Annotated in this window: 107 protein-coding genes, 2 pseudogenes and 1 riboswitch (1 of these 110 running past the window's edge); of the genes and pseudogenes, 28 read left to right on the forward strand and 81 right to left on the reverse strand. The window is 48.8% G+C overall.

Translation table 11 applies throughout. The annotated features are described in order from the left end of the window. Positions 1-913, forward strand: a 913-nt coding sequence (locus AC6ESO_RS25800) for an exosporium glycoprotein BclB-related protein (protein WP_497093902.1), incomplete at its 5' end; no start/stop codon positions are given. 156 nt (positions 914-1,069) lie between these two features. On the opposite strand, the gene AC6ESO_RS25805 is transcribed toward AC6ESO_RS25800, so the two are convergent. From AC6ESO_RS25805 to AC6ESO_RS25820, 4 genes are all read right to left on the reverse strand, one after another. Then, positions 1,070-2,089, reverse strand: a complete 1,020-nt coding sequence (locus tag AC6ESO_RS25805; RefSeq protein ID WP_497093903.1) for an SDR family oxidoreductase — start codon at positions 2,087-2,089, stop codon at positions 1,070-1,072. Positions 2,090-2,152: 63 nt separating this feature from the next. Beyond that, positions 2,153-3,406 (reverse strand): FAD-dependent oxidoreductase, encoded by a 1,254-nt coding sequence (locus tag AC6ESO_RS25810; protein ID WP_497093904.1) that lies wholly within the window; start codon positions 3,404-3,406, stop codon positions 2,153-2,155. Between the two features lie 202 nt (positions 3,407-3,608). Continuing rightward, a complete protein-coding gene (locus AC6ESO_RS25815; protein ID WP_497093905.1) occupies positions 3,609-3,977 on the reverse strand; it encodes a DUF4180 domain-containing protein in 369 nt (122 codons plus the stop codon). Between the two features lie 34 nt (positions 3,978-4,011). After that, positions 4,012-4,143: a hypothetical protein gene (locus AC6ESO_RS25820; RefSeq protein WP_497093906.1), complete on the reverse strand. Its 132-nt coding sequence runs from the start codon at positions 4,141-4,143 to the stop codon at positions 4,012-4,014. 77 nt (positions 4,144-4,220) lie between these two features. Between AC6ESO_RS25820 and trpB the strand changes: the two genes are divergently transcribed. After that, on the forward strand, positions 4,221-5,384 hold the full coding sequence (gene trpB, locus AC6ESO_RS25825) for a tryptophan synthase subunit beta (protein WP_497093907.1): 1,164 nt from the start codon (positions 4,221-4,223) through the stop codon (positions 5,382-5,384). Between the two features lie 24 nt (positions 5,385-5,408). Continuing rightward, on the forward strand, positions 5,409-6,116 hold the full coding sequence (locus AC6ESO_RS25830) for a histidine phosphatase family protein (RefSeq protein WP_497093908.1): 708 nt from the start codon (positions 5,409-5,411) through the stop codon (positions 6,114-6,116). Between the two features lie 49 nt (positions 6,117-6,165). Here the strand turns inward: AC6ESO_RS25830 and AC6ESO_RS25835 are convergent, their stop codons facing one another. Continuing rightward, positions 6,166-6,852 carry a TetR/AcrR family transcriptional regulator gene (locus tag AC6ESO_RS25835; RefSeq protein ID WP_497093909.1) on the reverse strand — a complete coding sequence of 229 codons (687 nt, stop codon included), beginning with the start codon at positions 6,850-6,852 and terminating at the stop codon, positions 6,166-6,168. Between the two features lie 177 nt (positions 6,853-7,029). Here AC6ESO_RS25835 and AC6ESO_RS25840 point away from each other — a divergent pair, with 177 nt between their 5' ends. Together AC6ESO_RS25840 and AC6ESO_RS25845 are read left to right on the forward strand one after the other, a co-directional pair. Next, complete coding sequence (locus tag AC6ESO_RS25840) at positions 7,030-8,481, forward strand: DHA2 family efflux MFS transporter permease subunit (RefSeq protein WP_497093910.1); 1,452 nt, start codon at positions 7,030-7,032, stop codon at positions 8,479-8,481. A gap of 111 nt (positions 8,482-8,592) precedes the next feature. Continuing rightward, entirely contained in the window at positions 8,593-9,399 is an 807-nt protein-coding gene (locus AC6ESO_RS25845) for a VOC family protein (protein ID WP_497093911.1), read from the forward strand. Between the two features lie 50 nt (positions 9,400-9,449). On the opposite strand, the gene AC6ESO_RS25850 is transcribed toward AC6ESO_RS25845, so the two are convergent. Further along, positions 9,450-9,794 carry a zinc ribbon domain-containing protein YjdM gene (locus tag AC6ESO_RS25850; RefSeq protein WP_497093912.1) on the reverse strand — a complete coding sequence of 115 codons (345 nt, stop codon included), beginning with the start codon at positions 9,792-9,794 and terminating at the stop codon, positions 9,450-9,452. A gap of 86 nt (positions 9,795-9,880) precedes the next feature. Then, entirely contained in the window at positions 9,881-11,056 is a 1,176-nt protein-coding gene (locus AC6ESO_RS25855; protein WP_497093913.1) for a YhgE/Pip domain-containing protein, read from the reverse strand. A 187-nt stretch (positions 11,057-11,243) separates the two neighbouring features. On the opposite strand from AC6ESO_RS25855, the gene AC6ESO_RS25860 reads away from it, so the two are divergent. After that, positions 11,244-11,852, forward strand: a complete 609-nt coding sequence (locus tag AC6ESO_RS25860; RefSeq protein WP_497093914.1) for a TetR/AcrR family transcriptional regulator — start codon at positions 11,244-11,246, stop codon at positions 11,850-11,852. 96 nt (positions 11,853-11,948) lie between these two features. On the opposite strand, the gene AC6ESO_RS25865 is transcribed toward AC6ESO_RS25860, so the two are convergent. Then, entirely contained in the window at positions 11,949-12,680 is a 732-nt protein-coding gene (locus tag AC6ESO_RS25865) for a class I SAM-dependent methyltransferase (protein WP_497093915.1), read from the reverse strand. A gap of 177 nt (positions 12,681-12,857) precedes the next feature. Between AC6ESO_RS25865 and AC6ESO_RS25870 the strand changes: the two genes are divergently transcribed. After that, complete coding sequence (locus AC6ESO_RS25870) at positions 12,858-13,364, forward strand: Crp/Fnr family transcriptional regulator (RefSeq protein ID WP_497093916.1); 507 nt, start codon at positions 12,858-12,860, stop codon at positions 13,362-13,364. A 3-nt stretch (positions 13,365-13,367) separates the two neighbouring features. Here the strand turns inward: AC6ESO_RS25870 and hmpA are convergent, their stop codons facing one another. From hmpA to AC6ESO_RS25885, 3 genes are all read right to left on the reverse strand, one after another. Next, on the reverse strand, positions 13,368-14,618 hold the full coding sequence (hmpA, locus tag AC6ESO_RS25875) for an NO-inducible flavohemoprotein (protein WP_497094014.1): 1,251 nt from the start codon (positions 14,616-14,618) through the stop codon (positions 13,368-13,370). A gap of 167 nt (positions 14,619-14,785) precedes the next feature. Next, positions 14,786-16,369 carry a histidine kinase N-terminal 7TM domain-containing diguanylate cyclase gene (locus tag AC6ESO_RS25880; protein ID WP_497093917.1) on the reverse strand — a complete coding sequence of 528 codons (1,584 nt, stop codon included), beginning with the start codon at positions 16,367-16,369 and terminating at the stop codon, positions 14,786-14,788. Positions 16,370-16,416: 47 nt separating this feature from the next. After that, complete coding sequence (locus AC6ESO_RS25885) at positions 16,417-17,289, reverse strand: endonuclease/exonuclease/phosphatase family protein (protein ID WP_497093918.1); 873 nt, start codon at positions 17,287-17,289, stop codon at positions 16,417-16,419. A gap of 129 nt (positions 17,290-17,418) precedes the next feature. Between AC6ESO_RS25885 and AC6ESO_RS25890 the strand changes: the two genes are divergently transcribed. Next, positions 17,419-18,198, forward strand: a complete 780-nt coding sequence (locus tag AC6ESO_RS25890; RefSeq protein ID WP_497093919.1) for a DeoR/GlpR family DNA-binding transcription regulator — start codon at positions 17,419-17,421, stop codon at positions 18,196-18,198. Positions 18,199-18,203: 5 nt separating this feature from the next. On the opposite strand, the gene AC6ESO_RS25895 is transcribed toward AC6ESO_RS25890, so the two are convergent. From AC6ESO_RS25895 to AC6ESO_RS25905, 3 genes and pseudogenes are all read right to left on the reverse strand, one after another. Next, positions 18,204-19,055 carry an EamA family transporter gene (locus tag AC6ESO_RS25895; protein WP_497093920.1) on the reverse strand — a complete coding sequence of 284 codons (852 nt, stop codon included), beginning with the start codon at positions 19,053-19,055 and terminating at the stop codon, positions 18,204-18,206. Positions 19,056-19,059: 4 nt separating this feature from the next. Then, complete coding sequence (locus tag AC6ESO_RS25900; RefSeq protein ID WP_497093921.1) at positions 19,060-19,887, reverse strand: alkaline phosphatase family protein; 828 nt, start codon at positions 19,885-19,887, stop codon at positions 19,060-19,062. Positions 19,888-19,992: 105 nt separating this feature from the next. Continuing rightward, positions 19,993-20,734: pseudogene (locus AC6ESO_RS25905) on the reverse strand (ABC transporter substrate-binding protein); the annotation flags it as partial. A gap of 210 nt (positions 20,735-20,944) precedes the next feature. On the opposite strand from AC6ESO_RS25905, the gene AC6ESO_RS25910 reads away from it, so the two are divergent. After that, positions 20,945-21,727: a sporulation protein gene (locus AC6ESO_RS25910; protein WP_497093922.1), complete on the forward strand. Its 783-nt coding sequence runs from the start codon at positions 20,945-20,947 to the stop codon at positions 21,725-21,727. A 38-nt stretch (positions 21,728-21,765) separates the two neighbouring features. Here AC6ESO_RS25910 and AC6ESO_RS25915 read toward each other — a convergent pair whose 3' ends face one another. The 4 genes from AC6ESO_RS25915 to AC6ESO_RS25930 all read right to left on the reverse strand — a co-directional run bounded on the left by AC6ESO_RS25915 (position 21,766) and on the right by AC6ESO_RS25930 (position 28,982). After that, complete coding sequence (locus AC6ESO_RS25915) at positions 21,766-24,240, reverse strand: ATP-binding protein (protein ID WP_497093923.1); 2,475 nt, start codon at positions 24,238-24,240, stop codon at positions 21,766-21,768. A 182-nt stretch (positions 24,241-24,422) separates the two neighbouring features. Further along, positions 24,423-26,144 (reverse strand): assimilatory sulfite reductase (NADPH) hemoprotein subunit, encoded by a 1,722-nt coding sequence (gene cysI, locus AC6ESO_RS25920; protein WP_497093924.1) that lies wholly within the window; start codon positions 26,142-26,144, stop codon positions 24,423-24,425. A 35-nt stretch (positions 26,145-26,179) separates the two neighbouring features. Continuing rightward, positions 26,180-27,997: an assimilatory sulfite reductase (NADPH) flavoprotein subunit gene (locus AC6ESO_RS25925; RefSeq protein ID WP_497093925.1), complete on the reverse strand. Its 1,818-nt coding sequence runs from the start codon at positions 27,995-27,997 to the stop codon at positions 26,180-26,182. 220 nt (positions 27,998-28,217) lie between these two features. Beyond that, entirely contained in the window at positions 28,218-28,982 is a 765-nt protein-coding gene (locus AC6ESO_RS25930; RefSeq protein WP_497093926.1) for a YheC/YheD family protein, read from the reverse strand. Positions 28,983-29,216: 234 nt separating this feature from the next. Here AC6ESO_RS25930 and AC6ESO_RS25935 point away from each other — a divergent pair, with 234 nt between their 5' ends. The 4 genes from AC6ESO_RS25935 to AC6ESO_RS25950 all read left to right on the forward strand — a co-directional run bounded on the left by AC6ESO_RS25935 (position 29,217) and on the right by AC6ESO_RS25950 (position 35,263). Continuing rightward, the gene (locus AC6ESO_RS25935) at positions 29,217-31,547 is read left to right on the forward strand and encodes a helix-turn-helix domain-containing protein (RefSeq protein ID WP_497093927.1); all 2,331 of its coding nucleotides are present in this window, start codon (positions 29,217-29,219) and stop codon (positions 31,545-31,547) included. Between the two features lie 192 nt (positions 31,548-31,739). Further along, the gene (locus AC6ESO_RS25940) at positions 31,740-32,681 is read left to right on the forward strand and encodes an ABC transporter permease (RefSeq protein WP_497093928.1); all 942 of its coding nucleotides are present in this window, start codon (positions 31,740-31,742) and stop codon (positions 32,679-32,681) included. 7 nt (positions 32,682-32,688) lie between these two features. Then, the gene (locus tag AC6ESO_RS25945) at positions 32,689-33,582 is read left to right on the forward strand and encodes a carbohydrate ABC transporter permease (protein ID WP_497093929.1); all 894 of its coding nucleotides are present in this window, start codon (positions 32,689-32,691) and stop codon (positions 33,580-33,582) included. Positions 33,583-33,709: 127 nt separating this feature from the next. Beyond that, positions 33,710-35,263 carry a DUF3502 domain-containing protein gene (locus tag AC6ESO_RS25950; RefSeq protein ID WP_494819537.1) on the forward strand — a complete coding sequence of 518 codons (1,554 nt, stop codon included), beginning with the start codon at positions 33,710-33,712 and terminating at the stop codon, positions 35,261-35,263. 57 nt (positions 35,264-35,320) lie between these two features. On the opposite strand, the gene AC6ESO_RS25955 is transcribed toward AC6ESO_RS25950, so the two are convergent. The 7 genes from AC6ESO_RS25955 to AC6ESO_RS25985 all read right to left on the reverse strand — a co-directional run bounded on the left by AC6ESO_RS25955 (position 35,321) and on the right by AC6ESO_RS25985 (position 44,187). Continuing rightward, positions 35,321-36,742, reverse strand: a complete 1,422-nt coding sequence (locus tag AC6ESO_RS25955; RefSeq protein ID WP_497093930.1) for an ABC transporter ATP-binding protein — start codon at positions 36,740-36,742, stop codon at positions 35,321-35,323. Continuing rightward, complete coding sequence (locus AC6ESO_RS25960) at positions 36,715-37,419, reverse strand: energy-coupling factor transporter transmembrane component T (RefSeq protein ID WP_497093931.1); 705 nt, start codon at positions 37,417-37,419, stop codon at positions 36,715-36,717. Before AC6ESO_RS25960 ends, AC6ESO_RS25955 begins: the two co-directional genes overlap by 28 nt. A gap of 292 nt (positions 37,420-37,711) precedes the next feature. Next, positions 37,712-37,906: riboswitch (cobalamin riboswitch) on the reverse strand. Between the two features lie 86 nt (positions 37,907-37,992). Then, positions 37,993-39,555: a tetratricopeptide repeat protein gene (locus tag AC6ESO_RS25965; RefSeq protein WP_497093932.1), complete on the reverse strand. Its 1,563-nt coding sequence runs from the start codon at positions 39,553-39,555 to the stop codon at positions 37,993-37,995. Between the two features lie 259 nt (positions 39,556-39,814). Then, entirely contained in the window at positions 39,815-41,047 is a 1,233-nt protein-coding gene (locus AC6ESO_RS25970; protein ID WP_497093933.1) for an MFS transporter, read from the reverse strand. A gap of 42 nt (positions 41,048-41,089) precedes the next feature. After that, positions 41,090-43,051, reverse strand: coding sequence for a GTP-binding protein (locus AC6ESO_RS25975; RefSeq protein ID WP_497093934.1), 1,962 nt, complete (start codon positions 43,049-43,051; stop codon positions 41,090-41,092). Positions 43,052-43,231: 180 nt separating this feature from the next. After that, positions 43,232-43,828, reverse strand: a complete 597-nt coding sequence (locus AC6ESO_RS25980) for an ankyrin repeat domain-containing protein (RefSeq protein ID WP_497093935.1) — start codon at positions 43,826-43,828, stop codon at positions 43,232-43,234. Continuing rightward, complete coding sequence (locus AC6ESO_RS25985; RefSeq protein WP_497093936.1) at positions 43,825-44,187, reverse strand: winged helix-turn-helix transcriptional regulator; 363 nt, start codon at positions 44,185-44,187, stop codon at positions 43,825-43,827. Before AC6ESO_RS25985 ends, AC6ESO_RS25980 begins: the two co-directional genes overlap by 4 nt. Positions 44,188-44,332: 145 nt before the next feature. Here AC6ESO_RS25985 and AC6ESO_RS25990 point away from each other — a divergent pair, with 145 nt between their 5' ends. Both AC6ESO_RS25990 and AC6ESO_RS25995 read left to right on the forward strand, forming a co-directional pair. Then, positions 44,333-44,974 carry an NAD(P)-dependent oxidoreductase gene (locus tag AC6ESO_RS25990; RefSeq protein ID WP_497093937.1) on the forward strand — a complete coding sequence of 214 codons (642 nt, stop codon included), beginning with the start codon at positions 44,333-44,335 and terminating at the stop codon, positions 44,972-44,974. Positions 44,975-45,006: 32 nt separating this feature from the next. Further along, positions 45,007-45,714, forward strand: coding sequence for a DsbA family oxidoreductase (locus AC6ESO_RS25995; protein WP_497093938.1), 708 nt, complete (start codon positions 45,007-45,009; stop codon positions 45,712-45,714). A gap of 204 nt (positions 45,715-45,918) precedes the next feature. Here the strand turns inward: AC6ESO_RS25995 and AC6ESO_RS26000 are convergent, their stop codons facing one another. The 24 genes from AC6ESO_RS26000 to katG form a co-directional block, all read right to left on the reverse strand. Further along, on the reverse strand, positions 45,919-46,311 hold the full coding sequence (locus AC6ESO_RS26000; protein ID WP_497093939.1) for a hypothetical protein: 393 nt from the start codon (positions 46,309-46,311) through the stop codon (positions 45,919-45,921). Between the two features lie 27 nt (positions 46,312-46,338). Then, positions 46,339-47,535: a ParM/StbA family protein gene (locus tag AC6ESO_RS26005; protein ID WP_497093940.1), complete on the reverse strand. Its 1,197-nt coding sequence runs from the start codon at positions 47,533-47,535 to the stop codon at positions 46,339-46,341. A 235-nt stretch (positions 47,536-47,770) separates the two neighbouring features. Next, a complete protein-coding gene (locus AC6ESO_RS26010) occupies positions 47,771-48,637 on the reverse strand; it encodes a DUF5666 domain-containing protein (protein WP_497093941.1) in 867 nt (288 codons plus the stop codon). After that, the gene (locus AC6ESO_RS26015; protein ID WP_497093942.1) at positions 48,618-49,115 is read right to left on the reverse strand and encodes an RNA polymerase sigma factor; all 498 of its coding nucleotides are present in this window, start codon (positions 49,113-49,115) and stop codon (positions 48,618-48,620) included. The genes AC6ESO_RS26010 and AC6ESO_RS26015 overlap by 20 nt, the downstream gene beginning before the upstream one ends. Positions 49,116-49,269: 154 nt before the next feature. Next, positions 49,270-50,073: a histidinol-phosphatase HisJ family protein gene (locus AC6ESO_RS26020; RefSeq protein WP_497093943.1), complete on the reverse strand. Its 804-nt coding sequence runs from the start codon at positions 50,071-50,073 to the stop codon at positions 49,270-49,272. Between the two features lie 43 nt (positions 50,074-50,116). Continuing rightward, complete coding sequence (locus tag AC6ESO_RS26025) at positions 50,117-50,893, reverse strand: DeoR/GlpR family DNA-binding transcription regulator (protein ID WP_497093944.1); 777 nt, start codon at positions 50,891-50,893, stop codon at positions 50,117-50,119. Positions 50,894-50,973: 80 nt separating this feature from the next. Continuing rightward, positions 50,974-51,924 carry a CehA/McbA family metallohydrolase domain-containing protein gene (locus tag AC6ESO_RS26030; protein ID WP_497093945.1) on the reverse strand — a complete coding sequence of 317 codons (951 nt, stop codon included), beginning with the start codon at positions 51,922-51,924 and terminating at the stop codon, positions 50,974-50,976. Positions 51,925-51,952: 28 nt separating this feature from the next. Continuing rightward, a complete protein-coding gene (locus AC6ESO_RS26035; RefSeq protein WP_497093946.1) occupies positions 51,953-53,284 on the reverse strand; it encodes an ABC transporter substrate-binding protein in 1,332 nt (443 codons plus the stop codon). Between the two features lie 36 nt (positions 53,285-53,320). Continuing rightward, on the reverse strand, positions 53,321-54,139 hold the full coding sequence (locus AC6ESO_RS26040) for a carbohydrate ABC transporter permease (protein WP_497093947.1): 819 nt from the start codon (positions 54,137-54,139) through the stop codon (positions 53,321-53,323). A 16-nt stretch (positions 54,140-54,155) separates the two neighbouring features. Next, positions 54,156-55,028 carry a carbohydrate ABC transporter permease gene (locus AC6ESO_RS26045; protein WP_497093948.1) on the reverse strand — a complete coding sequence of 291 codons (873 nt, stop codon included), beginning with the start codon at positions 55,026-55,028 and terminating at the stop codon, positions 54,156-54,158. After that, positions 55,021-56,106: an ABC transporter ATP-binding protein gene (locus AC6ESO_RS26050; RefSeq protein WP_497093949.1), complete on the reverse strand. Its 1,086-nt coding sequence runs from the start codon at positions 56,104-56,106 to the stop codon at positions 55,021-55,023. The genes AC6ESO_RS26045 and AC6ESO_RS26050 overlap by 8 nt, the downstream gene beginning before the upstream one ends. A gap of 249 nt (positions 56,107-56,355) precedes the next feature. Next, a complete protein-coding gene (locus AC6ESO_RS26055) occupies positions 56,356-57,939 on the reverse strand; it encodes an ATP-binding protein (protein ID WP_497093950.1) in 1,584 nt (527 codons plus the stop codon). A 196-nt stretch (positions 57,940-58,135) separates the two neighbouring features. Further along, positions 58,136-59,659 carry an ABC transporter substrate-binding protein gene (locus AC6ESO_RS26060; RefSeq protein WP_497093951.1) on the reverse strand — a complete coding sequence of 508 codons (1,524 nt, stop codon included), beginning with the start codon at positions 59,657-59,659 and terminating at the stop codon, positions 58,136-58,138. A 7-nt stretch (positions 59,660-59,666) separates the two neighbouring features. Next, positions 59,667-60,428, reverse strand: coding sequence for a response regulator (locus AC6ESO_RS26065; protein WP_494819561.1), 762 nt, complete (start codon positions 60,426-60,428; stop codon positions 59,667-59,669). Next, positions 60,403-62,163: a sensor histidine kinase gene (locus tag AC6ESO_RS26070; protein WP_497093952.1), complete on the reverse strand. Its 1,761-nt coding sequence runs from the start codon at positions 62,161-62,163 to the stop codon at positions 60,403-60,405. Before AC6ESO_RS26070 ends, AC6ESO_RS26065 begins: the two co-directional genes overlap by 26 nt. 160 nt (positions 62,164-62,323) lie before the next feature. Then, positions 62,324-63,832 carry an ABC transporter substrate-binding protein gene (locus AC6ESO_RS26075; protein ID WP_497093953.1) on the reverse strand — a complete coding sequence of 503 codons (1,509 nt, stop codon included), beginning with the start codon at positions 63,830-63,832 and terminating at the stop codon, positions 62,324-62,326. Positions 63,833-63,917: 85 nt separating this feature from the next. Next, complete coding sequence (locus AC6ESO_RS26080; protein ID WP_210663901.1) at positions 63,918-64,847, reverse strand: carbohydrate ABC transporter permease; 930 nt, start codon at positions 64,845-64,847, stop codon at positions 63,918-63,920. Between the two features lie 14 nt (positions 64,848-64,861). Continuing rightward, on the reverse strand, positions 64,862-65,806 hold the full coding sequence (locus AC6ESO_RS26085) for an ABC transporter permease (protein ID WP_475783238.1): 945 nt from the start codon (positions 65,804-65,806) through the stop codon (positions 64,862-64,864). 221 nt (positions 65,807-66,027) lie between these two features. Beyond that, positions 66,028-66,390 (reverse strand): DUF1304 domain-containing protein, encoded by a 363-nt coding sequence (locus AC6ESO_RS26090; RefSeq protein ID WP_497093954.1) that lies wholly within the window; start codon positions 66,388-66,390, stop codon positions 66,028-66,030. Positions 66,391-66,555: 165 nt separating this feature from the next. After that, the gene (locus AC6ESO_RS26095; protein WP_497093955.1) at positions 66,556-68,031 is read right to left on the reverse strand and encodes an S-layer homology domain-containing protein; all 1,476 of its coding nucleotides are present in this window, start codon (positions 68,029-68,031) and stop codon (positions 66,556-66,558) included. A 231-nt stretch (positions 68,032-68,262) separates the two neighbouring features. After that, positions 68,263-70,677 (reverse strand): RNA polymerase recycling motor HelD, encoded by a 2,415-nt coding sequence (gene helD, locus AC6ESO_RS26100; RefSeq protein WP_497093956.1) that lies wholly within the window; start codon positions 70,675-70,677, stop codon positions 68,263-68,265. A 301-nt stretch (positions 70,678-70,978) separates the two neighbouring features. Further along, the gene (locus AC6ESO_RS26105; RefSeq protein WP_497093957.1) at positions 70,979-71,377 is read right to left on the reverse strand and encodes a DUF1398 family protein; all 399 of its coding nucleotides are present in this window, start codon (positions 71,375-71,377) and stop codon (positions 70,979-70,981) included. Positions 71,378-71,420: 43 nt separating this feature from the next. Beyond that, positions 71,421-72,764, reverse strand: a complete 1,344-nt coding sequence (locus AC6ESO_RS26110; RefSeq protein ID WP_497093958.1) for a sensor histidine kinase — start codon at positions 72,762-72,764, stop codon at positions 71,421-71,423. A 233-nt stretch (positions 72,765-72,997) separates the two neighbouring features. After that, a complete protein-coding gene (gene katG, locus AC6ESO_RS26115) occupies positions 72,998-75,172 on the reverse strand; it encodes a catalase/peroxidase HPI (protein WP_497094015.1) in 2,175 nt (724 codons plus the stop codon). A 318-nt stretch (positions 75,173-75,490) separates the two neighbouring features. Between katG and AC6ESO_RS26120 the strand changes: the two genes are divergently transcribed. From AC6ESO_RS26120 to AC6ESO_RS26140, 5 genes are all read left to right on the forward strand, one after another. Beyond that, on the forward strand, positions 75,491-75,844 hold the full coding sequence (locus AC6ESO_RS26120; RefSeq protein WP_497093959.1) for a DoxX family protein: 354 nt from the start codon (positions 75,491-75,493) through the stop codon (positions 75,842-75,844). A 182-nt stretch (positions 75,845-76,026) separates the two neighbouring features. Then, on the forward strand, positions 76,027-77,091 hold the full coding sequence (locus tag AC6ESO_RS26125; protein WP_497093960.1) for a zinc-dependent alcohol dehydrogenase: 1,065 nt from the start codon (positions 76,027-76,029) through the stop codon (positions 77,089-77,091). Between the two features lie 26 nt (positions 77,092-77,117). After that, complete coding sequence (locus tag AC6ESO_RS26130) at positions 77,118-77,957, forward strand: AraC family transcriptional regulator (protein ID WP_497093961.1); 840 nt, start codon at positions 77,118-77,120, stop codon at positions 77,955-77,957. Positions 77,958-77,997: 40 nt separating this feature from the next. Next, positions 77,998-78,771: a hydroxypyruvate isomerase family protein gene (locus tag AC6ESO_RS26135; RefSeq protein ID WP_497093962.1), complete on the forward strand. Its 774-nt coding sequence runs from the start codon at positions 77,998-78,000 to the stop codon at positions 78,769-78,771. A gap of 155 nt (positions 78,772-78,926) precedes the next feature. After that, positions 78,927-79,556, forward strand: coding sequence for a YfbR-like 5'-deoxynucleotidase (locus AC6ESO_RS26140; RefSeq protein WP_497093963.1), 630 nt, complete (start codon positions 78,927-78,929; stop codon positions 79,554-79,556). Between the two features lie 92 nt (positions 79,557-79,648). On the opposite strand, the gene AC6ESO_RS26145 is transcribed toward AC6ESO_RS26140, so the two are convergent. The 8 genes and pseudogenes from AC6ESO_RS26145 to AC6ESO_RS26180 form a co-directional block, all read right to left on the reverse strand. Further along, positions 79,649-80,005: a VOC family protein gene (locus AC6ESO_RS26145; RefSeq protein WP_497093964.1), complete on the reverse strand. Its 357-nt coding sequence runs from the start codon at positions 80,003-80,005 to the stop codon at positions 79,649-79,651. Between the two features lie 200 nt (positions 80,006-80,205). Next, positions 80,206-80,781, reverse strand: coding sequence for a metal-dependent hydrolase (locus tag AC6ESO_RS26150; RefSeq protein WP_497093965.1), 576 nt, complete (start codon positions 80,779-80,781; stop codon positions 80,206-80,208). 223 nt (positions 80,782-81,004) lie between these two features. Continuing rightward, positions 81,005-81,469: a DUF8821 family protein gene (locus AC6ESO_RS26155; protein ID WP_497093966.1), complete on the reverse strand. Its 465-nt coding sequence runs from the start codon at positions 81,467-81,469 to the stop codon at positions 81,005-81,007. 109 nt (positions 81,470-81,578) lie between these two features. Continuing rightward, positions 81,579-82,889 (reverse strand): ankyrin repeat domain-containing protein, encoded by a 1,311-nt coding sequence (locus AC6ESO_RS26160; protein WP_497094016.1) that lies wholly within the window; start codon positions 82,887-82,889, stop codon positions 81,579-81,581. Between the two features lie 35 nt (positions 82,890-82,924). Further along, positions 82,925-83,191 carry a metal-sensing transcriptional repressor gene (locus AC6ESO_RS26165; protein ID WP_494819576.1) on the reverse strand — a complete coding sequence of 89 codons (267 nt, stop codon included), beginning with the start codon at positions 83,189-83,191 and terminating at the stop codon, positions 82,925-82,927. An 86-nt stretch (positions 83,192-83,277) separates the two neighbouring features. Beyond that, positions 83,278-83,586: pseudogene (locus AC6ESO_RS26170) on the reverse strand (TetR/AcrR family transcriptional regulator); the annotation flags it as partial. Between the two features lie 27 nt (positions 83,587-83,613). After that, on the reverse strand, positions 83,614-84,939 hold the full coding sequence (locus AC6ESO_RS26175; RefSeq protein ID WP_497093967.1) for an aminoglycoside phosphotransferase family protein: 1,326 nt from the start codon (positions 84,937-84,939) through the stop codon (positions 83,614-83,616). Between the two features lie 150 nt (positions 84,940-85,089). Further along, complete coding sequence (locus tag AC6ESO_RS26180) at positions 85,090-85,566, reverse strand: DUF8821 family protein (protein ID WP_497093968.1); 477 nt, start codon at positions 85,564-85,566, stop codon at positions 85,090-85,092. A gap of 216 nt (positions 85,567-85,782) precedes the next feature. Here AC6ESO_RS26180 and AC6ESO_RS26185 point away from each other — a divergent pair, with 216 nt between their 5' ends. After that, positions 85,783-86,514 carry a YheC/YheD family protein gene (locus tag AC6ESO_RS26185; RefSeq protein ID WP_497093969.1) on the forward strand — a complete coding sequence of 244 codons (732 nt, stop codon included), beginning with the start codon at positions 85,783-85,785 and terminating at the stop codon, positions 86,512-86,514. Positions 86,515-87,077: 563 nt separating this feature from the next. Here AC6ESO_RS26185 and AC6ESO_RS26190 read toward each other — a convergent pair. Then, positions 87,078-87,698 (reverse strand): NADPH-dependent FMN reductase, encoded by a 621-nt coding sequence (locus AC6ESO_RS26190; protein ID WP_497093970.1) that lies wholly within the window; start codon positions 87,696-87,698, stop codon positions 87,078-87,080. 377 nt (positions 87,699-88,075) lie between these two features. Between AC6ESO_RS26190 and AC6ESO_RS26195 the strand changes: the two genes are divergently transcribed. Together AC6ESO_RS26195 and AC6ESO_RS26200 are read left to right on the forward strand one after the other, a co-directional pair. Next, a complete protein-coding gene (locus AC6ESO_RS26195; protein ID WP_497093971.1) occupies positions 88,076-88,522 on the forward strand; it encodes a MarR family winged helix-turn-helix transcriptional regulator in 447 nt (148 codons plus the stop codon). A 109-nt stretch (positions 88,523-88,631) separates the two neighbouring features. Then, positions 88,632-89,720, forward strand: coding sequence for a sensor domain-containing diguanylate cyclase (locus AC6ESO_RS26200; RefSeq protein ID WP_497093972.1), 1,089 nt, complete (start codon positions 88,632-88,634; stop codon positions 89,718-89,720). A gap of 78 nt (positions 89,721-89,798) precedes the next feature. Here the strand turns inward: AC6ESO_RS26200 and AC6ESO_RS26205 are convergent, their stop codons facing one another. The 12 genes from AC6ESO_RS26205 to AC6ESO_RS26260 all read right to left on the reverse strand — a co-directional run bounded on the left by AC6ESO_RS26205 (position 89,799) and on the right by AC6ESO_RS26260 (position 102,366). Next, positions 89,799-90,203, reverse strand: coding sequence for a YflT domain-containing protein (locus tag AC6ESO_RS26205; protein ID WP_497093973.1), 405 nt, complete (start codon positions 90,201-90,203; stop codon positions 89,799-89,801). A 337-nt stretch (positions 90,204-90,540) separates the two neighbouring features. After that, a complete protein-coding gene (locus tag AC6ESO_RS26210; protein WP_497093974.1) occupies positions 90,541-92,280 on the reverse strand; it encodes an ABC-F family ATP-binding cassette domain-containing protein in 1,740 nt (579 codons plus the stop codon). Positions 92,281-92,488: 208 nt separating this feature from the next. Further along, positions 92,489-93,208, reverse strand: a complete 720-nt coding sequence (locus AC6ESO_RS26215; protein WP_497093975.1) for an SDR family NAD(P)-dependent oxidoreductase — start codon at positions 93,206-93,208, stop codon at positions 92,489-92,491. 121 nt (positions 93,209-93,329) lie between these two features. Continuing rightward, on the reverse strand, positions 93,330-93,659 hold the full coding sequence (locus tag AC6ESO_RS26220; protein ID WP_497093976.1) for a hypothetical protein: 330 nt from the start codon (positions 93,657-93,659) through the stop codon (positions 93,330-93,332). Then, positions 93,635-95,314 (reverse strand): recombinase family protein, encoded by a 1,680-nt coding sequence (locus AC6ESO_RS26225; protein ID WP_497093977.1) that lies wholly within the window; start codon positions 95,312-95,314, stop codon positions 93,635-93,637. Before AC6ESO_RS26225 ends, AC6ESO_RS26220 begins: the two co-directional genes overlap by 25 nt. A 76-nt stretch (positions 95,315-95,390) precedes the next feature. Then, positions 95,391-95,549 carry a hypothetical protein gene (locus AC6ESO_RS26230; protein WP_497093978.1) on the reverse strand — a complete coding sequence of 53 codons (159 nt, stop codon included), beginning with the start codon at positions 95,547-95,549 and terminating at the stop codon, positions 95,391-95,393. Positions 95,550-96,080: 531 nt separating this feature from the next. Beyond that, a complete protein-coding gene (locus AC6ESO_RS26235; RefSeq protein ID WP_497093979.1) occupies positions 96,081-96,740 on the reverse strand; it encodes a recombinase family protein in 660 nt (219 codons plus the stop codon). 321 nt (positions 96,741-97,061) lie between these two features. Beyond that, positions 97,062-97,946: a hypothetical protein gene (locus AC6ESO_RS26240; protein ID WP_497093980.1), complete on the reverse strand. Its 885-nt coding sequence runs from the start codon at positions 97,944-97,946 to the stop codon at positions 97,062-97,064. Between the two features lie 38 nt (positions 97,947-97,984). After that, positions 97,985-98,674: a hypothetical protein gene (locus AC6ESO_RS26245; RefSeq protein WP_497093981.1), complete on the reverse strand. Its 690-nt coding sequence runs from the start codon at positions 98,672-98,674 to the stop codon at positions 97,985-97,987. 669 nt (positions 98,675-99,343) lie between these two features. Beyond that, positions 99,344-100,288 (reverse strand): DNA adenine methylase, encoded by a 945-nt coding sequence (locus tag AC6ESO_RS26250; protein WP_497093982.1) that lies wholly within the window; start codon positions 100,286-100,288, stop codon positions 99,344-99,346. A 17-nt stretch (positions 100,289-100,305) separates the two neighbouring features. After that, positions 100,306-101,031: a hypothetical protein gene (locus tag AC6ESO_RS26255; RefSeq protein ID WP_497093983.1), complete on the reverse strand. Its 726-nt coding sequence runs from the start codon at positions 101,029-101,031 to the stop codon at positions 100,306-100,308. Between the two features lie 528 nt (positions 101,032-101,559). After that, a complete protein-coding gene (locus AC6ESO_RS26260) occupies positions 101,560-102,366 on the reverse strand; it encodes a stalk domain-containing protein (protein ID WP_497093984.1) in 807 nt (268 codons plus the stop codon). A gap of 371 nt (positions 102,367-102,737) precedes the next feature. On the opposite strand from AC6ESO_RS26260, the gene AC6ESO_RS26265 reads away from it, so the two are divergent. Then, a complete protein-coding gene (locus tag AC6ESO_RS26265; protein ID WP_497093985.1) occupies positions 102,738-102,995 on the forward strand; it encodes a helix-turn-helix domain-containing protein in 258 nt (85 codons plus the stop codon). A 63-nt stretch (positions 102,996-103,058) separates the two neighbouring features. Here AC6ESO_RS26265 and AC6ESO_RS26270 read toward each other — a convergent pair whose 3' ends face one another. Next, positions 103,059-103,340: a hypothetical protein gene (locus tag AC6ESO_RS26270; RefSeq protein ID WP_497093986.1), complete on the reverse strand. Its 282-nt coding sequence runs from the start codon at positions 103,338-103,340 to the stop codon at positions 103,059-103,061. Positions 103,341-103,690: 350 nt separating this feature from the next. Between AC6ESO_RS26270 and AC6ESO_RS26275 the strand changes: the two genes are divergently transcribed. The 3 genes from AC6ESO_RS26275 to AC6ESO_RS26285 are packed head-to-tail and all read left to right on the forward strand — an operon-like array spanning position 103,691 to position 107,511. After that, positions 103,691-103,930, forward strand: a complete 240-nt coding sequence (locus AC6ESO_RS26275) for a helix-turn-helix domain-containing protein (RefSeq protein ID WP_497093987.1) — start codon at positions 103,691-103,693, stop codon at positions 103,928-103,930. After that, positions 103,917-104,933 carry an AAA family ATPase gene (locus tag AC6ESO_RS26280; protein WP_497093988.1) on the forward strand — a complete coding sequence of 339 codons (1,017 nt, stop codon included), beginning with the start codon at positions 103,917-103,919 and terminating at the stop codon, positions 104,931-104,933. The genes AC6ESO_RS26275 and AC6ESO_RS26280 overlap by 14 nt, the downstream gene beginning before the upstream one ends. Continuing rightward, on the forward strand, positions 104,926-107,511 hold the full coding sequence (locus AC6ESO_RS26285) for a S8 family peptidase (protein WP_497093989.1): 2,586 nt from the start codon (positions 104,926-104,928) through the stop codon (positions 107,509-107,511). Before AC6ESO_RS26280 ends, AC6ESO_RS26285 begins: the two co-directional genes overlap by 8 nt. Positions 107,512-108,036: 525 nt before the next feature. Here the strand turns inward: AC6ESO_RS26285 and AC6ESO_RS26290 are convergent. The 8 genes from AC6ESO_RS26290 to AC6ESO_RS26325 form a co-directional block, all read right to left on the reverse strand. Continuing rightward, complete coding sequence (locus AC6ESO_RS26290) at positions 108,037-108,264, reverse strand: aldo/keto reductase (RefSeq protein WP_497093990.1); 228 nt, start codon at positions 108,262-108,264, stop codon at positions 108,037-108,039. Positions 108,265-108,276: 12 nt separating this feature from the next. Then, complete coding sequence (locus AC6ESO_RS26295) at positions 108,277-109,311, reverse strand: aldo/keto reductase (RefSeq protein ID WP_497093991.1); 1,035 nt, start codon at positions 109,309-109,311, stop codon at positions 108,277-108,279. 42 nt (positions 109,312-109,353) lie between these two features. Beyond that, the gene (locus tag AC6ESO_RS26300) at positions 109,354-110,187 is read right to left on the reverse strand and encodes an SDR family oxidoreductase (RefSeq protein ID WP_497093992.1); all 834 of its coding nucleotides are present in this window, start codon (positions 110,185-110,187) and stop codon (positions 109,354-109,356) included. Between the two features lie 109 nt (positions 110,188-110,296). Beyond that, positions 110,297-110,830, reverse strand: coding sequence for an NAD(P)H-dependent oxidoreductase (locus AC6ESO_RS26305; protein WP_497093993.1), 534 nt, complete (start codon positions 110,828-110,830; stop codon positions 110,297-110,299). Positions 110,831-110,937: 107 nt separating this feature from the next. After that, positions 110,938-111,366, reverse strand: a complete 429-nt coding sequence (locus tag AC6ESO_RS26310) for a MarR family winged helix-turn-helix transcriptional regulator (RefSeq protein WP_497093994.1) — start codon at positions 111,364-111,366, stop codon at positions 110,938-110,940. A 118-nt stretch (positions 111,367-111,484) separates the two neighbouring features. Further along, positions 111,485-111,964 (reverse strand): 23S rRNA (pseudouridine(1915)-N(3))-methyltransferase RlmH, encoded by a 480-nt coding sequence (gene rlmH, locus AC6ESO_RS26315; protein WP_494819590.1) that lies wholly within the window; start codon positions 111,962-111,964, stop codon positions 111,485-111,487. Between the two features lie 3 nt (positions 111,965-111,967). Continuing rightward, positions 111,968-112,135 (reverse strand): CxxH/CxxC protein, encoded by a 168-nt coding sequence (locus tag AC6ESO_RS26320; protein ID WP_090980575.1) that lies wholly within the window; start codon positions 112,133-112,135, stop codon positions 111,968-111,970. A 151-nt stretch (positions 112,136-112,286) separates the two neighbouring features. Next, entirely contained in the window at positions 112,287-113,690 is a 1,404-nt protein-coding gene (locus tag AC6ESO_RS26325) for a S1C family serine protease (RefSeq protein WP_497093995.1), read from the reverse strand. A 183-nt stretch (positions 113,691-113,873) separates the two neighbouring features. On the opposite strand from AC6ESO_RS26325, the gene AC6ESO_RS26330 reads away from it, so the two are divergent. Then, positions 113,874-114,095 carry a hypothetical protein gene (locus tag AC6ESO_RS26330; RefSeq protein ID WP_494819592.1) on the forward strand — a complete coding sequence of 74 codons (222 nt, stop codon included), beginning with the start codon at positions 113,874-113,876 and terminating at the stop codon, positions 114,093-114,095. Here AC6ESO_RS26330 and AC6ESO_RS26335 read toward each other — a convergent pair. Together AC6ESO_RS26335 and yycI are read right to left on the reverse strand one after the other, a co-directional pair. After that, the gene (locus tag AC6ESO_RS26335; protein ID WP_497093996.1) at positions 114,064-114,870 is read right to left on the reverse strand and encodes an MBL fold metallo-hydrolase; all 807 of its coding nucleotides are present in this window, start codon (positions 114,868-114,870) and stop codon (positions 114,064-114,066) included. The genes AC6ESO_RS26330 and AC6ESO_RS26335 overlap by 32 nt on opposite strands. A gap of 74 nt (positions 114,871-114,944) precedes the next feature. Beyond that, on the reverse strand, positions 114,945-115,343 hold the 3' portion of the coding sequence (yycI, locus tag AC6ESO_RS26340; RefSeq protein ID WP_497093997.1) for a two-component system regulatory protein YycI. 318 nt of this gene lie beyond the right edge of the window; 399 of the gene's 717 nt are visible here — the last part of the coding sequence; its start codon lies beyond the right edge, outside the window; the stop codon is at positions 114,945-114,947.

Here is a 115,343-nt window from a genome sequence, read left to right on the forward strand (position 1 = left end):
TGGCGCCACTGGCGCCACTGGTGATCCGGGTACACCTGGAGCTGCCGGGGCGACTGGCGCCACTGGCGCCACTGGTGATCCGGGTACACCTGGAGCTGCCGGGGCGACTGGTGCGACTGGTGCGACCGGCGATCCGGGTACACCTGGTGCTGCCGGGGCGACTGGCGCTACTGGTGCGACCGGCGATCCTGGTACGCCTGGTGCCGCTGGTGCCACTGGTGCTACTGGTACGCCTGGTGCTACTGGTACGCCTGGTGCTACTGGAGCGACTGGTGCTACTGGAGCGACTGGCGCTACCGGCGATCCTGGTACGCCTGGTGCTACTGGCGCTACTGGCACGCCTGGTACTGCCGGAGCAACTGGTGCCACTGGAGCGACTGGTATTGCCGGAAGCGGTGCTATCATTCCATTTGCTTCAGGGTTGCCTACAACAGTAGCAACAGTACTTGGCGGGGCCCTCAACACCTCAAGTCTGGTTGGCTTTGGCACTGCGGCAGCAGGTGTTACCCTTGTCGGCGGAACCACTATCGATCTTACAGGAGCGGGCGGCCTCTTACTGAACGAAGCATTCTCGGTTCCACGCGCGGCGACCCTGACCTCCATCTCTGCATATTTCAGCGTTACAACAGGGTTATCACTTCTCTCCACCGTAACCTTAACAGCTCGATTGTTCCAATCCACTACGCCTGACAATAGCTTCACTGCAGTCCCTGGGGCTGTCGTAACATTAGCTCCGCCTTTGACTGGCACTGTGAGCCTGGGCGATGTTAGCTTTGGGATCACGACTGGACTCAGCGTTGCTATTCCGGCAAATACTCGTTTATTAATGGTATTTAGCGCTGCGGTTACAGCAGGCTTAGATGTTGCAACTTCTGTTGTCGGTTATGCAAGCGCAGGGATCGCACTCAGCTAATACGGATAAGAATCTATAGCCATCCAATTAAAAGGCCCTCTTCATGGAGGGCCTTTTTTCTATGTTCCAAGCCTCAATATGGAGCTATAAACGACAACCAATAAGCCGCTTCACCCCTCACTGCTGAGAGGCGAAGCGGCTTATTTTCCAACTCGGCTACCCTTTAACGGACGCGATCGCCCCTTGCAGCGCATCGATCACCTTATCGCACCACGCATCGAATTCCGGATCTTCCGTTTGGCACTCCGGATGCGCGAGTACATGGGCTACGGTCTGTTTAATACCCTGATCAAAGCGCGTAGCAGCCACAAATTCAGGAACAAGCCGTTTGAGCTTCGCGTTATCGAACACGACGGAATTGGCTTTATCGCCAATCAATCCGCCTGTATAGTCTTCTTTGCTGCATGCTGCCAAGAACGCCGAGGACACATGAACCGCTTGAAGTTTAACGCCGAGCGCATCCGCGATGGCCGCATAGATTTGGTTCCAGGTTAATGTTTCGTCCGACGTAATTTGAACGGATTCCCCGATGGCATGGATGTTGCCCATTAAGCCAATGAAACCTTTTGCAAAATCGCGGTTATGGGTCATCGTCCACAAGGAGGTTCCGTCGCCGTGAATAATGACCGGTTTGTTCGCCAGCATCCGCCGGGCAACCTGCCAACTGCCCTTGCTGCCATGTACGCCAAGCGGGATGGAACGCTCATCGTACGTATGACTAGGTCGTACAATCGTAATCGGGAAACCTTGTTCCCGGTATTGTCTAATCAAATACTCTTCGCATGCGATCTTATTGCGGGAGTACTCCCAATAAGGATTGGCCAGCGGTGTGCTCTCTGTGACACGGTAATCCGACAGCGGCTTCTGATAGGCAGAGGCGGAGCTGATGAAGATGAACTGTTTGGTTTTGCCTTGAAACAACCGATAATCTCTCTCGAGCTGCTCCGGACGAAACGCAATGAAGTCTGCTACCACATCAAAGCTCAAGTCTTCAATCAGCTTGGCTACTTGTCCTTCATCGTTAATATCCGCTTGAATCACCTTTACATGAGCCGGCAAACCCTCGTTGCGAGTGCCTCGGTTCAACAGATACAGCTCACATCCGACGGTTTCCGACAGCTGCTTCGTAATCGCGGAACTGATGATGCCTGTTCCACCGATGAATAATGCTTTCATAAGCCACCTCCGAGAAGAAATAGAAAGATACTTTACCTATTCGATTTGCGCCATCTTACTCCTCTACTTGATGAAAAATTTGACCCCTTGCTTATGGAGCACTTGGTGCAGCACATCAATAGGAATATCCCGCATGACGCTTTCCTTCTCTAGCGAGATCGCGGCAGCGGCACCTGCAGCCTGCCCGAGCGCATAACATGTTGCTTGGACACGCATCGAAGACATCGCTACATGGGTGGCGGAGATCGAGCGCCCTGCCACAAGCAAGTTATCGATAGCGACCGGAATCATGCAGCGATATGGAATATCATAACCGCTGATTTCACGCTCATCTGTTGATTTCGATGCATCGGGACTATGAATATCGATCTCATAATTCGTTTGCGCGACGACGTCTTTGAATCGAACGCCATCGACCAGATCTTGTTCCGTTAATGTATAGAGTCCCTCGATTTGATTGGTCTCCCGAACACCGGTCTGTGAAGCGATATGAGAGATCATGTAGTTCTCAAATCCGGTCTTCTGCAAATAGTAAGCAATGGAAAATACTTGCTTCAATGCTTCTGTCTCCGCATAATTGACTTCTGCGATTTTTGCCCCATTCGCTTTGACCCGGGACATATTGACGAGCAGTGAGCCGCTGTTATTTTGCTCCCAATATAGTCTTCTCCCCTGTGGCAAATCCTCAACCGACTTATACTCATAGCACCCTTCCGGCAAGATCGGTGTCACAGGCTTTCCGGTATTGGTCATCGTGAACATCAGCGTCATGGGCTGCGTTAACCCATCCTCTTCCCTGCCGGAGCGATAAGGCACACCTGCATCGATGGCAACTCGGGCATCTCCCGTACAATCAATGAACCGCTCTCCTTCGAAAGCCTTCAACCCTTCTCTGGTCGACACAATAATCGCTTTAATCCGGCTGCCATCCAGAATCGTACCCACGAATTCGCAGTGATAGAAGACGTCTACCTTTTCCTTTTTCATTTTGTCGTTCATATACTGCCGAAGCAGGAACGGCGAATATTGCGGCGCGATGGACTGATCGTGGTCCGCCGGCAAATAGTCGGACAGCATATCCGAAATAATTTCCCGATAAACGCCGGTCACATTGCCGACTGGCATAAAAATGCTGACGTTGCCTAGCGTTCCCATGCCGCCCAACTGAGCCGATTTCTCAAGCAGAGCGACCTTCTTACCGCATCTTGCCGCACCGATTGCCGCTGCCGTACCGGCAGGCCCTCCTCCGATTACAACGACTTCCGCATGCATGTAGGTCTCGATTGTCCGCTCGAACGTATACGACTGATTCCCCATAGTGCTGCTCCTCCAATGGAAGGAAGCGCGAGTCTCCCGAACTCAACCGCCGCCTCTATATGATTATTATATACTTCGACGGAATCCACCGATTTACTTCTTTCCCATTTACTTCTGGGGTACTTTCTTCACTTACAAGCAAAAAGGCCGATCGGGAATCACTCAAACGATGATTCTCAGCCAGCCTTTGCGGGTATATGTTTTAATTTACACTATGGAGCACATCCAGCGCAGCTTGTTGATCATTCAGGAAAAACACCTGCTTGCCATGATTGCTCTCGTAGATGAAGTCCTTTAAGCTCTTGCTGTCGTAGCCTTCATAGTCCCCGACAATCGCCAGCTTCAATTGGTAATTCGTAAATTTCTGCAAAATGTCCCCGGCAATTCGAGTTTTAAGATCGAAGAAGTCTTCTGTTACATTGGACTTGCTCAGCAGTATTTTGTCGCAGTCTTCGTTGTAACGAACGGTTGCCATTAAATCCAGCGCACTTTGAACGTCTTCAATGAGAATATCCGGGCTTTCTATGATGGCTACCTTCGAATTCCCCTGCCGATGAACGGTTATATTCATCTGTACACGCACCTTCCCTATTTACCTGGCCACATTACCACTTCGCAATTACCCGCAGCTGCAGCACAAGCACAATACTATATCCCTTACTATACACGCCCAATTGCAGAAAATCCTCGTCTTTATCCGCCTTCATATTTTTCGGTTGAATTTCCAGTATTTGCAATGACAATCTCATGCAGTATGATACGATGTAAGAAATTCGCTTCATATCCCATATCCCGTATTGGAGGCGCTTTCAAGATGAGTGATACGCAAATGCAAGAAGGATACTTTGGTGAGTTCGGAGGCAGCTTTGTACCACCTGAATTGCAAGAGGTGCTCGATTATTTGAGTTCGCAATTCTACGCCTATAAGGATGAACCCGAGTTCAATGAGGAATTGCGCTATTATTTGAAAGAATATGTCGGCCGTGAAAACCCGCTTACGTTCGCTAAACAGCTTTCCGAAGCATGGGGCGGTCCCAAAATCTACTTGAAACGCGAAGACCTGAACCATACCGGCGCGCACAAAATTAACAACGTGGTCGGCCAAATCCTGCTCGCCAAGCGGATGGGCGCCAAACGCATTATTGCCGAGACGGGCGCCGGCCAGCATGGCGTGGCAACGGCAACGGCTTGTGCCATGTTCAACATGGACTGTGTCATTTATATGGGAGCGGAGGATACTCGGCGCCAGTCGCTGAACGTATTCCGCATGGAGCTGCTCGGTGCAACCGTAGTTCCGGTTCATAAAGGGCAAGGCCGGTTAAAGGACGCCGTGGACGAAGCGCTTAACGATCTTATCCAAAACTATAAAAACACATTCTATCTGCTCGGCTCCGCCGTTGGTCCGCATCCTTTCCCGACGATGGTGAAGCATTTCCAATCCGTCATCAGCGAGGAATCGAAGCGACAAATCCTTGAGAAAGAGGGCCGGCTCCCTGATGCGGTGCTCGCTTGTGTCGGCGGAGGCAGTAATGCGATCGGCGCTTTCGCCCATTACTTGGACGAGCCTTCCGTGCGGCTGATCGGCGTGGAGCCTGACCAAGCGCCTACCCTAACCGAAGGCGTGCCAAGCATCATTCACGGGTTCAAATGTTTGGTGCTGCTTGATGAGGAAGGCAATCCGAAGAAGACGTATTCGATTGCCGCAGGTCTCGATTACCCGGGAATCGGTCCGGAGCATAGTCATCTGAAGGTGTCGGAGCGCGCTGAATACGTAACCGTCAGCAACGAGGAAGTGCTGGCCGCCTTCCAAGAGCTGTCCCGCACAGAGGGCATTATTCCGGCGCTCGAAAGCGCGCATGCGATCGCTTATGCGAAGAAGCTCGCCCCAACCATGAGCAAGGACCAAATTATTATTGTGAATTTGTCCGGACGCGGAGATAAAGACGTTGAGCAAGTGTTCCACATGCTCAAGAAATAAAGGCATGATAACTGGAGGGAATCGATGAAGATCTACATCATCCGGCATGCAGAGCCCGACTACGCTAATAATACCATTACGGCGCCCGGCCATCTTGAAGCGAAAGCGCTGGCAGAACGGCTGTCCGGCACGAAGATCGATCGCATTTACAGCTCGCCGCTTGGACGAGCCCTTCATACGATGCAATATACCGCAGATGAAATGGGGATGCAGGCGACAGTCCTGCCTTGGCTTGAGGAGCTTGGCGGCTGGCAGATGACGAATCGAGACGGCAGTTCCATAGTCGCATGGAATGCCGACCACACTTGGGTTCGCGAGCATCGGCCGTTCCCTTCAAGTGACGATTGGCATAAGCGGGCACCTTATAATGCCCCTTCCTTTGCAGGCCGATTCCAAGAGATAAAGGATAACTCGGATCAATTCTTCTTAGAGAACGGCTATCGCCGCGAAGGCGGGCGCTATAAGATTGAGCATTCGAACCGAGATACAATCGCGATCTTCTGCCACCTGGGCTTCGGCCTTGCCTGGCTGTCGCATCTGCTCGAGCTTCCATTGCCGATGGTCTGGTCCGGCTTCTGGATTGCGCCGAGCTCCGTGACTACAGTCGTCATGGAAGAGTACGATCACGGATGGGCCGCTCCGCGCTGCTATGGCATTGGAGATGTCGGACATCTCTACCATGCCGCACTGCCGCTTAGCAGGGCGGGCTTAATCGCGAACAATATTGATTAACAGAAAGAAGCCTGCGGAGGATACTAACTCCGCAGGCTTCTTTCTCCTATTAGGCAACCCCGTAGGTAACCTTGCGCACCAGATGCTCAATTCGTTCCACCATCGACGAGTCATCGATCTGCGCATGCACGTCAGGCTTGAACAACTGCAGCTTCTTGATTTGATAATAATCGCCAATGGCGTTTCTTAGCGTTAGATTCTGCTTCATCAGACAATGCGGATCCAGCAAGTTACGGAACATCAGCTCGTCCTGCAGGATAAGCAGCGTCGCATTGAGCTCATGCATATAGCCCTCTTTCATGCCGCGTTCATAGAACCTCCGCAGCCGTTCATTGCGCTCGCTAATGGCGACATTCAGAGAAGCCATCAATTGTGGATACACCTCGCGCATATCGTTGAAGAACACTTCCGTACTATAGTTGGCAATAAGCAGCGATTGGGCGAAAGCGGACTGAAAGCCATCAATGTAAGCCTTACTGTCGCCTTCCGCGAGCTTCGCTTCAGCGCAAACAATATATTTGATAAAGAGTGCAGTTAATCGTTCGATAATTTCGTCGCGGGAAGTGAAGTACTTATATAACGTTGCTTTGGACAAGTCCATGGCTTTAGCGATGTCGTCCATACGAAGTCCCTGAAACCCGTTCGTTTTGATGGGATGCAGCAGCTTGGCTACGTATTTATCCTTCGTGGATTCATCGGTGTAACGGCAGCTTTGCGTTTCGCCTGTCGGTTCCATAAAGCGCTCACACTCACTTTCTTCCTTCCTAGTATACACAAACTTAACATGAAAATAAACAAATTAGACAAAGTAAACTAAAAACAATAAAAGTAGTTTACTTTGTCTGAGTATTGCAGTATGATCAACTCTACAGTAGGCCAACGGCCGTTATTAAGATTGGAGTTGAGTTCGTTCATGGATCATTCATCTGTACCGAATGTTCGTTTCTGGCCCATTATGATTGCGATTTTCTTTGGCGCCTTCCTCAGTATTCTGGGTATCAGCACGATTAACGTCGCGCTGTCGATCTTTATGCAAGACTTTCATGCAAGCTTGAGTACGGTGCAGTGGACACTGACCGGCTTTATGCTTTCATTAGGTACCGTCGCTCCGCTGACAGGATATCTGGGGAACCGATTTGGCTACAAGAACGTGTACCTGTATGCCATGGTCGGCTTTGTCGTGTTCTCCTTGCTGTGCGGCTTCTCATGGGGGATCGGTTCGCTGATTACCTTCCGTATCATTCAAGGTATCTTTACCGGCTTGGTTTTACCTGCAACGATGACAATCATCTTCCAAGTGATTCCGAAGGAGCGGCAGCCTTTCGCCGTTAGTATCTGGGGACTTTCGGCGATGCTTGCACCCGCATTTGGACCGACGATCAGCGGCTGGCTCATCCAGCAGTTTAGCTGGCGCTGGCTCTTCTTCATCAATGTGCCGATCGGCATTATTGCCATTGTGTTTATTGTCGCGATGATTCCGAACTATCGTATTGGCAAGGCCACCAGCTTGGATAAAATCGGCCTGGCTACAGTCGTTCTCAGCAGCGTATCGCTTCTTGTCGCATTAAGCCAGGGACGTCAATGGGGCTGGGATTCCAGCAAGACAATAGGGCTCTTCGTATTCGGGGCCGTCATGCTTGTCTTGTTCATCTGGCGCGAGCTTCGTACAGACAATCCGCTGCTCGACCTGCGGGTGTTCGGCAATTACCGTTTCTCCATCACGTTGCTGGCCAATACGATCATTACGATCAGCCTTTATTCCGGAACGCTGCTCGTTCCGCTCTTCTTGCAGAATGTTCAGCAAATTACGCCGATGGATACGGGCTTAATCCTGCTTCCATCCTCGCTGATTATGGCGCTTTCGATGCCGCTGGCCGGTAAAATTTATCCACGCTTCGGTGCCAAATGGCTGACGATCGGCGGACTCGTGCTTATCATCTTCGGCAGCTACGAAATGACGCATATGCATAATGACACCTCGCATCTGTACATCATTTTCTGGATGGCAGTACGTAACCTCGGGGTATCATTCGCCGCGGCTGCAACAAGCACAGCAGGTATGGAAGAAATTCAACCGCAGATGGTTGGGCATGCTTCCTCGGTGACGAACTGGATTCGTAACGTAGGCGGCTCCTTCGCCATCGCGTTATTCACGTCCCTGCTTGCCTCGCATACCATTACGCATGTGACCGAGCTGACGGCAGCCGGTACCGAGAATGCACAGCTCATCCCGCTGTTTGGGTTTACAATGAGCGTGAATGACGTCTTCCTGGTGGCAACGTATATCGCTGTTGCGGCGCTGCCGTTCACCTTCTTGATTCGCAAAAAAGCACGTCGCACGCAGGCTACTGCGGTAGCGGCATAATCATAGTGGCGTAGAGGGGCATCTTCCTCTGCGCCGCCTTTTTTTATGTTAAGGATTGCCGATTTTACATACATAAATATATTATAAGTGTATAAAAGGAGGCGGATCGTTATGGTGACACACTTCTCCCGTTTGCAGCTGCAAACCTTCTCGATTCAAGGCGTGAAGCAGTTTTATCATGAACAGCTTGCTATTCCCATTTCATATGAGTCGGACACCGAGATTCACCTCCAGCCCACACCTTCAATCACGCTTTGTTTCACGGAAGGACTTGCGCCTAACGCACCTGTGCATATCGCCTTCGAAGTATCGACTTCCGGCTTCGGTGCAGCGGTAAGCTGGCTTAGCGGTGAGAATGTAGCGCTCCTCAAGTGGCCAGACGGCCGCATCGTGGATGAGTTCGGTACGGGAAGGAACGTGTATTTCCGCGATGGTGACGGCAACCTGCTCGAAATCATCTGCCACTCGTATGTGCAGGAAGGCGTTCTGCCTCCGATCGGGGACATGAGTCTCCTCTACCTGCGGGAAGTGGGCTTTCCGGTGGAAGCAGACGCCGTTATCCCGTTTCGGGAGCAGCTCGTGCGGCTGATGGGCTTTCAGCTTGATAAAGTTTTTGATAATTTCACGTTTGCCATAGGCGGAACGGCTCATGCGGTCATCGTGTCGAAAGCGCGCAAATGGATCCCGATTGCGATGACGGCACTGCCGCCCGCAATGAGCATAAGCTTCGGTGTGAGCAGTATCGCTTTTCTTGAAGAGGTCAAATCGCGATTGGCTGCCGAGGGTATTCCGTATGAATGGGATGCGGATGATCCGGAACGCGTCAGCTTCCAGCTCTACTCGTATCCGATTTGCCTGGAGCTCACCGACTTTGAAGCAGATGCTCCGGCCCGTCTGCACTTGCCGCTCGCCAACTAACAAAGAAGCGCCTGCTCGTAATGAGCAGGCGCTTCTTTGTTGCGGCCGGACTAGATTTTTTTCACAAATTCCGATTTCAGCTTCATGGCGCCGAACCCATCGATTTTGCAGTCGATATCGTGATCGCCTTCGATTAACCGGATATTCTTTACCTTCGTGCCAATCTTGACTACCAGGGAGGTTCCCTTCACCTTCAAATCCTTGATGACCGATACGGAATCGCCGTCATTCAGAATATTGCCATTGGCGTCTTTAATAATCCGGCTCTCATTGTCCGCTTGCTCGGCTTCCGATGCCGGGCTCCACTCATGCGCGCATTCCGGGCAGACGAACTGACTTCCGTCTTCGTACGTGTATTCAGAGTTACATTGGGGACAATTGGGTAGAGTAGACAAGGTTAGAGGCTCCATTCATCGCATTATTCTCCGTACATCTTGTCACAGTACGTCTGAAATGGCAAACAACCTTGCCGCCACCTCCATTACATAGCTCTATCCAAAGCCACCGCTTTCTTCCGATGTTTAAGTACGGATGCGGCGGCAACCAGCATGCAAATGCCGGACATCCAGCCAAGCACCCGGTATGTGCCGTTCATGTTTGTACCGTCGAAGTACATCACGGATCGCAGGCCCGTAGCGACAAACCGCAGCGGAGTCCAGCTGTACAGCCAATCCTTCGCGGCAGTCGGCAGCATCTCGGGCGCCATATTAATGACCGGCATCGAGAAGAAGAATAACAGCACCATGATCGGGATAGCCGGCATGCCAATCCAGCGCAGCAAGGTGGTTTGGAACAAGAAGAATGCCGAACCGGCTAATAATAGGAATAACCAAAGCTGCGTGCGATCCGAAAGCTCCATGCCGTACCAGGAGCCCGACATCCATACGAGGAAGGCCGTTGCACCCGTTACGATAACAAGGCCCGTTATAAGCTTTGTCACAACAATACGCATATGTCCGCCACCGGCTTTCACCGCTTGCTGTGACGCCAAGAACAACGTGATGCTGACTGCCAAGCAGCTGAGCCACATCATCTGCGTAAGCAGCAGCGGTGCATTGCCACTGGCATTGTTGGCACCTACGGGATGCACAATCTGCGAGCTGACGGTAAACGGATCAAGCAGCGCACTGGCCGATTTTACCGGGATAGCTTCGGTATGCTTGCCGAGCTCTTCCAGCATCTGCGCCGACAGCTGAGTGCCGACCGTATGCATCGCTGCCTGCAGCAGCATGTTCACTGTCCCCGCAACCTGTGCGTTCTTCCCTTCGCTGACATAGATCTGCAGCTGCGCAGGATGCGGCGCAGCAGATTGCAGCGAGAGCAGGCCCGCGCTTAAATCAGCCGGCAAGATCAGTGCGCCGTAGTAGTTCTGCTCATCGAGCCCTGCCAATGCCTCTTCTTTGGAACTCACGATCTCCCACTTAATCGGCAGCTGTGTTTGCTCGGCCATCTTCTCCTTTAACAGCTCTCCAACGTCCAGCTTGGTTCCGTCCGGCTTATCGACCGGCTGATCCAAGACGACCAGGGCAACCGGAAGCTCTTTCGGAGCTGCTCCCGCAGCAGGCCCAATCATCGCTACCCCGAAAACCATGAGCACAGCCAGCACGGCAACCGCGCCAATCCATACTAATTTCTGTTTTAATAAATGTTTATGCAAATTCGCCACTCCCTTAATGGACATCCTGTTGAATAATGATCACTGTGTTTATTATAATGAATTCAAGAGGGAACTCAATAATCAAGATTAGTCGCTTATGTCGCTTATTCAACACATGACAATACTGCTGTTCATTTTGAGATAAAAATTCATCGCCGTGCATGCCGGAAAGGGGGAGTTCGATCCCATGACTACGAAAACCGATCCCCGCATTGAGCGGACGAAAGACATGCTGCGCAGCGCACTGATTGCGCTTATTGAGGAGAAAGGCTTCGAATCGATTACAGTTCGAGATTTGACGCTCAAGGCCGGCCTCAACCGGGGAACCTTCTATTTGCACTACAAAGACAAATACGATTTGCTCGAGCAATACAAAATGGAAATCTGGAGCGGCTTCGAAGAACGCGCCAAATATGCCGATCCGATGCTGCTGCTCCATTATGCGGAGCGCGATGAGCCCTATCCTTTTATCGTGGATGTCTTCCGTTTCTTGGAGGAGAATGCGGCTTTCTTCAAAGTCATGATTGGCCCCAAGGGGGACCCCTCCTTTATGCAGCAGTACAAAGAACTCATGCAGAAGCATCTCTATAACAAGCTGATGCAGCTGCAGACCGAGGATCGCAAGCTGCTCGTGCCGCGCGACTATCTCACGGCTTATGTGACTTCCGCTAACCTCGGCGTCGTGCAGCATTGGCTGGAAACCGGCATGGCCCATTCGCCGATCGAAATGGCCCTGCTCATTTCGCGCATCACGCGCCGCGGCCCGCTGCGCGCGTCCGGAGCGCTGGACTTGTAGTACTCCCTCTCTTCGAAAAAAAGCTGTCCCAGAAGAGACATAAGATGCTCTTCCGGGACAGCTTTTTTGTGCAGGCAAGCATTAACAAACCAAATACTACTTCACCACAGCAATCAGCAGGAATATGGGACGGCGCGTTTCATCCCGCATATCCGGATAGGCAGCGAGCGCTTCCGGCGTAGGTTGCGGCTCAGACAGTTTCTTTATGGTGAAGCCGGCCTCGATTAGATCGTTGATTATCGTGGAAACCGTACGATGGTATTTCACCACATCGTTGTCCAGAAACCTCGTTTGACGCATACCTTCCTGTTGATAATCATCAACCGGCCAGTGCATCCGCTCCCCTTCGGGACTGTAGTGCCAATCCTGTGCAGCGCGTGCGGTGAACACCGGATGCTCCACCGATAGGATAAAATCGCCTCCGGACACAAGGTACTCGTAAACCTTGCGGCAGACGATATCGAAGCGCTCGACGTAATGAAGCGCAAGCGAGCTGATGACTACATCGAACTGCTCTGCAGCGAAATCGATATCCTCAATCGCGAGCTGGCGATACGCAATGGCCGGGTCAGGCTCGAATGCCATCGCCCGCGCAAGCATCTTTTCGGACAGATCCACGCCGATTACGGAGCTGGCCTGCATCTCGCGGGCATACCGGCAATGCCAACCGAAGCCGCAGCCCAGATCGAGCACCCGCTTCCCTTGCAGATCAGGCATAAGCGCCCGCAGCGCCGGCCACTCCCCGGCTGCCTCCAGCCCCCCGATCGAGCGAGCCATTTGATTGTATTGGGCGAAGAAGTCCGGATCATCGTATTTGTTCTGTTTCATCTGAGGCGTCCCCCTATTACCAAATTACTTCAAGTATAGATAGCGGAAACGTTAGGGTACAAGTTTTTTGTTGCCGCATCATTGCGCGCCATGGAGATCAGTTCCTCAGTTCCACTATAGATCGGTTATACTAGAATAAAAAAATGCCGGCAAGCACCGGCATTCACTGAGGTCACTATGATCATACACAAAGGCGAAACCTTATTCCGTCAGGGAGAATCCGGTCCCCTCTACCGCTTAAAGAGCGGTTTACTGAAAATTGTTCGGGTCCATCAGGATGGCTCGCAGATCTTGGTCAACATTATTGTACCGGATGAAATCATTCCGCATCATTCCTTAATCAGCCCTAACCCTTACTATGGGACTGCAATTGCACTCGTCACTTGTGAGATCGAGTGTTTACCCGCCGAGGAATGGTACGACGAGCTTGAGCGGAATCCGGCGCAGTGTCGTGATATCGCCCTTAAGCTGCAGGATAAGCTGCGCATGATGCAGCAGCGAATTGACCAACTAACTGAGATTGCGCCGGCGGAGAAGCTGCGTAAACTAAAGGCTTGGTTTCAGGCTTATATCTCTCCGGATTCTCTAACGGATCTGCTGACTCAAGATGAAATCGGGCAGTTTCTCGGGCTGCGGCGCGAAACCATTAATCGATTGCTGCGCAGCCAGTCGGAGTCCAAGTAAGCCCTACCCTTGGGCCGGAGCTGCTTCCTGCGGCTCGCTATCCAGGCTGCCGCTAGGTCCGAAGAATTCATAATGAATATCTTCCGAGGCAACACCCCACTCCTTCAAGAGGCCGTACACCATTCTCATAAACGGTTCCGGGCCGCAGAAGTAGAAACCCGCATCCTTCGTCGATACGACGTTTTGGAGCCAAGGCAGGTCGATGTAGCCTTCTTTGTGGAAGGCTTGCGCAGCTCGGTCTTCATCTGTTGGCTTATTGTAGCACCAATATAACGAAACCTGTGGAGCACGAGATGCAATCTCCTCCACTTCAGAGCGCAAGGCATGGACATTCGCATTCTGCGCGGCATGAATAAAGGTAACCGGACGATCGGAATGGCGCTCCTTCAAGGTGGAAAGCATACTAACTAGCGGCGTTAACCCGACACCTCCGCTAATGAAGACGACAGGTCTGGTATCCGCGAGATCTAGCGTAAAGTGGCCCGCCGGCGCCGACAGCCACAGCACATCCGCTTGGTTGATCTGCTCGTGCAAGTACGTGGATACCTTCCCTCCGGGTCTGTTCGGGAGCGCGTCCTCGCGTTTGACCGAAATCCGATAATACGATTTACCCGGCGCACCCGATAAGCTGTACTGGCGAATATGCGTGTACGTCTCTCCGGGGATTTGCACCTTCACGCTCACATACTGCCCCGGTTCAAAAGCAGGAAGCGCGCCTCCATCCTCCGGTTCCAGATAGAACGAGGTGATGACGTCGCTCTCTCGCACCTTTCGCTGCACGCGAAATGCCCGATAGTCCGCCCATCCGCCATTTTGCTGCTCGGCCTGTTTGTACATTTCAGCTTCCGTCTCAATAAAGACATTCGCGATGATTCCGTAGGCTTCCGCCCAGGCGTCCAAAATCTCTTCCGTTGCCGCATCGCCAAGCACATCTTTGATCGCGGTCAGCAGCATTTGTCCGACGATAGGGTAATGCTCCGCTTTCACGCCGAGGCTCCGGTGTTTATGGGCGATTTGCTTGACAACCGGCAGAATCATCTCCAGCTTATCGATATGAAGCGCTGCCGCATAGACCGCGTTGGCTAGCGCCGTCTGCTGCCTGCCTTTGGTTTGATTCGCATGATTGAATATATGAAGCAGCTCAGGATGAGCGGTAAACAACAGGTGATAGAACCGCTTCGTAATGGTCGTGCCGTGGACCTCTAATACCGGAACGGTTGATTGAATGATTTGGATCGTCTGCTTGCTAAGCATGGCGGTTTCCTCGCTTTCGTCACTTGGAATAATCCAAGTATACAAGGAGGCCTCACGCAGGCGATGTGATTGCAATCACAGGAATTCGCAACGATCTGTGAATATAAGGACAGCAAAAAAAAGCCCCATAGACGGCGGCTCTCTCTGCACTTCCTTCCCTGCTTCCCCTAAACCATAACAGATTGGTTCGCAACACGCACCGTATTACGCCCCGCATGCTTGGCCTCATATAATGCCCGGTCCGCTGCCTTCAGCAGCTGCTTCATATCGTCCCAGCCTAATGCTTCGCCGTTCACGACGGCAACGCCAAAGCTCGCCGTTACAGCTAGCAATCCATTCGGCCCTGCCGATAACGCCATCGGCTGATGAACCAGCTCATGACGGATGCGATGCGCCGCAGCTTCCGCTTCTGCAAGCGAAAGGCTTGGCATCATCACAACGAACTCCTCCCCGCCATAACGGGCGAATACATCTTCCGTTCGCAGCACGCTGCGGCATACGCTGACTACATGAAGGAGCGCGCGGTCACCGACATCATGCCCATACGTGTCATTGATCCGTTTGAAATGATCGATATCGAACAGCAGCAGCGCAAGCGGTTCCCCGCTCGACAACGAGTTTGCCAGAAGCTTCTCACTCAGCTGCAAGAAATGCGTCCGATTATAAATCCCCGTAAGGCCATCGTGAAAAGCAAGCTCATGCAGTCGCTGCTGCAGCCGAACACGCTCCGAAACATCGATGAGCACGATCAGCTTGCCCGTTTCCTGACCGCCCTTCTTCCTGACGACGGAAGCTCGAATATCGTAGTAGTAGGACTGGCCGTCCTTCTCCCACAACGTTTCTTGCGTACTCTGTGATTCCGTCTCCTCAATTAGCGTGCTGTCCGTATGCTCACGCCATAATGGCTCGATCGATCGGCCAAGTGAATACGTGGATAACTGAGGCATGACCTGCGCCGCCGCCGGATTGTAATCGACCAGCCGATTATTCATGTCCAGCACAAGTACGCCGTCACTCATGCTCTCGAACAGATTGTCCCGCGCAATCGGCGCCACGTTCATTAAGCCCCTCGAAGCCAGTGCCCACATATACAGCGCGGATGTGCCTGCCATTATGACCGGAATCGGGTCAATCCCCTGTGGCGTCAAATTGCCGAGGTACGCAAAATCACCCGCGAGCGGCAGCAGCAGTCCTATCAGCATCGTGATATGCTGCAGCCGGTAAGCCGATTTCATGCGGCTCCAATACAGCAGCAGCAGCGCAACGCCGCCGAACATACACCCAAATGTATAGGCCCCTTGGATAATGTACCAAGGCCCCGCGTTCAGATCGACTTTCAAGAACCCTAATTCCGGCCTTATCGTAATGGACCGATAGTATAGATGATGCATCTCATTCGACATGACAAGCGCGACGGTCACAAGCGGCATGACGAACAATCCCATGCGCAGAGCGGGCTTCAGATAGCGATCCATACCGAGAAAATACATGATGAGCAGCAGATTGATCGGCGGTAGGAACGGCATCCCAATGTATTCGACCTTGATCCAGAAGGTAATCTCATCCAGCGAGCCCGCGGACAGCTCCAAGGCCGAGCCGAATATATAAACCGCAGACAGCAAACAGTGCGCGACAAATGTCTTCGACATGGACTGCTTCGCACGGTTCGTTAATATATAAATCCCCATAATGACATTAATGACGCCGGCCGTAACGATTAACGTTAGAATAGCCGAATATGGCGTTCCCATTCCCCTATGCACTCCACTCGGAATCTGAGCGATTCCCTATTATCATTTTACGGCGTTGCGATTTGGAAGGTTGACACTACCGCCGCGTGATCGGACGGCCATTCATTATCCTCATGACTGCCAAACCCCTTCGGCTCGCCAACGACAAACACTTTGGAGCTTACAACCTGCACGCGGGAACCATGATAATAAATAAAATCAATGCGGTCTTGCGGCTCATGCGGATTATCACCCCATGGATGCTCCGGCGTATGGACGGTCGACCACGTAAGACCGGGCTTAGTTACCGGATCGGGATGTACTTTACGATAAGAATCCTGCAGCCCCGCCTCTTCCGCCATTGCGCTGACCGGCCATCGCACGACATAACCGCCATGCTGCGATTTGGTATCATCGCCCCAATCCAGATGGGAAGGGGCATTGAAGTCCCCCATGAGGAACAGCGGCATGTCCGATGCCAAATGAGGTGCAAGATCGCGCAGAACCAGCGCCAGCTCTCTTCCGCGGGCTTCTTGTTCCATCGCTATAATCTCGTCAACCGGCTTGCTATCGAACAAAGCCCAATACGGACCGTAAGGATCGTAATACAAATGTGCATCGGCGACAAGAATGACTTGTCCGGAAGGCAGCTTAATGTGAGTGAGAACCGCGCTCATCCCATCGACATGGATTGCTTCGATAATGGGATATTTGCTAATAATGCTGCAGTTCGCCCGGCCTTCTTGGTTCTGATAATAATGCCAGCCCAGCTTCTCCGCTACTGCTTTACCCGGGTCCGGCGTTTCCTGGAAACCTACAACATCAGCTCCGGACAGCTCTACGGCTCGGGCAATCTTGTTTACGCCGTCATGAACGGCCTCGCCGCCCAGCCAAGTGTTGAATGTCATGATTTTAATTGTATCCGTCGACTTTTGCATCATGCTTATATCTCCCCTTTTCGATTATTTTAACGAATCGCGTCGCATTTGAAAATACAGCAGAACCTCATGGCGGTTTTTCTGCTAAAATGACACTTAGTACAGCACTTGGCCTGGAGGTAACTTGAAACGATGTCCCTAATCGGCGAGGAACGCAAACAGAAAATACTCGATCTTCTCGAATTAAACGGTAAGGTGTCTTCATCGGAATTGGTGCAGCTTTTTGACGTGTCGAAGGAAACGGTGCGCAGATATCTGGATGAGCTGGAGGGGCAGGCCAAACTGAAGAAAGTATACGGCGGCGCGGTCAAACCTTCCGTAAGCTTTGAAGAACCGCCTTATTTGGAGCGAATGACGCTCAAACGCGAGGAGAAAAATCAAATAGGCCGGCAAGCGGCCGGCCTCATTCGCGATGGGGAAGTGATCTTTCTCGATGAAGGAACGACGCTGCTGACGGTCATTCCGCATTTGACCCAATCCGGTTTAACGGTGCTGACCCATTCGTTCCCCGCTGCCACCCTATTGATGGAACAGCAGAATCAAGGGCATTTCGATGGCCGAATCTTGTTTCTCGGCGGGGAAATCAGTGCTCGGCATGCCCGGTGCGCAGGCTCGATGACCGAAGCGGCTCTTGGCCATTATTATATCGATAAAGCGTTTATTTCCGTTGACGGCATCCATGCCGAAGCCGGTCTTACCAGTATGGATGACAGCAAGTCCGCCGTATCGCGCAAGGCGATTGCCCATGCAACTGAGGTCATAGTAACGGCTGATTATACGAAGCTTGGACATCGATTCCCGTATAAGCTCGGCGATCTTGAGGAAGTAACGTATATCCTGTGTAATCAAGCCCCGCCTGCAGATTGGGATGAAGCACTAGCCAAACACCCGTTACGGTGGATCACCCCTTAGCCTGCCTATCCGAATACGCTGATGACTACGATCGCGGACGCAATCGCAGCGGATGATGCGATTCGCTTCATCCCTTGCTGCTCCTTCAGCACCATGATGCCAAGCAAGGTGGCGAAGACCGTCCCGATCTCTCGAATTGGCGAGATGTGAGCCATCGGTGCCAGATTCATCGCAAATAGGAATAACAAGTAGGAGCCCGGCGAAAGGACAGCGCCCATGAGGATGACTCGCCAATTGGCCTGCAGCTCGGCCTTCCATTTTCCTGAACGCAGCACCGCGGGCGTTAATGCCAGCAAGAAGCCCAGATTGCCTAGACAGAGCAGCTCCGGCGGCGATAAATAGTCGAGCGTCACTTTATCCACGAATACATAGCAGGTTGTACATAATCCCACCCCGAACGCTACGAGGATCGGTTTAAATGACCGCTCCCTCTTGCTCCTGCGAAACGACCAATCACTGATTTTGAAGAAGCTGATGATCATACATAGGATTCCAAACCAGCCCCATACAGACAACGATTCCCCCAGAAAAGCTACGCCGATCGTTGGAACGAGCAGCGTTGCCGTTCCCCTCATGATCGGATACATTTGCGACAAATCTCCCAGATCGTACGCTTTGGTCAGCAAGAAGGCATAACAGCCTTGAATCGTCATTGTTAACAGAATAAGCGCATACGCCTGCCACGGCAGCGCCTTGCTTAGAAGCCGGCTCGCAACGAGCGGAATCAAGAAGATTGTCGATGGAAGGAGGATCATCCATAAGAAAGCCCCCTTGTTCAAGCTTCGTTTGGCAAACAGATTCCATACGGCATGCGTGAGTCCGGAGAACAGCACTAGGAAAACAGCGAATACTAACATGCTGCTACTCTACAGCTGTGCCGAATACACGTAGAGGCAGCTTCGCTTCCCATGATTCAGGTGCCGCAAGCCCCAGTGCATAGGCTACAATGGCAGCCGTGTCCGTAATGATAATCGGCTCCGTAATGGTTGTTCCAGGATCAATGCCCGGGCCGGCCGCTGCCCAGAAAATCGTTTTGTCCAGTGGATGGTCGCTGCCGTGGTCCGTGTCGACTTCTCCGCCCCCGCCATGATCGGATACGACAATGATGAGACTGTCATCAAGCGCATTCACTTGCTCCAGTGCATCCAGGATAACGCCTGTATTGGCATCCGTCTCTTCGATGTAGCGCAGCTGTTCGGGCGTATTGTAGCCATGCTTATGGCCGGCCATATCCGGTAAATCCAAATGGACATAGAGCAGCTTAAAATCGGAATGATTCCTTATATAGTCTGCCGTTGCCAGGGCAATCTCGCGATCGGGCATAGAGACTTTATGTACCCCGATATTCGGTTCAATGATGCCATAATTAATAGGCTCCCAAGCGCTGAATGAGGCGAGCTTGGCACTCGGGTCAGCTTCGCGGGCAATTCGGAAAATCGAAGGATACGGTGAATCTTCAGGGAATTGCTGCTTCTCCGCCTTCGAGTTCGTTAATCCGTGTTTATCCGGGCTTACACCATGCATTAGCGCTCCCCAGCACTCCGCGCTGATGGTCGGAGAAGCGGTTTGCGCTTCGAATGTAACAGCTCCCTTGCTAATCAAACGATCTAAATGAGGTGTTGCCGCAGCCTGCACGAAATTCCCTGCTCCATCCCAACCGATAATGACGACCCGCTTAATGGCTCCCATGGTTGATCCCCCTGTATGAATATGGAATGTAGTTCTCCTTAAGCATACTCAAACCGCCAAGTAATTTCAATATAAAACAACTAAATTCAACTAAAAGCACATTTTCAGCGCATCCTTTTTCACTTTCTCAGGCATGTTCAGGCCCATCGCTTGGTACAGAATTTCAGTACCGCGTGCCCAGTTGTTTCCGAATACATAGAAGCTCTTCGAATCCGTTTCGATGACCGATACAGTCGTTTGCTCCCCAAGCTTTGCTTTGATTTCTTGGCCGGCTGCTTCCGCGCGCCCTTTGAAATCATCGATCCAACATTGTGTTTCTTGTTCTTTATTCAACAGCTTCCCAATCTCAAGCTGCTGCGACAGATAGTCCAGCTTGCCCCATGAAGGCTACGGTTGGAGCGATTTCTTTCAGCTTATCGAGGTTTTTGATTTCCGTGCCCGCGATAATGAGGTCAGGCTTCAGCTCGAGGATTTTCTCCAAGTCATTCTCGGATACAACCTCAATGCCTGCCAGCTTATCCGTGAACAGCGGGTTCTTATTCGTCCACTCGTCTACACCGACAAGCGTCCCGCCTGCCGAAATTACATTGGGTGCATTAGACAGGGCCGCAATTCGTTGCGGATTAGAAGGGACTTCAACAGGGCCGCTCTCTGATTGGTATGTAACGGTGCCGGCTGCCTCTTCCGTTGCTGTGTTAGAGGTGTTGGCGTTCGTATTCGCCGCATCCGTATCGCTGTTGCCAGCTGCATTCTCTGTATTGTTGGCAGCATGATTTGCAGCGTTGTTGCCGCAAGCGCTGAGTACGAGCATCAGCATGAGAAGAAATGGGGTAAGCAGCTTTTTCATTCTTAATTCTCCTTAGTAAATAAAATGATAAGATCACTCTCGCCAATAATGATACTGATAATCATTATCAACATGATTCACTATAGTTTTCTATTTCTCTCCTGTCAATGCTTTTCATTTATTTTATCTGCTGCCCTATGAAACCTCTGTTGTCCTCTCCCCGTATCAGATCATTGACTATGCAAATTCATAAGGAGGCGTTGTATAACAATGTCTATGTTCAAACGCATGCTGGCCAGCGTCGGAATCGGCGCAGCTCAAGTTGATCTTATGCTCCACGAAGATGAGGTGCAGGCAGGCGATATGCTTAGCGGCGTTGTCCGCATTCAAGGCGGCCGTGTGGATCAGCAAGTCGATGATGTCTACGCCTTCGTTATGACACGATACATCAAAGAACATAATGATTCGAAGATAGAAGAAGAAGCTGCCATAGCCAAATTTCTGCTTGCCGGCAAGTTTACGATAGAAGCTGAACAAGTATATGAGTTCCCCGTATCCTTCAAATTACCGGCAAATACGCCGGTTACGATGGGTAGAACGCCGGTTTGGATCCGGACCGGACTGGAAATTAAAGAAGCCATTGACCCTAAGGATCGCGATCAGCTTCAAGTGAGGCCTCACCCATACTCCGAGGTTGTACTGGAGGCAGTCCGCCAGCTCGGCTTCCGTATTCGCGAGGTTACTTGCCAATATGCCCCGCAATACGGAAGACTATCGGGGATGGCTTTTGTACAAGAATTCGAATTCGTTCCCACCTCGGAGTTTCTAGGCCGGCTTGATGAGCTGGAAATCGTGTTTTATCCCGATGAGAACGGGGTTGAACTGCTACTGCAGATCGATCGCAAGGCGCGCGGCTTATCCGGCTTATTCTCCGAAGCCTTCGACACCGACGAGCGTTACGTCCAGCTCCGCTTCGACCGCAGCCAACTGGCTTCCGGGCCGGACTATGCTGCCGACCAGCTGGCGGAAACCATCCGTCGGTATATTCAATAGAAAAAGGCGGCAGCAAGGTCCTCCTTGTGCCGCCTTTCCTATGAGGATTTGCGAAGCCATTTGTCCAACGCCGCCAGTAATTGCGCCTTAATAAAGGGTTTCGTCGTAATATCATCGATGCCTGCCTGATAGTACAATTGGTGATTGTCCGAGAAAACATCTGCTGTTAAAGCAATAATCGGCAAATGCTGAAATCGTGTATTCGCGCGGATATGCCTGGTTGCTTCACAGCCATCCATCTCCGGCATATGAATGTCCATTAGGACGGCATCCCACTGCTCTGGCTGGGAATGCTCCAGTACCTTCAAAGCTTCGTATCCATTGCCTGCTACTTCAACAACATAATTGCTCGCTGTCAGTATTTCTCTGGCTATGATTTGATTGATTTCATTATCCTCAACGAGCAGAATACGCCCTTTTAGCTGCCTATCTCGTTGATCGCTCTGCTCCTCCAGCTGTGCAGCGGCAACACGGGATAGCGCGATAGGATCGTCTCTGTTCGGTGTAATTTCCTCCAGAGGTATCATAAACGAGAATATACTGCCCTTGCCCTGCTCACTGCTCACTTCAAGCACGCCGCCCATTGTCTCCACTAGCAGTTTGCAGATGGCAAGACCAAGTCCTGTTCCGCCGTACTTGCGACTTGTGGAGCTGTCAGCCTGCGTGAACGAACGGAATAACAACGGGAGCTGCGCTTCTGAAATACCGATTCCCGTATCCTGCACAGAGAACCGCACCATGTCCTTCGCCTTGACCCTATTTACGACATCCACCGCGACACGAATGAAGCCGCTATCTGTAAATTTGCTCGCATTGCTGCATAAATTAAGCATGACCTGCTCTAATCGAAGCGGATCTCCAATAATTCTGTCCGGACACTCTTCCGACACATCGAATATGCGCGTAATCGGGTTGCCTTCGACCATTAATGACGTCATGTGCATCAATTTATCCAAGAAGCCGTGAAGGGATATCGGGATGCGTTCCAGCTCGATTTTGCCCGCTTCGATTTTGGAAAAGTCCAATATATCGTTAATGATGACCATTAGCGCATCTGAAGCTGAGCCCATTCTGGATACATAATCTCGCTGGGTAGAGGTAAGCTCCGTCTTCATCAGTAAGCTGTTTAACCCCATAATACCGCTAAGCGGCGTCCGAATTTCATGGCTCATTGTGGCTAGAAAATGGCTCTTAGCCTGATTCGATTCATCGGCTGCTTTACGTTGATAGAGCTCCGTATTATCGTGAATCGTCACGGTAACGCCTTTAACCTCTTGCAAATAATTAAAGTACGGCGAGAGGGTAAGACTGTAGATCTTGTTCTGCTTTAGCTGCAAATGCCGAACCTCAAGCTCTTTCGTCTTCTGCTCCCGAATCGATTGTTCAAAGCTGCGCTCCCATTCTTCCAGATACCCGTCTAACAAAATATCCGTCAGTTTGTGCCCGATAATTTGATCCCGCTCCAGCTGCAGCTCCTCGCACATCTTCTGATTAACGGAAGCAATCGTACCGTCCAGATGAAAGCTAAGAATGAAATCCTGCGAGTTTTCTACAAGCGTACGATACCGCTCTTCCTTCTCCGTTACCTGCTGCTCCGCTCGTTTTCGCTCCGTGATATCCATAACCGAACCGATCCATTCTCTTACAATTCCCTCTTCCATTACGGGACGTACAGTAATTAACAGGTGGAACGCCGCTATCACGGCTTCACAGGTCACTTTCTCGGCAATCGGCACAGCCGCCAGGTTATGCTGCAAGAAAGCAAACAGAGGCACCTGGTGAATCGGTTTTCCAACAAAGTCCTCCGGCGTCATTCCCATCTCTTCGAGCAGCTGACCTTCAGCCAATGTAAACACGTGAATGCTGGATTGATTGGTGATTTTGAACGTAAATCCGGATTGCAGCCTTAGAATGCCATGCAGCTCCTGCTGCATTTCTTTAATGGTGTGGTTTAAGCTGCGATTACGCCGGAAATAGTGAAGCAGATAGGCGGCCAATATCCCGCCGAATAGGTTAATCAGCAGGTAAGGGGCTACTTTCGACATGAACGGAAGATGAAAAACGATATAGAAATCGAAGAAAAAGAAGACTTCCAAGTAGATAAGAAAACATGCCCACTTAAGCGCATACGAGCGCACCCTCGCGGCGATAATCGCGCTTCCGATGGATAGACATCCTGTCACGATGAGCAGCACCACGAACGCGGAAGGATCTTGTATCGTTCGGAAAACCACCGTAATTGTACTTGTGACAGCTATCGCCAGCGGACCGCCATATAAGGCAGACATAAATAAAGCAATATTGCGCACATCAAGCACGACATTCGATTGCACATGAATACCTGAGAAGATCAGAATAATACTAAATACACCATGCAATAAGCCAACATTCAACTGAAATCGCCAAGAGGGTTTTCGTGCTTTCCCAAACCTGGTAAACAACTGTCCCGTTAGAAAAGTAACTACAAAAAGAATCGAGGTGTTCACGATTAAATCACGAATAAACGGGGTCATTGGTTGTCACTGGCTCCTAGTTGTCCCATAATTCTATCTCCGATGTCACTATGTTCATGAATAGAATATACACATTCGACAAAAACAGACAATCCCTTTTCAAAGACATCAGGAAAGTGATTTCAACAAAAAACGGTCGCACAAGGCGACCGTCACCAGAAACATTCCATGAAATAAGCGAGTTAGGCGTGAAAATCCAGACCCGAAACCACTTCTTTTACATACTCGCTGCGAATACAGAAGTCGCCGAAATGCTCGCCTTCATTCCGCTCTTTCGCATAATGGAGCAAGATCGGTCTCAGCTCATTCAGAATTTCAGTTTCGCCGATATTCTCGCGATACAGCTTGTTGAGTCGGTTACCGGAATGCCCGCCGCCCAAGTACATGTTGTACTTGCCCGGTGCTTTACCGATGAACGAGATTTCCGCGAGCGCAGGGCGCGCGCAGCCGTTCGGACAGCCGGTCATGCGAATGACGATTTCCTCGTCGCGCAGACCTGCTTCATCCAGTATCAATTCAAGCTTATCCAGCAGGGAAGGCATATAACGCTCCGACTCCGCCATAGCCAGACCGCAAGTCGGCAACGCTACGCAAGCCATCGCGTTTCTCCGCAGGGCAGAGTACTCCGCCCCATCTGTCAGTCCGTAGGTTTCAATAAGCTGCTCTATTTTCTTCTTCTTCTGGCCCGTTATATTGCCGATAATCAAATTCTGGTTCGGCGTAAGGCGGAAATCCCCCGTATGAATCTTGGCAATCTCGCGCAGACAAGTCATGAGCTGGTAGCCGTCCTCGTCCTTCACCCGGCCGTTCTGAATGAACAGCGTATAATGCCACTTGGTATTGCTTCCCTTCACCCAGCCGTAACGATCCCCATTATGATCAAAATGATAAGGGCGTGCTTCTTCCAGCTTCCAGCCCAGTCGCAGCTGCAGCTCTTCAATAAACCACTCAATACCACGGTCGTCGATCGTGTACTTGAACCGGGCATGCTTACGCACAGCACGATCCCCATAATCCCGTTGGATCATGACCGTTTTCTCCGCCAGATCCACCGCCTGCTCCGGCGTAATGAAGCCAATTACGCGCGCCACCTGCGGGTACGTCTTCGGATCTCCGTGAGACATGCCCATGCCGCCGCCTACTGCGACGTTAAACCCTAATAAACGACCATTTTCGTGAATCGCGATGTAGCCCAGATCTTGCGAGAAAACATCGACTTCGTTAGCCGGCGGAACGGCAATACCGATCTTGAACTTCCGCGGCAAGTAAACGGGTCCGTAAATCGGCTCCTGCTCCACGCCGTCTCGGCTGTCGACCACTTTCTCCTCATTCAGCCAAAGCTCATGATAAGCGCGAGTATACGGATCCAGATGACTGCTCACCTTCTGCGCCCATTCCTGTACTTGCTCATGAACCTCGGATTGATACGGATTAGGGTTACACATTACATTGCGGTTTACATCGCCGCATGCTGCCAGCGTGCTTAGCAGCTCTTCATTGACTTCCTGAATAACGGATTTCATATTCCACTTAATAACGCCGTGCAGCTGGAATGACTGCCGCGTCGTTAAACGAATCGTGCCATTGGCATGACGCTGTGCAATTCGGTCCATCATGAGCCATTGCTCCGGTGTTACGATACCGCCTGCAGCCCGTACGCGAACCATAAACTGATAGGCGGGTTCAAGCTTCTGCTTGTTCCGCTCATTGCGCACATCGCGGTCATCCTGCATGTAGCTGCCGTGAAACTTCATTAATCGGTTATCGTCCTCGGAAATGGAGCCCGTAATCCGATCCTGCAGCGTTTCCTCTAACGTTCCCCGCAGATAATCGCTTCTGCGTTTAATATCTTCCACGTCGCTATGCGGTGCACTGTTTGCTGATAGTAGATTATTATCCGACATGTCTCTGCCTCCCTCGCTCTCTTGGATCTCCCTGATTAGTAGACGTCCCGTTGATAACGTTTATCCTGCTGCATCTTCATCAGGTACGCTTCCGCTTCTTCTTGGCTGAGGGAGCCTTCCTGCTTCAGGATGGTGATCAATGCCGCTTGCACGTCATGCGCCATCTTCTTCTCGTCTCCGCAGATGTAGACGGCAGCCCCTTCTTCCAACCACTGATACAGCTCTTTGCTTTTCTCCAGCATGCGGTGCTGCACGTAGACCTTCTCCGCTGTATCCCGTGAGAATGCAACATCCATGCGCGTTAACACGCCTTCCTTCAGCCAGCGCTGCCATTCCACTTGATAGAGGAAGTCCGATGCGAAATGCTGATCCCCATAGAACAACCACGTCTTGCCCTCTGCGCCATTCTCTTCGCGTTCGCCTAGGAATGCACGGAACGGAGCGACGCCTGTGCCCGGCCCGATCATAATAATTGGCGTTTCCGGATTGGCCGGAAGCTTGAAATTCGGATTGTCCTGCACAAATACCGATACGGATTGTCCCGGCTCAAGACGCTCTGACACATAGGTCGAGCACACGCCATACCGCACTCTTCCTGATGCAGTGTAATGTACCTTGCGGATGGTCAAATGCACTTCACCCGGAAAGGCCTTTGCGCTGCTGGCGATGGAATACAGTCTAGGCGGGATACGTCTTAGCAGCGATACGAAGGTATCCGCTGGCACGCCTTCCAGATCGTAATCCTGTACGAGGTCTAACAGATCTCGCCCCTTAATGTACGCTTTCAGCTCTTGCTCTTGACCGGCGGCCAGAAGCTCTTCCAGTCCGGTTCCGGGCGTTAGCGCAACGATTTGTTCAAGGAGCGGCTTAGTCAGCACTGTAATTTCATAGTAACTTGTCAGAGCCTCTCTTAGTGAGCGCTCCTCATTAAGCTTAGGAAGCGTAATAAGTTCATCCGGCGACCATCCCATTGCCGCAATCAGTTCATCCACAAGTCTGGGATGATTGTGAGGATAGACGCCCAAGCTGTCACCCGGTTCGTAGTGGATGCCGGAATCTTCAAGAGAGATCTCCAGATGGCGTGTCTCCCGGTCCGATCCGCGTCCGTTTAAGTTTAAATTCTCAAGCACGGCAGCTTGAAAAGGGTTCGATCTTGAATATTCCGAAACCGTTCCTTCCACGGAAGCGGAAGCGGCCGTCGGTGCTTGAACGGCAGCCGAAGCCTGCCCCAGCGAAGCGAGAACGCTCTCAATCCATTGGTTCGCCGCTTCGTCGAAATCAACGTCGCAGTCAACGCGCGGAGCAATGCGTTTACCGCCAAGCTCCTCCAGCCGTTGATCGAAGTCTCTGCCTGTTTTGCAGAAGAATTCATATGACGTGTCGCCTAGGGCCAGCACCGAGAATGGCAATCCTTCCAATTGAGGCGCTCGCTTGCTGTGCAGAAATTCATAGAATGAAATCGCATTATCCGGTGGATCTCCTTCTCCGTGTGTACTCACTAGGATGAAGAGATTTTGAACCTTCTTTAGTGCATTCGGCTTAAAATCAATCATGGAGGATTGGGTCACTTGGAAGCCCTGATCCTGCAGTTTACCGGACAATTTCTTGGCCAGCTTGTGACTGTTCCCTGTCTGCGATCCGAAAAGCACCGTTACTTCTTTGGAAATAGCCGGCGTACTTGTCGACTGGGCCGGTGCTTGCACCGTCGTCGTTGCCCCTTGTACCGAAGCGACCGATATCGCCGATAGATAACCGCTCAACCAAATTTTCTGCCCTTCTGTCAGTGTAGGCATTAATCGATTTAGCAAATCCACCTGATCTTGTTGAAATGGACTGTTTGTTACTTGAAACATGTTTCCTACACACCTCGCTCTCCCATGGGATATTCCGTTCACTCTGGTACGATTACTTACCTTTATTCCTTTAACGTATCATGTGCGGCCAATAGTAACAAGACAGATGATTTTATAGCATTCATAAGCTTTTGCAATAAACCGCATTCGAGGGCTTGTGAGAGTCCCGGAATTGAATAGAGCAGGCCATCCTCATGAAGGATGGCCTGCTCTATTCTGCTTATTTGGTTCTTCCATACTTCCTGCCATAACGGACAGCCGTGCGATAAAAGCGCTTATCCGCGAACGACTTTAATGCACTGAAACCCGGTCTGGTGTTTACTTCCAGAATCCATAGCCGCCCTTTGCGATCAAGCGCCACGTCAAGACCGAGCTCCTTGAACTTGGCACTATGGCGGTCGAAGCAGCGTGCCGTTTGCATGCCTAACGTCTTCAACTTCTGCTTATACCTAGCAACTTGCGCTTTGCTGTACCCCGAACGGCGCAGTGTCGGCTCAACCCGTGCGAGCTTGCCGCCTTGATGATAGTTCGTAACCACTTTGTTCTTCATGCCAAGCTTGACGAACATGACGGTTGGCACCCATTTGCTGCCGTCCTTCTGCACCATCATCCGCAGGTCAAACGGTCTGCCGCGAGCGCTTTTTAAGTAAATGCCCTTCTGGAGCAAGTAGCTCCTGCCCCGAGCTATTCTATTTAATTGGCGATAGAGCGAGCTTGTGGACGAGACTTGGGTAGTTCGCGTATCTTTCTTCATGCGGTACTTCCGAGAAGATAGCCGCACAATACGCGCAATACCGCTGCCCCCCGTTCCGGTTGTCGGTTTAAAGTACACCGTCTTATAGCGCCCGGTCATCGCAGTCAGTGATGCGCGGGTAAAGCGTTTCGTTTCCGGAACGAAGCGTCTTAATGTACGGTCTGCCAGCAACCACTTCGTCTTCGTCCATTTGCTCTTAATTGAAATGCTGCTTCCGCCTTTTCTAGGCACACCATCATCTCCTTAACATCACTCGGGATAGATTACTACCTATCCTCAAGAAACGTCACGGCGGATACCCTAGTATTGCAATAATGGTACATGATTCCGCTTAGCAATTCCCCACAGCCTTATCTATCCTAAACCTCTACAGATATGGTAAATTTATAAATACACATAAAGCTCATTACTCGCCATCGTTTCCTGACCGTATTCGAACTAATACGACGGAAAGGTATGACCGCCATGCGGCTTTTGAAAATCTATCAATCGAAGAAGTATTTGCTCCGCATTCTACTATCCATATCTGTTTTAACGGTTATTTTCCTTATTGGCTCCTCTGCCACTCTGTTTTATACCTCCAGAAATTCCGTTGTCGAGATGCAAAAAGAGTATAACGAAGCAACATTGGCTCAAATCAACTACAATATTAACTCCATGGAAGAAATCGCTAAAAACATGGTGTCCGCCCTGTTTTGGGACGTACAGCTCAAGCCCCTGATGTCCAACCAAGAAGTTTTTATTTTAGATTTGACCCATAAACTCCGAAGAATGGAAACAATCGTTAACTCTACTTCTTTCCTGGATTCCATAATCATTTATAACGGCTATAGCGACCAAATCTTCGCAGGAGGGAATTCGGCGCTTAAAAGTCAAAGCAGCGAATCGACGCGGCATATGCTCGATTTCCTCCATAACAGCGATGCTGTACAGAAGATGAAGTTCATTCCAATGAAGCTGAAGGAGAAGAGCTCGGGAATCGATGTATTCTCTTATGTGATGTACGACTCGCTCGGTAAGTATAATCCGGTTGAAGGCGCATTAGTGTTGAATATTAAGCCGGAATGGCTATTTAACAATATCAAGCTGATCAATGGACTGGGGCTGAAGAAAGAAGGCTCCATCATGCTGGTGAATAGCAAAGGTCAAATATTATATACCAATAAGAGCTCCGATCTCAACTCGACCGGATTCCAAGATTTGTTCTCCGGTTCCGTCCGCGAAAACAAATCAAACGGGTACATGATCCAGCAAGTTGGGGACCAAAAACAAATTATCTCCTACTCCAAGCTGGTCATACCCAATTGGTATATCGTAAGCGCGCAGCCTTACGACGCCGTCATTCATAACATCGATCGAATCCGCAAAACAACCATTGGCTTGACGGTCGTATTCTTAATACTGTCGATTATTGCCGCTATCTTCGTATCTCGAAGGCTCTACAAGCCAATTGACAGGCTCATGAACCAAATCCAAAACAATCAGTTTGGCATCGGAGATCAAGCGGCCAAAGATGAACTCGCTTACTTGTCCGAAGTATATTCCACCGTCGTAGATAATCTTCATGATATGAGGAAGATGCAGAGGGATAACCGGGATATTATCGATTCTTATCATATCCGCCAATTGCTTACGAGCAGCATGGCACTCAGTGAAGAACAATTCATTGGCATTATCCGATCGAACCAAATGAACATTCAAGAGAACGGTTCGTATATCGTGATTGTCATCACGGTTGATAATCTCCGGAAAATTAATCAACTGCTGCAGCCCGGCCAAATGAAGCTGTTTCATTTTGCAATCTTAAACATTGCAGAGGAACTTATCGGAAGTCGCTATTGCTGCGTCGGAGCCGAATTAAGATCCGATCATCTGGCGTTCTTGGTCAGTGCGGAGCATGATCTCGGAGATACAATCGAGCTGTTGAAGGATAAAATGGTGCAGGTTCAAGAAACCGTGCAGCGCTACTACAAAATAACGATCAGCGCCGCCATAAGCGAAAGCATCTTTCATTTCTCGGATATCTCCAAGCAGTACCATCAAGCCCAACAGATTATTATGTACAAGCTCATTTATGGGAGAAACGTACTGCTTACCCTCGATACCGTTGAGGAAAACATGCGCAATATAAGCGAACCTCTGCCTCCGGAACTGGAAAAAAGACTCGTCGAGGGAATCAAATCCGACGATGCCGCGCTTCTTGAAGACACGCTGGACAAGCTGATACGTCATATTGCCGCATGCAACTATGATCAGATTATGACGGGTATTACCCAGATACCGGTGATTATCAGACAAACACTGAAGGAAATCAATCAAAACCGCGTACAGCCCATTGACATCGATATCAATAAAGTTAGCTTGAGCATGCTGGAGATGGATATGCTTGAAGATATTCATCGGCAGCTATGGCAGACGCTGCATGACATTACACAGCAGAAACGCAGCGGACTGGTGGATCGCAACGACATCCTAGTTGAGACGATCAAGGAAATTGTCAAACAAAACTACGGCGACATTAACCTCAGCCTCCAATCGATTGCCGGTATGATGAAATTGTCCTCGGACTACGTAGGCCGATTATTCCGAAAGAATGAGCTCATTTCCGTTGCCGACTATATTAGCGAGGTTCGGCTGGGTGTCGCCAGAGAACTGCTGGAACACAAGAATCAAAGTGTATACGAGATTATGGATCAAGCCGGATTCGCAAATCAAAGCTACTTCTTTAAGCTGTTTAAGAAAAAGATCGGTTGTACACCCGGCGAGTATCGGTTGAAAAAATCGATTGGGCGATAGCTTTATGTTTAAAGGCCAACCGCTTTGGTTGGCCTTTTATCGTGTCATTCACGAATTGTAGGAGTAAAACACAAAAAATACAGTTCAAAACGCCACTAATACCCTGATTGTGCACTAGATACGATAGGGTCAAAACAGCAATAATGAGGGCAACAACCAAGAACCAATTACGCAGGAAAGGGGTTAAGCAATTTGGATAACGGATTGGGGAAACGGATCGCGAACGAATGGCGCCACTTCAAAAAAAATCACGAATTGTTTACGCTTGGCATCCCAGGAGTCATCTATATTCTCATTTTTGCTTATCTACCGATGATCGGCATTATTATGGCATTTAAAAATTTCCACTACGACAAAGGGATGTTCGGCAGCGAATGGATCGGCTTTAAGAACTTCGAGTTTTTTTTCGTATCTGAATATGCCATTCGCATTACGCGCAATACGGTGCTGTATGAGATCGGCTACATCTTCTTTACAACCGTGTTCGCGCTTCTCTTCGCGGTATTATTGAACGAAATCTCTCGTAAAGCGGTGAAGGTGTATCAGACTGCTTTGTTCCTCCCCCACTTCTTATCTTGGGTCGTCGTGTACTATATTGTGTTCACCTTGCTCGATATTAACAACGGCATACTAAACAAGCTGCTCGAAATGGTGGGCTTGCAGACGCATGATTGGTATATGGAAGCCGGCCCTTGGCCGTACATATTGAACATCGTCGCGCTTTGGAAACGTATCGGCTTCAGTGCGCTGGTCTATTACGCCGGTATTATTGCCATCAATCCCGAATATTACGAAGCTGCCAGAATCGATGGGGCCACACGCTTTCAAATCGCCCGTAAAGTCACCATCCCGATGATCATGCCATTAATTATGATCTTGCTCATCTTGGCGATCGGCGGGCTTATCTCCGGAGACTTCGGCTTGCATTACTTTGTGCCAAATGGCGGCTTGGCCGGCATGACCTACCCGACAACCGACATTATCGATACTTACGTTTACCGGGCGCTGACCAAAATCGGAGATGTCGGCATGGCTACAGCAGTCGGCTTGTTCCAATCCGTAGTTGGACTGATCCTCGTTCTAAGCGCTAACCTATGGGTCAAAAAAATAAATCCGGAAAATTCATTGTGGTAGGTGGATCATGATCAGGACAGGGCCTAAAGTATCCTACGTCGAAATTGGGATCAATATCTTGTTTGTTCTCGTCACACTGTCGATGGTTGTACCGTTTCTGCTCGTAATCGCAATCTCGTTAACGAGTGAAGAGTCGATTATTACCCAGGGCTATCATTTGATTCCTCACCAATTCAGCACGGACGCCTACCATTATATTTTCAGATCACCCATGATCTTGATCCAAGCTTACTGGGTCACCATTATGACGACGGTTATCGGTACGTTGGCTAGTTTAGCTCTCACATCCATGACGGCTTACGTCGTGTCCCGTAAAGACTACCGTTACGTGAAGCCGATGACGTTCTATATCTTCTTTACCATGCTGTTCAGCGGCGGGCTGGTTCCTTCCTATATCTTAATGACGCAGTACCTCCACCTGAAGGATACGATGTGGGCGCTTATTCTTCCAGGGATGCTGTCTCCCTTCTACATCCTAATTATGAAAGGCTTCATCGGCGAGATCCCGAAGGAGCTCATTGAGTCCTCGAAGGTGGATGGAGCCAGCGAATGGCGGATTTACTTCCAGATGATCTTACCGCTATCTAAGCCAGCGCTCGCTACACTAGGCCTGTTTATCTCGTTTAACTACTGGAATTCATGGTTTCCGGCGATGCTCTACATTAACAGCGAGAAGCTCGTTCCGATTCAGCTGCTGCTTACGCGAATGATGAGTACCATCAATTTCTTAACCACTAGCTCGCAGTTTATGAGTGGTCTGCATATCGATACCAGCAAATTTCCCAACTTATCCGCGAGGATGGCAATGACGGTGCTGGCAGCGGGTCCGATGATGTTTATCTTCCCGTTTTTTCAGAAATATTTTGTCAAAGGCTTAACTGTGGGTTCCTTGAAAGGTTGACGTCCGTAATCAAGTCTTCGTCGGTTGACTCCACGAGAGGGGGTACAAGAATCACAGTTAGATAGTAAGATGCTGGGGCAGGGTTGATTCAATGTGCGAAACAATCACTTGGGAGGGTACGCTAAACATGAAAAAGAAAGCCTTTCTTAAATTAGTATTGGCCAGTATGCTAATCTTATTGCTTGCAAGCGCTTGCAGCGGCAATAAGAACAATGAATCTAACACGTCAACGAATGAGCCGGCAACGACAACGAACACGGAATCCACTACTTCAGAGACAACTACCAATGAGCCGGCAGAGCCTGAGAAAGAAGAACTGCCGCCCGTAGAATTGACCTATTATATTCCCCAACCTGAATTGCAGCCGGATCTTGCTTCGGTCGAAGCAGCCGTAAACGAGTATATCAAGCCGAAAATCAATGCGACCGTTAAACTGCTGCCGATTACGTTCGGTGATTATGATCAGAAGATGAATACAATCGTCTCCGCCGGTGAAACGTTCGATATGATGTGGACGTCGAACTGGTCCTTCAACTACGAGAACAATTCACTTAAAGGCGCATTCAAAGACCTAGAATCGCTTGTCACCGCGTATGCACCTGATTTCGTCAACAGCCTGCCGAAAGCGGCGATTGAAGGAGCACGAAACTCGCAAGGTAAATTGTACGCCATTCCTAACTATCAAATTATTGCGCAAGGCGGCGGCTTCGTCGTTCAGAAGGAAATGGCCGACAAGTACGGCCTAGATATTAGCACAATCAAAACGTATAAGGACTTGGAGCCGTTCCTGGAGAAAGTCAAAGCCGGTGAACCGGATAAAATTGCATTTGGTTCCAGATCGAACACCTTCGTTCCTTATATGTATGGCTTTGACGGACTTGCCGGCGTTGAATACAGAACCGGCGATCCAAACTATAAGCTTGAATATGTGCTGGAAGCACCGGAATATTTGGCTCATCATCAATTGCTGCATGATTGGTTCAAGAAAGGTTATGTCAATAAAGACGTAGCCACGGCTACTTTCGCTGACTATCAGAAAGCAGGCAAAATCGTTGCTTTCTACGAGTGGACGCTCAAGCCGGGCGGCGAAATCGAGATGAAACAAAACATGGGCGGCAAAGATGTCGTCTTCATCCCCATGTATGAACCTAGGTTTAGCGGTGTTCAGCCGACAATGACAGCGATCAGCAACACCTCCAAAAACCCGGAGAGAGCGATGATGTTCCTCAATCTGGCGAATACGGATCCGGTATTGTTCAATCTCCTCGCCTTCGGTGTTGAAGGCAAGCATTATGATAAACTCGATGCCACTCATATCAAGGTCAAGACAGACGGCGGCTATGCTCCGAACGTAGCATGGGCAATGGGTAACGTTACAATCGGTTACTTGCTGGAAGGCCAATCGGACGATACTTGGCCGAAAACAATCGAGCTTAATAACTCGGCTATGGTACCGGAAATTTGGGGCTTCCAATTCAACCAAGAGCCGGTTAAGACGGAATTGGCCAACATGGACGCCGTTTACAAAGAGTACGAAGCCGCGGTCACGACAGGCGCAGTTGATCCAAACGAATACATTCCTAAGCTGGTTGACGCCATGAAGAAAGCCGGCTCCGCGAAAGTAATCGAAGAGAAGCAGAAACAGCTGGACGAATGGTTGAAAGCCAAAGGCAAGAAGTAAGCATTTAGCGTGATCGTCGTGAATAAGAAGCCTGGGATCTTTGTATCCCGGGCTTCTTTATTGCGCATTTTCTATTGTGTCGCGGTCGGATACGGCCGACACCATCCCGTGATCCTCGTAGCTGGCACAGAACTCAATATCATGGCTGACCATCACAATAGCCGTTCCCTGCCGCGTCAGATTGAGCAAGATTTCCGCTAGTTCCAGCTTAAAATGTGCATCTAATCCCTTGGTCGGTTCATCTAACAGTAGGATGGCCGGCTTCAGAAGCAGCACTTTAGCAAGAGCTGCCTTCTGTTGTTCGCCTCCGGACAGATCATAAGGGTGCCGCTGCAGCAAATCCTGCAAACCGCATAAATCCGTCACGTAACGGACGCTCTCTTGGATCCCTTCCGGCTTTCCTTGGAGCAGCACTCGTCCGCGATAGGGCTTGCGCAGCCCCGCCATTAGCGATAGCGTGGTCGTCTTCCCTGTACCGTTACCGCCAACAATCGCATAGATTTCTCCCGGGTATACTTTTACGTGCAAACCCTTTATGATGTCGGAAGCATTTTTGTCGTATTTAAACCAAAAGCCATCTACTTCTATAACTGACTTTTGTCTGGTAGGTACCACGGCTTTCTCTGCGATATGCCTCTTGTAACTCCTTGTCTCAGCGAGTGTATGCAGAAATTCTCGCCCTTCCCGAACGGTCATCGGACAAGGTAGAATATTGTCGATTTTTGCATATATTCGCACAAAGGAAGGCATGGCATTGAACATAGAATGGTCCAATGCAAGAAGCCTTAAGCCCACCTCTGTTGGTGCGCCAACAGTGAGGATAGAGCCATGGTCCATAACGACGTCCGTATCTGATAGAGGAAATACGTCTTCAAGCCGGTGCTCCGAGAGGATGATGGTGACGCCAAGTTCGCGGTTGATCTTGGCGAGGGTGGCCAGAAATTCCGCGGCAGCAATGGGATCCAGCTGACTTGTAGGCCCGTCCAAAATGAGGGCCTTAGGCTGCATGGCCATGATGGAAGCCAGGTTGAGCAGCTGTTTCTGCCCGCCGGAGAGTTCGGTTACCGGTTTATGAAACCAGTCCTGAATGCCGAAGAAGCTGGCCATTTCCGCGACACGACGCCGGATCTCCGAGGTGCTGCAGCCCAGGCTTTCGAGTCCAAAAGCCAGCTCATGCCATACCTTGTCCGTTACGATCTGATTGTCAGGCGACTGCAGGACATAGCCGATTTGAGCGACTTGCTCGCGCCTGTCTAAAAGAGGGAGAGGCGTCCCTTGAAATCGAATTTCCCCGCTTCGGCTGCCGTGAGGGGTAAGGTCGGTTTTCAAGTGACGGAGCAGCGTGGATTTGCCGCAGCCGGATTGTCCGTAAATCAGCACAAACTCACCTTGCCGGATCGTTAACGATAAATCGTCTAAGGCTTTCTTCTCCGAGCCGGGGTAAGCGAACGTTAAATGTCGGATTGCGAAAGCTTCCATTTCCTGTCCTCCCAACTATTAATCATCAGCGGTACTGCGCATAATACGGCGTAGGCCAGAAATAAACTTAAGCTGAACGCCGACACATCGACGCCTCGCATAGAAGGAAAGTACCTAAAATACAGTCCTTTTGCCATTCCACCGGCGATCAAATATACACCTAGCGCTGCGATGCCGCTCACCGCGATTCGGTCGCGGCGGTCAAACAAAAAGAGGGAGAAGGCGGTTCTTCCCTTTAAGCCATAGCCTCTGCTCTTCATGGAGTCTGCCGATTCGATGGCGTTCTCCAGCATCCAGGTCACCATGATCGACAGAATTCGAATGCCGTGCCTGACTCTAATGAAGAGGCTGCCGTTAGTCACATCTCTGCCGATACATTTCTGGGCATGAGACACCACGGCAAGCTGCGCCTTAAACTTTGGAACAAAACGCAGCACCATCGAGAAAATGAGCGACAGGACCGGAATGACAGTGCCGAAGAGGTAGATAAACTTATCCGAGGTCATGACCGCGTTATAACACGAGAACCAGCTAATGACCGTTACAAACATCGCGGCTGCCGCAATGCCGTAAGTGATCGATTCCAGCGTCAAAGGATTGCCGCTATGCAAATACGTTAAGATCGTGACTCCCTCGTGATTGAACGCGGGATTGATGAAGGCTGTAACCAGCAGCAAGGGCAGCTAAGCAGGCCGGATGCATGAACACCATAGCAAACAGGATGACTAGTGCAAAGTACAGAAAATTGACGATCGGATGATAGCTGGAGAAGGCGTCCTTCATGGCTTTCCACCGCCGGTTGTATCATAGGTGTCGCCTACATCGCGACCCAAATCGCATGTATACACCCACTCGGTTTCTCTGTTCGGAACAACAAAAAGCCCCTGATTCATAAGAATCAAGGGGCAGCCGGCGTCGGCAACTATAATAAAGACAACAAAAAAGCACCGCCTCCATCATCCGTAGAGTCTGTGAAATCCAATCAAGGCAGGTCTCCTGGCTATGCGTCAACGCTTCTCTATGCCTTCCCGGCTCATATAGGCCAGTGGCAAATCCTAGATCAGCTCTTCATTTACAGTGGCGGGACCGCGCCGGATTCTCACCGGACTTCCCTATTAAGCAGCGCCTATCTACTAAGCGTGCACCTTGATTGTTCTATTCAATTGCTATTCATACTATAGAAGATCCATGCTTTTGTCCATCAGGCCAAACAAAAGGGCAACCGCGAGGGCTACCCTTCTTTATTCAACCTACTCTTCTGCTGTCAGAGCTTGCAACAACGCCAAGGCATCCTCATGCTCAGGCTCCAGAACGAGCGCCTCGCGCAAGTAGGCCATCGCCGCTTCCTTATCTCCCAGTTCATAGCTGCATATGGCCAGACAGAATAAGACAGTCGGGACAGACTCCTCTTCATCGGTTTCAATCGATAAGCTCAGGAACTCCTTCGCGTCATCGTAGAACTCCATCTCGAACAGCAACAGCCCGGCATCAAGCGCCAAATCATAACGCTGCTCCATCACATAGAATGACGACCACATGATGTGTATGCCATTTTGAATATCCATCAGTTCTTCTTCGCCTGCCTCAGGCAGCAGAGCCGAAATCCGTTTCGTGCTCTGGATAAAGAACTCCGCGTCGTATCCGCCGAGCCGCCAGAAGGCCAAAATTTGCTGCAGCCCCATCGTGCCCAAATGCGGATCGACCCACTCCTTCAAACTGAAGAACTCATCAGGTCCGAATCGATCAACAAACCGCCGAAAAGCCAATCTGGTGTTGGCATACCGCATTGGCGATTCCAACATAAGAATGCAGCCGACATTAATCGCGTTGTAATGATGCTCTTTCGTAAAGAGCGACAATGCGCCCCGCTGCTCCAGCACATGTTGAATCGCATGATAGTTTGCCGTTAACGAGAAGCTGCCGTGATGAAAGAATTCCGGCGGCTCCGCAAGATCCCAGTGCTCCAGCCGGTGATCGCCTTTATCCGCCGTGATCAGCAGAAACCCTGCCTGTGACAGCCGTTGGAGCCGATCCAAGCAGGTCAACCCGGCTACCGGGAACAGGATATAAGAATCATCAAGCTCCTTCACATACATCTGGATGAGATCGTGATACGGGTACGTTGCTGCTTGGTACTCCGGAGCCGGGCGATTCACGTAATTCAGCTTCATATGTTTGATGGTTTCTGACGTTGTAAGCTCTTTGAGATTATCCGGAAACTCGACGCTGATATCGCACTCATAGACCTCGCCATCACTGACATAAATCAACTCTTGCGGGATGACATCGAAGAAATAATTCGCGACGATCAGCAGCGGCTGCTTCAGGTCACCCGGACGTACCGTAGTTTGCGCTACAGCCAGATGCACCTCTGTATCCTGTACCGCGTCAAACCTTGCGAAGTCCAGCACGCCCTCTTGAATGAACGGCTGCATAGCGGGATGATTCTGCCAAGCCAATACGTTCTTCGCTGCCAAGTCGGTCATTACGTACCGGAAAGGCGGCAGCTCAATACCGGCGTAATCGCGCAGCTCGCACAGTTTATGCAAGGTGTGAAAGGCGAGGCGTCCCGCACCCGCACCTAGTTCAATGATCGTTACCGGTTCAGTAAGATCCCCTGTGCCGGCGCGGTCTTGAAGAAATCCGAAAATCATCTCCGCGTAAGAAGTAGCCATCATCGGATTACTCGATATATATTGCGGGACTTGGTCATTGTTCCAAGCCTTCATGCCTTCTTCTTCATAATAGTTGCGCTGCAGCTCCCATATCGGTGCTTCGCTGAAACGAAACTGTTGTCGTTTATTGTCTGCCATTGCTTGTAAACCTGCTTTCTGTGTCACTACTCAAAAATGATTATGGACGAAAGTATAGTCTCATTCACCTTGTCTCATCATAAGGCTTCCGAGGGAGGAGTACCAACAAATGTCGGATTTTAACCGGATACTAAGAAATTTGCTCCCATTACAATGCCCATACGCATGCGGAATATGTAGCTGCCCCTTACGAAAATGGCGAAAAGGACGCCGCAATAGGCGCCCTCCTCCCTGTAATCGGTATGTCGACGTAATGCCATTAGGCATGCAGCTTCTCGTCCTTCGGCAGGAAAATCGCGAGAATGCCGAGCAGCGGCAAGTATGCGCATAGCTTCATCATATATTCGATGCTCGTAGCATCGGCAATCCAGCCAAGAACGGCCGACCCCAAGCCACCGATACCAAACGCCAGCCCGAAGAATAATCCGGATACGAGACCCACTTTGCCGGGCAGCAGCTCCTGCGCGAACACGACAATGATGGAGAACGCCGATGACAGCACGAACCCCGCACAGATACACATCACGCAGGTCCAAAATAAGTCGCAATACGGCAGCAGGAGCGAGAAAGGCGCCGTACCCAGAATCGAGAACCAAATGATATTTTTCCGGCCGTAGCGGTCGGCAAGCGGTCCGCCAAAGAATGTCCCCGCCGCGGCTGCTGCCAGAAACGCAAACAGAAATAACTGCGCATGCTGCACGGAAACCCCGAACGTATCCATGAGATAAAAGCTATAATAGCTGCTCAAGCTGGACATATAAATATGCTTCGATACCACCAGAAAAACAAGGATAACGATGGCCCACGTAATTTGTTTTTGCGATAATCCAATTCTCGAGGCAGCAGCTTTCTTCGCGCTCGATGCCGCTTTCGCCTTGGCCCCCGCAGGACGTAATTGCGGTGCATTATCCCTGTACCAACGCGCGACATAGCTCTGAATCAGAATGGCTGCGATTGCCGCGATGGAGAACCACAAGACGCTGATTTGTCCGAGCGGCACGAAGATCGCCGCACTCATAATGGGTCCAAGCGCACCGCCAATATTGCCGCCAACCTGGAATATCGATTGTGCCAGCCCTCTTTGACCGCCTGCAGCCATATAGGCTACGCGCGAAGATTCGGGATGAAAGATAGCCGACCCGATACCAATCATCATAACCGCAAGCACAATATACGCATACTCAGGAGCTAATGCGAGCGCAACAACGCCCACCAGCGTAAAGCACACTCCGATCGGCAATATATAAGGCCGCGGGCGCTTATCCGCGTACATGCCGACCATTGGCTGGATGACCGCGGCCGTAATGTTCATCGCAAAGGCGATAAACCCGATCTGTTTATAGCTTAAATGCAGCGAGTCGCGCAAGATCGGAAACAGCGCCGTTACGGTGGATTGCATCGTATCGTTCAATAAGTGAACGATGCTGATCGCAAATATAATCGGAAAAACGGTAGCGCCCACCGGAATCGCTTTGGTTAATGCTTTTGCCACGTTGAAGTCCCTCCCCTAATCAAGTTGAAGCCAGCTTGCCGCTTATAATAAATGCATCTTCGCTTCCGCTTCATCCCAAGCGACCGTATACCCATGCCCCTTCGCGCAAAATATCGACGACGAGCTGTACAACGGGTCCGCATCCTTCCGGTAATTCTTCCGCTCGATCACCGCTTGTTCGTTATGACAGCGATCATAACCGCCGAAGACGAAGTGCGCAATCCCTCTGCCATGCGTAAAAGAAGCCAGCTCCGTGCTGTAATCCATGAAAGTAGCGACAGGCACTCTGCCCGTTATGACCGCATGCGCAGCTGTTGTCACAGGCGGCTCGAACACGCCCGAAGCCCGCTGAATATCGGATAACACGCGGCCCATGTAGTCGATTTCCACTTTGATTTTATACTCGTAATAAGGCTCAAGCAGGATGTTCTCCGCCTTCTCCAAACCTTGCCTAAGGGCACGGAAGGTGGCCTCGCGAAAATCCCCGCCGTGTGTATGCTCATTATGGCCGGCGCCCGTCAGCAGCGTCACCCGAATATCGGTGAGCGGCATGCCTGTTAACAGCCCATGATGGTCGCGCTCATAGAGATGGGTTTTCACGAGATTTTGATTGCCGATGCTTAGAGCGTTCGCATGGCATTCGTTCATGAACGTCAAGCCGCTGCCCCGCTCCCCCGGCTCCAGGCGCAAATGCACTTCGGCGTAATGCTTGAGCGGCTCGAAATGGCCATATCCGTTCACGGTCGATGTGATCGTTTCTTTATACAGAATCTCGGGGCTGCCGAAGGAGACGGCGAATTGGAATCGTTCCTTAACGAGCTGCTCCAGCACTTCGAGCTGGATGAGCCCCATCACATGAATGTGGATCTCCTGCAGGCTTTCCTCCCAGATGACATTCAAGGACGGATCCTCGGCATTCAGCACCTGGAAGGCTTTGAGCACATCCTTCACATTCAACGACTCTGCCGCGAAAATCACCTTTGCCGTAAGCGTAGGGACCATGTAGTAGAGCAGCTTATCCGAATAAATGCCCAAGCCTTGCCCCGCCTCGGCGCCTGAAAGTCCGGTCACCGCAAACAAATCACCTGCCGAAACCTGGTCGACCGCTTGCGACTTGCTCCCGTTAATAAGGAGGAGCCGCGTCACTTTCTCGCAAACCTGATCTTCGCCGCTCCCATAACAGAGCTCATCGCGCACCTTCAGCGTACCGCTCAAGGCTTTGATGTAAGTTAAACGTACGCCGTTAGGGTCATGCCGGATTTTATAGACACGTCCCCCGAAAGGCGCTTGCTCGTCATAATTCACTGTAGTCAGCTGATGCAGTTGATCCAGAAATTCGATAACGCCTGTGTCCTGCAAGGCCGATCCGCTTGCACATGGGAAAAGGCGGTGGCCGCGTATTTGATCCTGCAGCGTTCGCAGCCAGAATCCATTGTCCTCCGAACCGGCCAGGAACGTGTCCAATAACGTTTCATCCCGCTCCGCCATCCACTCCAGCAGGGATTCTCCGACTTGGCCGTCTTCTGCGAAATGCCCCGTGATCCTGCACGCATCCGGCGTCAAATGCATGCGAATCTCCTCGAAGATGCGATCTACACCTGCGCCAACCCGATCGATTTTGTTAATAAACAAGAACGTCGGAATGCGATGCTTATGAAGCAGCTGCCACACCGTTTCCGTATGGCCCTGAATGCCTTCAACCGCGCTGATGACGAGGATCGCAGCATCCATCACCTGAACCGCCCGCTCCATCTCCGGCGAGAAATCGACATGCCCCGGCGTATCGATTAGGTAATAGGTAGCGCCTTTGTAGGTCATGACCGCTTGGTCTGCGAACACTGTGATCCCTCTTGCCCGTTCGATGTCGTGGCTGTCGAGATAGGCATCCTTATGATCGACTCTGCCGCGCTCCCGAATGCTATGCGTATGGTACAGCAGCTGCTCAGCTAATGTGGTTTTGCCTGCATCCACGTGAGCGAACATGCCGATTGTTTTACGATTCATCGTATCTATCACCTTGGTTTCACTGTGGGTTTCTTCTTCCGGCCGGTCATACCTGCCCATTATCATATCACACCACGCAAGGCGGCGAGCCGAATTTTGGTTGCTTTTGCAAAAGAAAAACCTCCAAGACCATTGGTCCTAGAGGTACTTTGCACGCCCATCACGATCGTATCGTTACGCTTATCGCGCTCCCGCCTGCAGCAGCATCTGTTCAATTTCCTTAAAACGATGATTATTTCTAGCGTGCTGCAGCGGCGTAATCCCGTCACGATCGGCGATATTTACGTCAGCCCCGTGATCGAGTAGCAGTCTCGCGATCTGCTGGTACTTCGGCCCGCCGTTTGTCAGAATGACCACTTCCAGCAGCGCAGTCCAGCCGAGATTGTTGATGTGGTTGACGTTCGAATCCGTCGCCGTAAGCAGTACTCTTACATTCTCCACATGGCCTTTCTCTGAAGCAGGAATGAGTGCAATTCCGCCATATCGATTGGTCAGCTTGGTATCGGCACCGGCTGCAATCAGGAGCTTAAGAATCTCGAGCAGCCCTTCGGCGCCCGCATAGAGGAAGGGATTATCGCGCATATTGTCTTGCAGGTTAATATCCGCCCCGGCTTCAATCAATAATCGGACCACATCCGGCTTGTTCGCATGCGTCGCGGCCATTACCGCCGTTCTTCCTCTGCCATCCTGCTCATTGAGGTTCGCTCCTTCGCTTAGCAGCCGAGCTACCTTCGACGTATCGCCTCGTTCAGCAGCAACAATCAGCTCTTTGCTCATATGCCGTCTCCTCCTCTCTTCCCTTTGGTATATTTCTTGCCCCACTCGCCCATGCTCTCCAGAATCGGAATGAAGCTTTTCCCTGCTTCCGTCAGGGAATACTCCACTTTGGGAGGGACTTCCTGATACACTTTTCTGTGTATCATCTGATCTCTCTCAAGCTCCCTGAGCTGGTTGGTCAGAATACCTTTGGAAATGCCGGGTACCAGACGCTGCAGCTCTCCGAAGCGCCTTGTCTCTCTCAGATGCCACAACATAATAATTTTCCATTTGCCCGCAATGACGTTCTGCGTTTCCGTTACCGGGCAAACCTCAATTTGTTCCTCGGGGATGCTTCCCTCGAATAAGGTCCGGGCCATTGTAAATCCCCCTCTGCTCTCATGGTCTTATTTATGTGACTAGGTTATATAAATGTGCCTACTACCGAAAATCGAATTATCCCTATAATATGAGACTATACAGAAAAACACAACTACTGTTCGGAAGAAAGCGGAGGAATAAACCATGAATATCGCCATCATCGGCGCCACAGGCAAAGCCGGAAGTTTTATTTTGAAAGAAGCAACGGATCGCGGTCATGAAGTTACGGCGATCGTAAGAAATGCTGCAAGAATCACCGATAGCAACGTTAGCGTGTTAGAGAAAGACATTTTCGCCCTCACAGGATCCGATCTGGCAGCCTTCGACGTCGTAGTGAATACGTATAAAGCGCCGGATGGCGAGGAACATCTGTACATCGACGCCGGCAGAGCGTTGGTGCAAGCCCTTGAAGCAACGCCGAGCACCAGATTAATCGTCGTGGGCGGTGCCGGAAGCCTTTTCGTCGACGAGACGAACGCAACTAAGCTCATGGACACGCCGGGCTTCCCGGATTTCGTGTATCCGACCGCTTCCAATGCAGGGAAACAGCTGAATGAGCTAAGAAATACGTCTTCGATTACGTGGACGTATATCAGCCCCGCTGCTTTCTTCAATCCCGATGGCAAACGCACAGGCGCTTATACATTAGGCAAAGATCATGTTATCTTAAATAGTCAGGGTCAAAGCTATATCAGCTACGCCGATTATGCAATTGCCGTGCTCGATGAAATCGAACAGCCGAAGCATGTAAACGAGCGATTTACGCTTGTAGGCGAAGCTGAATAAAGAATAATGAATTCCGATTGGAGGCAATTGTGATGCAAGTAGAAATTTGGTCGGACTTTGCGTGTCCGTTCTGTTATATCGGTAAACGCCGCTTCGAGAAAGCGCTGGCCGCGTTCGAGCATCGCGATCAGGTTCAAGTGATTTACCGCAGCTTCGAATTGGATCCTCACTCGCCGAAACATGTGCCGCATGACGTGTACGACATGTTATCCGGCCGATACGGCATGAGCCGCCAAGAAGCGATCAAGATGAATCGCAATTTGGCACAGCAAGCAGCCGCAGATGGATTGGAATTTCGATTCGACGGCTTGGTGCTGACGAATACGTTCGATGCGCACCGTTTAAGACACTTCGCCGAGAAAGCCGGTAAAGGTGCCGAGGTATCCGAATTGTTATTCCGAGCTTATTTCAGCGACAATAAAAATGTAAGCCATCACGATACGCTCGCCGACATTGCGGCGGAAGTTGGTCTTGATCGCAATGAGACGCTGTCCATGCTAGCGGGAGAGCAGTTCTCCGACCGCGTACGCGGTGAAGAGGCGGATGGCCGCTCGCTCGGCATTCGCGGCGTGCCTTACTACATCATCGACCGCAAGCAGACGTTGTCCGGCGCCCAGCAGGAGACCCTGTTTCTGCAAGCCCTGCAGCAAGCATGGGGCGACCGGCAGCCGCCCGAGGCTTCGGAGGTGGACGGCGACGGTTGCATCGATGGGATATGCGCCGTTCCGGAGCAGAAATAACCTCGTTTAGCAAAATGCAGAGCCCCTTCCTCAGCTGATGGAAGGGGCTTTCTTCGTCGGGGTACCGTGTAATGCTATGTGTTGCGCGGTAATACTTTGTGTTACTTGGTGTGACCTCGATTACTCGGTGTTACTTTTGGTATTACTCGGTGTTACTTGCGGTGTTACCCGGTAACGCTCCGTATTACTTCATAACACTCGGCACTAACTCCACGCCTCGATATCTCCATCATCGATTTCTTCCATCTCCATATCTACATCCGATTCCGACCCCGACTCGGAAGAAGCATCGAGCTCAGCACTTCCCGCTTCCTCTTCCTCCTCCTCGATCGCCGCCGCCAGCTGCTGCCGATCTGTCGTAATCTGACGATACATGCCTGCTGCCAGTACGTCCGGAGAGTCCTGCAAATTCGTTCTCTCCATAGGAATATAGGCCTGCAAATTACGAACCCCGTTCAGCATGATTTCCTTCTCCACCAAGTAGCGAAAGGAATCCATCAGGTTTGACTGCGCATTGAGCCAAGCCATGACAAGCGGGTCCTCCGTCTTCTTCGTTTTGAGGCTGATATTGCCGCCGGGAAGCTTCGTTTTCTTCATCAAAGTCACCTCAATCGTTCAGGCTTGCTATGCCGGCTGCTCCGCTTTACTCTTCAGTGCTTCATAGATCTTGCCCCGTACGAAAGCATCCAGTCCCGCCGCATTTAGCTCAACCGCATAGTCGGAAGGAATATAGAGCAGCTTGATCTCCCGTTCATCGCAAGCCTCTTTCAAATACGGATATAGGACAGTGCGCATCAGAATGCTGCCGCCGCCATATACGCAGATGAGATCGACCTCATTGCGCGCTTTGGTCAGCTGCTTCTTCACATGCTGCACAATCTGCTTCACTTGGCTTTCCAGCGGCCTGCGTAACGTTTTGAGTGCCCGCGCATGGTATTTATGCTTCGGATTCTTGAGCACGTCGCTGAAGAACTGCCTCGGACTATCCGGCAAATGAATCAGGCGGTTAAACTCCTGCAGCGCTTCCTCAATCGCATATCCCGCGCCATGATGGCTGCCGTGAATGAATTGGCGCAGAAACTTATTCCCCTCGGTAATCGGATACTCCGTCGAACCGTCGCCAATATCGACATGCAGGATCCGCTTATCTTTGAAATAGCTGCCGTTGAATTTCTTCTCATTGCCATACGTCGCGGCGAAATCCGCAAAGATATCCCCTTCTCTCCAGTTGCCCGCCGCATCCTTCTGCAGCGTGAAGATAACCGGGGTCGCCTCGGGAACAACCTTCACGAATGCGAAGCTGATCTTCACCGCCACGCGCTGCACGCCTAAATGTACCGTCACATGGTGCATATCGGAAGTAAACCTTTTCTCGAACTTGGCTGAAGTCTCATCCGTATGCTGCGTGACAGGCAGTGCGGTCGCCATATCCACTTCGACATCAATTTGCGCCGGTATCTTCTTCTCTTCCTCGAAGGCCTTCTGCACGGCCAACGCGGCGATCTGAGCCAGCGTATTAATGATCGGCAAATCCATCTCGCTCTTCGAATCGATGCCAATCTGAATCGTATCGATAATTTCGCCGCTCTCCAGCGCAAACTTCCCGACGTAGTACATCCCCGGCCTTGCGGCAGGCGAATCCACCGTGACGACTAGTTGATCCTGCAAGTTTTTCACAAAGCTCTCCGGTGCTTGCTCTTCGCTCCATGGCAGCTCGTCCACTCTACAATTCACATTAGGCTGCTGAATCAATTTGCCGTCAATGATCAGATCATGCTCACTGTTCCCGTTATCGTTGCCTACAAAGAAATGATAGTTCATTATCGATTTCCTCCTCAGGTGAAATGCATCCCTCGGTATTACTTTGACACACCAAGTAATAGTTAGCATCTAGCTAGAGTCCCAGCCTTCATTAGTCTTCTCTCATTTGATTTTGTCGGAAATTGGGGGCTGACGTATCCGCACTGCTCGTCGCCTTATCTAGGGAGCATAAAAAAAAACCGCCTCTCCAGAAATGGAGAGGCGAAATATAGAATGGATGGCAATGCCGGATCGCTTATTTCTGTGGAACCATGTTGTTGTAGATGCGCGTAGCGTTCACTTTGCCTGTGCTTACATCTTCGGATGTAAATCCGGATACGATATTACCGACTTTGAACTCTTTTGCCAGCAGCTCTTCAGATGGTGCGGCAGCAGTGGGGCCATCGATGCCCAGTTGCGTTTCCGGTGTTACGGTTACCCACAGGTCGCCTACTTTGAAGCTTTTGCCGTCTGCGCTTACTTCGGTAATCACGCCATCGATATTCGCCATCATTTTGCCTGTAGTAGCAGGTTTTGTGGACTGTCCTGCCTCTCCTGTCTGCGGAGCCATGTTGTTGTAGATCACGGTTGCTTTCACTTTACCTGTGCTTACATCGTCGGATGTGAAGCCCGATACGATATTGCCGACTTTAAATTCTTTCGAAAGCAGGTCCTCGGACGGCGCCGTAGCAGTAGGTTCATTGCTGCCCCATTGTGTTTGATCTGTTACCTCAACCCACAGATCGCCTACTTTGAAGCTTTTGCCGTCTGCGCTCACTTCGGAGATGACACCATCGATATTCACTCTTACTTTACCCATGATCGGAGGCTTCGCTGTATCTACAATTGCAGTCTGAGGAGGAGTAGTAGGTGTCGCATCATTGTTCAATGTGAAGATACTAACCGCCAACACCGCGCATGCTGCAATACCAACTGTCCAACCTGTTACTTTTTTCGTCATTACTTTTTCCATTTTCACTCGCCCCTTTGGGTTAATTGTATTGGTTTGTGTTTCCTTATCCATGTGCTGCATCTCTTGCATCAACTTCTTATATGTTGCTTCTTTGAAATCCTCGCTTGTTTTCACGTGGGACATCGCAGACTTATAAACAGATTTCTTCACTCTCCAGACCTCCAATCTTCTCTTTTAAGATTAAGCGTCCTCTTGCAAGCCAGGTTCCGACCGTTGCCGGCTTGGCTTGCATAATAGCTGCGATTTCCTGAATGGAATAGCCCTCGTAATAATGCAGATGAATCGGAATACGGTACTTCTTGTCCAATGCCAGAACAGCCTGTAGAACGTCGTTTTCTTCCTTCGGGAGGTAGCTTAGGTCTTCTGGGACGGGATTCCTGTTTCTAAACCACCCGGCTTTCAGCATGTTCTTGCTTTTATTAATGGTTGTTCGAATCAGCCACGCCTTCTCATGTTCACTGGAATCAAATACAGGACGCTTTTGCAAATAGGTGAGAAACACCTCCTGCGTCACTTCTTCTGCATCCGCTATATTTTTCAAGTAGGCAAAAGCAATTTTGATCATGCTTTGCGAATATAGATCCAAGGCCTGTCGCACAGATTCATTGAGCTCATATGAATCGTACACCTCAGCACCTCCTTTCACTTGTAATACAACTGAGCACGCTCAAATTTTTCATTGGGGCGAATTTTTTTTTTAGCATGCGGCTAATTCGATAAAATAATGTCGAAAACCCAAACAAAAAAGGGCACCCTAATGGGTACCCTTTACTTATATAACCTTATAGCAGCACCAGCTGCGGAACGCGATTGCGGAACTGCACGACTTCATGAATATCATAGGATCTCAATAATGCGATCGCCTCGCCGAACCCTTGCTCCATGCTGCCGAGCCGATGAGCGTCAGAACCAAGCGAGAACAATGTACCGCCAAGCTCCAAGTACATTTCAATTAAGTACGTATGCGGATGAATCCAGCCTTGCCGGAACAGCCCGGTCGTATTCAGCTCAAGCACCTTCTCCTTGCGAATGATCGTTTTCAACAAATCGTATAGAAGCGAGCTGCATCGCTCGTAATCCGCACGGCTTACCATGGACTTCGTATAACGGGCAACATAATCGAGATGGGCAACCACGTCGTAATTATCCATCCGATCGACGGCGTCGCGTACATGCGTGAAATAATCCGTCAAAATCATGTCCATCGGCTGATTGTGAAAGGCCTCCTCGGCAAAATCGAGGACTCCGTTATTGTGAGCGGAAAGCAGCACCAAATCGAACGAGTAGCTCTCCAGATAACGGTTGATTTCGTCATGATAGTCTTTGCGATACCCGACCTCGATGCCCTTTCGAATGTCGATATCATATTGCTGACGCAGTGCATCGACTTCACGTTCATAGCTGTCCATGTCAATCAGAACGTCTTTCTTGAAATACTTGCAGTCATAATCGAAATGATCCGTCGTCACGACGGCCTGCTTGCCCCGCTTCACCGCGTTAGCAACAATATGGTCCAGCGTTTCTTCCGAATCCGGTGAATAATAGGAGTGCACATGCTGATCCACAATCGTTTTGGGTACTTGCATACAGGTTAACCTTCCTTCGTGATTTCGTGATGACAGCCTCGAATTACGCGATTACCCAGCCAACGCTTTCTTGGGCCAGCTTCTCTTTCCACTCTTGAGGAGGATCTTCATTGCATATCACATAGTCGACATCATTATATTCCGCGTATTTGTACATGGATTTCATGTTGATCTTCGAGTGATCAATGACGACATGCACTTTATTGGAGCGTTGGAGCATTTTTTTCAGAAAATTGCCTTCGTCAATGTCGTAAGTCGTAATGCCATCGGCGATCGAATAGCCATTAGCCCCAATGAAGGCTTTATCGATATGGAATTTCTCCAGCAATTCGATGGTCAGCGAGCCGGAAGCAAACATTTGATCGGTGTCGATTTCACCGCCGAGAAAAATCAGCTTACCCGTGAAATATCCGGATTTCTTGCGTTCGATAAGACTATTCAAGACCTGAATGCATCCTGTGATGATGGTCAGGTTTTTTTTATTAAATAAGTGGTTGGCGATTTGAATGGTCGTCGTACCTACGCCAAGCGCAATCACATCGTAATCATGGATCAGCTCAACCGCCTTCACACCGACCCGCTGCTTCTCTTGAATATAGATCGAGTTGCGCTGGCTATAAGGCGCCTCGTACAGCGTGAAGTTTGGCTTGATGCCTCCCCCGTGGACGATGACCAGCTTGTTCTCCCGACTTAGCGCATCCAAATCCCGGCGAATCGTCACCTTGGACACATTCAATTGCTCGGCCAGTTCATTGACCGTTACTCTGCCCTTCGCATTCAATTCCGCCACGATCATGCTCATTCTTTCAACCTGCAGCATCAATCTCCACCTACTCTATTCATATAATCAACCCGAAATACAGCCGATCTGCATTCCGGGTTGATCTACAGATCGAGCGACTAATCTAAGTAAATAGGATTGGTAAACGCGAATTTACCATACTTATCATAACATTCGATTCGAATAAATTTCTCGTCCCCGCGTAACTTTTTGCGAAGGGAGGTGATGTCGTCGCCCAGCTCAATTTGATACTGACGAAGATCGCCATTCATATAGATGCGCTCTACCGGCGAGCACTCGAAGATCACTTCGCCATCTTCGATGCGGAAATCATAAATTTCCGGACCGGTCGAGGAATAGAAGCTGCCTTCGACCAAGGCTTGGACAACGGCGTTGCGCGTCAATTCAGCCGCTTTGACCACAACCCAGCCGCCGAAGGAATCGCAGTACTTGGAATCAAGCGGGTAGCGGTTGTGATTATCGTCGGTCGCGGTGCCCCACAGCTTCTTGCCTTTGCGCAGCAGCGTCTCCCACATGACACGGGAATTGCCCATATTCTCCATCCACTCCGAGCAGTGATTGTAGACTTCCAGCGCGAACAGATTCTCCAGCGCATAGACGTCTTCCCACTCTACCGTGGACCAATGCGGATGGTTGAACATGACGATATTTCCGCGTGCCACCATATCATCGATGAATGCCTGCGCCGTCTCGAAGCTTACAAAATCCGGCCAACGGATCGGTTCCATATGCTTAAACTGCTCTTTCGTCGCTGCAGCCAGGTGCGCATCCGTTCCCATGATGACATGGAGGTGGAAAATTCGGATATCGCCTGCCGGCATCGTAATCCCGACTTCGCTCGATGGCAGCGTGATGAAATTCGGCTCATTCTCACTCTCGAAGTTGGAGAAGAAATCATGCTCCGAATGCGCGAAGAAATGATAGCCTTTCTCCTTATAAGCCGCGCGCAGTTGATCCGTCGTCAATGCACCGTCGGATAGCGTAGAATGTCCGTGCAAGTTCCCTTTGTACCAGCTGCCGCCATCCATGAAAATGTTTTTGGTTACCATGATCGTTTATGCTCCTCTCTCATTTCCCTTATTTGTTCTCGTCAATAATTTGCTGCGCGGCTTGCGCGGCATGATGTACGGCTTCCTTCGGATCCTTGGACGTATCAATCAATGCACCTTTCAGGTCCTCGAGAATAGCGGTGTACATGGCTTTCCAATTCTTCTGCCAAGGACGGCTGTGCGCGAATTGCAATTGGTCGATCGCCACTTGGTATTGCGGCTTTTCTTGCAGCCATTGCTTCATTTCCGGTGTCTCGAGCGAAGACTTCGTCGTTGGCAAGTAGCCTGTCGTTTGGAAGAAGTTCGTCACGTTGTCGTCCTGCGCCAAGAAATCAAGGAACTTGCCTGCCGCTTTCTTCTGCTCTTCCGTCGCTTTGTCGAGAACGATCATATTCGCCCCGCCGGTTACGACCACATTCTTACCGCCTTCTTGCGGCTGGAACGCCACCGCAACGTTAAACTTAGCATTCTTGATCAGCTCACCCATGGACCCGATTGAATCCAGATCCATTGCAACCTTACCGTCAAAGAAGTTTTGTTTGATGAGATCGGATTGATTGTCTTGCGCGCTGTAGGCGTTGAGCATCGATTTATCATGGATCATATCTTGGAACAGCTTGATAATACCGGTTCCCTTCTCGTTATCAAACACCACCTGCGATCCGTCTTTGTTAACCATTTCGCCGCCGTAGGAATAGACCGCAGACTCCCAGTACCATGCATCCGTATCCCAATAGCCGGAGAAGCCATATACGCCTTTTGCCGGATCGCTCAGTTTTTTGGCGTACTCATGCAGCTCGGTCCAAGTCTTGGGCCCTTTCGGATCCAGTCCGGCCGCTTTCAACAAATCCGCATTCATATACAGTATCGGCGTACTGCGGTTCATAGGTGCTGCTTTGAACACGCCGTCTACATAGCTGGAGCGCGTTAAGCCTTCGTTATAGTTGGCAATGGTAGCTGCAGACATATATCTGCCTAAATCGGCCGCAATCGGATTGTAGCGAGCCAGGAAGGACTCTTCGATCTGGACGATAACCGGCGTATTCTTAGCCACGAGCGCAGCTTCCAGCTTCTCGGCTACGCCGTCATAGCCGCCTTGACCCGACATGACGATTTCAATATCCGGGTTTTGTTCATTGAATTTCACAATTTCGTCTGCGATCAGCTTACCGTTGCCGTTGGTCGGATCCCAAATCGACCAGAAATCGACTTTCACTTTCTCCCCGGCTGCCGCGGTTTCATTCGTATTTGCATTGGTGCTTGCCTGTTCATTGTTCGTTGCGTTCGGAGAGCAGCCAGTTACCGCGATTGTCGTTGCCAAGATCCCCATCATTGCAGCATGTTTCGCATTCCATTTCATTTGTCTCTAGCCTCCACTCGATTTTTATATTAAGGGTTACTTAATACCGTATACAAAAGCGCTCTTAATGAAGCGGTTCGCCGCAATATAGAGAGCCAACACCGGGATGATCAGCATCATGTTGCCTGCCATTACTTCATTCCAGTGCGTGACGCCGCGGGTATCGGCAACCAAGCTTTTGACCGTCATCGGCAATGTTCGCACCGCCTCTGAATTGGTTAAGACGAGCGGCCAGAAGTAGTCATTCCATTTGCCAATGCAGGTAAACAATATAGTCGTCAGCAGGAAGGGCTTCGAGATGGGCACCATAAGCCCGGTAATGATTTGCAGCTCCGATGCTTGATCGAGCTTGGCGGCATCCAATAATTCTTCTGGAATTTGCTTGAATGCCTGCGTTAGGAAGAAGATGGTGAAGGATGAGAAAATAAACGGAATGATTAAGCCCCAGTAGGTATCAAGCCAGTTCAAATCACTGATCAGCACGTACATCGGCACGAAGCTTACTTGGGTGGGCAGCACCAGGTCGACCAGCACCAATGCGAAGAGAATGCCGGAGAACCTGAACTTTTTCTTGGCAAAGGCGTACGCAGACGGTATGCAGACGAGCAATTGTCCAAACGCAACGGAGAGCGTAATAATGACCGAGTTCGTCGCGTAATGGAAGAAGTGAATATGCACCCATGCCGTCTTATAATTGATGAATTGCGGGACATTCGGAATCAGGTCCGGCGGGAATTGGATGGATTCCACATACGTTTTCAGGGACGTGCTCACGACCCAGGCGAACGGAAACGCAAACATGAGGACTAATGCAATGAGCAAGAGGGCACGCATGACTTTGACCATATATCGCATCGTTACCTAATCCTCCTTATTGATAGTGAACTTTCTTAGCGAAATAGTAATAGTTAGCTACAGCGATGATGCTTACGAGCAGCATGAATAGGACGGAGCCCGCGCTTGCTTTGCCGATATTAAACTGTAGGAAGCCGATTTGATAAATCCAATACACGACCAAATTCGTCGAATTCTCCGGCCCGCCCTTGGTCATCAAGCTCACGATATCGAAGGAACTGAAGGAAGCGATCGTCGCGGTAATGAACATGAAGAAGAGCGTCGGCGAAAGCAGCGGCAGCGTAATGCGGAACAGTCTTGTCCATCTCCCTGCATTGTCAAGCTTGGCGGCTTCATAGATGTAGCCGGGTATGGACTGCAGTCCGGCGATCACGATCATGACACTATAACCAAGCGCTTTCCAAATGGAGACGATAATGATAGACATCAGCGAAGTGTCGGCACTCATCATCCATTTCAGCGTCGGCAGCCCAAGCTCATGCAGCACATAGTTGAGAATCCCCCTGCCCGGATCCATCAGCCACATCCACATCACGGTGATGGAGACGCTTGAAAGGATATGCGGCGTAAAGATGATGCTCTGCACGAGATTGTCGACCCATTTGTTCTCCTGAAAGAAAATCCCCAGCAGAAAGGCCAGTACGATACCGATGACGACGGTAAAGAAGCTGTAATAAAGCGTGTTTCTCAGCACCTTCCAGAACACCGGATCGTGAAAAATGTTGACGTAATTTTTAAAGCCGACAAAGCTTTTCGTCCCTAACACGGTATCCCAGTTGAGGAAGCTGACTTTGACCGCGAAGAAGGCCGGGTACAAGGAAAATACGCATACGAGAATGACGGCCGGTGCAATAAGTACATAAGGGTTGCGAAGGATTTTATTAACCATAGACGTTGCCTACCAAGTGACGGCCAGTCATCGTGACACCATCCATCGCCCTAACCCTGCTCATCGCGGAATCGATAAACGCCGGATCTTCCGTTCGCTGCTCATGGCTGTCGAAGAAGAATAAATCCTGTTCGGCTATATAGAGCTGGACGGCTTCGTCGACGCTCAAGTCCGCCTCTGTTTTCATAATGATTGTGCCAAGGCTGGTTGCCAAATGATACAAGTGATCCATCCCCAGCATTTCCTTTGTCGTGATCACGCCGGCAACTTTTGCACCTTGAAAGTTTGCCTGCGTCGTTAATTTCACTTTCTGAGGGCGGAAGCCGATCGTACCGATCTCCGGCAAATGAATCGTATTCATCCCCGGATCGCCGATAAATGTCGCCACGAACAGGTTGGCCGGATTCTCGTACACTTCCTTCGGAGTCCCCTGCTGCATAATGCGCCCATGATTGAAAATGACAATATCCGTAGCCATCGTCATCGCCTCGATCTGATCATGGGTAACGAATACGAACGTGGACTTCAGACTGCGATGCAGCTCGATGAGCTCACTTCGCATTTGATTGCGCAGCTTGGCGTCCAAATTGGATAACGGCTCATCCATCAGAAACACTTCCGGTTTCTTCGAGATCGCCCGTGCCAGCGCAATTCGCTGCCGCTGCCCTCCGGATAAGGTTGAAGGCCTCGCATTCACATACTCCTGCAGCCCCACCATTCCCACCACTTGCTTAATACGCTTCTCGATCTCTTCCTTGAGAAACTTCATATTTTTCAATCCGAATTCGATATTCCGGCGCACCGTCATATGAGGATAGATCGCATAGTTTTGGAAAACCATCGCGATGCCTCGCTCCCCCGGTTCCTTCTTTGTGACATTCTGCTCGCCAATGTACAGCTGCCCGGCACTAACCTCCTCCAGTCCCGCAATCATGCGTAAAGCTGTCGTTTTACCGCAGCCCGAAGGACCCAGCAACACCGTAAACGAACGGTCTTTAATTTCAAGGTTCAAATGCTCGATGACGGTTTTTCCATTCGAATATGTTTTTGCGATGTCTTTCAAGTGAATTGCAGCCATAGCTCTCATTCCCTCCTGTTCCCACGCGCTCCTTATCTTTAGAACCTGTTCTACACTTCAAATCATAAGCAAGCTGTGTAAAATCCAGATCAATTGCGAATGAATATATTGTTAATTTTACTTTATGTAACCTTTTTTGTTCTTTTATGTTCCTTTCGTCGGATGGAGCGATAAAAAAAGAGGCAAATGCCTCATCTGCATGCAGAATTGGGCATTGCCTCTATGGTTTAAACTACTATTGAACCCTTCCTAACTTAATCTTCTGACCGGGAGCCTAATTTCAATCAAGGTCCCGTCATTGCCCTTGCTCTGGTAGGCAATATTGCCCTGATGTTGTTTAATTATGCGATGACTGATCATAAGGCCGAGTCCTGTTCCCTTTTCCTTCAAGGTGTAGAACGGCTGTCCCAATTGAGGCAATAGCTCCTCGGGAATCCCACAGCCATGGTCTTTAATCGAAATGATATACTCTTCCGCTGCTTCGATTCTTAAGTTGATGTGAATCTCACCGCCATTTGGCATGGATTCTATCGCGTTCTTTAATATATTGAGAAATACCTGCTTAAGCTGATTTTTCTCACAGGTAATAGGGAAATGAGTGCCTTCATAGCCTCGGATAAATTCAATATTGTTCAGAAGTGCCTGAGGGGACAGAAACTCAACGGTATACTCAATCAGATCTTTGATATCTGTATACGTAAGCTGAATGGATTGCGGCTTGGCCAAAGAAAGAAATTCATTCGTGATGGTTTCGATCCGCTCCAGCTCACTTAGGAGCAGGTCACTGTTCTTCATCAACGGATTTTCTCTTTTGTAAATCTGAAGGAATCCTTTCATGGTTGTCAGCGGATTTCGGATTTCATGAGCCACGCCGGCGGCCAATTTCCCGACGACGGACAGCTTCTCCGATTGCAGAAGAAACTCCTCCGCTTTCTTCCGTTCGCTAATATCCCGGCTAATAATAACGACGTGATCAATACTTCCCGCCTCGCCCACAACGGGTCTGCAGCGGGACTCAAATTCGATCCATCGCCCTTCCTTGTGCCGCAGCCGAAATTCCATGGAATGTGACTCGCTATGTTCAAACATCTTCTTGATCGCGCTTCGGAACATGACCACATCGTCGGCATGCACGAACGAGCACAATTCAACCCCTTCTAATTCAGAACGCGCAAACCCTAAGATGTGCTCATGGGAAGGTGAGAAATAGCTGACGGAATAATCCTTGTCCATCAGAGCAATGAGATCCGATGTGTTCTCCGCGATTAACCGGTATTGGGTTTCACTGACTTCCAGCGTCTTCTCCATATATTCCTTCTCCGCAATGATTCTGCGCAGTCTCTCATTGGATTCAATAAGCAGCCCGCCAATAAGTACGCCTAACAACACAAATAACAAATACTGCAGGTGAAATAGAGGTAAAGCAATGAGTATTTGAAAAGTGAACACGGTGCACAAATAGCCGACGGTATAGCCCCCGAATAACACCGCGCTTTTCTTAAGCGGCGTTAGGCGCGGGAAATACAGATATAACCCGGTGAAAATCGCGATGTTAATCAACCAGCCTATGATGGCCGGCATCCAATTGCCACCGGCCAGCAGTCTTGTAATTAATGAAAATGAGCCTGCAATGATACCCGGCACAGGCCCAAGATAGGCATATACCAGCATTACAGGCGCATATCGGATGTCGTAGGAATAGCCTTGTTGTTTGACAGAGAGGATGACGAGAATCACAGATACAAGCCCTGCATATACACCGATCCATAGGCGCAGCTGCTTCAGCGACCGACGAATAATAAACGAACGGATGACTAAGGGAGTACTGACCATGAGTGAGAATATAGATAGATTAACAAAGTAATCAAAAACGATAAATTCGCACCACCCTTATTGTGTCATTGATGTCCGTGACATGATGGCTGCTCGCTCTAGCATTCTCGTAATCCGTTACCTAAATTTTTACATAGCGTGGCTCTTCCTGAAGTATAAACAATCTCAAAATCAGAATCAACACCTGATATTCGGGCTAGGAATGGGCAGCTCGCCAAGCATCAAGCTGCCTTTGCACTTCAGCCTGTACTTCCTCGATCCCTGCTTGCCGAAGCTCCTGATTGAATTTGGGCAGCACCGCATCCACGTCTACGCTGCCGGTCATCAGGCTTGGAAAGTATTTCTCCCAGACCATCTGGATGTTCTGCACTTGGATCGGCACTCGGGACAGGTCCGGGGTAAAGCCGAGCGTGCTCGAATTGACGGCTTCCTTGTTGCTGGCGCGGAACTGGCTCCATTTATCCAAGGGATCCGGGTATTCGCCGCCCATCGTTTTCAAAATAAACCAATTGCCCTGGGTGTACTGCACGCCTCCATAGCTTGGCTGCGCGCCCGGAATCGGATTACCGTCGCTGTCCTCGGGAGGCTTCGGCACGACTTGGCCGTTGGTATCCAGCGTGTAGTGCACGCCTTCAATGCCGAAGTTAAACAGGTTGCGCACCTCAGGATCCGTGTTCAGCAGATTGAGAAATTTCACGCTCTCGACGGGATGTTTCGTATCCCTGCTTACGGCCATGACTCCGCCGCGCATTGACTCCGTTGTGATTAGCGCCGGTGTTACCGGGTAAGCCACAAGCTTGTAGCCCCTATCTTTGCTCCAGCTATTCTCGGACAGCGGTCCGCCCCCGGCCTCTTTCCAGAATACCTTGACGCCCCGCTTCAACCCTTGGCTCTCGCGCATGGCGGCATCTTCATTGATATACCCCTTCACGTAATAACGCCGAAGAATATCGAGCACGTTCCGGGCTTCCTTCGTTTCGAAAATATTCACAACCGGGGAGCTGGGATCCAGCACGCGTACCATTAGCGGAAGCGTCTTCTCCGATACATATTCATAGCCGTCCAGGGCGAAGAAGTTCTGGGAGTCCTTGTCGAGCTCCATCGGCTGGTAGTCGGGCTCCTTCTCCTTGATCATCTGGAACAACGGTTCAAGAGAAGCCAGCGTGGTGTATTTGGAAATATCAATGTTGTACTTCTTCACCAGCGCATCCGGGTACATCCACTGGTCCCGCACCGCTAATTCCTTATTGGTCGGCACACCGTAGATGCTGCCGTCATCCATCCGCACGCCTTGCCAGAATTTCGAATCAATGGCCTCATACATATCCTTACCCACATTTGATAAATAATCATTCAGCTTCAGCCAAGCGCCGCGCTGTGCATAGGTCGTGTATTCGGGTGCAAAAGCAATATCAAACGGCGTTCCTGCAGACACGAGCGTGTTCAGCCGATCTTCATACTCCTGCCAGCCCACCTTAATATAGGTGATCGTCACGCCGATTTTCTTGGCCAGCACTTCGTTGATCTTATTGTTGACCATCTGAAGGTCTGCATCCGGATCGCCGATTGTGTAATAAATCAAATTCACCGTATTACCGGATATTACTGCATTCTTGCCATTGCCGGATGTGGAGAAACAGCCGGATACAAGAAGCATCAGCATGATGACGAGCACAAAGGTGGCAACGTAGCGACTTGGATTCCGTTGTTGTCGGCGCATCGCGGCACTATTCCTTTCTGCGCAAATCCGACGGGGATTTGTCGAAATAAGCGTGAAAATGGGAGTAGAAATAGTTCAGGTTCGGATATCCGACGGAAAGCGCGATACTGACAATTTTCTCGTCCGTGGACTGAATGCGCTCCTGGGCACGAAGCATCCGATAGGCCATCAGATACTCCGAGAACTTCTTCTGCGTCTCCTTAAGAAACAGCTGCCCCAGATACGTGCCATTCATGCGAAAACGTTCTGCAACCGATTTCAAATTTAGGTTCTGCGCATACTCCGCCTTGACGATCAACAGGATACGATTCGTCAGCTTGGACAAGCTATCATAGCGCACGCCGAGCACCGGGTCGATGTCCAGATCGTCGCGATCCGACCCTTCGATCGTTCCATGCAGGTCCTCTACAATAATCTTCTCGACCAATTGCTGCAACTTCGTACGGTCGACAGGTTTGAGCAGATAATCCTTCGCGCCGCAGCGGATGGCCTCCAGTGCATACTGAAATTCGCCATAGCCGCTCATCATAATATATTTTGAAGGAAGACGCAGTTCATTGAGCTTGTGGATCGCATCATAACCACGCTGTTTGCCGATACATACATCGAAAATAGCCAGGTCGGGTAAGAAATCCACCGCTTTCGAGATTGCGCCTTCATACGTTTCGCTTGTCTCAATTTGGCCAAAGCCGTACTTCTCCCAATCCAGCGTTCGTTTCACGCCCTCCAGAATCTGCGGCTCGTCATCTACGATCAGTAGCTTGTACATCGAAAGTAGCCTCCTTGGATAGGAATACACATATTTTAACGCCGGCTTCCTCATTGTTGTCGATAGTCATCGAGAATCCAACCCCATAGAAGAAGTGCAGTCTTGTATACACGTTACGTAAGCCAATATGGTCCGTCTCGGCGTCATCGCCTCTGGCTAGCTTATTTCGGATTTCAGCCAAACGCTCCTCCGGGATCTTGTTGCCATTGTCCATGATCTCCAGCACGAAACGCTCCTCTTCCTCCCAGCCATTCACGATTAGCAGGTTAAACTCGCTCTCGGGGTTGAAGCCATGGATGAAGAAGTTTTCTGCCAGCGGCTGCAGCCAGAATTTCACGGTAGGTAAAGCTAATAGCGGCGGTTCCACATTAAGCTGATAATAGAATCGCTCCGGGTATTTAAATTCCATGATTTTCAAATACTTCTGAAGCAAGTTTAGCTCGCTGCCGAGCGGAATGATGTTCTCGTTCTTCACAATATCCCGGTACAGCGCCCCCAAAGTGGCGATAGCATCGGAGGTGTGGTCCGCACGATTCATTAGTGCAGAAGAACGGATAACCTCGAGCGTATTATAGAGAAAATGCGGATTGATTTGATGCTGAAGCGCTTTCATTTCGGTTTCTTGCTGCTTAAGCTTAAGCAAATAATTCGTTTGAATATGGCGATCGAGCTGTTGAATCATGTCGTCCAATTCTCGTGCAATCATACCATATTCGTTCCTTCGGTAACGCGCCGGGTTAACGAGCGTAAAGTCCGCCGTCTTCGCGCGTCCGATGGACAGAATAATCCGCCGCAGGAAGTTTGCATCCTCGCGCAGATTATAAACGATGAGCAGCAATACGCTGATCATCGCAACGAGCACGATCAGAAACACAATGAGCAATACGCTTGCTTTCTGTCGAATCAGCGGCGCCATATCTACCATACTGACAAACCGATAATCGAACTCCGTGGAGTTGAAGGATATGAAGTACACCGCATCTGCAAATCCCGTCTTCAGAAAACCGTGACTGCGTCCGTCCGCCACGATTCTGCGAACGAGCTCCTCTGTGTTTCGGCCGCTGCCGGCGATCTGGTAGACGTCTCCGGATGCGCTGACTGCCGCAGCCTCGCTCAGATGATAGTTCTGCACCGTCTTAAATATGCGGTCGCTGCTGACCAAGAAGCGGAATTCGCCCAGCTGGCGAGCGATCTGATTCGGATCGGAAAGCTTCTTATGGTAGACAAACCCTCTTTCGATGGTCTCGCGGAACATCGGGTCCGTATTGGGCAGACGGAATTGAAAACTCGTATTGCCGTTGCTGTCGAAACTCACCACATTGCCCTCTAGTGCGGTATGCAGGCTAATTTGAGTGATGTCGCCCTTTCCCCCGTTGCTCAGAAAGGACTTAATATCCTCGGGAAAGGAGACGAGCGGTCGATTATAATGGCTGTTCTGCAGCCTGCTCGTTAGATAACCTTCTGCGGTATTTCCTAGGAAGCTGCGCACATCCGATACCAGCCCGCTATTGGAATAAACCCGCTGCATAAAGGCTTCGATTCGGTCGGCATCATATTGAAGGGTGTTTTCCACGCGAGTAAACGCGCCATCCGCTTCATTTTGAGCATTTTTCACCCATTGATCCAGCAGTACCGCGCAAGTGAGCGCGCCGATCGTCAGGCCAATGAACACCACAAATACCGCATATGCAATGAATTTGCCGCGATAGATCTTAATTTGCATAAATGAAAGCATGCGGCGTCTCCTTTGCAAGTAGGCTTTTGTCGTACCCTACTCTCAACCTTATAACGTTGTTGCCTTGAAAAGCAATCCGGAATATCGTGCCAGAAAACCCGAACGGCTATCTCCGTTCGGGTTTTCTGTATGCCTTTTACCATAGATTACTTGCTGTGGCTTATTTGAAATAGCTGTTGATTTGCTCTTGCGCGGCAGCTGTAATGGCATCCAGACCGGCAGCTTTCAATTCGGCCACGATCTTCGGTACCATCACTTCAGGATCAGAAGCACCTGTCATCAGCTCATAACGGTATTTGTCCCATACCGCTTTCGTGTTGGACACTTCCGTGCCAAGCTTGCTGATGTCCAGAGCAAAGCCCAGGTTCGTGGAAGAAGTTGCTTGATCGTTCAGTTTGCGTACTTGATCCCATTGATCTACAGGAGCGCCTTTCGTTACAGCCAGGTCGAAGAACGTACCTTGTGTATAGGCAGCCAGCGGCCATGTATCTGTTTTACGCTCAACTACTTTCTCGCCGTCCACGTTATCGTAATCGACGCCCAGCTCACCAAACGCCAGCATGTTGCGCAGCTTAGGATCTGTATTAACCAATTGCAAGTATTTCAAAGCTTCTGCTTTGTATTTGGAGTTGGCCGAAATGGCATTCAGCGAGCCTTGGATCGTGCTCGTTGTGTAAATCGGGCCGAAGATTTGGAACATATCGTACTTCGCAACGCCCTCAGTGATCTGCCAGCCTGCTTCCGCACCCGGGAATGCCTGGGCCGCGAAGAATGGACGCGCCTTGTCCGCTTCCGTCTTCGTTGGTGCATCCGGATTGATGATGCCGTCCTTGTACCATGCGTGCAGCTGCTTCAGACCTTCCATAACGTCCGGCTGCTCGAGCACGGAGACAACTTTGCGGGAAGCATCGTCAACTTTAACGCCGATTGGCGGAAGACCAAGCGTCATATCATCGTAGCCGTTGAAGAATCCGTTAAATCCGTCGCCTTGCGTGAGTGACAGCGGGTAGAAGCTTTTGCCTTCACCGGCCTTCATGTCATGGAAAGGTTTGTCGAGATCTTTCAACGTCTTGATGCTGGCGCCGTCGATTTTATATTTCTGTACATACTTATCGTCGAACACCCAGTATTGAGTCAAAGAAGAGTCCTTGTACGTCGGCACGGCATAAATTTTGCCGCCGATCTTCGTTCCATCCCAAACTTTCTCAGGGATGAGCTTGTAGAGATCAGCCGAATCGCTCTGTACGGAATCGGTCAGATCGGCAAATGCACCTAAGTTAACTTGCTGACTGTACTTGCTGTTGTTCGTAAACATAATATCGAACGGTTCGCCGGTGTTTACGATTGTGTTGATTTTCGTATCCCAGTCGCCCCAGCTTGCTACCTTGATGTCGACCTTCACGCCGATTTTCTCAGCCGTGTATTCGTTCATCGCATCGAGCGCTTTGTCGAAATTGGCAGGCGTTTGTCCACCAATTGTCCACCATACCAGTGTAGGCACTTCCCCTGATTCAGCAGGCTTGTTTGCCTCCGTGTTTGTAGCTGTGTTAGAAGGCGTGTTGTTACTCGACTCGGAATTGGAATTCGAGTTTCCGCAGCCCGCTAGTGCGGTTGTAGTCAAGACCGCCGCGGCCCCGATTGCAAGCAATTGCTTCTTTGTCTTTTTCATACCCATTTCCTCCTTTTGATATCTTTCTCTTGCCCACCGGAATGGTGGATATAATAAACCGGAGCAATCCAGGTTTATTGCCTTATTAGCCTTTAACGGCGCCTACGGTCAGACCGGAAATAAAATATTTCTGGAAGAACGGATAGGCAACGGCCACGGGAACCACAATGACGATGGCCACGGCCATACGCGCGGATTCCTTAGGCATGGTGGCGACAAGCTCCGCATAGCTGATGCCCATGCTGGAAGCATTCTTCGCCAGGGCGTCTACGTTACTCATCAAGCTGTTCAGCAGCGCTTGCAGCGAGTACAAGTTTTGATTGTTGATGTACAGCATGGATTGGAACCAATCGTTCCAATAAGAGAAGCACAGGAACAATCCGATGGTGGCCAGAACCGGCAGCGAAATCGGCAGCACGATGGAGAAGAAGATGCGCAGCTGGCTCGAGCCGTCGATCTCGGCGGATTCAATCAGAGCGTCCGGAATGGTGCTTCTGAAGAACGTTTTGCAAATAATAACGTTGAAGGAGGAGACGGCCAAGGGCAGAATGAGCGCCCACACCGTATCTTTCAGGCCCAGCAAATTCGAGTTGATATAGTAACTGGATACCAAACCTCCGTTGAACACCATCGGGATAAATACGATCCAAGTCAAAAGCCCGTTAAGCTTGTAATTCGGCCTCGAAAGAACATACCCCATCGAAGTCGTAAGCATCACGCCAAGCACCGTACCGACGACGGTAACGAGCACGGAGATGCCGAGCGCCTGACTAATCATCTTCCCTTGCTTCACGATATAGTGATAAGCCTCTCCGGAAAAAGCGGTCGGAATGAGATGATATCCATCGTTGCGGATGGAATCCTCGCTGGCCAGCGATACGGACAGCACCACTAGGACAGGCACGAGGCAAACCAGCGCCAATACAATAAAAATCAAATTGAAACTTATGTTAGTGGCGGTCCCGATTCGGTTAAACTTGTCGAGACCGCTTTCATACTTCACTCTTGTTTTCATTTCCCGCTCCTCCTTTACATCATGGCGCTCTCTCGGTCTACACGACGAACGACCCAGTTGGCAATCAGAATGGTCACACAACCCATCACGGATTGTACGAAAGCGGAAGCAGAAGCCATACCTACCGTAGCGGTCTTAAGCTGCTTATAGACGAGAACGTCGATGGTAGTCGCTACATTGAAGAGCGAGTTGGAATCCCGCGGCACCTGGAAGAACAATCCGAAATCCGTATAGAAGATTCGCCCTACAGCCAGAATGAACATCATCACGATAACAAGCTTCATAAGCGGCAAAGTAATAAATCGCGCTTGCTGCCATTTGGATGCGCCATCGATTACGGCGGCCTCGTAATACGTGCTGTCAATGCCGGTGATGGTCGCCAAATAGACAACCATGCCGTAGCCCAAACCCTTCCATACGTTCATGAAAACCAGAAAGTACGGCCAATATTTAGGCTCCATATACCAGTTCACGGGATCCTTGCCGAGGTCCGCCAGGAATTGATTGGCGATCCCTTTATCGAAGCTTAGAAACGCCCAAACAATGGCGGATACAACCACCCAAGATAAGAAATAAGGCAGGAACATCATCGTTTGATAGATTTTTCCGGCCTTGCTGCTGTGCAGTTGACCGATCATGAGCGCCAAAGTGACGGGTACCGCAATGCTCAGGATGATGAATATCAAATTGTATCCCAGCGTATTGCGCATCACGACCCAAGCATCGTTCGACTTGAACAGAAACTCAAAGTTTTTGAAACCGGACCAATCACTGTTTATGACGTTGCTGAGAAAGCCACCGTGTATCTTGAAATCTTTAAAGGCAATAATGAGACCGAACATCGGTAAGAAACAAAACAAGATATACCAAATGGTCGTCGGCAGGGCCAGAAACGTCAGTTCCGTATCCTGCGTGCGCCAGCGTGTTCGTAAGCGTTTACGCCCGCTTTTCATGTCCATGTTAGCCACTCCTTCCGTTTGTTCATGTTCAGCGTGTACGCGCTTTCAAACTAACTGATGTCATTGTATAGAATATTGGAGGCCCCATTCCAGACAACAAACATAAGACCGCAGTCAACAAACGTTAGTTTTTGGGGGGAATGTGCCAAAATAAAAAAGCCTTCAACCGCCGCGACGCTGCGGATTGAAAGCTTCTTCATATTTTGGTAAGACTAGCTAACTTAAGACATGAGCACGAACACCAGCGCTGTAGCTGCAGGTACACCTTGTACCAGTAAGATGGATTTCTTGGCCGTTATGCCTCCATAGACAGCGGCAACGAGCACGCAGCAGAGAAAGAAAAGTTGGATTTGGTGACCTACCGCGGCATCGGGATGGAACAAACCCCAGAACAGACCCGCCGCTAAAAATCCGTTGTACAGCCCTTGATTGGCGGCCAGGGATTTCGATGCTTCCGCGAACACCTTCGTTGTACCGAATGCCTTCATTGCTCTAGATGTAGTCCACATAAACATCTCCAGGATTAAGATATAAATGTGCTCCACGGCGACAAGTGCGACCAGTACAGCAGCTATAATTGTCATTGCGATCTCTCCTCAGCCCTTATGGCGTTTATACCCTATATATACATCTTACCGCACTGGGGAACAAGCTTTAAATTGCAAGAAGCCACGGCCTATTTCACTTCCCGTGTAACAAGAAAAGAGCGACACCTATATAGATGCGCGCTCTTCTCCAACTAAACCGTATTAACCGATGTTGTTCCAGTAGAACGTAATCGAAACTTCGCTGGAATTGCCCGCGGCGTCCGTCAACGTACCTGTTACAACCAATTGATTAGCGTTGTTACCAAGGAGCTTCAAGTAGCTGACGGACACTCCGTCTCCTTGTTGATCCAAGCCGCCAAGGGTAGTAATTAGATTCAAGGATGAAGCAGTTCCTCCCGTAAGCGGCTGCGTGAAGGACAACGACGGATAATCAGTCAGTTCAACATTTTGAATGGAATCAATCGTCAATGTTGCATCTTCATTCGACGTGATCGTTCCCGCAGTCAGATAACCGTTTGTTATTGTAATCTCTCCATCGTTGCCTTCTAAATTAACACCAATGTTATTGACAGTCGCTGCTGTCAGACTAGGCGCAGTATCATCCGCTTTAATTGTTAATTGAACAGTGCGGGAGTTGCTTGAAGCATCGCGAAGTGTACCGGTAATGACTAAACCATCATGGTTCGTATCCAGCTGACTGAGCAGCGACACGGATACACCGTCATGTTGGGAATCGAGCACGTCTAGCTTGCTAATCAGATCAAGCGTGTTCGAACCGGAAGTAAGCGACTGCGTGAACGATAAGGACGGGTAATCAGTCAGCGTAATGCCTTCAATTGCAGTGATGGACAATGTCGAAGCCTCGCTTACGCTAAGCGTTCCCGCTGTCAGATATGCACTGCTCTTAAAGCTGATTGTACCTGTTGCGCCACCGGATACCGTTACGTCCCTGCCGTTAACTGTAGCTGCGGTGATGCTCGGTGCAGTCGTATCGCCAGACGGCGCCGGTGACGTTGGTTGTGCTGGCTTATTCGCTTCTTCAGCCGCTTTCTTAATCACTTCGAAAGCTTGCTGTCCTCCAAATGCACCCACTACAAGATCAGAACGGGTAGCGAGGTCCTTTCCACTGATTCCTTCCGGAAGGATCTTATTGGCCACTGCTTTGCTAATGGCATCCGCATACCAAGGTGTACCGGTTGTGCTTACAGGTTGACCTAAACCTTTCACTAAAGCTGTAGCTAATTGTCCCAAAGTGGCATTGCCAGCGGGATTAAAGGTGTTGTCTCCCATTCCGTTGATGATTCCGGCCTTCTTCGCTGCTTCAATATAGGCAATAGCCCACGCGTTAGAACCATTTTCCCCGCCCACGTCGGCAAACGACGAAGTCTTGATGCTGTTGTCGACCGGGATTTCATAAATTTTAGTTATTATTTTGGCCATTTGTGCCCGCGTCATATTCTGATCGATCCCAAAGGTGTCATTACCAACACCATCAAATATACCTTTGGCCAGCAACGCGTCGATTTTAGCCTGGAGAGCTGCATCCAATCCCGCCAAATCCGTAAAATCTTTCGACGTCTTTGGAGCTGGAATCTCTGCTGCATGAGCAGCTACACCCGGCACAAGCAAGCTTATTCCAAGTGGAAGAAGCAACCATTTCGAAACCTTCTTTTTCATCAACAAACGCTCCTTTTAATCATAATTAGTAAATTATTCTAGAAATTATTTCGGCATATGGACCTATTTTGTTTAGCTTAAATACAAAGATTGATTACAAAAGATGGAGTATCTTTTGAACTAGAATGAAATAAAATAAAATGGAAATAAAAAAAGACACGGCACCCAAACCGGATACCGTGTCTTTTGTGCTTATTAAATGGACATACCGCCTCTTCCGTTCCAGCCCGCTTACACCTCATACATAGAAGCGTTCAACGCCTGAATATAAGGTGTCCATTCTCCCGTCGTATAAACCAGAAGCCGGTGCATGGCGCGTGTACATGCCGTATAGAACAGCTTGCGCTCGCTTTCCCGATGGTACACCGAGGCTGAAGCATCATAGATAAGCACGGCGTCGAATTCCACACCCTTCGCGAGGTAAGAAGGAATCACCATAATACCCTTCTCGAAGATAGGCGTCTCCTTCGTCACAAGCCGCAGCCCCTGACAACCAAGCGAAGCAAGGCGCTCGTAGGCTTCCCTGCTCTCGGCTGCTGTCTTCGTAATAATGGCAATGGATCCGAAGCCCTCGGCTTGAAGAGCTGCCAGATCTGCCGCAATTCGCATCGACCTTGACTCCTCGCTGACCAGCTGAATAAGTAGAGGCTTGTTTCCTCTCCTTTCGAAAGGCACAATGCCCTCTTCTCCGCCCGGCAGCAGCGACCTCGTGAACTCCACAATTTCGAGCGTTGAACGATAACTGCGGGACAGCAGAATTCGGCTCGTTTCGCCATCGCCGTAAAGTCGGAGCAGCGGCGATTCGGCAGCATGTAAATTCGTTGCCTGCGTGAAGATCGCCTGACCGAAATCGCCAAGCACCGTCATACGGGCACGAGGGAACAGGTTCTTAAGAAACTGATATTGGAACATCGAGTAATCTTGACCTTCGTCAATGAAGATATACCGAACCATCGTATTCACCCGTGAGCCCTCGATGAGCTCTTTTAGATACAGATACGGTGTCGCATCTTCATAATACAGCTCGTTCCGACTCAGCTTCTCCTTCGTCTGCTCACAGATTTGCGGCCAATACTCGGGCACTTCGGCCGTATTCGTCATTTCAAGGTAAGCAGCCTGCTCGAGGAACAATTGGCTGTATATACCCTGCACATCGATAAATGACATACTCTTTACGCCCCGTCTTAGCGGCTTGAAGGACTCCTTCACGACCATGCGGCAGAGCAGCTCTTCCTCTTGTTCGGCGAAGTTAAAGTCAGCCTCGTCTCCGCGACGCTTCTTCGTTACGAATTCCTGCACCACAGCATATTGCTCGGCAAAGTCAAATACACCGCGATCCTTATGCAGCTCACTAAACGCCTCCGCATACTGCTCATTGTCGAGATAGTTCAGTTCCTCCTGAACCCACGCGGCAGCCTGCTCCAATTTCTCCAACCGGTTCAGTTCCTTCATTAGCCATTCCTGCAGCAATGCAATGCGATTGGTCAGGCGAAGCGAGGTGTCGTAACTATAAAATTTCGCTTTGATTTGATCCCCGGTAATTAAATCCCGATCGCGGAATCGAATACTGTTAAACAGCATTCCTTGCTGTCCCAACCTTAACGCATAGCCGTGGAGAGCTTGAAGGAACATTTCCGACGACTTATATTGAATGCCGCTCAGACGGGACGCATACCCGGGAGTCGAAGCTTCCGAAAGCACATACTCCAGCTGGTCGAACGGATCCTCGAGTTGAAATTTCGATCCGAGCCAATAATCGAGATATTCCTGGAAGGTCGTCTGCTGCATGTTCTCCTCGCCAAGCTCGGGAAGAACCGTGGATACATAGCTGTTAAACATCGGATTAGGCGAGAAGAGGACAATCTGATCAGCTGTCAGCTTATCGCGATGTTTGTACAGTAAGTACGCCACCCGCTGCAGGGCCGCAGAGGTTTTCCCGCTTCCGGCCACCCCTTGGACAATGAGCATCCGGCTTTTATCGTCACGTATGATGGCGTTTTGCTCCTTCTGGATCGTCGCCACGATACTCTTCATCTGATTATCTGCTCCCTTGCCGAGCACCTGCTGCAGCAATTCGTCGCCGATCGTAATGCTGGAGTCGAACAAGTTCTGAATCTGCCCGTCACGAATCTGGTATTGCCGCTTCTGCGTCATCGCCCCCGTAATCGAGCCCCCTGGTGTTTCAAAGGCAACCTCGCCGGGAGAGTAATCGTAATACAAACTCGCAATTGGCGTACGCCAGTCATACACCAAGAAATTCATGCCATCCGGTTCTACGAATGAGGACACACCTATATAAACCTGCTCGATCAGATCCTGACCAGCCTCTTGAAAATCAATACGCCCGAAATACGGAGATTGCAGCAGTCGTTTCACGCTATTCCATTTCTGCTGCAGCTGCCGGTGGCTGCGCTCCCGTTCGGATAACACGGCTGCCTGCTGCTGAATGGTGAAGAATGTCTCTTCGAAATCTTCATGGGTACTCGTATTTACCGTAACTTCTTCCCAGAATCGCTTACGGATGTCCGCCGCTTGATGACCCAACTGATCCACTTTAGGCTCCAGCTCAACGATTGCTTCTTTGAGCTTATTCATCGTCAGTTCCAATCGCTCTTGTTCGTTCTCCCAATCCTTTGCGTGTATCATCCTTCTTAACACACTCCTTTTAAAAATATAAGTTGGAGAAGCAAAAGAACATTTGACAACCCGCAATTCCCTGTGCTAAAATTAAGGTATAAGTAAGATGTGATAACTTTGACTTAATACATAAATTTGCAGAGAATTCTTTCATTATAGCATGCTGTTTTATCAAGCACAATTGGTAATTACGATAAACACCCCGGGAATTTTTCCCGGGGTGTTTATTATTTATGGGATCATCTCCAGTACCCCGTATAACAATTTTTCGCTGAAGGGCGTCTGCACAATAGTGATCTCTACTTCTGAGTTATTCGAAAACCGGAACAGCCTCCACATACGACTCTCCGGGTCTCCCGCTGGTATAGTTAATCGTACGGTCGATCATATTCACTTCGTAATACTGTACGCCTGCAGCTGCCATATCCCTTAGAAATTCTGCAAAGGGAGTCCGTTTCTTCTGATGATGTTCCAATCCTCTCTTTACGGCATCCGCTTGAAATTGCTCTGCTACCTCAAGAGTGGAGTCTGAGGCCGAATTCGTTTCCTCGTACTGACTGTCTGTCCCCATATACACGATGCTGCCGTTGGCAACACTTGTCCGATAGGATGTCACTCCCGCTTGGAGCAATTCCTGAAAGGTTCTTGGGTAAGGCCATCTTTCGCTTTTGGATACCTTGCTAATTCGTTTTACTTCTTCTATATTCATAAGAACAACTCTCCTTGTCACAGCTTACTGGGCAGCCGCGGTCTTACCCCGTCACGAACTGATCATAATCGACAAACGGAATCGAAACTTTAATTTCCGTTCCGGACTCATCGCTTTTCAGTAGTTCAATATATCCGCCATGTGAATTTAATATTCGCTGCGAAATCGATAATCCGAGCCCCATGCCCGCTTCCTTCGTCGTATGGAATGGCTTGAAAATACGATCCCTTTCCTCGCGGGCAATCCCCGAGCCCGTATCCGAGAATATAATCGTGCTGTCATTATTTTTACTCGCGATTGTAATTTTAATGATTTTCCGCTCTTTGCCTTCCATGGCCTCGATACTGTTATTGATTAGATTCGTAAACACTTGTCTCATCTTATCTTTATCAATGCTGACGACCATCCGTTTCTGCTCGCTCAAATCAATCTGAATGTTCTTTTCTTGGATTCGAATTGAAGTTAGCACTAACGATTCTTGCACCACTTCCATGATGTCGGCGTCTACTCTATTAATTTTGCCGCTTTTAATAAATTGATCGTAATTTGCAATAATGCTGCTCATATGGGAACCGGCAACCGTAATTTGGCTAACCATTCCTTTCGCTCTAGAGTCGAGCTGCTCGTTCTGTGTTAACAGCGCTGAATAGCCGTTCACAACGGTTAGCGGATTGCCAATCTCATGGATTAAACCGGACGTGTTCATCTCCACTTGCGCTTCTTTCTCTTTGCGCTTTAGGATTTGGGCCGTTTCTCTAATAATCTTTGTACTCAGCCGGACAAAAATAAAGAAGATCAGGATCGAGAAAATCATAACGGCAATTTGGCTCGAATAAATGAAGGTTCCCGCCTGCAGGTTGAGCACGCCAATCATATAGGTAAACAGAAACGTCAGACTGAATGCAGTCAGAAAGCTCTTCACGAATTTATCCGGTACTTTCCTGCTGGCAATGAGCGTTAGTAAAATACTAATAATCAATAGTTTGATATGATTGACAAACAAAGCGCCCCATTCCCCGTATACGGGATAGAGCACGGTTGTCGTACCGGCGGCAATTGTTTTCAAGCCTGTTACGCCATAGGTCGTCCAATTGACCGAATAAATAAATAAGGACCATATGCCATAAATGCCTAACGTGTATGTATTGATAATCCCGTTCATCCACTTTACGTTCTCTTTAATTTGATACTTTAGCGTGACGTAGCCAACATATAAGAAAGCGACCGGAAGCATAATAGACCCTATTCGAAATAGCTTGAACAGAACCAGTATGCTGGTTTGGTCCAGTATATCGAGGCTGTATAACACACTTACATCCAATTGCCACAAACACATGAAAACCATAAAGATTAACATGGCGTTCGTTAGTTTTGTTTTAAACAACATTTTGCAGGCGATTCCTAGGAATAACGGCACTAAAGACATCGCTGCCATGAGGATGAAATTCATATCTGAAACGAACCCACTTTCGATGCCTGATGATGGCGGTACAATACCCGGAGTTATTGCCATAATAGCATACTAGCCAGGCAAAAAATAAGAGCGCCACCTAAATAGGTTGGCGCTCTTTACTTTCTATTATAGGAATCCAATAAGTGCTTTGCCTGCTTTAGCTCGCCTTATGCAAGATCATAACGGTCGGCATTCATCACTTTTACCCAAGCTGCGATGAAGTCACGCACGAACTTTTCTTTGTTATCATCCTGCGCATAGACCTCTGCAATGGCACGCAGGACGGAGTTCGAGCCGAATACGAGGTCAACGATTGTCGCAGTGCGCACAACCTCACCTGTCTTCCGGTCACGCCCTTCGTAGACGACCGAGTTCACCGGCTTCCACTGTAGGCTCATATCAAGCAGGTTGACGAAGAAGTCATTCGTGAGCGTGCCTTCACGATCGGTGAATACGCCATGCTCGGTATTTCCAAAGTTGGTGCCCAGCACGCGCATGCCGCCCACAAGTACCGTCATTTCCGGCGCGGTAAGGTTCAGCAGATGCGCCTTATCCACCAGAAGCTCTGCCGGGCTAATGCTGTACTGCTTCTTCTGGTAGTTACGGAACCCGTCGGCAACCGGCTCCAGTACCGCGAAGCTCTCTACATCCGTTTGCTCTTGCGTTGCATCGCCGCGACCGGAGGTGAACGGTACCGTCACATCAAAGCCTGCATCACGAGCGGCTTTCTCTACTGCGGCGCTTCCGCCCAGTACGATCAAATCAGCCAAGCTTACTTGCTTATCGAGACCGCTCTGAATCGCTTCCAGTGTCGAAATAACCTTCGCCAGCTGTTCCGGCTGGTTCACTTCCCAATCCTTCTGTGGCGCAAGACGGATCCGGGCACCGTTCGCGCCGCCGCGCATATCGGAGCCGCGGAATGTACTCGCCGAAGCCCAGGCTGTCGATACCAGTTCGCCGACTGTAAGTCCTGCGCTCAGGATTTTCAATTTCAGTTCCTCTACTTCAGCATCGGCCAGCTCCGTTTCGGCAGCCGGTACGGGATCCTGCCAGATTAGCACCTCTTCCGGCACTTCCGGACCCAGATATCTTGCACGAGGCCCCATGTCACGGTGCGTAAGTTTGAACCAGGCACGCGCGAAGGCATCCGCAAACTCTTCCGGATTCTCGTAGTAACGGCGAGAAATTTGCTCGTAGGCCGGATCTGTGCGCAGCGCCATGTCCGCGGTGGTCATGATCGTCGGAACACGAACCGACGCATCTTCCGCGTCCGGTGCAAGATGCTCCTCGGCAGGGTTTACAGGTGTCCATTGATTCGCGCCTGCCGGGCTCTTCGTGAGCTTCCACTCATACCCGAGCAGCAGCTCGAAGAATCCATTGTCCCATTGCGTTGGATTCGCCGTCCAAGCGCCTTCAATACCGCTGGTGATGGTATCGCGGCCTTTGCCGGAGCCATGCGTGCTCAACCAGCCCAAGCCTTGCGCTTCAATAGAAGCGCCTTCCGGCTCCGCTCCCACGAGCGCAGCATCTCCCGCGCCGTGTGCTTTTCCGAAGGTATGCCCGCCCGCTACGAGAGCGACGGTCTCTTCATCGTTCATGCCCATCCGGCTAAACGTTTCACGAATGTCGCGAGCGCTTGCAAGCGGGTCCGGCTTGCCGTTCGGGCCTTCTGGATTGACATAAATAAGACCCATTTGAACGGCGGCTAACGGGTTATCCAGCTCACGATCGCCTTTGTAGCGGTTGTCGCCCAGCCATTCCGTTTCAGTACCCCAGTAGATATCCTCTTCCGGATGCCAGACGTCCTCGCGGCCGCCGCCGAAACCGAATGTTTTGCCGCCCATAGATTCAATGGCAACATTGCCCGTTAGGATGAACAAGTCCGCCCAAGAAATCTTATTGCCATATTTCTGTTTAATCGGCCATAGCAATCGGCGCGCTTTATCCAGGTTGCCGTTATCGGGCCAGCTGTTAAGAGGAGCAAAACGCTGCGTGCCGGTCCCAGCCCCGCCGCGCCCATCACCTGTACGATACGTACCTGCTGAGTGCCAAGCCATGCGGATAAAGAAAGGACCATAATGTCCGTAGTCAGCCGGCCACCACTCTTGACTCGTTGTCATCAGATCGCGCAGATCCTGTTTGAGAGCGGGATAGTCGAGCTTCGCGAATTCCTCTGCATAGTTAAACGCTGCGCCCATCGGATTCGATTTCTGATCATGCTGATGAAGAATGTTCAAATTCAATTGGTTCGGCCACCAGTTTCTATTCGACGTTCCGCTAGCTACCGGACTAGTAGCGCTTCCATGATTGAACGGACATTTCCCTGCGTTAGCATTATCCATATTCAATGTTATCACCCCTAAAACTAAAATTAGTACTAAATAATAATTATTCTAATTATAGTTATAAAGCCAATCGCAGCAGAAATCAATTGTTTTTTTCAGGCATTCTTCGCGGCAAGACTCTACCTAATTTATATGTCCCACCTCACAACCCTATGTCCAAAGCTGCCAAATACGGACAATCCCGCTTCCCCCATTACCCGATCAAGGTTACTTTTAAATACTAGGTTTAAAAAAAGTGCCTACTTCCTAACGTCGGCCCCAAGGGCTATTATACGTTTAGCAGTCAACCAATCGGTAATCGGGGGAGAGATCATTATGAACATCGCATTATGGATCGTACAAGGCATTGCAGCATTGGGTTTCGTTTATTCAGGCTGGTTAAAGGCATTTCAGTTTGAGAAAGCGAAGGCGTCTTGGGGCTGGGTCAAAGACGTTCGGCAGGCCTTCGTAGCCTTTATCGGGGTAGCAGAATTACTCGGTGCAGTCGGACTCATCCTGCCGCAAGCATTGGATATCGCACCTGTATTAACCCCGGTTGCCGCAACCGCTCTTGCCGGGGTCGTCCTCTGCGGTGCCCTGTTTCATATTGCGCGGAAGGAATACCGGGAAGTCGGCGTGAACATCGTGTTCATCGCGCTGGCTTTGATTGTTGCGATTGGGCGGTTTTAGCTCCTCACATTTGAGGAGTTTTTTTAATTTCCTGAAAACCTGTAGAAATGATAAGTATCCATCGGTTTTGGATAACGGTTGATCGTTAAACATGCTATATAATCGAACTGTAAGCGATAACAATGCAATCATGTTCTTATTCATAAGTGATTAGTATCATCTAACAATCAGGAGGATGAAGCATGCCTAAACAATTGATCGCGTCCGCCCCGCGTAAAGCGGCGATTACTACTTATGAGGATCGTGCTATTTTGCCGAATGAAGTGAAGGTGCGCGTCGACCACGCTTCGCCCAAGCACGGCACCGATCTTGCAGGCTTCCGCGGAGAAAGCCCGCATACGGCTGATTACTTCGACGATAAAGAAGGTTGGAATCTGTTCTTGCCGCGAGATCCGAAGGACATCCATACAGACGGCGGGTTCGGACGTTGGAACCTCGGCAACATCTGGGTAGGTGTCATTACAGAGGCGGGTTCGGAAGTAACGGACTATCAAGTCGGCGACCGTGTATCTTGCTACGGCGGCATTCGTGAAACGCATATCGTGAACGCGGTCAACAACTATTATTTGAAAAAAATGCCCGAGGGCATGTCATGGAAAAATGCGGTGTGTTTCAATCCCGCTCAGTTTGCGCTTGGCGGCATTCGCGACGCCCACGTTAGGGCGGGCGACCGGGTCGCAGTCTTCGGCCTCGGCGCGATCGGCCAAATCGCTGCACAGCTGGCGAAGCTGGCCGGCGCCAGCTGGGTGGCCGTTATCGATCCGATCGCGGGCCGGCGCGAAGTCGCGCTTAAGAACGGTGCGGATGCGGCGTTCGATCCCACCACGGATGACGTGGGTCTCGAGCTTAAGAAAGCGACCGGCAAGCTCGGCGTCGATGTGATCTTGGAGACAAGCGCCAACGAATTCGCGCTTCAGCAAGGGCTACGCGGTCTGGCTTACGGCGGCACGATCGCTTTCCTCGGCTGGGCAAGAGCGTTCAAAGGCGGGCTGGATCTGGGCCGCGAAGCGCATTTCAACAATGCCAAAATCGTCTTCTCCCGCGCGTGCAGCGAGCCGAACCCGGACTACCCGCGCTGGAGCTGGCGCCGCATCGAAGACGTATGCTGGGATATCCTCTCGAATGGCCGAATCAATTGCGATAGTATCATTTACCCGGTCATCCCTTTCGAGGAATCCGCGGAGGGCTACGAGACATACGTTGATCAAAGTCCGGAGCAAAGCATTAAGCTCGGCGTCACGTTTTAATCCGCAACAAGAAAGGGAGAAGTGGTATGAGCGATAGTTTGAGCGATCTCTTAAGGCATGCCGAGCTGCTCATTGTCCAGTTCGATGTGCATCGCCGCAGCGAGATGAAGACGCTGAACCGTACGCTTCCCTTCTACGTCATGTCGTATTTGAAGTCGGGCAGCGCCAAGCTCCGAATCGATGGCGAAGAGATGGCGCTCGAACCGGGGACCGTGGCCTTCATTCCACCGAACGTGGCGCATGATCATTATAAAGACACCTCCGACCAAACCGAGTTTCTTTGGTGGCATTTCACCTTTGAAATCGAGGGCATCATGGACGTCATGAAGATGTTCCGCATCCCCTTCGTGTTTCAGCTGCAAGATCACGTGTATTTCGAGAACGTGTTCATGCAATTCATGGATTCGGCGGATGCCCGCATGCCCTCCTTGCCGCGTTCGATCTTAACGCGAGCGAAGTCGCTCGAGCTCTTGTACATCATTTTGAACAGCGCACTCCGTCAGAAAGACGCCCAGAAGGACGTCGCCAAATCCGACGTGTTCCTGGATATGCTGTCACGCGTCGTACAATCGCCGGAAGAACCACTTACGCTGCAGCAGATGGCGGATGAGCTTCACATGCATCCCACTTATGTAAGCAACCGGTTCAAGGAGCTGTTCGGCAAGTCCCCGCTCCAAGTCCAGCGCGAAATGCGGATCCAGAGGGCAAAGACATGGCTGGAGACATCCGATCTGTCCGTGACGGAAATTTCGCAGCGGTTAGGCTATAGCGAATTACAGAACTTTACGAGACTATTCAAGTCCTACGTTGGCATATCTCCGACCCAATTTCGCGAGCTCAATCGCAAGTGGCGGGTTTCAAAGTAAGTGCATGAATCATACATGTTCAGGGGAGCGGATTGGCAGCATGAAATATTCATTGTGTATCGGGGCTTACCAAGGCAAAGACGCCGTCTATCATCTGGAGAAAATCAAGGAACATGGCTTTCATGGCCTCGAATACTACAAGTGGTGGGAGCTGGGCGAAGATCTGAGGTCGTTTGCCGCGGAACAAGAGCGTATTGGCGTCGGCATCAGCGCGACGTGCACGCATTTCATCAGCTTAGTCGACGAATCGCAGCGGGAGGCTTACATCGAAGGCGTAAGGCAGACCATCGAAGCTTGCCGGATTTTGAACATCAAATCTATCATTTCGCAGACAGGCAACGAAATAGATGGCGTCCCTCGCGACGTTCAGCGTGCGACGATGGTTGAGACACTGAAGCGCTGCGCACCCATGCTCGAGAAGGCCGGCATCGTCCTGGAACTCGAGCCGCTTAATGGACTCGTCGATCATAAGGGCCATTTCTTGCAGCGCTCGGACGAATCCGTGGACGTGGTCGATCAAGTTGGCAGCCCGAACGTGAAGCTCGTGTTCGACGTCTACCATCAGCAGATTACGGAAGGTAATGTCATCCGCAACGCGACCGGCTATCTGGAGCGGATCAATCATTATCACATCGCAGACAACCCTGGACGCAAGCAGCCGGGCACCGGGGAACTGAATTACGTGAACATCCTGAAAGCCATCCAAGATACCGGCTTCTCCGGATTCGTCGGCCTGGAATGCGGCTATACGATCGACACGGATGCCGCTATTGAACAGTTTAAAGATGAGATCTTGTCGCGGGTAGTAGTGTAACGTGGGAAGGACGGAGCTTATGAAGCTCCGTCCTTTTTGCTTGTCTCAGCCACCGATTGCCAATTCCGAGTTAATGATCCGCTAACAATCCGCCTTTATACTGGACCTACGACGGCAGCAAACCAACACTCTATCGAAGAAAGGAATCTGATCCTATGGGCATTCATGCGTATTTCCAGTCGTTGACCGACTTGGAGCGAATCATTCGTTGTCCCGGCAAATTCAAATTCCAAGAACATAGCGTTGCCGAACATTCGTGGAAAGTGCTCCAGTATGCCAAAACGCTGGCCGATATCGAGGAAAGCCATGGCGTCGCTGTTGACTGGAAGAAGCTTTATGAGATCACCAGCAGTCACGACTATGGTGAAATTTTCATTGGCGATATCAAGACGCCCGTCAAACACTACTCCATGGAGCTGCGCTCCTTGTTGCAGCAAGTTGAAGAAGGTATGGTGGCCCATTTCATCGAAGAGCATATCCCTGAAGAATTCAAAGCAATCTTCCGCAGACAACTGCGCGAAGGGAAAGATGATTCCGTGGAAGGGCAAATTCTCGAAGTAGCCGATAAAATGGATCAAATCTACGAAGCGTTCGCCGAGCTCCAGAAAGGGAATTCCGAGCACGAATTCATTGTCATGTACCGACATGCGCTAATTAAGATCAAAGACATCCGCCTGCACTGCGTCGATTATTTCCTGCAGCACATTTTGCCTGATCTTGTAAGCGAAGGAGCCCGCTCTCAAATCGACATTGAGCAGATCACGAAGGAAGCATTGGCTGCCTAACGCTGCTCCAATCCCCAGTGTTTAATAACGGATACTTTTTAAGGCCATCCTTATAGAAGGAAGGCCTTTAACTTTTTGTATGAACGCAAAGCTCAGCTCTCCAGATCGTAAGCTACGGGATGGAGCGGCTGGTAAATCGGAAGATCCGCACCGCTTGGAAGCTTTATGGAGGCTAGTCTGCCCCAGCCTTGCTCACGAATTGGCGCCGAAATCGTAACGCCCTTCGCGGATAAATCCATAAGCGTTTTCTCGATATCATCGCACATAAAATAGAATTCTTGCTTGGGTGGTCCATCTGTCGGATGCACAGCCAGCTCGGCAGGGGGAAGTTTGAATATCAGCCAACCGCCGCCGGCATCGACACCTGCCAATCCGAGTACGTCTCGGATAAAAACCCGATCCGCTTCCGCATCCGTGCTATACAATATAATATGTGCCGCGTTGATCATAGGTTATTTCCACCCTTCCATTATTAATATTGCCCTTTAATAACGAATAACGAGCCCTGAAGGGTTCTCCCGTTATCATCCGATATTACCCCAATAATGATGTACGATCTCAAATATTTTTCGTGATTCGGGCGTCCAGCCAACCGCATAAGGCCATGAATACAAACAGATAGATAATAAAGCTCATTTATCGGCCCTCCTTAGAACCATCCTGTCACGGACGTGACGAGAGCTAGTCCGAGCACGCAGCCGAGCACCGAGATGGAGATAATCGCCGCCGCTCTACCGCCGCCGCGCCCCTTCTCGAGCGCCGACCGGGCATACATCCATAACCCTCCCGCGATCAGAACAAGTTCCATTGACGCGGACAAGCCCGGAGATTTCCACGCACCCAACCCCAGGAACGGTAGATCCATAGCGTTTCCCGGCAAAATGGGCATATCGGAGCGATGCACGACGAGATCGAGCAGCCAATGGCTGAATACGACTCCCGCGAGGATACCGCTTGCCCGTCTCCCCCAGAATAGCCATGCGGCAAGCCCCGCTATTAGCGCGATTAACAAAGCGCCGGCAAGTGAATGCGTATAGTCCGCATGGATGATCGCTTCCCCGTAGCCGCCTCCGGGACGGGTCTCTTCGATTGTCTCTGCTCCGCTGAGCAGCATCGGAATGAACGCAATGTCCAATAGCTGCGTGCCTGCCATCAAAGCCCATAGCGGAATTTCCGGCGCCTTAGCCTTAATGCCTGCCGCCAAACCGAAATGTCCTGCAAACATAATCTCACTCCCCATCTCAAAACCATCGGTTACTTACCGTTGGTAATAATATAACCATTGGTTACAATTGTGTCAACACCGAATAGCTCTCATTATGGCGAGTTACTTCTGATACGTATCCTTGCACCCAGTATTTCGCTCTATTATCTATTTGGTGAACGCAAAAAAGGAAGAACCCCTTTGATATGGGCTCTTCCCTTTTTTTAGCATACGACTCCTGTTCTTAATATTCGCCTTTAATCACAAAGAACGAGCCCCGGATGGTGCCGGCCAGCTTGGACTTCTGCCTGGCGAACTTGAACTTCGGTTCTAATTCCTTTGGAATCTCCATCCCCTCAGACAGCTTAAAGCCAACAGCCCGCTTCTTAGGGTCATCCACCGTATACATAACATTGATCGAAAGACCGTCTTCATAGAAGACGTAAGTAAATTGGATATTTTCCACTTGGAAACGCGACGTTTCTAACGGTTTTGCCGCAAACTCGATACCGCGTTCTTCTTTCAAAATCCGGTTCGCATAATCAAGGCTTTCCTGGCTTTCGCTAGCAGGTACAGTCGTAAATACATGCTCGTATTTGTTCATGAAATAACGGGCCTCATTCGCACGCAAGCCGGCTAGCGCATCTGCTACCGGTGAGGATTCTAAACCAACCGTAGACACCTGTTTAAAATCAACGATATACGACATTGTCATCCCTCATTTTCTATCCATATAATCCTAGTATCTCCCGATATTATACCAAAAATCATCCACGAGAAAACTTTCAAAATAGATCCCTTGAGAAAAAGGTTGGAGGTTAACCTTTCGCGCCGGGCACTCCGTGCCGAATAAGAACTTCCTTCACCGTCTCACTGCCCATGGCTTGGTCGGGCAGCTTAACCCCTGCCTTAATGAGGCTATCCGCAACCGCGGCATAATCGCCTTGGGGATTTTGAATATGAAGAGATCCCCAGATACAGCTGTTCATTGGCGTTCCGCCGAACTCATTCCGAATGTCCATAGAGGCACCGTTGCGGATCAGTAGCCGAACGACTTCCTTGTTTCCTTGTACGGCAGCACCATGAATGGCTGTCATCGATCGGTCATTGCGGCGTGCATCTACGTTAAAGCCAACCTCCAGCATGAGCCCTACTGCATCTGCTTGATCCTCCCATGCTGCTTCAACGAGCACACTCTGATCTTCCGGCCCTAGCGCTTGGACAATATCCGCTTGTTCGCTTAACATGCTATGGACAGTTTCTGTATCCGCCCGCATGCAAGCCAGCAGGAATTTCTGCTCAAGCGAACTGTGCGACAGCATCAAATCTGTCATAGCCTCAAGACCCAACCGTTCCGCCAGAAAAACCGGCTTCGCCGCCGCACCGATATTGTACTCATAAATATGCCCGCCTGCGCCGGTGAACTCCCCTTTGCCTACCTGGGCTTGAAGAGTATTTGGATCCTCCAATAGCATTTGACGGACAAGCTCGACATCCCCCAGCTTACAGGCCATGAAGATATCCGCCATGGCACCGCGTTCAAGTAAATACCGGCATTTGTCCGGGTTATTGACTGCATATTGAGCTGGCGTACTATTGTGATCCACGTCCCGCTTATCAATATCCGCCCCGTGATCCAGCAGAAAATCAATAACCTCAGATGAAACGGCATAGTGGAGAGGAACCTGCCCGTCCGGGCCTCGCTGATTAACGGCTTCCGGATCCTTCTCCGCCATCATTCGCAGACGATCCAGCATGCCCAATGAAGCCGCAGCATGTGGATCGACATCAGCGCCCCGCTCAATGAGATAACGGGACAAGTCGTGATGATCATGATGCAGGACGCCGAATCCTCCCGCCCACCAGCTGCTTTTGGCATTGATATCGGCCCCGTACTCTAGCAGTACATCAACCATCTCGCGTCTTCCCCTGCTTGCACTAATCACAATCGCCGGTGTATCAAAAGCAAACCATGGTTCGTCGATCCGCGGAACAAGTGTTGGATGGGTTTGCAGCAACTGCCTTACTGCTTCCGAATCGTTATCCTCCACCGCCTGTTTGAATTGTGCGATGACCATGGCGTCTGGCTCATTCTTCGAGATATACGAGCTGTTGCTCGATTCCGTCATCACGATCGTTCCTCCTTGTTCTGGATCCCGCTAGTCTATCTACTCTTTACAAGCAGCTCCACAGCTTCTCTAACCAGCTTGTCCGTATCGTTGCCGGCTGCCAGTTCTTCCACGAGACATTGCTGCAGATTTTCCGCCACAATGTGAGCGATTGCCTTATCCGAGGCATTACGAACCGCGGATAATTGACTCACAACCTCCTTGCACGGCTTGCCTTCCTCCATCAATCGAAGCACGCCGCGAATTTGACCTTCGATTCTTCTAAGCCTGGTTTTCATATCGTCCGTGTAATTATACGTCATTCATGCCCCTACCCTTCAATTTTCTAGTTTACAGTCTACTTCTCCTGCTCCTTTATCACTTGCTCAATCCCGAGCAAAATCACCTTCTAGCCGAACTCAAACGACGCATCGGTTCCCATCACCTGGAACAACCCGGTTGTGAACATCCTCCGGAACAGTCCCGCTTCCTTCTCGCTCATGGAATCAAGAAGATGAATCATCTCTTCACCCGGTTGAGGCGCTCCCTGGTCCTTAAGGATAGCGGAGACATTTCGCTCATGCTGGTAATTGTCTAGAACGAAATAGAAGACGTAGTTCACGAGCGTATTCACCACTTGCAATTTCTGCTCTTGGTCAAGCGGCGTCGATTCCACGCAGAGCAGCATCCGGTTCGTGAACCGGATAATTTCGTACTCCCGGATCCTGCCTTTTTATTGCTCACTTTAATCTTGAAGGAATCGCAATGCCTTACGAAGGTAAAACGGCGGACCATCGTCCAGCTCGGCTCGGGACCTTTCCTCGGTGTGGTGCAGAATAGATTGGTAGCTTATTGCGTGATGGATGGCATGCATGACCTCGCATAGCGACCAAAGTTCAAGTAGACGATGCATGGGCTCGAAATCGCTCCACATTTCCAAATAAACATCCCGCAGTTGAGCCTGCACCGTTAAATCGCTTTCGTCAAAGATGAGGAACATATCCATGAAGGGATGGCCAACGGATGCGTCCGTCCAATCGATGAAGCTCAGCCCGCCGTTTGAGCTTGTGACATTCCCCAGGTTAAGGTCACCATGTAAGAGCGTGGATGGAACGGCGTACTCGGATAGCTTCGAGCACATCTCTACTACTTTGGGCATTTGCTTTCGAAGCTCGCTGATTTCTTCCGATGTAAGTTGAGCTATCATCAGATCGTCATCCACAAGCGGCGCAATTAAGGAGAGATGTCGATGCGGTCTACGATCGGCACAGCCTAACTCCAGCAACTCATCTATGTGGTTAATGGAATCGAGCTGGATGCCCGCGAATATCCGCAGCAACTCGATCTTCTGTTCTATTGAAACGCTATTTCTTATACTGGTTCCGCTATCGCTTGACAACATCCATCCGTAACGGGGTTCAGTTCCAAGGACGACCGGTACACGTCCCGGGACAAGCTTACCTATGCGTTGGAGAAACGCAGCTTCATCCACAAACAACGGCTGTTCCGCATTTACCTTGAAGTAGACATTTCCATGTGTGGTCGGTACCCGGAGGACGCACGACAGACTCCACCATTTCAGGGGTTCCGGTCGAGCCACAACCTCGATACCCATTGGTCCGAGCACTTCTTTTATCCAAGACGTGGCCTGAGTAAACCACCCGCTGCTCTCCCATGGCCTGCGGAACTTGGGTTGAATAACGTTCTCCGATTCGGAAAAATAGTCGTATATAGCCTCGAGATGGTCCAATCGTTTGAATTGCAAATCGGGCAGGTCATTGCTGCTTACCCAGATACCCGTTTGTGCCAGTTCGTCATTGCCGAGATTGTCTAATAAGAAAATTCCCTCTGTTCGACCCAATTGCTTGTTTTCCAAGATCGATATGTATCTATACGCAACTACGGGCTGACCGAACATATGCGACATCTCTTGTGTTGCCAGAATCGAGGAGATTTGCCCTTCTACTCGCATACCTGGGAGACACCACTCGTCATTTTCCAATCGTACGAATACATGCCCCGTGAGGGTAGGATGCGGCAATATCCCGTAGATTACATTACCATTGTCCATATGTAACTCCTTTGGTCCCGCAAGTTCAGAACGTAGACCTTGTTTACTTCTGTAGACTTCATTTTATCAAGTTCGTGATACTTATGATACGGCGCACCCTGAAATCTAATGAGCGAAACTAAAGGGGCACCAGATTAGGCGCCCCTTTAGTTAAATCGAATACTGCTCATATTCTCCTTTAATGACAAAAAACGAACCGCGAATCGTTCCGGCCAGCTTGGATTTCTGCCTGGCAAATTTAAATTTCCCTAGCTCTGCCGGAACCTCCATCCCCTCGGATAGCTTAAATCCGACGGCCCGCTTCTTAGGATCATCAACGGTGTACAAGACGTTAATGCCAAGACCATCCTCGTAAAAGACAAAAGCCCATCTAATGTTCTCCACTTGGAAATACGACGTTTCCAACGGTTTCGCGGCAAACACGATATTACGTTCTTCTTTTAATACGCGATTGACATAATCCAGCGTTTCTTGGCTCTCGCTCGCCGGTACAACCGTGAAATCATGTTTGTATTTGTTCATGAAATAACGGGCTTCATTTGCACGCAGGCCGGCAAGCGCCTCCGCTACAGGCGAAGTTTCTAACCCTGCAGTAGACACGTTTTTGAAATCAACGATAGTGGACATCTCCATCTCTCCTCTTCTCATTTAAAGTTTACGGTTATCCGGTCGCAGTGCCTACAATAATAGGACACCTTTTAGTGTCTTGTTTATTATAAGACACCGAATGGTGTCTAGTCAAGTGTTGTTACCCTAAAGTCTCCGCTCCTAAATATAGACGATTGGTCACTTATGCTGATCACTAATTTGACTTAGAATTACCGTAAAAGATGAATAAAGGCTGTGATTCCAATCGTAATGAAAAGAGACAAATGGCTGCAATACCGTCTCCTTCGCAATGGGTCTTCGCTCGCAGGCCGATTGCCAGAAACACAGTTGCTTAAGAAGAACGTTTTATCGAAAATGCTGCTTCGCTATAAAAGCGTCGTTCTGAAACCGCGCGATGGGAGTTACGGAAGGGATATCGTATTCATTAAACGAAACGGCGCGAACGCCTATCGTATACAAAACGAAAATAATGCGGTCACCATGAGAAACACCGCTAAGTTACTCCAATGGGTCCGTAAAAAAAACAGAGGCCGTGGTTATATTGTCCAAAGGCGTCTGCAGCTTGCTCAAGTTCAACGCAAGCCGTTCGACATGCGGATAATGGCTCAACGCAAAAGAGGCTCTTCATCCCCTTGGAACGTAACAGGCTCATACGCGAAAGTGGCGGCGAAAGGATATCTAGTCACAAATGTGACTAGCCGCACCATTCCAGTGCTTGAGGCGTTCAAATTGGCCCGAATCGGAGATCGCAGATTGCTTGTCAAAGTGGAACGGATCGCACTAGTGGCTGCCAACCGCCTGGGAGAGCGTTACCCCAAGCTTAGACAAGTCGGGTTCGATATAGGCATCGACAAGAACCGCCGGATTTGGATCATTGAAGGCAATTATCAACCGGACTTGCGCCCTTTCCGGCTCTTGAAAGATTCCTCGATGTATCGCAGAATACTGTGGTATAGGAAACATTAATGCAAAAAAAGACGACCGGCCTTGTATCTTTGGCCAGTCGTCTTTTCATGTTAGGTGCCTCTTCTTAATCATGCTCCGCTTGAGACTTTACTTACGTCTTTTGGCACTTACAACGCGTGTCACTTGGAATTTATTTTCCCCTACCTGTATGATAGCAAATTGGCTGAAAGAAGTACCGGAAGAAGTATAAGGTTCCGCTTGAATATTTCCACTCGGCGTTTGAACGACTGCGGTGATTTTAGTCACTAAACAAACTCCACGGCTAGAAGCTGTCCAAGTCGAGTTTCGCGCAACTCTGTAGTCGTCGTTACTACAAAAGAAGGAAGCATATTCAACTGTCCCAAACGCGGTAAACGAAGTGGAGTTAAAAATCTGAACGGGGGGATAACTGCTAGTTCCTCTATTTCCCATTCTCAAAACCTCCCTTTATTTTGATATAGTTCATTAAATGCAACTAAATCGTTTTTGGTAAGGTATAAATGTGGACAAGGTTAAAAAAAATAGGATGCTGTACTTCAAACCTAAAAAAAACCACCTTCGTAGTTAAAAGGTGGTTTGAGTACTTAGGAAAGGACAGCTAACATTACCTTCCACTTACGACGCATCCGTGCCAGGATGCTTTCTTGGCCCTCGAGTTGGTCCGCTAGTTCCGAAAATGCTTGCCGAACCTTTGGCGCAAAATCGCCAAAATCACGATCCGGATTTAGCTCGGCTCCCTCGCGGATAACCGCATCCGATAACCTGAGTGCAGGAGAAGTCGGCACAATTCGCATCCTCAGCCGAACCGCAACCCTCCTTAGCTGCTTGCCGCATCGTCCGCCGCCATGGCCGCCGTAGGTAACGATCATAACCGGCTTTTCCGCCCACTCATGGTAAAGATGATCAATAGCGTTCTTGAGAGCCGCCGGATAACCCCAGTTGAACTGCGGCGTGACGAAAATCACGCCACTCGCACTTTTGATCTTTTCGCTCCACGCGTACGTGTGCGGCTGACTGTAGCTATTCAATGCGGGAATTCCCGGTTCATCGTCCATTGGCAACGGCCATTTGGCCAAATCGATAATTTCATACTCATAATTTGAATGCTCTCGGCCGACGGACTCGACCCAGGCCGTAATTTTGGGACAGTTTCTTCCTGCTCGTATGCTCCCCATGACCAGGAGCACGGTCTTTTTCTCATCCATGGTTACACCTTCATATCTTGTATTGGTATTTATTTATCGAGTCCCTATTCTAACGGAAAGCTCGACAACGCCTTTTGCTAATTGTTCCGTTGCCAGACGTTTTAGATCACTATCTCCCTTTCCGTGCAAGGAAATGGAATAGCAAAAATAACCCAAAAAGAGCACGGCCATGCCGACAGCGATAATGGAAGGGATCCAGACCCGTTTACTTCTACTCATGCGATATCTAGCCACAGCCTCCTGAAGTCAAAAAATAGTACGTGATACAAACAATATAGTTTGTGCCACGTACAATGTCAATGGCTTTTATGATAAAATAAAAACCGAAACTGACTCTCAGACTATTTGCGAATATCTGAGCTTATCTGGAGTGAATAATGGTGAACGACAAAACCGCTAATTTTCAAGAAAACCTCTCCATTATGGATAGTTTGATCCAATTATCCTTCCTTGTTCAAGGCATCCTTACCCGACTCGGAGCCGAATACGATGTCTCCATTATACAAATTCGGTTGTTCGGCATTTTACGTGATCGCGAATTAAGCATGTTACAGCTGGCACATTACCTCGACCTCGACAAATCCAGTATTACCGGGTTGATAAATCGCGCGGAACGCCGGGGTTTAGTCAAACGCAGCAATTCCCCATATGATGGTCGTGTAGTTAATGTAAAAGTAACTGCCGAGGGACAAAAAATTATTCAGACCGTAAGCAGCAAGATTGAGCAACAAATTAAATCCCTAACAGATTCCCTTAATGAAAAGGAAAGCTCGCAATTCATTGCTCTTGCCTCTAAAATGATGTTCCCTTTAAGTCAACAGTAAGGCCTTTGCGGCCCACGCAGATGGGCTGACAAACCTATTTAAAAGTGCTAGCATGTTAGCTAATAATGTCCGACAAATTTCTACGCAAGCCTGGAGGGGAATAGGGACGATGATGGAGAACCGTCGCCTGAAAGTCATCATGGAAGTCCAGCAGCAGATGCTGTTATCCAACTTTGATTTAAAGCTGTTTATGCAGACGATATGCGATCGGATGTGCCTATTAACCGATGCAGACGGTTCAACAATCGAGATGCTGGCAGGCGATGAAATGGTTTATGCCGCCGTCAGCGGTACGTTGAAGCCTCATATTGGAATTCGGCTCCATAAGAACGGCAGTTTGTCGGGCTTGTGCGTGACAGAGGAGGAAATCTTGTATTCGCCGGATACGCAGCAGGACGATCGCGTCAACAAGGAAGCGACGATGAAAGTCGGTGCGCGGAGCATGGTCTGCGTTCCCCTGTTCGAATCCAGCAACGCGGTCGGCGTGCTGAAGGTCATCTCCGGCCGTCCCAATGCGTTCTCCAACCGCGATATCGAGACGTTGCAATTGTTATCGCTAGCTCTAGGTTCAGAGCTTGGCAAACAACTCAATTACGACGACAAAATTCGGATTCTGAACGATTACGAGCAATTATTGATACAATTAAGATCCGAAATTGAAAGACGAGAGAAGCTAGAGCATGAGCTTATTCAATTAACAGAGCGCGACATTCTGACGGGATTGCTGAATCGCAGGGGCTTTAGCGTTCGAATCCAAAGCTGGATGAATCGAGCCGAACGAAAAGAAGGCTTATTCGGGGTATTCTACCTCGACTTAAACAAATTCAAGCAATGCAACGATACTTTTGGACATGAGGTCGGTGATCTCGTGCTTGTAGAATTCGCGAATCGGATTAAGAATGCGCTTCACGAATCCGACCTGGTCGCACGCGTGGGCGGCGATGAGTTCGTGGTCGCGGCATGGCTGCAGAGCGGCTACGAAGACTTAATGCAGGTCGCCAACCGGTTAATCGAGCAATTGGAGTCGCCGATGCGGATTAAGGAGCTCCATCTTCCAATGACCACCAGCGTCGGCTGTACGCTATGGGCAGAGGGCATGAAGGAGCTCGATCTCATACGCACGGCGGATCAAGCGATGTATCTCGCCAAGTCCAACGGCACCAATCGGATTGCGGTCAATGGGGAGCTCGCCGGCTAATGAGCGAAAACAAAGGCACCCGGTTGGGTGCCTTATTGTTATTATTTTAAAAGATTGGTTTGCTACCGTATATTAGCCTTAAAAAGCGCCGAATGCCGGGTAGTAGTAAATTGTATCGTCATACTCATCGTTGTTGTATTCCCTGCCGCCCCAGGCGATGACGAGGATTTTGTCCTTGTCCATCTCTCTTTCGAGATACTCGGCATATGGATTGGAAATCCCAAGAGACCTCATCTTGGCACGAAGCTCATTACCGGTCGAGCGAAACACATTGGCAATCGCCGTGCCGACTCCTTCATCAGATACACCAATCTGCTCAGCATCCGTGTTCTTGGCGATTCTGGCCGTCCTGTCCTTATCATGGGTCAGTACGAAGATGTTGTTCGAATCGTAGCCTTCTCCGCGGAAGCGATTGACCTCTCGTTGAACCTCGTTCATGTTGCCAACTGTGTGAACCTTCGTCGTCATCGTTTGGATTGTCATTGTAATTCCTCCTCGTTAATGATTGTTTAGATTTGGTTGAGACTTGAGACTAGCAGCTTGTACCTATGCTCGTCGTCTTCCCTTGCTTGATACTGCATTAACCTAATTGGTTAGGATTGAAGCATCCGAATTACATATAAAATTCCATTCCTCGAGCGCTATTCGGCTATATATGAAAGGATTTTTTCGAAGAATTTTACGTTGAAATTAGTCTGTTTCAGATCTGCCCAAGCTGTGTAAGAATGCTCACGGTTGCAGCACAAAGAGAGCTGCAACAGGTCACCATCCATCACCTGTCGTAGCCCTCAAATTTGATCCCGCTCCAGATTGCTGCCATTTAAAGCAACTTAATCAGCTCTTCCAGCTCAACAACCAATACTTTTGCAAGTTCAAAATCAGTAGCTTTTAAAGCCAATTCTATTTTCATTTCAACCGATCTTTTATTTTGTTCCGTTTCTAAATAGTCCTTATCAAAATGGCTAGCATAAATCATCTGTCTAAATTTTGTCATACTCATTTTTTTAATCGCCTTATCTTCAATGATTAAAACATAATCCATACCGTTTACGACAGAATAGAAATCATGAGAAATCATGAGAATGGCGCCTTTATAGTCTTCAATGGCTTTCTCCAGCGCTAGCTGTGTATAGGTGTCTAAATGGCTTGTCGGTTCATCAAGAAGCAATACGTTTGCTTTACTGGCAGCAACTTTAGCCAATTGAAGCATGTTTTTCTCACCGCCAGATAAAGATCCTATCTTTTGATTAACGATTTCTCCTTCAAAGCCGTAGTTTGAAAGATACGATCTAGCCTCATCATAAGTGTTAAACCCGGCATCGATGAATTCTTCTAGGATTGTATTAGAATCCTTTAGCATTTCGCCTTGCATCTGAGATAAATAAGCCATTTTAACATCAGCATTTATTTCAATTGCATCATGGTTATTTTTAAAGATATCTCGGAGTAAGGTCGTTTTTCCGGTACCATTCGCACCGATAAGTGCTACTTTATCCGTAGATTTTATCTCGAAGTTAACTTTTTCTAAAAGCAACTCATCAAAGGCTGCACTATAATTACTGACATTTATAACAGCGGTGTCTTCAATTTCCTTATCCATGCCGAAACGGATCGTCGGCTGCTTAATATCAACAAATGGCGCTTTAATTCTACGCGCTTCCAATCTCTCTTGAAACCTAACTCTAGCTTTTAACGCTCTACCTCTAGAGGCTTCTGAATTATAAGTTGCGATAACTCTTAGATTATTGATGATGTGGTCGTTTCTCTCAATTTCTTCTTGCTCAGCGACTGTGAGTTCTTGTAACTCGATTTTAGTTTGAAGCAATGAGAAATTATAATCCATATATCGCCCATCAAATTCTTGGATCTCCATGTTTTCAAGGTGTAAAATTTTGTTAAAACAATGATTCAATAGATATCGGTTGTGCGTAACGACCAACAGTATTCCTTTGTGAGCATTAATAAGGTTTTTAAGCGCATTTAGGTTTTCAAAGTCTAAAAATACATCGGGTTCGTCCATTATCATGAAGTCCGGGTTATTTAGCATTTCCTTCATCACTTGAATGAGTTTGAATTCGCCACCACTTAGGTCGGATACCCTAAGATCTTTTAGCTTCATGAGGTTTGCTAGATTTAGTTTCTTATTTATGTTGCTTTCAAAATCTGCCCCACCGATAGAATCAAATGCGTCTAAAGCTAATTGATACTTTTCGAGTAACGGCTCAATATCCGATGATGTCTCCATTTCAGTACAAAGCGACTGAATCTCATTTTGTATCTTAATAAATTCATCTCCGATATATTCAAACACAGTTGTTTCTTTGGTTCTGTCCAGTTGAGAGAACTGACTTACATACCCTATTCTGCAAGTTGGGTCTATCTCTAACTTGCCCTCGTACAAATATCTCTCCGGATCCATCAGTATATCGATCAATGTGCTTTTCCCACTGCCGCTTGTTCCTATAAAAGCGCAATGTTGCGCCTCTTCAAGCGTAAACGAAATGTTTTTATATAGTTCTTTTTGCGGAAATGAGAAGGATAGGTGTTCAACGTTTATCATAGTGTTACCTTTCATAGTGCCTATTATTGGATGTATTGCAAAATATAGATTTTGTGGTTACCGTTGTTAGACTAACACTGTTTACTACCAACTTCAATCATTTGTAACTTGCCAATACTTGTGGGACGGTTCTCCGTCACGGGGACCACACTTGCGCAACGGCAAAAAAAGGCCATCCCGAATGGAATGGCCTTTTTTCGCGATTGGGCTATGCATTTGTATCCAGCATTGCTGGAATATTTATTTCTTTTACACATGAGGCTTTGGAGAGATTCATTACGCATTTCACTAAAGAAACAATATCTTGAAGAGGAATCTGCGTTCCGTTGTATGCTGACAAGACTTTCTCAATTCCATCTTCCAATGGAATTTGGGTTGCAATTTCACCGGGATTTATACAAGTCACACCGATCCCATATTTCTTTACATGCTCCCTTATTGCATTTCCAATACCACGCAAACCGAACTTCGAAGCTGCGAAAGAAACTTGCGTGAAATCATTATGTTCAAGACCTGCCGTAGATCCGATTAAGAAAATTTTTGCGTTATCCGACTTTTTCAGATTCGGTAGGAGCTTCTGTATGCAGGTAATAGCTGAAGTAACATTTATATGAATGATGTTGGCAATTTCGGCTGGATCATCTTTCTCAAAATCATAGTCACCTCTGAATCCTTTGCTCTCCCATATCCCAACGTTATATATCAAGACGTCTATCGTAACGTCTTTTAGTGTATTCGCAATCAGATTGCTAGCATCCGTTATCGCTAAATCAGCCTCAATCCAATATTTTTGGACACCCTCTTCAAGATCTATACTGCTAGGATAAGTTCTGGAAACCGCCCAAACACGATCACCTTTTTCCGGCAATCCTCTGACAAATGCCTCGCCCAATCCTCTACTTGCTCCGAAAATAATAAAATTTCTCATGAGTTATCCTTTCGATTCGCCTTACTTGTGGTAAGGTTCTCCGCGCTGTCTGTAACGGCAAGTTTTTAGGCCATCCCTTGCGGGATGGCCCTTGAACGTGTCTCGTTAACAAAACGCTTAATCAGCTGACTCTCTGGGAACACCGAGTATTTCCGATGCTGCTTCCATCAACTCTGGACAAACCTTTAATCCCCACGATACAGTTATCCTCAGTTTCGATTGTTAATATTTCATTTAATGCAATTGGATCCCCCAACGCATCTGTCTTGTAAAAGGCAACAGTCGTTTTCCCCCAAAGATTGATCAATTCCGCCAAAACGGCGGAGGGGGCTTTTGCTTTCCATAAGCAAAAGTCCCCCTCCAGATACCGCATCGTTTTGTAGCCCCAAAAAGCTCGCAGAAGCCCGTTTGCGCCGACTTTGCCACCTAGCGTGATCCATCCCAAACCCATGCCCGGCAAAGCCCCTTTCCAAGCCCGCTGCGAGTTTTTCCGAAAAAACTTGCCGTTACTTGTGGTACGGTTCTCCGCACGTCGCTTACTGGTAAAGCAATTTCCGTAAAAGAATCGTCTTCCGTAAACCAGAAGACGATATTCTTAATGCTCTTGCGATCAGCTTCCATGTGGATTTCCTTAATCAGCGCCCGTAGTAGTGCTCGTTTCTCTTCATTAGTCGCTTCCTCAAACATGTCCTCAAAATTCTTTAAAGCATCTACAATGATATCCTTATTCAGAATAACATTCGACTGTAGCTTTTCAATCTCACGTTCAAGATACGTGATCACTTGCTTGACCTCGTTGATCTTATCTTCAATCTCTTCGGACAACCGATTATATAGTGCCGCGCGAATCTCGCCAGCATAATAATCGGTGTCCTGCTTTTGCTGCTTGTCCAATAACTTCTTTAGACTGGTTTGCTGAATATTCAAATCCTTTTCAAGTTCTGCAGCGCCTACAGACTCTTCACGCTTAAGACGGTTCATAATGCCATCAACGATCTGTTCATCGGCAAGCAGCGTTCGAATCCACTTGAGCACTTGCTCTTCAACGATCTCTTTCTTGACTAAGTTCGAACCGCATTCCGTCTTACCCTTGGAGTGGTATGTTTGGCACATATAGTACAAATGATAACCAGAGCCATCTCTCTTCTTCGACTTGCTCATTACCGTCCCAGCGCCGCAAACGGGGCAGCGCAACAATCCTGTTAAGATGAACTCGCCCTTAAAATTACTTTGATTATTCGGGGTCTCACTTTTCATTACATTGACCGCTTGCACTTTGTTCCATAACTCTTCATTGATGATTGCTGTATGCGCTTCATGAACTACGGTCGGGTCTGCTTTGCCCGCTCTTCTTTTGCTGCTCCAGTCTCGTACCTTCCCCCAGCTCATGTTGCCCGTGTATTTCTCATTTACAAGAATCGTTTTTACTGCATTCATACTAAAGCTTGCTCCAGGTTTTTCTTTTGTTCCTTTCGTTTTCTTCCCCTTTTTGTTCAATACGGTAGCAATGGTTTTATATCCTTTGCCTGTAGCGCGAAGTTCAAAAATCTCTCTTACGGTCGCAGCTTCCTCATCATTTACTACCAAGTTTCCGTCGACAGAATCATAGCCTAGCATGCGACCGCCATTCGTTAAACCTTGAGTTGCTCGTTTCTCCATACCCTTTTTCACTCGTCCCACAATGAGCTTGCGTTCATATTCGGCAAACGTGCCGAGTAAGGAGATAAACATTTTCCCGACTTCCGTAGAACTGTCAATATCGCATGTACTAATAATCAACTTTTGACCTCGTGGATGAAGCTCCCGATCAACGAAGGTTAACACATCCAGATTGCTCCGAGATACCCGATCCACTGCTACAGCTAATACGATATCAAATTTATGATCTCTTGAATCCCTTAACAGCCGCTGCATCTCTGGTCTGTTGAAGTCCTTACCAGAATATCCGCCATCCTCGTAAACATCATATACTTCGTACCCTTTTGAAGCACAGTATGCTTTCAAAATATCTTCCTGCGCACCGAGCGAGAAGCCCTCTTTCTTCTGCTCCTCAGTCGATACACGCAAGTACAAAGCCGCTTGCAGTTTGTTATTGGCAACCACCATATATATTCCCTCCGTCATTCTGCTTTTGTAGTAGGAGGGTTCTCAGTGGTACTAAGAACCCTGTTCATCAAGCACATTACTTATTTTGTTGTTTCTTCATCGCATAATTTTTGATCAGTCCGGCTAGTACACCGATTAACTCTTCTCTCTTCAATTCCTTTTCGGTCAGAGTCAGGAGTTCATTGCTTTTCATCACTTGTGTTCCGCAAGATTCAACTTTTGTATTATGATCCATGATTGTCACCATTCCTTGTATTTTGCTTTACCACCGCCCTCTACATACAATGTTGTTGTATGTAATAGCATGGTCTGATAGAGAGAGTCAAGTCATAAATAGAACATTAGTTCTCATTTTGTTTAAAACTAAATTTATATATAATTCCATGTATTGATTTAACACAGCACTCTGTTACACGCCGCGAACACCTCACCCCAACGGCTAATCCTCACCTCGTTACCCTCACGAGAATGAATGACCAAACTATAAACCCCATATCCGCAAAGCCTACTCATATCCACCACCTCCAGCGGTATATTTTTATAGGGACGAGCGCCCTACATAGCCTATAAGCCATCTCCACAGACAAGTGCCGAAGTTGAGCCACCTCACCCCAAGCAGCAAATAAAAAAGGACAGGTATACACCGAAACGCTACAATTAAGCGTCACAGTCGTATCTGTCCTAATAAAAATTCCAAGCCAGCAATGTAGCAGAGATCTTCGTACCCCAGATGCTACAACCAGCACTTGAGAGCAAGAAAACTTGACTATAACACGTTTAAAGAAGAATGAATGATACTGGCATCGGAGTTAACTGCCATTTTTAACGCTTTATCACTACCCACATATTCCGCATCCCTCTTACATTTCAATTCTCGATACAGAACCGTCTTTGATACGCCTGTTAACGCCACAATCTCCGAGATCGAATGAGCCTTCGCCTCATATAGCTTTACCGCTTTTTCTAAGGCCTTCTTTTCGGTTTTCGGACGACCTCCGATGCGACCACGGGCTTTTGCACTTGCGAGTCCCTCACGAACGCGATCTCTTAACGTTTCCCTTTCAAACTCTGAGAGTGCGGCAAGCAAAGTGAGCATGAGCTTGCCAGTTGTCGAACTGAAATCGAGCTTCTCTTTGTGCGAGATAAACGTAACCCCACGCTGCTCCCAAGCAGATAGTAGCGTCAATAAATCCTGTGACGATCTCGATACACGACTCAGTGACTCAACGACGATGACATCGCCTTCCCGAACAATGCGCTGAAGATCAGTCAGAGCGGCACGATCCATCCTTGCGCCACTAATCTTATCGATAAATATGTCGGTCTCAGCAATGCCGTACTCCTGCATTAACAGGTCAACCTGACGATCCTCAACCTGTCCCACAGCCTTTGAAATCCTGACATAACCCCAAACTCTACTCGCCATCCCTGTCGCCTCCCTAACGGTTATAAGGAGACTAAAAAAATATCCGACCCCATGACCAATAATCAGAAAAACGGGAATACCTTTCCCGATTGAGCGACAGGTTAGTAGGAAGCTGCATTCGGGCATATTTTTAGAACCCATGCCTACCTATTTGGAACCGCATTCCTTAAGAGTTCCAGCAATGCCCAATAACAATAGTTTTGGGGAACCCCATTACAGACAAAAACCGTTTCAGGGAATTCCCTAAAACGGCTTACCTAAGCAAAAGGAACGGATACATAGCCAACCTGAAACTAGATACGCGAACTTTATTATCGACTGTTACCCGACTACAAGCTTTTCAATACCGAGAACAGGCACTGAAACAAAATGACCGCGCTGTGCAAGGTCTGGAAGAGAGATGTAACCGAACGATGACGGGTTACACCAATCAGCCCACTTCGCCACCTCCGCGCCGCTAGGCGTCGTACCGAGCCAATCCGCAACGATTCCGTTAGCAAGTGTAGTTGGAAGCGGAGCATGTACCCCTTCATTATCGCGATACACCAACGTGACCCTATGCTGACCTAAAATATGAACAAGATGTCTAGCGTAATTATGAACTGAGTAGTAGGGAACGAGGTAGCGTGCGCTACGATGCCCAATCTTCTGCTTGCTCGGATGTACCCCATCGATGTCCGAAAACAAGCGAACCGTGTTGAACGACCCACTACTTAACTCCTCATAAGTTGTAGAAAACTGCGCACTGTAATGACTAATTCCCTTCTTTTTATAAGCCGGAGCAAAGTTCGGACGTAGAGCCGATACGATCTCGGAACTCTTCGTAACTAAAGCAAACTCAGCGCCGCGCTGCGTCCTTAACTCCGCAACACAAACACAACTATTGAGTAGGTATGAACTCACCAAGGGCTCACGTAGCCTGCTAATAAAACCAACAGGCATGTGAACCCCATCTTCCTCTAAAAAGAGGGACTGAACCCTTGCAGCCCATGTGTCCAAGGGAGCATCCTTCAGGGCAATTCCGCTAACGTCAGTCTTTCCATAGAGCAACTCTGGATTATTATACGTGACTAGCAATGGGCTACTACTCTGAAAACCTTTATTATACAAAAGAGAATGGAAGCCGTTCACTACCGAAAGTGCAGGTAAATAAACCTGCATCCCCCGATAAGCGAAACTCGATGGATGTGCGGCTAGATTACTCATCAGGCGTATAACCTCCCAAAGCAGATTAGATATTAGAATTAAAACCACAGTGAAGGCTTACAGGAAAGCTCATACCCCTGAATAAGAGCAAGAGCCTCTGATGCTTCCAACTCACCTTCCAAACAACGGAACAGAATGCTCCGATCTGTACTGTAGCTGCGGTCATCCGTTTTCAACAAGATGTAGAGCAGGTGCTCCATCTTGCGCCGATCCAGAGCCGCGATGAGGTTTTCAATGTTACGGCTTACGAAAACAGACAAGAAGCTGAGCTCCTTCTCGCAGCCGCGTAACTCTACCCCTGCATCCTTCACAGGCTTGAAATGGTCACGAACTACTCCTACAAACAAATCATCGTAACAGCCTGTGACAATCCCAAATTCTCGCTCTGCTCCAGCAAGATCACCCGACCTCAAAAGCTCCAGTACCCCACCAATGCGCCTTTTTAACTGATTGGCTGCATACGAAACCGACATATGCATAGAACCTACCGTAACTCCATATTTTTCGGCGGTCTTCTGATAATCGTACCGACTTCGCAAGAAATCCCGAAGTTTCTCCCTAGCACTTTTTTTCTTAAGCCAGACGAAACTGTTGATATAGGCAACAATTCTCATCCAAAGATCGAGCATCTGCTTGTCCTGCGCGGCAGTGCTAGATTCATCACCTAAAATCGCCAAGCGCTCCTTAAGTTCGCGTACCTCCGATGTAACCTCACGAAAGATAAGCATACCGCCTCACCTCCAACCGAATTTTGACTGAACCCCAAAATCATAAACACCCTAGAAACTCTAAAGACCGTACGAACATAATAAACTTATAGATTTTAGGCGAGCCGACTTATAATTACGCCCCCCATTTTTTATTTGGTCTTTCCGTAAACCCCGAAAACCCAGTGTTACCAAGCAATGCAGCCTACGGAGTAAACCGAAAAAATAACAGACCACGAAAATTTTAGAGTCGGCTTTCAGAGTAATATAAATTCCACTCCTGAAAAATCTTCATGCCAATTTAAGTTTTGCACGAACTCACTACCCCGAAAATAAAAAATACAATCTGGTTGCAGAACCGTTAGCTCTGCAACCAGATTGTATTTCCCACAGCCATAAACCAAAAGAGAAGGAGAGGTACCAACTCCAACAAGATGGGCAACTTGACGATCACACACTCAATTCAATATTGCCTCATTGTCCGACTTCTGGCATTCCTCGCCTTATTAATATATCCTTACTCCCCAGCACTTTCCTAAAATCGATCTAACTCCGTAAGCAAAATAATAAATGTGCCTCCGCATACATGCAAACAAGGAAGCACATTTGGATAGGTTTTAATGGCTTTGATGGTTTTAGACCTCATTCATAGGTTCTGCAAGCCAGTTGAATGGTTCTAAAACCATTAGCCTACCACGCTTTATAATCAATTTCGGATATCTGATCCAGCAGAGAAACAGGGACAGCGAAGTTAATCCAAAGGTATTCATCACTGCGGCGGCGCGAATCGGAACTAGATGCCACAAATACATTCTTAAGGTACACTTTTCGCCACCCCGATGACACTAATCTTTCATAGCAAGCGTTGTCATAACCGCTAAGAGCAACCTTTAAACCATCTGTATCAAGTAACAACAGATCGACCAAGCGCTCGTGATCAGCCAGAGTCCAAGAACGAGCGCCGTAATGAGCCTTTAACACCATTTCTTCGGGAACGTACGGTGGATCAAGGTAGACGAACGCATCACCATGCTCTTTAAGCGATACCAATAGTTCGCGGCAGTCGCCATGAGTAACCTCAACCGCCTCTAACGTCGGATAGAACAAGTCTAGTTCCCGTACCCTTTTGAAATACGAACGAAGCCGCGACTGATCCTTCACACGCGAAATATCAAAAGATTCCATATCCGCTGCTCTTGACTGCATGGCAACAATAAAAGCATAGGCTGCCGAAGTAACCCTATCAAGCTCAAAGTCCTGCCCTAACGATAACATACGATCCTCGAACTCCCGCGCATGCTTAGCACGAAGGAATACATCTTCACCTACCCCGAAATCTTCAAGCATTCCCATCAGATCATACAGGTAGCGTTTATCGCCAAGGCAGGCAAAGAGCGAACACAAGCCTCTGTCCATATCATTGTAAGAACGATGCAGAAAAAGAGAGGGCGGCAGATTAAGAAGCATTCTCGCGCCGCCGCCACACAACTCATAATAATGAGTCAGCCCATAAGCCTGTGCTGCATATGTAATAATCGGCACTATGCTTCCGATCAAAGCAGATTTGCCACCAATGTATGAAATAATAGAAGGGGAATGTCCGTTATAATTGTTTAACCGCCTGCCAGCACCCATTGTACCCCCTCCAAGAGCTATTGTTGACCGAGCGCATCGATTCTAAAGATATAGAAACGCTTGACCTCTTTGGAGCTGCTATTAGGCTTTATGGGCTCTTGTAAACGAGATTGGCGGCTCAACTTAAGTAAGTACCCCGCCTCCTTCCAGCCACGGGTTATCTCCGTGAACCGAACGCTTTTTGTGCTTCCTTCAAGATTTAAAATCTCCATCAACGCCTCGGTAGTTATACCAACCACGTTCGTGCCATATTTATCGACATACTGCTCGGTATCGAGGATTACCCCAGAGCTTACTCCATGCTTGTATGCATCCGAACTGATCGACGGAAACGCATCAGGATCGCTAACAACGGCATCACATATCATTTCATAGAGTTCCAAGCTCTCATCCATACTTGCCGAACCTTCCATCTCAGCCAACAAGTTCGGTACTCTCCTGAAAAGACCGTTAATTTTTAGGTGCTTCACATAGTCGATGGTTCTGTGTAGCTCGTTTTTCTCCATGCTCCCAAAAACATTCAATTCTCTGAGAAACTCATCAAACCGATCGCGGAGGTCAATGACCAAGAAGCACTTCGAAGCCCCTCCTTCCAACTTCGTGGTAAACTTTACCGCATATGTGCTCTCCGTATAGGACGGATGTTTACCGTATAAAAGCTCGATCACCCACAAAGCTTCCACAGGGTTTGCCATTTGGTTTGGAGATGCAGCAATCTCAATTTTTTTAACAACAGTCAGCATGCAGTCATTCTCCTTTCGATCCCCGCACCGCATAAGTAGGGGGTGTTGCATTAGGTGAAAATTCTCATTTCATTCTATCAAAATACGATTACCCTGAACATCCACAATTTTCTGATGAAAACGACAACAAAAAGGCGACCCTATCTGCGAGCCGCCGCCATACCAACTAATAGTATGAAATCAAATCACTGATTGCTAATTTATCTGCGTCCGATTTTTACCCCCAGAATGAAACCATTATCGTGGCTCAAACGAGCTTATGCACTGTACAAACTGCATGGAAAGTGGCACTTTTGCATGAATTGACTGCTTTTTTCTGTACCTAATTGTTCGAGCAGACTAAGTATATAACCCCTGTGAGATAACTCGCCATTTTAAGAATTTATCCATACCGTCCCATCAGTACAATAAACAATGTCAAATTAATCACATCGATCTTATAACAGATGTTACCGCCTGACCGATCTGATCCATTTTTCGAGTGAAAAACGAAAGCGGCTCTCCGAAAAGAGCCGCACATCGTAATGGTTATTGAATCCCCGTAAGAATGATATTATAGAAGGCACTCTCGTTCCCATCGAATTTCAGTTTGAGGATTTCCACACCTGTCAGATTGAGTGATACAGGCAAGATTTCATCCGTAGTCTTGGTAGTGACTTCTTTGATTAGCGTTTCTTCGCCCTTTTTGTTCACATTATAGAATTGGACTTTGGCTTCTCCCTTTGCGCCAATACTTGTATAAGGAATAACAAACTGAGCATCTAACTTGCTGTATTTAGAATTTAATAGGTATGTATAGTAAGCCCCGCTTCCTGTATAGCTATAGACATCCTGCCCTGGCCCCCAAAAAGTAGGTGGTGTTGTCCCTGTATATTCACGATAGCCAGACGTTAATCGATTGAAGGGAGCAATTGTGTTATCCAGCAGGCTGAAAGTCAAACCTTCATCGCCAGCTTTAAGAACTAATCCTTTGCTTTCATAAGGCTTCAAATCAGAGATATCCGTCTGCGGCGCAGTTGGCACTTGCCCGATGTAAACAGAGGATGAATCACCATCCCATTTGACAGATTTTTGATTATTCGTAAGTGCATTGGACAAGGCTCGGAGCGGTAGGTAGGTGGTGCCGTCATAAATGAACGGTTCAACAGCTTTCCCGCTGTCATCGGTTGGAATGATCATCTTGCCATCGACGAACAGCTTAATCCCACCTTGCACTACATTAATACTGGTTAACTTCCCCGAAGCGAATGCAGTTCCCACTAATGAACCGAAAAGAGTAACCGTAATCGCCCCCATAGCAAAGCCTTTCATTTTGTCCCCATTCCATTTCAGCATAAACTTACAGCTCCTCTTACATTTTTAATTTTATATGATAAAGCCCCGACATAGCGTTACATGCCACAGCTCTTCAAACCGAAAACAATCATGGCAATAACCCAGAACAGTAAGCCTACGCTAATCACTGACCCAAACGACACAAAAGAACCTGTTCGCCTGCCAGTTGACGCGGCTATCAAGTTAAACAGAATGTTGAGTACAAAACTAGCAACAAAAGCCCCCAGTCCTGTTGTAATGAGAAAACTTGAAATCATAACGCGCCTCCATACCAAATTCATTAAATGTAAATTTATTACTATTTGTTGAATACTTTATCTGTTGTGGCTAGTATAGCAGATTGATAATAGACTTAAAAGGAGTAATTTTCCTTGAGCGAACAGCCTATTATCATCAAACAAATTATCGGGAAAACCGTGAAAGCGATACGTATCAAGCAAGGCTTAAGCCAAGAGGATCTGGCGCATGAATGCAATGTGGATCGATCCTATATTTCGATGATCGAAGTTGGCAGAAATGAGCCTTCCGTTACGAAAATATTCGACCTCTGCAAAGGGCTGAAAATTAAACCGTCCGACTTTTTCAAACTGGTAGAGGGTGAATACGAGAAAGAACGGAAGAAGGGCTAGGAAGGCAAATAAGAGCGGGACATTAGGCTTTAGTAGCCTGGTGTCCCGCTCTTATTTTTGAACTCAATAACTATAAAAGACTCGCGCCATTTGCAAGCCATCTTTCAACCCAGCACGATACATCCATTCTTTTTCAATGGCGTGTCGATAGTTCAGTGTTTCTTCCCATTCGAGGATGAGTTGGAACTGCATTGATGTAAGTTCTTGCTTTAGCTGCCTCTCAACTTCAGACTGCTTTTGATGTATAGCCTCGACCTCATCAAGTTTGCAGGCGATTCTTGCTAAATCATTAAACCGCCCATCAAAAGCGGGCTTCATCCAATCCGGTAAAGGCTGCTGTGACAAAAAAATCCCCTCCCAAGGTAAATTGTTGTTGATGTTACCTTGAGAGAGGATGAGTTGGCAATATGTAGTTAATCCGCTTGCTCATGATTCGAACTCGATCGCCATTCCGCAATAAGATCATCACACAGTGCCGTAAACTCTGAACTTTTCGATGATTACTACCGCCGCATCGGTGCTGCGTAACTCGATGCCAGCTTACAATGGCGTCGAGTAATAGACAAGAGCATGTGTTTTGCATATCCATATCAGTTCTAGTCTATAGCCTCTGCAAGTCATTCATATCTAAAACTAAAACTAGTCCGAATGCTATAGCAAATGCTATAATGTGCTATAGACTTGGAGGTGAAACCATGTCTTTGAGTACTACAATTAAGAAAATTAGGGAAGAACTTGAAATTAGCCAAGAACAACTAGCAAGAGATTTAAACATAAGCTTCTCAACAATAAATCGCTGGGAAAATAATAAAAGTAATCCGAGTCGTCTGGCAAAAGATCGACTTTGGGCTTTCTGTGAAAATAAATCAATATCCTCAGGGGTTATCGCAGAATTAAAAAAACAATTAGTAGGTGGAACAAGTGGCGAGAGCTGATTTGCTTTTTGAAGTAATCAAGCATGGTCTTTCTGGAGATATGCCTCATTTAAGACGAGCAGTAGAAGCGATATGCGCTGAAGAACGGGCAAAACAGCATACTATCGTGGCTAATCGTATTGAGGAATTACTCAAGAACACCAAAAATGAAATACGAAATAATCAAGCTAGTTCCCCCCTTGTTAGACAGGTGTCTAACGAGCAAAACTTTTACTCCGAGATAGTTCCTAAGAAGAGACTTGATCAATTAATCTTACCCGAACCAGTTTTGCAGTCGTGTAAAGAAGTTATTGAAGAACACAATCGTGCCGATTTACTACGTTCGTATGGTTTAGAACCGAGAAATAAACTGTTATTTGTTGGGCCTCCTGGGAACGGAAAAACTTCTTTAGCCGAAGCTATTGCTGAATCATTAATGGTGCCACTCTTATCAGTAAAGTATGAAAGTATAGTTGGAGCCTATTTGGGTGAGACCGCAATAAAACTCGCAAAATTGTTTGATTATGCAAAAACTCGACATTGCGTTCTGTTTTTTGATGAATTCGAAACATTAGGAAAAGAACGAGGAGATGTACATGAAACAGGAGAAATAAAACGGGTCGTTAGCTCACTCCTACTCCATATCGATTCGTTACCAAGTTATGTAATTGTTATCGGGGCGACAAATCATGAAGGGCTTTTGGATAAAGCCGCTTGGAGAAGATTTCAGTTACACTTAGAGTTACCATACCCTAGTAGATCAAATCTTGAATTATGGTTCTCACATTTTGAAAGACGAACTGGCTTTAAATTCGGTTTTGAAACCAGCACATTAGCAAAAAAGGCCTTAGGGTGTAGTTACGCTGAAGTCGAAGAGTTAGCAATGTCAATCTACAGAAAATATATATTGCAACTTCCTAATAATGATATTAAGAATCTCACATCAAGTACACTCAGATTATGGGAAGCGCAAAAGAAAGTTAAACGAGCGACCAATAATACAGAGGTGAACGATAATGGCTGAAAGACCACTCATTCTATTTAAAAAGTTTGAAGAAGCCCTCAGAGCAGATGGTTCTGGAGGGACTCCTAAATTTGCAAAACCATCAGTAGAGAAACAAATGTCTAGACTATCTCCAAAATTTCAAGAATTACAGAATGCTATAGATAAGAAGACTATTGCGATTCAAAATTCACCCTCGGGTATTAACCCTGATAGTGCACTCGTCCTCGAAACCGTAGGTTCTGTTGATAGCTTTTATACCGTGATCAAGAACATTGAAAATCTAGAATTAATGTTAGATATGACCCTAGATGGGATAGAAAAGAATGAGGACTTTTACTTACTTGATGATAAAGGTAACCTTAAAGACGGAGATCTGCCTGGGAAGCTGTACTGTGTAATGACAAACAAAAAAGCATTAGATCAACTAATTTCCCTTTGGAGACAATATGTTCAGAATCCGAAAGTAGAATTTCAGCGGGGCTTTAATGGAGTCAAGAATATGTTTAACCAGCTTAAAGAAATTAGGTATTGGAGCCCTCAAGATCGTATTGACGAAACAAGAGTAGTAGATTATTGGCAAGAGAGTCTGCAGTTCAATGGAGACGAAAATGTCAATTTTGAAATTGAACTCTTTTTTAGAAGAACTCCTGAACAGAGAAATAATTCTTGTTCAGTTGTAACAACTGCTATAAACAGTATGGGAGGTCGTGTTCTTTCGGAATGCGTCATTCCGGATATTGTGTATCACGCTATTCTTGTTACTTTGCCAAGAAAGCAAATTGAATTACTAGTTAATAGTTACGAGCAAGTTGCACTTACACGCGTTGATGACATTATGTTTTTTAGACCTGTAGGACAAATTGCATTTCCCTTCCATCGTTCAGAAGATGATCAAGAACCCACAACTAAGACTCCCCACCAAGTATCCGAACATCACATAAGCGAAAATCCTATTGTGGCAATTCTAGATGGTTTTCCTATGCAGAATCATTCACTTTTGGCTAACCGACTAATTGTTGACGATCCTGATAACTGGGCAAATGATTATGTTGTTAGAGATAGAGTACATGGTACTGCAATGGCATCACTAGTACTCCATGGAGATTTAAATGGTCACAGTTCCCCCATAGATAGCAAAGTTTATATCAGACCTATCTTAAAGCCCATGAGGGACTTCAATGGTAATTTAACTGAATGCGCTCCTGACGATGTGTTATTGGTTGATCTAATACATAGTGCTGTTAGAAGAATTGTTGTTGGAGACGAAAATAGTAGAGCCATCACATCGGTAAAAATAATTAACTTGTCATTCGGTGACCCATCCAGAGTGTTCATCAATATGATGAGTCCACTCGCACGGTTACTTGATTGGTTGAGCTATACTTACAAAATTTTGTTTATTATTAGTGCTGGAAATCATAATCAACATGGTATTGATATAGGAATTCCTTTTGACGAGTTTAAGAAGCTTACTCCCGAAGAAAGGGAGACCATAATCTTGCAAAATTTAAACAACAACAGCAGAAACATCAGGTTATTATCTCCAGCTGAGAGTATTAATAATCTTTCTATTGGGGCATTATTCAACGATTTTTCCAATGCCACAGAGAATGAAAGATTTATCTTCCCTTATACGCAGCCATTACCTAGCCCCGTTTCAGCAATCGGCCTAGGTTATAATAGGTCGATTAAACCAGACATCTTCTTTAATGGTGGCAGAAAGTTTGTTAGAGAGTCGCTTGGTTCAACAGTAATTAGTTGGATTCCGTTGCCTACAAAGCCACCGGGATGTTGTGTAGCCACTCCAGGTCAAAGCAATGAAATTAATGAGGTTGCTTATTCATTTGGAACTAGCGATGCTGCTGCGCAAGTTTCTCATGAGGGGGTTAAATGCCACTCCGTCTTACGGGAAATTTTCCTCACACAAACTGGAGATGATATTCCAAGTAACTACACTGCCCTACTCATTAAAGCGATGCTTGTTCACGGAGCAACATGGAATCATAACTATGCTATAGCCAATGCTGTGGGAATTGCAGAGAATCGAATTTTCAGATGGTTAGGCAACGGCATTCCTGACATTAGCCGAGTGAACGAATGTGCTAAAAACAGAATGACATTAATTGGGTACGGAGCCCTTCAGAAAGGTAAGGCTCATGTATACCAGCTTCCAGTCCCATTTGAATTTACCACAAGACGTTTTTTCAGGAAGCTTACAGTGACTCTTGCTTACTTTTCACCTACTACTCCATCCAAACAAAAGTATCGGTCAGCTCATCTATGGTTTAATATAGAAAATAACAAACTTACGCCTAACAGGTTTAATACTGATTATAAAGCAGTGCAAAGAGGTACTATGCAACATGAAATATTTTATGGAGATCAGGCAACGGCGTGGAACCCTAATGATTATGTTAATATAAGGGTAAACTGCCGCGAGGATGCAGAAAACACAATACCAGATATTGAATACGCAGTACTTGTCACATTCGAGTTGGCTGAAGAAGTATGTGAACAACTAGACATCGATGTATACGAAAGCATTACTACAAAAATCAGAGAGCTTGTCCCTATCACACCAAGTTCGGCCAACTAACTTCATAGAAACTCACCCTCTAGAATAAGTGCAGAAGTAATAAAGGCTTCTGCACTTATTTTCTACCCGTAATAAATAATAAAGAGCTCAAGCATAATCTAATCTACTTGAGCCCTTCTCTACAAGTAAATTTAGCCCCCACCACTCCCTGACTAGCAACACACCGCACTTCGCACGCCTTGTACATCAACTCCATCAGCCTTAAGCGAACCTGCCACATCTCATTTTCGAACCATCAATATGACCGACTCCACATGTGCTGTGTATGTATACTTAAGCTCGAATCTGTAGATTCAGTATTGTTGCATCAACAATCAATTCCACTCTCCGCTTTACCACTATTTGTGATACGGTTCACCTTAACTCCTGCAACGGCGAAAACATAGGGCATCCGGTTAAGGATGCCCTAATGCTTATGCCTATTTTATTTGCTGATATTATTTTATCAATATTCCACTCGCTTTCGACTAGCTGCAAGTTATGTTATTTCACCCCAAGTATGCATCTGCAATAACACGCAACGCTTCAACAAGTGCAAGATTTTTGTCTAAGTTCTCGCCTTGGAAACGAGGAGCAAACGTACGCATTCTCGCGGCGCTGACCTTGCAGAGCTTCTCGAAGCAAGAGTTCATTATGACCCATACCGTAGAAATCACCTGTGTCGAAGAGGGTAACTCCTTTCTCAAGCGCCTCATGAATCGTTGCAATGCTTTCCTGTCGGTCTGCCGCACCGTAGAGATCGGACATTCCCATACAGCCAAAATATCATTTTCTGTGATTGTCTATTTTCGTGAAAGTAGTACCAAAAAGCGCATTTCTAACCGGATCGGATGTTAAAAATTCATGAGGGAACCCAAGCTCGATCCGGCTGGCTTGGTCTAAAGCATTCAAATGCTCGGATGACAAAGCGGAATCTACTGCTCCCAGGTTATCTTTCATTTGCGATACTTTTCTCGCGCCAACGATCGGAATGATGACCCCCTGCTGTTGACGTACCCAATTCAGCGCAACTTGCACAGGGGTTTTGCCAATCTCCTCGGCGATCCTTACAACTTCCATGACAATCCTGCGATTCGCCTCATTCAATCGGTTGCTTTGCGGTGCCAAGCGCTTAGGCTCTTCGTGCATTTGTTCGCTCAAATATTTCCCTGTCAATGCGCCGCCGGCAATCGGCGCCCAAGAAGTAACCCCGATATCGAATGCGCGCGCCATCGGCAATAAATCGCGCTCCGGCGTACGCTGGAGCAAGCTGTACTCCACTTGCAAACCGATGAACGGTGTCCAGCCCCGCAGCATGGCTAACGTATTCGCCTGCGAAACAATCCAGGCCGGCGTGTCCGATATGCCCACGTATAATACCTTGCCTGCACGAACCAAATCGTCTAATGCGCGCATGACTTCTTCGACAGGAGTCGTGAAATCCCAAGCATGCAGCCATAAGAGGTCGATATAGTCGGTTCCTAATCTTTTCAAGCTTCCTTCTATGGTTTGCACAAGGTTTTTTCGATGATTGCCACCGCCGTTAGGATCATTCGGACGGGTGGTAAGCGAGTATTTGGTTGCGATCACGTATTGCTCACGCTTTCCCTTAATAAATTCGCCCACATACTTTTCACTCGTCCCATTTGTATAATTGCAGGCAGTGTCAATGAAATTTCCGCCCGCTTCTGCAAATGCTTCAAAAATATTGCGACTCTCTTCCTTCCCGGCTCCAAATCCCCAATCTTCACCGAATGTCATCGTTCCTAAAGCCAGCTCGGAAACTCTCAGTCCGCTTCTTCCCAGCAATTTATATTTCATCGTTATAATCTCACCCTTTCTTGATTATTACCCTATTCTTTTTTAATCTGTCAGACCTGCAAGCTTCAAGCTCAATTCCCAGAACCGTTTATTGGTCGTATCATCATTAGCTCCAGAAGACGTTTTTACTGGCTTGCGCTTTTCAAAATACTGTCCGCTTACGCCTTGCACTTCAGATGATGTCGCGAGATAAACCGGAGTTTCGGCTCCTTTTGCGAGACTGGAGGAGATGAAAGAAAACAAGAATTGCATTGGACGGGGCAGTTGCTTGAGAAGTGTCGTTTTTATCAAACCGGGATGTAGGCTATTGATCGTGACGTCGGTGCCCTTTAGACGATTAGCCAATTCCTTTGCGAAAATGACCAAGCCAAGCTTAGTCGGGCCTACTGCTTTAAACGTGGAATACTTGCTTTTCTCCAGCAGCAGGTCTTCCAAATTCAATTTGATTCCATAATGCTTGGAAGCTACGTTAATAATTCGCGCCCCGCCGCTTTGCTTCATTAGGTCAAGAAGCAGATGAGTGAGCAGGAAATGCGACAAATAGTTAGTGGCAAATGTCTTTTCAATCCCGTCTTCCGTCACTTCCCGCTTCGCCAGAAATACCGCCGCGTTATTAATCAACACGTGCAGCTTGCCATACTTGGCTTTGAACTGCTCCGCCGCTTGGCGAACCGATTGCTGCGAGGCGAGATCCGCAACGATCATATCCACTTTTGAGTTCCCGCTTTGCGTAATAATTTCTTTTACGGCTTCCTCGCCCCTCTGTTTGCTTCGGCAGAGCAGTACGACCGTCGCTCCTCCTTTAGCCAATTCAAGCGCTGTAGCCTTGCCAATTCCGGCGTTCCCGCCTGTAATTAAACAGACTTTACCCTTCATCTCAACATTCCCCCATGGTTGAAGATTTCCTCTGCCAAATCGTGATAAAGAAAGCCCCCTGCTACTGTTGTTCAGATCTAGGGAGCTCTCTATTTTCAGGCGGTTAGACTTATACCTTTACAGACTGCAATGTCACATATTTAACATAGTCGGCAGTATTTTGCGCTAGTTGCTCATCGCTTACGTGCATAACCCCATTCAAAATAAACGGTGTCATAAAAGCTGTGCCGATCAGATTGCTCGTAGCTTGAATGGGTTTCAATAATTCCTCCATCGTGTACCGGTTGTAACCGGAATGCTGATACGATTCCGTCGGGCCGAAAGTAGATACCGCCACTCCCAGTTGTTTGCCGCGCATCTTGTCGCCGCCTTCTCCGTAAGCCCAGCCGTAGGAGAGCACTACGTCAAACCATTCCTTCAGCAAAGAAGGTGTGCTATACCAATAGAAAGGAAACTGTAGGATAATTCGATCATGCGATGTAAGCAAGGCTTGCTCCTGTGCCACATCAATTTTAAAGTCAGGATATGATGCATACAATTGGTGCACAGTAACATTGCTTTGGTTTTGCACTGCTTCCATCCAGGACTTATTAATCCTGGACTGATTGATGTTCGGGTGAGTTACGATGACTAATGTTTTCAAGATAATCTCTCCTTTGTTGTTTGTACATACAAATATATGATTTAATAATATTCCCACACTAGCTTTAATCAATCGCTCTATGTGGGAATACGAAAACCACTATGATATCAGAACTTTTGTTCCAAATTGCGGCCTGCATCATGCAGCATTTTGGTTAGCTGCTTGCCTGCATCTTCACCTAGTATTTCAGAATAACGCCGTTTTAGATCCTTCCAAGCTAGCTTAACTGCCGGCATTATCTCTACACCAGCCTGCGTAAGCTCGATTAGTGATAGCTTGCCTTCGGTACGACTTTTTATAAGTCCTTTGTACAGCAGCTTCTCAATAAACCGCGTAATTGTAGATGGTGTCAAATGCAGCACTTCGCCCAATTCTTTCTGGCTAATGCCTGGCTTTTCTTGGACAGCTAATAGCAAAAAGGCATACGTCGGTGACACACCGGTCGGTTTAAATGTTTCTTCCGCCATTTTGGTTATTGCTCTGTTAAGTATAGCCGAAGAGAAATACATGCAATTTTGAAAATATTTATCCAGCATGAGCACTTCTCCCTTCGCCTCATTTGTATATACAAATATAAAGGGCGAAATTGTAATTGTCAATCACCCATCAGCATTGACGGGCAATAACGCAAACATGTCAGGACACAAATTTGCGTCATTTGTGATACGGTTCCCCCCGGTTAATCTTCACCGCCCGGTACACCTGCTCCAGCAGCACCAATCGCATGAGCTGGTGCGGTAAGGTCATGCGCCCGAAGCTGAGCTTCTGCTGGGCGCGCTTCAGCACGGCGGGCGCGAGGCCGTTGCTTCCGCCAATAACAAAAGCCACGTGGCTCCGCCCATACGTGGCTAAAGAATCGAGCTGGCCGGCGAGGTCCTCGCTCGACCATAGCTCCCCATCCAGCGCCAGCGCGACAACATGTGCGTCCGGCTTAATAACCGCGAGCAAGCGCTCACCCTCGCGCTCGCGAACAATGGCTTCCTCGGCGGCGCTCATCGTCTCGGGCGCCCGCTCGTCCGGCACTTCCGTGAGCGTGAGCCTCACGTACGGGCCTAGACGCTTCGCGTATTCTGCGATGCCGAGCACAAGATATTTTTCCTTCAGCTTTCCGACAGCAGCGATCTGAATATGCACCGGCTACACCACCAAATACTCGGCAATGTGATCGCACAGCTCGCAAGTGGCTGGCGCTTCCCATTCCGTGAACTTCGTCGTCACCAAATCCACGATATCCGGTGCATCCTCGTATTCATCCACAAACTTATCAATCGCCAGCTCCACATGCTCTTTACACACACAATACATCTGCCAGATCCCCCAATAGTAGTCTGTATCCTTTCATGCCTTGTTCCACCGTTTAACCCCATATCCACGCAAAGAGATCAGCTCGTCGTATCGCATGCCCGTACCTTACCCTACGAGCCTGCACGAGCTGATCCGCTTCGCGACTATACCGTTATTCTTCCGTCTTCTCCGCCAGCTTAAACGTTGTAGTTTGCTTCTTACCGTCGCGGTAGAAGGTCACTTCAATTTCATCGCCGATCGTCTTCTTGCCGTACAAATATTTGCGCAGCTCCATCGTGCTGCTGATGGACTCATTGTCGAGCTTCACGATGACATCATTGAACGCAAGACCCGCTTCCTCGGCCGGACCGACCGCCTGAAGCACGATTACGCCCTGCTTCACATCATCGGGCAGCTTCAGATCGCCTTGCGGCATCATCACCCCTTCGTCTTCCCCGCCCACAGCACCATCGCCGGATTCAGGACCTTCCGTAGACTGCTCCTGATCCGCGCCGCCTGCGCCGCCACCGTCGCCGTTCCCTTGAGCGGCTGCCGACTGTTGTGCCATATACAAGCCCAGATCCATCGTATACACGCCTAGATAAGGACGCTTCACTTTGCCGTACTGCAGTAAGCTTTGCACAATTGGCATCGCAATATGCGAAGGAATCGCAAAACCTACGCCTTCCACGCCGTACTCGGCAATCTTCATGCTGTTGATGCCGACCACGTTGCCGTCCAGATCGATCAGCGGACCGCCGCTGTTGCCCTGGTTAATGGATGCATCGATTTGAATAACTTCCTGTTCCCAGTCGTAATTGCCATCTTGGCTGAGCGACACCGGAATGATCCGTTTCGTCTTGCTCACAATGCCCATCGTCAACGAATCGCTGAGTCCAAGCGGATTACCAATCGCCATGACCCATTGACCGGCACGCAAGCCTTCGGATTCCCCGAAGCTCGCTACCGTATCGATACCATCCGCATCGATCTCCAGCACGGCCAGATCCGTAATCGCATCGGTACCGACAACCTTTGCATTCCGCGTCTCGCCATTGCTCAGCACCGCTTTTACGGCAACGGCATCTTCAATAACGTGATTGTTGGTAATGATATGCGCTTTGCCTTTGACCTTCTCGAAAATAAACCCGGAGCCCAGAGCCGCCTGCTGCAGCGGAGCAGAGCCATCTCCGCCATCGGCGCCTGCCTCATTATCGCCATCTGCAGTCCCGCCGGTAGCATCGCTTTCAGGCTGCGCCTGCTCATTGATAATACTAACGACAGCCGGACGCATCTTCGCCGCTGCGGAGATCGTCTTCTCAAGCGGATCATTGCTCATGCCCACATTCGTTACGCCTGCAACAGCCGATACGGAACCCTCGCTGCGGTCAAAGCCGGTGAACAAGCCAAACACCAGCACTGCAGCCAGTGCGCTAACCACCGAAGAGGCTACAGCCATACGCACAGGTGTCCAGCGAATGCCGCTCCCGCGCTTGCTAAACGAAACGTCGCGGCCCGTAGACCGAATACGACGCGATACACGCGTTGAATAGAAATCATCATCAAATAAGCTCATCTATAATCGCTCCTCTCGATGTCAGGCTGACATCAAGACCATTATTTTACGAATCTAGGAATGATATCGGTAGAACGGTCTACAATAATTAATAGAACTGGAAGAAAAGGCTGCCGCCGTCCTGTTGGAGGCGAAGTAAGTCTCTTCCCTTAGAATAATCAAATAGATGAAGGAGCGAATCCCATGAAATCCAGAAGTTCCTTAGCCCTTGACCATCTCAATTTGGTGGCCAAGCTTGCCGACCTCAAGGAGGACCATTACCGCACCCTGCTTACCCTCAGCGCGATGACAGAGCTGCTCATTGATAAAGGAATTCTTACCCAAGACGAACTTGAACGCAAAATCACTTCGCTCGATTCCGAGCTGGACGAGCTTATCGTCGGCGCACTTCATCCCATGCCGTAGGCCGGTCATGGTACGTTTCGCGCAGCGGATGCTCATCGCGTTTGAAGAAGAAGCCGTTATTCTCCAAGATGCCGTTTACCGTCAGCTTTGCGAGATCCATCAAATTGTGATCCAAGCTAAGATGCGCCAGATAAACCCGCTTCGTTCGATCCGTCATCAGCTGGCATAACGCTTCTCCGGCCGCTTCATTGGACAAATGCCCGATATCGCTGAGAATTCGCCGCTTAATGTTCCACGGGTAACGCCCCATCCGCAGCATGTTGACATCATGATTCGACTCTAGCACTAGTACATCGGAATCTTCTATCATCCGCCTTACTTTATCGCTGACATAGCCAAGGTCTGTTGCCAGACTCAGCTTGACATCATCATCTTCAAAAACATAACCGACCGGCTCGGCCGCATCATGCGAAATCGCATACGATGTCGTCCGCATAGCGCCGAACTTCGCTGTTTCCCCTGTCTCCATAATGACACGCTGCTCGCTTGTTATGGTGCCGACATGGCGTTCAAGAGCCCCCCATGTCGCTTCATTCGCATAGATCGGCACATTGTGCTTCCTAGCAAACGCACCAAGCCCTTTTATATGATCGGAATGCTCATGCGTAACGAGAATCGCATCGATTTCATGACCGGCGACACCTCGCTCGCGCATGAGCTCCTCGAGCTTCTTCGCACTTAAACCTGCATCAATGAGCACGGTAGAATCTTCGCATTGCACAATCGTGGCATTTCCTGTCGAACCGCTCCCAAGAACCGTAAATCGAAGTCCCATACTTCTTCTAACCCTGTCCTTTCCCCTGCTCCCCAAACCCGCCGAACATGCGACAAGGCACTGCGAAACCCCACTTATTCCGTCACAACTTCCCCACTGATTGCATTCATGTAGTACTGCCCGCCATCTTCCAGCAGCACGCGCCAAGTCGGCGCCGAAACTTGCGTATTGGAGTCGAAAATCTGACCGTGATAGCCCAGCTTGATCTCCTCAATGACTGCTCCGTTATGCAGCTGATTCTCAATTAAGCTTGTCACCACTTTAGTGGCCGACAAAACCGACTGCGAAGTCGAATTCTGTGGCGGCAGCAGCTCGACAAGGTCCTGCCTGTAGGCCGTGATCTTCTGATTGCTAAAGTAAAGCTCAAGCTTCGCATCGAACATAGGGCGTCCATCAACCATCCGGTAAAAAACAAACTCATCTTCATAAACAGGGCCAAGCGCGTAGTCCTCCAGCTCCGGAATGATGCCTCC

It is taken from the genome of Paenibacillus rhizoryzae, from assembly GCF_059686995.1.

Excerpts from the sequence above, each read along its gene's own strand:
- AC6ESO_RS26220 (WP_497093976.1), bottom strand. The coding sequence starts at position 93,659 with ATGGGTTTGGGATGGATCACGCTAGGTGGCAAAGTCGGCGCAAACGGG.
- AC6ESO_RS26175 (WP_497093967.1), bottom strand. The coding sequence starts at position 84,939 with ATGGACAATGGTAATGTAATCTACGGGATATTGCCGCATCCTACCCTC.
- AC6ESO_RS26225 (WP_497093977.1), bottom strand. The coding sequence starts at position 95,314 with ATGGTGGTTGCCAATAACAAACTGCAAGCGGCTTTGTACTTGCGTGTA.
- AC6ESO_RS26215 (WP_497093975.1), bottom strand. The coding sequence starts at position 93,208 with ATGAGAAATTTTATTATTTTCGGAGCAAGTAGAGGATTGGGCGAGGCA.
- AC6ESO_RS26250 (WP_497093982.1), bottom strand. The coding sequence starts at position 100,288 with ATGGGTGCTGGCAGGCGGTTAAACAATTATAACGGACATTCCCCTTCT.
- AC6ESO_RS25985 (WP_497093936.1), bottom strand. The coding sequence starts at position 44,187 with ATGGCCCGGACCTTATTCGAGGGAAGCATCCCCGAGGAACAAATTGAG.
- AC6ESO_RS25835 (WP_497093909.1), bottom strand. The coding sequence starts at position 6,852 with ATGGAACCGACAGGCGAAACGCAAAGCTGCCGTTACACCGATGAATCC.
- AC6ESO_RS26260 (WP_497093984.1), bottom strand. The coding sequence starts at position 102,366 with ATGCTGAAATGGAATGGGGACAAAATGAAAGGCTTTGCTATGGGGGCG.
- AC6ESO_RS26180 (WP_497093968.1), bottom strand. The coding sequence starts at position 85,566 with ATGTCCACTATCGTTGATTTCAAAAACGTGTCTACTGCAGGGTTAGAA.
- AC6ESO_RS26285 (WP_497093989.1), top strand. The coding sequence starts at position 104,926 with ATGGCTGAAAGACCACTCATTCTATTTAAAAAGTTTGAAGAAGCCCTC.
- trpB (WP_497093907.1), top strand. The coding sequence starts at position 4,221 with ATGAGTGATACGCAAATGCAAGAAGGATACTTTGGTGAGTTCGGAGGC.
- AC6ESO_RS25840 (WP_497093910.1), top strand. The coding sequence starts at position 7,030 with ATGGATCATTCATCTGTACCGAATGTTCGTTTCTGGCCCATTATGATT.
- AC6ESO_RS25965 (WP_497093932.1), bottom strand. The coding sequence starts at position 39,555 with ATGGCAGACAATAAACGACAACAGTTTCGTTTCAGCGAAGCACCGATA.
- AC6ESO_RS26075 (WP_497093953.1), bottom strand. The coding sequence starts at position 63,832 with ATGAAAAAGACAAAGAAGCAATTGCTTGCAATCGGGGCCGCGGCGGTC.
- AC6ESO_RS26140 (WP_497093963.1), top strand. The coding sequence starts at position 78,927 with ATGGGCATTCATGCGTATTTCCAGTCGTTGACCGACTTGGAGCGAATC.
- AC6ESO_RS26290 (WP_497093990.1), bottom strand. The coding sequence starts at position 108,264 with ATGGGAATGTCCGATCTCTACGGTGCGGCAGACCGACAGGAAAGCATT.
- helD (WP_497093956.1), bottom strand. The coding sequence starts at position 70,677 with ATGATACACGCAAAGGATTGGGAGAACGAACAAGAGCGATTGGAACTG.
- AC6ESO_RS26085 (WP_475783238.1), bottom strand. The coding sequence starts at position 65,806 with ATGGACATGAAAAGCGGGCGTAAACGCTTACGAACACGCTGGCGCACG.
- AC6ESO_RS26050 (WP_497093949.1), bottom strand. The coding sequence starts at position 56,106 with ATGGCTGCAATTCACTTGAAAGACATCGCAAAAACATATTCGAATGGA.
- AC6ESO_RS25885 (WP_497093918.1), bottom strand. The coding sequence starts at position 17,289 with ATGATGCAAAAGTCGACGGATACAATTAAAATCATGACATTCAACACT.
- AC6ESO_RS26235 (WP_497093979.1), bottom strand. The coding sequence starts at position 96,740 with ATGGCGAGTAGAGTTTGGGGTTATGTCAGGATTTCAAAGGCTGTGGGA.
- AC6ESO_RS25900 (WP_497093921.1), bottom strand. The coding sequence starts at position 19,887 with ATGGGAGCCATTAAGCGGGTCGTCATTATCGGTTGGGATGGAGCAGGG.
- AC6ESO_RS26300 (WP_497093992.1), bottom strand. The coding sequence starts at position 110,187 with ATGAAGGGTAAAGTCTGTTTAATTACAGGCGGGAACGCCGGAATTGGC.
- AC6ESO_RS26190 (WP_497093970.1), bottom strand. The coding sequence starts at position 87,698 with ATGGATGAGAAAAAGACCGTGCTCCTGGTCATGGGGAGCATACGAGCA.
- AC6ESO_RS26060 (WP_497093951.1), bottom strand. The coding sequence starts at position 59,659 with ATGCGCCGACAACAACGGAATCCAAGTCGCTACGTTGCCACCTTTGTG.
- AC6ESO_RS26070 (WP_497093952.1), bottom strand. The coding sequence starts at position 62,163 with ATGCTTTCATTTATGCAAATTAAGATCTATCGCGGCAAATTCATTGCA.
- cysI (WP_497093924.1), bottom strand. The coding sequence starts at position 26,144 with ATGTCGGATAATAATCTACTATCAGCAAACAGTGCACCGCATAGCGAC.
- AC6ESO_RS26045 (WP_497093948.1), bottom strand. The coding sequence starts at position 55,028 with ATGGTTAATAAAATCCTTCGCAACCCTTATGTACTTATTGCACCGGCC.
- AC6ESO_RS25945 (WP_497093929.1), top strand. The coding sequence starts at position 32,689 with ATGATCAGGACAGGGCCTAAAGTATCCTACGTCGAAATTGGGATCAAT.
- AC6ESO_RS26320 (WP_090980575.1), bottom strand. The coding sequence starts at position 112,135 with ATGTATTGTGTGTGTAAAGAGCATGTGGAGCTGGCGATTGATAAGTTT.
- AC6ESO_RS26155 (WP_497093966.1), bottom strand. The coding sequence starts at position 81,469 with ATGTCGTATATCGTTGATTTTAAACAGGTGTCTACGGTTGGTTTAGAA.
- AC6ESO_RS26130 (WP_497093961.1), top strand. The coding sequence starts at position 77,118 with ATGAGCGATAGTTTGAGCGATCTCTTAAGGCATGCCGAGCTGCTCATT.
- AC6ESO_RS26035 (WP_497093946.1), bottom strand. The coding sequence starts at position 53,284 with ATGAAATGGAATGCGAAACATGCTGCAATGATGGGGATCTTGGCAACG.
- AC6ESO_RS25935 (WP_497093927.1), top strand. The coding sequence starts at position 29,217 with ATGCGGCTTTTGAAAATCTATCAATCGAAGAAGTATTTGCTCCGCATT.
- AC6ESO_RS25870 (WP_497093916.1), top strand. The coding sequence starts at position 12,858 with ATGATCATACACAAAGGCGAAACCTTATTCCGTCAGGGAGAATCCGGT.
- AC6ESO_RS26335 (WP_497093996.1), bottom strand. The coding sequence starts at position 114,870 with ATGGGACTTCGATTTACGGTTCTTGGGAGCGGTTCGACAGGAAATGCC.
- hmpA (WP_497094014.1), bottom strand. The coding sequence starts at position 14,618 with ATGCTTAGCAAGCAGACGATCCAAATCATTCAATCAACCGTTCCGGTA.
- AC6ESO_RS25995 (WP_497093938.1), top strand. The coding sequence starts at position 45,007 with ATGCAAGTAGAAATTTGGTCGGACTTTGCGTGTCCGTTCTGTTATATC.
- AC6ESO_RS26205 (WP_497093973.1), bottom strand. The coding sequence starts at position 90,203 with ATGACAATCCAAACGATGACGACGAAGGTTCACACAGTTGGCAACATG.
- AC6ESO_RS25845 (WP_497093911.1), top strand. The coding sequence starts at position 8,593 with ATGGTGACACACTTCTCCCGTTTGCAGCTGCAAACCTTCTCGATTCAA.
- AC6ESO_RS26150 (WP_497093965.1), bottom strand. The coding sequence starts at position 80,781 with ATGTTTGCAGGACATTTCGGTTTGGCGGCAGGCATTAAGGCTAAGGCG.
- AC6ESO_RS26105 (WP_497093957.1), bottom strand. The coding sequence starts at position 71,377 with ATGAATATAGAAGAAGTAAAACGAATTAGCAAGGTATCCAAAAGCGAA.
- AC6ESO_RS25955 (WP_497093930.1), bottom strand. The coding sequence starts at position 36,742 with ATGGAAGCTTTCGCAATCCGACATTTAACGTTCGCTTACCCCGGCTCG.
- AC6ESO_RS25895 (WP_497093920.1), bottom strand. The coding sequence starts at position 19,055 with ATGTTAGTATTCGCTGTTTTCCTAGTGCTGTTCTCCGGACTCACGCAT.
- AC6ESO_RS26200 (WP_497093972.1), top strand. The coding sequence starts at position 88,632 with ATGATGGAGAACCGTCGCCTGAAAGTCATCATGGAAGTCCAGCAGCAG.
- AC6ESO_RS25805 (WP_497093903.1), bottom strand. The coding sequence starts at position 2,089 with ATGAAAGCATTATTCATCGGTGGAACAGGCATCATCAGTTCCGCGATT.
- AC6ESO_RS26255 (WP_497093983.1), bottom strand. The coding sequence starts at position 101,031 with ATGCTGACTGTTGTTAAAAAAATTGAGATTGCTGCATCTCCAAACCAA.
- AC6ESO_RS26065 (WP_494819561.1), bottom strand. The coding sequence starts at position 60,428 with ATGTACAAGCTACTGATCGTAGATGACGAGCCGCAGATTCTGGAGGGC.
- AC6ESO_RS26230 (WP_497093978.1), bottom strand. The coding sequence starts at position 95,549 with ATGGATCATAATACAAAAGTTGAATCTTGCGGAACACAAGTGATGAAA.
- AC6ESO_RS25860 (WP_497093914.1), top strand. The coding sequence starts at position 11,244 with ATGACTACGAAAACCGATCCCCGCATTGAGCGGACGAAAGACATGCTG.
- AC6ESO_RS26165 (WP_494819576.1), bottom strand. The coding sequence starts at position 83,191 with ATGACGTATAATTACACGGACGATATGAAAACCAGGCTTAGAAGAATC.
- AC6ESO_RS25925 (WP_497093925.1), bottom strand. The coding sequence starts at position 27,997 with ATGTTTCAAGTAACAAACAGTCCATTTCAACAAGATCAGGTGGATTTG.
- AC6ESO_RS26095 (WP_497093955.1), bottom strand. The coding sequence starts at position 68,031 with ATGAAAAAGAAGGTTTCGAAATGGTTGCTTCTTCCACTTGGAATAAGC.
- AC6ESO_RS26090 (WP_497093954.1), bottom strand. The coding sequence starts at position 66,390 with ATGACAATTATAGCTGCTGTACTGGTCGCACTTGTCGCCGTGGAGCAC.
- AC6ESO_RS26195 (WP_497093971.1), top strand. The coding sequence starts at position 88,076 with ATGGTGAACGACAAAACCGCTAATTTTCAAGAAAACCTCTCCATTATG.
- AC6ESO_RS26295 (WP_497093991.1), bottom strand. The coding sequence starts at position 109,311 with ATGAAATATAAATTGCTGGGAAGAAGCGGACTGAGAGTTTCCGAGCTG.
- AC6ESO_RS26120 (WP_497093959.1), top strand. The coding sequence starts at position 75,491 with ATGAACATCGCATTATGGATCGTACAAGGCATTGCAGCATTGGGTTTC.
- AC6ESO_RS25915 (WP_497093923.1), bottom strand. The coding sequence starts at position 24,240 with ATGACCCCGTTTATTCGTGATTTAATCGTGAACACCTCGATTCTTTTT.
- AC6ESO_RS25975 (WP_497093934.1), bottom strand. The coding sequence starts at position 43,051 with ATGAATCGTAAAACAATCGGCATGTTCGCTCACGTGGATGCAGGCAAA.
- AC6ESO_RS26160 (WP_497094016.1), bottom strand. The coding sequence starts at position 82,889 with ATGACGGAATCGAGCAACAGCTCGTATATCTCGAAGAATGAGCCAGAC.
- AC6ESO_RS26330 (WP_494819592.1), top strand. The coding sequence starts at position 113,874 with ATGAAATCCAGAAGTTCCTTAGCCCTTGACCATCTCAATTTGGTGGCC.
- AC6ESO_RS25950 (WP_494819537.1), top strand. The coding sequence starts at position 33,710 with ATGAAAAAGAAAGCCTTTCTTAAATTAGTATTGGCCAGTATGCTAATC.
- AC6ESO_RS25865 (WP_497093915.1), bottom strand. The coding sequence starts at position 12,680 with ATGAAACAGAACAAATACGATGATCCGGACTTCTTCGCCCAATACAAT.
- AC6ESO_RS26020 (WP_497093943.1), bottom strand. The coding sequence starts at position 50,073 with ATGCAAGTACCCAAAACGATTGTGGATCAGCATGTGCACTCCTATTAT.
- AC6ESO_RS25810 (WP_497093904.1), bottom strand. The coding sequence starts at position 3,406 with ATGGGGAATCAGTCGTATACGTTCGAGCGGACAATCGAGACCTACATG.
- AC6ESO_RS26005 (WP_497093940.1), bottom strand. The coding sequence starts at position 47,535 with ATGAACTATCATTTCTTTGTAGGCAACGATAACGGGAACAGTGAGCAT.
- AC6ESO_RS26040 (WP_497093947.1), bottom strand. The coding sequence starts at position 54,139 with ATGCGATATATGGTCAAAGTCATGCGTGCCCTCTTGCTCATTGCATTA.
- AC6ESO_RS26055 (WP_497093950.1), bottom strand. The coding sequence starts at position 57,939 with ATGGTCAGTACTCCCTTAGTCATCCGTTCGTTTATTATTCGTCGGTCG.
- AC6ESO_RS25980 (WP_497093935.1), bottom strand. The coding sequence starts at position 43,828 with ATGAGCAAAGAGCTGATTGTTGCTGCTGAACGAGGCGATACGTCGAAG.
- AC6ESO_RS26000 (WP_497093939.1), bottom strand. The coding sequence starts at position 46,311 with ATGAAGAAAACGAAGCTTCCCGGCGGCAATATCAGCCTCAAAACGAAG.
- AC6ESO_RS26030 (WP_497093945.1), bottom strand. The coding sequence starts at position 51,924 with ATGGTAACCAAAAACATTTTCATGGATGGCGGCAGCTGGTACAAAGGG.
- AC6ESO_RS26325 (WP_497093995.1), bottom strand. The coding sequence starts at position 113,690 with ATGAGCTTATTTGATGATGATTTCTATTCAACGCGTGTATCGCGTCGT.
- AC6ESO_RS26025 (WP_497093944.1), bottom strand. The coding sequence starts at position 50,893 with ATGCTGCAGGTTGAAAGAATGAGCATGATCGTGGCGGAATTGAATGCG.
- katG (WP_497094015.1), bottom strand. The coding sequence starts at position 75,172 with ATGGATAATGCTAACGCAGGGAAATGTCCGTTCAATCATGGAAGCGCT.
- AC6ESO_RS25890 (WP_497093919.1), top strand. The coding sequence starts at position 17,419 with ATGTCCCTAATCGGCGAGGAACGCAAACAGAAAATACTCGATCTTCTC.
- AC6ESO_RS26275 (WP_497093987.1), top strand. The coding sequence starts at position 103,691 with ATGTCTTTGAGTACTACAATTAAGAAAATTAGGGAAGAACTTGAAATT.
- AC6ESO_RS26145 (WP_497093964.1), bottom strand. The coding sequence starts at position 80,005 with ATGATCAACGCGGCACATATTATATTGTATAGCACGGATGCGGAAGCG.
- AC6ESO_RS26310 (WP_497093994.1), bottom strand. The coding sequence starts at position 111,366 with ATGCTGGATAAATATTTTCAAAATTGCATGTATTTCTCTTCGGCTATA.
- AC6ESO_RS26245 (WP_497093981.1), bottom strand. The coding sequence starts at position 98,674 with ATGCTTATCTTTCGTGAGGTTACATCGGAGGTACGCGAACTTAAGGAG.
- AC6ESO_RS25990 (WP_497093937.1), top strand. The coding sequence starts at position 44,333 with ATGAATATCGCCATCATCGGCGCCACAGGCAAAGCCGGAAGTTTTATT.
- AC6ESO_RS26135 (WP_497093962.1), top strand. The coding sequence starts at position 77,998 with ATGAAATATTCATTGTGTATCGGGGCTTACCAAGGCAAAGACGCCGTC.
- AC6ESO_RS26240 (WP_497093980.1), bottom strand. The coding sequence starts at position 97,946 with ATGAGTAATCTAGCCGCACATCCATCGAGTTTCGCTTATCGGGGGATG.
- AC6ESO_RS25815 (WP_497093905.1), bottom strand. The coding sequence starts at position 3,977 with ATGAATATAACCGTTCATCGGCAGGGGAATTCGAAGGTAGCCATCATA.
- AC6ESO_RS26125 (WP_497093960.1), top strand. The coding sequence starts at position 76,027 with ATGCCTAAACAATTGATCGCGTCCGCCCCGCGTAAAGCGGCGATTACT.
- AC6ESO_RS25830 (WP_497093908.1), top strand. The coding sequence starts at position 5,409 with ATGAAGATCTACATCATCCGGCATGCAGAGCCCGACTACGCTAATAAT.
- AC6ESO_RS26110 (WP_497093958.1), bottom strand. The coding sequence starts at position 72,764 with ATGTTGTTTAAAACAAAACTAACGAACGCCATGTTAATCTTTATGGTT.
- AC6ESO_RS26080 (WP_210663901.1), bottom strand. The coding sequence starts at position 64,847 with ATGAAAACAAGAGTGAAGTATGAAAGCGGTCTCGACAAGTTTAACCGA.
- AC6ESO_RS26210 (WP_497093974.1), bottom strand. The coding sequence starts at position 92,280 with ATGATAAACGTTGAACACCTATCCTTCTCATTTCCGCAAAAAGAACTA.
- AC6ESO_RS25880 (WP_497093917.1), bottom strand. The coding sequence starts at position 16,369 with ATGGGAACGCCATATTCGGCTATTCTAACGTTAATCGTTACGGCCGGC.
- AC6ESO_RS25910 (WP_497093922.1), top strand. The coding sequence starts at position 20,945 with ATGTCTATGTTCAAACGCATGCTGGCCAGCGTCGGAATCGGCGCAGCT.